General features: G+C 64.5%; 132 protein-coding genes and 1 tRNA gene (2 of these 133 running past the window's edge). 81 read left to right on the top strand and 52 right to left on the bottom strand.

Translation table 11 applies throughout. From position 1 onward, the window contains the following. On the top strand, positions 1-1,497 hold the 3' portion of the coding sequence (locus tag QNO06_RS05310; protein ID WP_227914116.1) for a transglutaminase TgpA family protein. It extends 861 nt beyond the left edge of the window; 1,497 of the gene's 2,358 nt are visible here — the last part of the coding sequence; its start codon lies off the left edge, out of view; the stop codon is at positions 1,495-1,497. A 66-nt stretch (positions 1,498-1,563) separates the two neighbouring features. On the opposite strand, the gene QNO06_RS05305 is transcribed toward QNO06_RS05310, so the two are convergent. Together QNO06_RS05305 and rsmI are read right to left on the bottom strand one after the other, a co-directional pair. Continuing rightward, positions 1,564-3,045, bottom strand: coding sequence for an NAD-dependent succinate-semialdehyde dehydrogenase (locus tag QNO06_RS05305; protein ID WP_227914115.1), 1,482 nt, complete (start codon positions 3,043-3,045; stop codon positions 1,564-1,566). Positions 3,046-3,191: 146 nt separating this feature from the next. After that, complete coding sequence (gene rsmI / locus QNO06_RS05300) at positions 3,192-4,082, bottom strand: 16S rRNA (cytidine(1402)-2'-O)-methyltransferase (protein WP_283997677.1); 891 nt, start codon at positions 4,080-4,082, stop codon at positions 3,192-3,194. A gap of 205 nt (positions 4,083-4,287) precedes the next feature. On the opposite strand from rsmI, the gene QNO06_RS05295 reads away from it, so the two are divergent. Beyond that, entirely contained in the window at positions 4,288-5,805 is a 1,518-nt protein-coding gene (locus QNO06_RS05295; protein ID WP_227914143.1) for a dolichyl-phosphate-mannose--protein mannosyltransferase, read from the top strand. A gap of 42 nt (positions 5,806-5,847) precedes the next feature. Beyond that, positions 5,848-7,656 (top strand): AMP-dependent synthetase/ligase, encoded by a 1,809-nt coding sequence (locus QNO06_RS05290; RefSeq protein WP_227914113.1) that lies wholly within the window; start codon positions 5,848-5,850, stop codon positions 7,654-7,656. 81 nt (positions 7,657-7,737) lie between these two features. Here QNO06_RS05290 and QNO06_RS05285 read toward each other — a convergent pair whose 3' ends face one another. After that, complete coding sequence (locus tag QNO06_RS05285; protein WP_227914112.1) at positions 7,738-9,510, bottom strand: TIGR01906 family membrane protein; 1,773 nt, start codon at positions 9,508-9,510, stop codon at positions 7,738-7,740. A gap of 96 nt (positions 9,511-9,606) precedes the next feature. Continuing rightward, positions 9,607-10,593 (bottom strand): stage II sporulation protein M, encoded by a 987-nt coding sequence (locus QNO06_RS05280; protein WP_227914111.1) that lies wholly within the window; start codon positions 10,591-10,593, stop codon positions 9,607-9,609. 61 nt (positions 10,594-10,654) lie between these two features. On the opposite strand from QNO06_RS05280, the gene QNO06_RS05275 reads away from it, so the two are divergent. Continuing rightward, entirely contained in the window at positions 10,655-11,455 is an 801-nt protein-coding gene (locus QNO06_RS05275) for an RDD family protein (protein WP_227914110.1), read from the top strand. Between the two features lie 24 nt (positions 11,456-11,479). Here the strand turns inward: QNO06_RS05275 and ahcY are convergent, their stop codons facing one another. From ahcY to QNO06_RS05260, 3 genes are all read right to left on the bottom strand, one after another. Further along, positions 11,480-12,940 carry an adenosylhomocysteinase gene (gene ahcY / locus QNO06_RS05270; RefSeq protein ID WP_227914109.1) on the bottom strand — a complete coding sequence of 487 codons (1,461 nt, stop codon included), beginning with the start codon at positions 12,938-12,940 and terminating at the stop codon, positions 11,480-11,482. 16 nt (positions 12,941-12,956) lie between these two features. Continuing rightward, positions 12,957-13,163 carry a Trm112 family protein gene (locus tag QNO06_RS05265; protein WP_227914108.1) on the bottom strand — a complete coding sequence of 69 codons (207 nt, stop codon included), beginning with the start codon at positions 13,161-13,163 and terminating at the stop codon, positions 12,957-12,959. Between the two features lie 92 nt (positions 13,164-13,255). Beyond that, positions 13,256-13,645 carry a DUF3499 domain-containing protein gene (locus QNO06_RS05260; protein ID WP_227914107.1) on the bottom strand — a complete coding sequence of 130 codons (390 nt, stop codon included), beginning with the start codon at positions 13,643-13,645 and terminating at the stop codon, positions 13,256-13,258. A 149-nt stretch (positions 13,646-13,794) separates the two neighbouring features. Between QNO06_RS05260 and QNO06_RS05255 the strand changes: the two genes are divergently transcribed. Then, positions 13,795-14,307, top strand: coding sequence for a metallopeptidase family protein (locus tag QNO06_RS05255; protein ID WP_227914106.1), 513 nt, complete (start codon positions 13,795-13,797; stop codon positions 14,305-14,307). 10 nt (positions 14,308-14,317) lie between these two features. Here QNO06_RS05255 and QNO06_RS05250 read toward each other — a convergent pair whose 3' ends face one another. Genes QNO06_RS05250 through QNO06_RS05240 form a run of 3 tightly spaced genes read right to left on the bottom strand, consistent with a single transcriptional unit; the run spans position 14,318 to position 19,931 of the window. Beyond that, entirely contained in the window at positions 14,318-15,955 is a 1,638-nt protein-coding gene (locus QNO06_RS05250; protein ID WP_227914105.1) for a DUF5719 family protein, read from the bottom strand. Beyond that, positions 15,952-19,362, bottom strand: a complete 3,411-nt coding sequence (locus QNO06_RS05245; protein WP_227914104.1) for a glycosyltransferase — start codon at positions 19,360-19,362, stop codon at positions 15,952-15,954. The genes QNO06_RS05250 and QNO06_RS05245 overlap by 4 nt, the downstream gene beginning before the upstream one ends. 29 nt (positions 19,363-19,391) lie before the next feature. Further along, complete coding sequence (locus QNO06_RS05240) at positions 19,392-19,931, bottom strand: WhiB family transcriptional regulator (RefSeq protein ID WP_229960803.1); 540 nt, start codon at positions 19,929-19,931, stop codon at positions 19,392-19,394. Between the two features lie 331 nt (positions 19,932-20,262). On the opposite strand from QNO06_RS05240, the gene QNO06_RS05235 reads away from it, so the two are divergent. After that, entirely contained in the window at positions 20,263-20,991 is a 729-nt protein-coding gene (locus tag QNO06_RS05235) for a TIGR03089 family protein (RefSeq protein WP_227914103.1), read from the top strand. Here the strand turns inward: QNO06_RS05235 and QNO06_RS05230 are convergent. Then, entirely contained in the window at positions 20,969-21,523 is a 555-nt protein-coding gene (locus QNO06_RS05230) for a GtrA family protein (RefSeq protein ID WP_227914102.1), read from the bottom strand. The two genes, QNO06_RS05235 and QNO06_RS05230, sit on opposite strands and share 23 nt — an antisense overlap. A 186-nt stretch (positions 21,524-21,709) precedes the next feature. Here QNO06_RS05230 and QNO06_RS05225 point away from each other — a divergent pair, with 186 nt between their 5' ends. From QNO06_RS05225 to manA, 4 genes are read left to right on the top strand one after another with little or no spacing between them, the layout of a single operon-like run. Continuing rightward, positions 21,710-22,876: a 5-(carboxyamino)imidazole ribonucleotide synthase gene (locus QNO06_RS05225; RefSeq protein WP_227914101.1), complete on the top strand. Its 1,167-nt coding sequence runs from the start codon at positions 21,710-21,712 to the stop codon at positions 22,874-22,876. Positions 22,877-22,879: 3 nt separating this feature from the next. Further along, a complete protein-coding gene (gene purE, locus QNO06_RS05220; RefSeq protein WP_227914100.1) occupies positions 22,880-23,410 on the top strand; it encodes a 5-(carboxyamino)imidazole ribonucleotide mutase in 531 nt (176 codons plus the stop codon). A 9-nt stretch (positions 23,411-23,419) separates the two neighbouring features. Next, positions 23,420-25,036 (top strand): LCP family protein, encoded by a 1,617-nt coding sequence (locus tag QNO06_RS05215; RefSeq protein ID WP_227914099.1) that lies wholly within the window; start codon positions 23,420-23,422, stop codon positions 25,034-25,036. Positions 25,037-25,083: 47 nt separating this feature from the next. After that, positions 25,084-26,409: a mannose-6-phosphate isomerase, class I gene (gene manA, locus QNO06_RS05210; protein ID WP_227914098.1), complete on the top strand. Its 1,326-nt coding sequence runs from the start codon at positions 25,084-25,086 to the stop codon at positions 26,407-26,409. Between the two features lie 58 nt (positions 26,410-26,467). On the opposite strand, the gene QNO06_RS05205 is transcribed toward manA, so the two are convergent. Beyond that, complete coding sequence (locus QNO06_RS05205) at positions 26,468-27,496, bottom strand: lipid II:glycine glycyltransferase FemX (RefSeq protein WP_227914097.1); 1,029 nt, start codon at positions 27,494-27,496, stop codon at positions 26,468-26,470. A 131-nt stretch (positions 27,497-27,627) separates the two neighbouring features. On the opposite strand from QNO06_RS05205, the gene QNO06_RS05200 reads away from it, so the two are divergent. Further along, positions 27,628-28,347, top strand: a complete 720-nt coding sequence (locus tag QNO06_RS05200; RefSeq protein ID WP_227914096.1) for a TspO-related membrane protein — start codon at positions 27,628-27,630, stop codon at positions 28,345-28,347. Then, a complete protein-coding gene (locus QNO06_RS16965; RefSeq protein ID WP_227914146.1) occupies positions 28,326-28,502 on the top strand; it encodes a hypothetical protein in 177 nt (58 codons plus the stop codon). The genes QNO06_RS05200 and QNO06_RS16965 overlap by 22 nt, the downstream gene beginning before the upstream one ends. Before the next feature lie 81 nt (positions 28,503-28,583). On the opposite strand, the gene glpX is transcribed toward QNO06_RS16965, so the two are convergent. Then, positions 28,584-29,624: a class II fructose-bisphosphatase gene (glpX, locus tag QNO06_RS05195; protein ID WP_227914095.1), complete on the bottom strand. Its 1,041-nt coding sequence runs from the start codon at positions 29,622-29,624 to the stop codon at positions 28,584-28,586. A 188-nt stretch (positions 29,625-29,812) separates the two neighbouring features. Between glpX and QNO06_RS05190 the strand changes: the two genes are divergently transcribed. The 5 genes from QNO06_RS05190 to QNO06_RS05170 all read left to right on the top strand — a co-directional run bounded on the left by QNO06_RS05190 (position 29,813) and on the right by QNO06_RS05170 (position 35,221). Next, complete coding sequence (locus QNO06_RS05190; protein WP_227914094.1) at positions 29,813-30,415, top strand: DUF4245 domain-containing protein; 603 nt, start codon at positions 29,813-29,815, stop codon at positions 30,413-30,415. Between the two features lie 74 nt (positions 30,416-30,489). After that, on the top strand, positions 30,490-31,131 hold the full coding sequence (locus QNO06_RS05185; protein WP_227914141.1) for a carbonic anhydrase: 642 nt from the start codon (positions 30,490-30,492) through the stop codon (positions 31,129-31,131). 61 nt (positions 31,132-31,192) lie between these two features. Beyond that, positions 31,193-32,614: a class II fumarate hydratase gene (locus tag QNO06_RS05180; RefSeq protein ID WP_227914093.1), complete on the top strand. Its 1,422-nt coding sequence runs from the start codon at positions 31,193-31,195 to the stop codon at positions 32,612-32,614. Positions 32,615-32,750: 136 nt separating this feature from the next. Continuing rightward, positions 32,751-33,494 carry a TetR/AcrR family transcriptional regulator gene (locus QNO06_RS05175; protein ID WP_227914092.1) on the top strand — a complete coding sequence of 248 codons (744 nt, stop codon included), beginning with the start codon at positions 32,751-32,753 and terminating at the stop codon, positions 33,492-33,494. Next, entirely contained in the window at positions 33,491-35,221 is a 1,731-nt protein-coding gene (locus QNO06_RS05170; RefSeq protein ID WP_227914091.1) for an MDR family MFS transporter, read from the top strand. The genes QNO06_RS05175 and QNO06_RS05170 overlap by 4 nt, the downstream gene beginning before the upstream one ends. A gap of 166 nt (positions 35,222-35,387) precedes the next feature. Here the strand turns inward: QNO06_RS05170 and QNO06_RS05165 are convergent, their stop codons facing one another. The 4 genes from QNO06_RS05165 to QNO06_RS05150 form a co-directional block, all read right to left on the bottom strand. Next, the gene (locus QNO06_RS05165; RefSeq protein WP_227914090.1) at positions 35,388-35,858 is read right to left on the bottom strand and encodes an NUDIX hydrolase; all 471 of its coding nucleotides are present in this window, start codon (positions 35,856-35,858) and stop codon (positions 35,388-35,390) included. 4 nt (positions 35,859-35,862) lie between these two features. Next, entirely contained in the window at positions 35,863-36,381 is a 519-nt protein-coding gene (locus QNO06_RS05160) for a prepilin peptidase (protein WP_227914089.1), read from the bottom strand. A 60-nt stretch (positions 36,382-36,441) separates the two neighbouring features. Continuing rightward, positions 36,442-37,764, bottom strand: coding sequence for an RNA 5'-3' helicase PhoH2 (phoH2, locus tag QNO06_RS05155; protein WP_227914088.1), 1,323 nt, complete (start codon positions 37,762-37,764; stop codon positions 36,442-36,444). Positions 37,765-37,934: 170 nt separating this feature from the next. Beyond that, positions 37,935-38,696, bottom strand: a complete 762-nt coding sequence (locus QNO06_RS05150; protein WP_227914087.1) for an isoprenyl transferase — start codon at positions 38,694-38,696, stop codon at positions 37,935-37,937. Positions 38,697-38,874: 178 nt separating this feature from the next. On the opposite strand from QNO06_RS05150, the gene trhA reads away from it, so the two are divergent. After that, positions 38,875-39,627 (top strand): PAQR family membrane homeostasis protein TrhA, encoded by a 753-nt coding sequence (trhA, locus tag QNO06_RS05145; RefSeq protein ID WP_227914086.1) that lies wholly within the window; start codon positions 38,875-38,877, stop codon positions 39,625-39,627. Here trhA and QNO06_RS05140 read toward each other — a convergent pair. From QNO06_RS05140 to mca, 3 genes are all read right to left on the bottom strand, one after another. Further along, positions 39,624-41,774, bottom strand: coding sequence for a thioredoxin domain-containing protein (locus QNO06_RS05140; protein ID WP_227914085.1), 2,151 nt, complete (start codon positions 41,772-41,774; stop codon positions 39,624-39,626). The genes trhA and QNO06_RS05140 overlap by 4 nt on opposite strands. A gap of 11 nt (positions 41,775-41,785) precedes the next feature. Next, a complete protein-coding gene (locus tag QNO06_RS05135) occupies positions 41,786-42,115 on the bottom strand; it encodes a hypothetical protein (protein ID WP_227914084.1) in 330 nt (109 codons plus the stop codon). Positions 42,116-42,177: 62 nt separating this feature from the next. Further along, positions 42,178-43,095, bottom strand: coding sequence for a mycothiol conjugate amidase Mca (mca, locus tag QNO06_RS05130; protein ID WP_227914083.1), 918 nt, complete (start codon positions 43,093-43,095; stop codon positions 42,178-42,180). A gap of 56 nt (positions 43,096-43,151) precedes the next feature. On the opposite strand from mca, the gene QNO06_RS05125 reads away from it, so the two are divergent. Both QNO06_RS05125 and greA read left to right on the top strand, forming a co-directional pair. Then, positions 43,152-43,616, top strand: a complete 465-nt coding sequence (locus tag QNO06_RS05125) for a DUF4307 domain-containing protein (protein WP_227914082.1) — start codon at positions 43,152-43,154, stop codon at positions 43,614-43,616. A gap of 237 nt (positions 43,617-43,853) precedes the next feature. Beyond that, positions 43,854-44,345, top strand: coding sequence for a transcription elongation factor GreA (greA, locus tag QNO06_RS05120; protein ID WP_227914081.1), 492 nt, complete (start codon positions 43,854-43,856; stop codon positions 44,343-44,345). 22 nt (positions 44,346-44,367) lie between these two features. Here greA and QNO06_RS05115 read toward each other — a convergent pair whose 3' ends face one another. The 6 genes from QNO06_RS05115 to QNO06_RS05090 all read right to left on the bottom strand — a co-directional run bounded on the left by QNO06_RS05115 (position 44,368) and on the right by QNO06_RS05090 (position 50,399). Further along, complete coding sequence (locus QNO06_RS05115) at positions 44,368-44,946, bottom strand: rhomboid family intramembrane serine protease (RefSeq protein WP_227914080.1); 579 nt, start codon at positions 44,944-44,946, stop codon at positions 44,368-44,370. Positions 44,947-44,949: 3 nt separating this feature from the next. Next, positions 44,950-46,191, bottom strand: coding sequence for a threonine ammonia-lyase (gene ilvA, locus QNO06_RS05110; RefSeq protein ID WP_227914079.1), 1,242 nt, complete (start codon positions 46,189-46,191; stop codon positions 44,950-44,952). A 2-nt stretch (positions 46,192-46,193) separates the two neighbouring features. Further along, entirely contained in the window at positions 46,194-47,501 is a 1,308-nt protein-coding gene (locus QNO06_RS05105; protein ID WP_227914078.1) for an AI-2E family transporter, read from the bottom strand. 48 nt (positions 47,502-47,549) lie between these two features. After that, positions 47,550-48,533 (bottom strand): aldose 1-epimerase family protein, encoded by a 984-nt coding sequence (locus QNO06_RS05100; RefSeq protein ID WP_227914077.1) that lies wholly within the window; start codon positions 48,531-48,533, stop codon positions 47,550-47,552. A gap of 48 nt (positions 48,534-48,581) precedes the next feature. Further along, positions 48,582-49,292, bottom strand: coding sequence for an ANTAR domain-containing protein (locus tag QNO06_RS05095; RefSeq protein WP_227914076.1), 711 nt, complete (start codon positions 49,290-49,292; stop codon positions 48,582-48,584). A gap of 267 nt (positions 49,293-49,559) precedes the next feature. Then, positions 49,560-50,399 (bottom strand): Bax inhibitor-1/YccA family protein, encoded by an 840-nt coding sequence (locus tag QNO06_RS05090; protein ID WP_227914075.1) that lies wholly within the window; start codon positions 50,397-50,399, stop codon positions 49,560-49,562. A 346-nt stretch (positions 50,400-50,745) separates the two neighbouring features. Here QNO06_RS05090 and QNO06_RS05085 point away from each other — a divergent pair, with 346 nt between their 5' ends. The 4 genes from QNO06_RS05085 (at position 50,746) to QNO06_RS05070 (ending at position 54,859) form a co-directional block, all read left to right on the top strand. Further along, the gene (locus tag QNO06_RS05085) at positions 50,746-52,053 is read left to right on the top strand and encodes a branched-chain amino acid ABC transporter permease (protein WP_227914140.1); all 1,308 of its coding nucleotides are present in this window, start codon (positions 50,746-50,748) and stop codon (positions 52,051-52,053) included. 15 nt (positions 52,054-52,068) lie between these two features. Continuing rightward, entirely contained in the window at positions 52,069-53,049 is a 981-nt protein-coding gene (locus tag QNO06_RS05080) for a branched-chain amino acid ABC transporter permease (protein ID WP_227914074.1), read from the top strand. Positions 53,050-53,168: 119 nt separating this feature from the next. Continuing rightward, entirely contained in the window at positions 53,169-54,116 is a 948-nt protein-coding gene (locus QNO06_RS05075; protein ID WP_227914139.1) for an ABC transporter ATP-binding protein, read from the top strand. Further along, complete coding sequence (locus tag QNO06_RS05070; protein WP_227914073.1) at positions 54,113-54,859, top strand: ABC transporter ATP-binding protein; 747 nt, start codon at positions 54,113-54,115, stop codon at positions 54,857-54,859. The genes QNO06_RS05075 and QNO06_RS05070 overlap by 4 nt, the downstream gene beginning before the upstream one ends. A gap of 116 nt (positions 54,860-54,975) precedes the next feature. Here QNO06_RS05070 and QNO06_RS05065 read toward each other — a convergent pair whose 3' ends face one another. After that, the gene (locus tag QNO06_RS05065; RefSeq protein ID WP_284162773.1) at positions 54,976-56,502 is read right to left on the bottom strand and encodes an HNH endonuclease signature motif containing protein; all 1,527 of its coding nucleotides are present in this window, start codon (positions 56,500-56,502) and stop codon (positions 54,976-54,978) included. Positions 56,503-56,744: 242 nt separating this feature from the next. Further along, positions 56,745-58,136 carry an ABC transporter substrate-binding protein gene (locus QNO06_RS05060; protein WP_227914472.1) on the bottom strand — a complete coding sequence of 464 codons (1,392 nt, stop codon included), beginning with the start codon at positions 58,134-58,136 and terminating at the stop codon, positions 56,745-56,747. Between the two features lie 209 nt (positions 58,137-58,345). Here QNO06_RS05060 and QNO06_RS05055 point away from each other — a divergent pair, with 209 nt between their 5' ends. Next, positions 58,346-58,900, top strand: coding sequence for a hypothetical protein (locus tag QNO06_RS05055; protein ID WP_227914474.1), 555 nt, complete (start codon positions 58,346-58,348; stop codon positions 58,898-58,900). 265 nt (positions 58,901-59,165) lie between these two features. Here QNO06_RS05055 and QNO06_RS05050 read toward each other — a convergent pair whose 3' ends face one another. The 7 genes from QNO06_RS05050 to QNO06_RS05020 form a co-directional block, all read right to left on the bottom strand. Further along, entirely contained in the window at positions 59,166-59,339 is a 174-nt protein-coding gene (locus tag QNO06_RS05050) for a hypothetical protein (protein ID WP_227914476.1), read from the bottom strand. 244 nt (positions 59,340-59,583) lie between these two features. Continuing rightward, entirely contained in the window at positions 59,584-60,447 is an 864-nt protein-coding gene (locus tag QNO06_RS05045) for a tyrosine-type recombinase/integrase (protein ID WP_227914596.1), read from the bottom strand. Between the two features lie 353 nt (positions 60,448-60,800). After that, entirely contained in the window at positions 60,801-61,007 is a 207-nt protein-coding gene (locus QNO06_RS05040) for a helix-turn-helix domain-containing protein (RefSeq protein ID WP_227914477.1), read from the bottom strand. Positions 61,008-61,274: 267 nt separating this feature from the next. Next, a complete protein-coding gene (locus QNO06_RS05035) occupies positions 61,275-61,550 on the bottom strand; it encodes a DUF6221 family protein (protein ID WP_227914479.1) in 276 nt (91 codons plus the stop codon). Continuing rightward, positions 61,547-61,936 (bottom strand): hypothetical protein, encoded by a 390-nt coding sequence (locus tag QNO06_RS05030; protein ID WP_227914480.1) that lies wholly within the window; start codon positions 61,934-61,936, stop codon positions 61,547-61,549. Before QNO06_RS05030 ends, QNO06_RS05035 begins: the two co-directional genes overlap by 4 nt. A gap of 41 nt (positions 61,937-61,977) precedes the next feature. Further along, positions 61,978-62,385, bottom strand: coding sequence for an ImmA/IrrE family metallo-endopeptidase (locus QNO06_RS05025; RefSeq protein WP_227914481.1), 408 nt, complete (start codon positions 62,383-62,385; stop codon positions 61,978-61,980). Between the two features lie 49 nt (positions 62,386-62,434). Continuing rightward, positions 62,435-63,055 carry a hypothetical protein gene (locus QNO06_RS05020; RefSeq protein ID WP_227914482.1) on the bottom strand — a complete coding sequence of 207 codons (621 nt, stop codon included), beginning with the start codon at positions 63,053-63,055 and terminating at the stop codon, positions 62,435-62,437. 190 nt (positions 63,056-63,245) lie between these two features. Here QNO06_RS05020 and QNO06_RS05015 point away from each other — a divergent pair, with 190 nt between their 5' ends. From QNO06_RS05015 to QNO06_RS04865, 32 genes are all read left to right on the top strand, one after another. Further along, entirely contained in the window at positions 63,246-63,620 is a 375-nt protein-coding gene (locus QNO06_RS05015) for a helix-turn-helix domain-containing protein (RefSeq protein WP_227914483.1), read from the top strand. A 229-nt stretch (positions 63,621-63,849) separates the two neighbouring features. Continuing rightward, complete coding sequence (locus tag QNO06_RS05010) at positions 63,850-64,188, top strand: thioredoxin domain-containing protein (protein ID WP_227914484.1); 339 nt, start codon at positions 63,850-63,852, stop codon at positions 64,186-64,188. A 2-nt stretch (positions 64,189-64,190) separates the two neighbouring features. Then, positions 64,191-64,571, top strand: coding sequence for a hypothetical protein (locus tag QNO06_RS05005; protein ID WP_227914485.1), 381 nt, complete (start codon positions 64,191-64,193; stop codon positions 64,569-64,571). Beyond that, entirely contained in the window at positions 64,568-64,792 is a 225-nt protein-coding gene (locus QNO06_RS05000) for a hypothetical protein (protein ID WP_227914486.1), read from the top strand. The genes QNO06_RS05005 and QNO06_RS05000 overlap by 4 nt, the downstream gene beginning before the upstream one ends. Before the next feature lie 94 nt (positions 64,793-64,886). Next, a complete protein-coding gene (locus QNO06_RS04995) occupies positions 64,887-65,159 on the top strand; it encodes a hypothetical protein (protein WP_227914487.1) in 273 nt (90 codons plus the stop codon). Between the two features lie 115 nt (positions 65,160-65,274). Continuing rightward, on the top strand, positions 65,275-65,496 hold the full coding sequence (locus QNO06_RS04990; RefSeq protein WP_227914488.1) for a hypothetical protein: 222 nt from the start codon (positions 65,275-65,277) through the stop codon (positions 65,494-65,496). Positions 65,497-65,644: 148 nt separating this feature from the next. Then, positions 65,645-66,349: a lambda exonuclease family protein gene (locus QNO06_RS04985; RefSeq protein ID WP_227914489.1), complete on the top strand. Its 705-nt coding sequence runs from the start codon at positions 65,645-65,647 to the stop codon at positions 66,347-66,349. Next, on the top strand, positions 66,349-66,864 hold the full coding sequence (locus QNO06_RS17035) for an NUMOD4 motif-containing HNH endonuclease (protein ID WP_227914490.1): 516 nt from the start codon (positions 66,349-66,351) through the stop codon (positions 66,862-66,864). The genes QNO06_RS04985 and QNO06_RS17035 overlap by 1 nt, the downstream gene beginning before the upstream one ends. Beyond that, entirely contained in the window at positions 66,864-67,454 is a 591-nt protein-coding gene (locus tag QNO06_RS04980; protein WP_227914491.1) for a hypothetical protein, read from the top strand. The genes QNO06_RS17035 and QNO06_RS04980 overlap by 1 nt, the downstream gene beginning before the upstream one ends. Positions 67,455-67,631: 177 nt before the next feature. Then, positions 67,632-68,102 (top strand): single-stranded DNA-binding protein, encoded by a 471-nt coding sequence (locus QNO06_RS04975; RefSeq protein WP_227914493.1) that lies wholly within the window; start codon positions 67,632-67,634, stop codon positions 68,100-68,102. A gap of 207 nt (positions 68,103-68,309) precedes the next feature. After that, a complete protein-coding gene (locus tag QNO06_RS04970) occupies positions 68,310-68,564 on the top strand; it encodes a glutaredoxin domain-containing protein (RefSeq protein ID WP_227914494.1) in 255 nt (84 codons plus the stop codon). A 1-nt stretch (position 68,565) separates the two neighbouring features. Continuing rightward, a complete protein-coding gene (locus QNO06_RS04965) occupies positions 68,566-69,078 on the top strand; it encodes a hypothetical protein (RefSeq protein WP_227914497.1) in 513 nt (170 codons plus the stop codon). 1 nt (position 69,079) lies between these two features. After that, complete coding sequence (locus tag QNO06_RS04960) at positions 69,080-69,475, top strand: hypothetical protein (RefSeq protein ID WP_227914498.1); 396 nt, start codon at positions 69,080-69,082, stop codon at positions 69,473-69,475. 177 nt (positions 69,476-69,652) lie between these two features. Further along, complete coding sequence (locus tag QNO06_RS04955; RefSeq protein WP_227914499.1) at positions 69,653-70,165, top strand: hypothetical protein; 513 nt, start codon at positions 69,653-69,655, stop codon at positions 70,163-70,165. A gap of 136 nt (positions 70,166-70,301) precedes the next feature. Then, positions 70,302-70,826: a DNA N-6-adenine-methyltransferase gene (locus tag QNO06_RS04950; RefSeq protein WP_227914500.1), complete on the top strand. Its 525-nt coding sequence runs from the start codon at positions 70,302-70,304 to the stop codon at positions 70,824-70,826. Next, positions 70,823-71,182, top strand: a complete 360-nt coding sequence (locus tag QNO06_RS04945) for a RusA family crossover junction endodeoxyribonuclease (protein WP_227914501.1) — start codon at positions 70,823-70,825, stop codon at positions 71,180-71,182. Before QNO06_RS04950 ends, QNO06_RS04945 begins: the two co-directional genes overlap by 4 nt. Before the next feature lie 57 nt (positions 71,183-71,239). Further along, positions 71,240-71,434: a hypothetical protein gene (locus QNO06_RS04940; protein WP_227914504.1), complete on the top strand. Its 195-nt coding sequence runs from the start codon at positions 71,240-71,242 to the stop codon at positions 71,432-71,434. After that, positions 71,431-71,622 carry a hypothetical protein gene (locus tag QNO06_RS04935; RefSeq protein WP_227914506.1) on the top strand — a complete coding sequence of 64 codons (192 nt, stop codon included), beginning with the start codon at positions 71,431-71,433 and terminating at the stop codon, positions 71,620-71,622. The genes QNO06_RS04940 and QNO06_RS04935 overlap by 4 nt, the downstream gene beginning before the upstream one ends. Continuing rightward, positions 71,619-71,909 carry a hypothetical protein gene (locus QNO06_RS04930; protein ID WP_227914508.1) on the top strand — a complete coding sequence of 97 codons (291 nt, stop codon included), beginning with the start codon at positions 71,619-71,621 and terminating at the stop codon, positions 71,907-71,909. The genes QNO06_RS04935 and QNO06_RS04930 overlap by 4 nt, the downstream gene beginning before the upstream one ends. 26 nt (positions 71,910-71,935) lie before the next feature. After that, positions 71,936-72,133, top strand: a complete 198-nt coding sequence (locus QNO06_RS04925; protein WP_227914510.1) for a hypothetical protein — start codon at positions 71,936-71,938, stop codon at positions 72,131-72,133. Next, positions 72,130-72,348 carry a hypothetical protein gene (locus QNO06_RS04920; RefSeq protein WP_227914512.1) on the top strand — a complete coding sequence of 73 codons (219 nt, stop codon included), beginning with the start codon at positions 72,130-72,132 and terminating at the stop codon, positions 72,346-72,348. The genes QNO06_RS04925 and QNO06_RS04920 overlap by 4 nt, the downstream gene beginning before the upstream one ends. 148 nt (positions 72,349-72,496) lie before the next feature. Beyond that, positions 72,497-72,637 (top strand): hypothetical protein, encoded by a 141-nt coding sequence (locus tag QNO06_RS04915; protein WP_284162761.1) that lies wholly within the window; start codon positions 72,497-72,499, stop codon positions 72,635-72,637. Continuing rightward, positions 72,634-72,876, top strand: coding sequence for a hypothetical protein (locus QNO06_RS04910; RefSeq protein WP_227914517.1), 243 nt, complete (start codon positions 72,634-72,636; stop codon positions 72,874-72,876). The genes QNO06_RS04915 and QNO06_RS04910 overlap by 4 nt, the downstream gene beginning before the upstream one ends. 133 nt (positions 72,877-73,009) lie before the next feature. Further along, complete coding sequence (locus QNO06_RS04905) at positions 73,010-73,411, top strand: DUF3310 domain-containing protein (protein ID WP_227914520.1); 402 nt, start codon at positions 73,010-73,012, stop codon at positions 73,409-73,411. Continuing rightward, positions 73,408-73,773, top strand: a complete 366-nt coding sequence (locus QNO06_RS04900; RefSeq protein WP_227914521.1) for a hypothetical protein — start codon at positions 73,408-73,410, stop codon at positions 73,771-73,773. The genes QNO06_RS04905 and QNO06_RS04900 overlap by 4 nt, the downstream gene beginning before the upstream one ends. Next, positions 73,770-74,387, top strand: coding sequence for a DUF7340 domain-containing protein (locus QNO06_RS04895; RefSeq protein ID WP_227914523.1), 618 nt, complete (start codon positions 73,770-73,772; stop codon positions 74,385-74,387). Before QNO06_RS04900 ends, QNO06_RS04895 begins: the two co-directional genes overlap by 4 nt. A 558-nt stretch (positions 74,388-74,945) precedes the next feature. Beyond that, entirely contained in the window at positions 74,946-76,118 is a 1,173-nt protein-coding gene (locus QNO06_RS04890; RefSeq protein WP_227914528.1) for a hypothetical protein, read from the top strand. 8 nt (positions 76,119-76,126) lie between these two features. Beyond that, positions 76,127-76,369, top strand: coding sequence for a hypothetical protein (locus tag QNO06_RS04885; protein ID WP_227914530.1), 243 nt, complete (start codon positions 76,127-76,129; stop codon positions 76,367-76,369). Positions 76,370-76,388: 19 nt separating this feature from the next. Next, positions 76,389-76,634, top strand: coding sequence for a hypothetical protein (locus QNO06_RS04880; protein WP_227914532.1), 246 nt, complete (start codon positions 76,389-76,391; stop codon positions 76,632-76,634). Between the two features lie 128 nt (positions 76,635-76,762). Continuing rightward, positions 76,763-77,104, top strand: coding sequence for a RyR domain-containing protein (locus QNO06_RS04875; RefSeq protein ID WP_227914535.1), 342 nt, complete (start codon positions 76,763-76,765; stop codon positions 77,102-77,104). Positions 77,105-77,265: 161 nt separating this feature from the next. Further along, a complete protein-coding gene (locus QNO06_RS04870; RefSeq protein WP_227914536.1) occupies positions 77,266-77,544 on the top strand; it encodes a hypothetical protein in 279 nt (92 codons plus the stop codon). A gap of 97 nt (positions 77,545-77,641) precedes the next feature. Beyond that, positions 77,642-78,001 (top strand): hypothetical protein, encoded by a 360-nt coding sequence (locus QNO06_RS04865; protein WP_227914537.1) that lies wholly within the window; start codon positions 77,642-77,644, stop codon positions 77,999-78,001. A gap of 7 nt (positions 78,002-78,008) precedes the next feature. Here the strand turns inward: QNO06_RS04865 and QNO06_RS04860 are convergent, their stop codons facing one another. After that, the gene (locus QNO06_RS04860; protein WP_227914538.1) at positions 78,009-78,350 is read right to left on the bottom strand and encodes a hypothetical protein; all 342 of its coding nucleotides are present in this window, start codon (positions 78,348-78,350) and stop codon (positions 78,009-78,011) included. A 137-nt stretch (positions 78,351-78,487) separates the two neighbouring features. Between QNO06_RS04860 and QNO06_RS17030 the strand changes: the two genes are divergently transcribed. After that, positions 78,488-78,802: an HNH endonuclease gene (locus tag QNO06_RS17030; protein WP_502850234.1), complete on the top strand. Its 315-nt coding sequence runs from the start codon at positions 78,488-78,490 to the stop codon at positions 78,800-78,802. A gap of 283 nt (positions 78,803-79,085) precedes the next feature. Here QNO06_RS17030 and QNO06_RS04855 read toward each other — a convergent pair whose 3' ends face one another. Continuing rightward, positions 79,086-79,292 carry a hypothetical protein gene (locus QNO06_RS04855; protein ID WP_227914601.1) on the bottom strand — a complete coding sequence of 69 codons (207 nt, stop codon included), beginning with the start codon at positions 79,290-79,292 and terminating at the stop codon, positions 79,086-79,088. A gap of 310 nt (positions 79,293-79,602) precedes the next feature. Here QNO06_RS04855 and QNO06_RS04850 point away from each other — a divergent pair, with 310 nt between their 5' ends. The 22 genes from QNO06_RS04850 to QNO06_RS04745 all read left to right on the top strand — a co-directional run bounded on the left by QNO06_RS04850 (position 79,603) and on the right by QNO06_RS04745 (position 97,021). Next, complete coding sequence (locus QNO06_RS04850) at positions 79,603-79,902, top strand: hypothetical protein (RefSeq protein WP_227914543.1); 300 nt, start codon at positions 79,603-79,605, stop codon at positions 79,900-79,902. After that, entirely contained in the window at positions 79,862-81,319 is a 1,458-nt protein-coding gene (locus QNO06_RS04845) for a terminase large subunit domain-containing protein (RefSeq protein WP_227914545.1), read from the top strand. The genes QNO06_RS04850 and QNO06_RS04845 overlap by 41 nt, the downstream gene beginning before the upstream one ends. Beyond that, positions 81,316-82,758, top strand: a complete 1,443-nt coding sequence (locus QNO06_RS04840) for a phage portal protein (protein ID WP_227914546.1) — start codon at positions 81,316-81,318, stop codon at positions 82,756-82,758. Before QNO06_RS04845 ends, QNO06_RS04840 begins: the two co-directional genes overlap by 4 nt. Then, complete coding sequence (locus QNO06_RS04835) at positions 82,715-83,446, top strand: VG15 protein (protein ID WP_227914549.1); 732 nt, start codon at positions 82,715-82,717, stop codon at positions 83,444-83,446. The genes QNO06_RS04840 and QNO06_RS04835 overlap by 44 nt, the downstream gene beginning before the upstream one ends. 50 nt (positions 83,447-83,496) lie before the next feature. Continuing rightward, a complete protein-coding gene (locus QNO06_RS04830; protein ID WP_227914551.1) occupies positions 83,497-83,934 on the top strand; it encodes a hypothetical protein in 438 nt (145 codons plus the stop codon). 15 nt (positions 83,935-83,949) lie between these two features. After that, positions 83,950-84,873 carry a major capsid protein gene (locus tag QNO06_RS04825; RefSeq protein WP_227914553.1) on the top strand — a complete coding sequence of 308 codons (924 nt, stop codon included), beginning with the start codon at positions 83,950-83,952 and terminating at the stop codon, positions 84,871-84,873. Further along, entirely contained in the window at positions 84,873-85,025 is a 153-nt protein-coding gene (locus QNO06_RS04820; RefSeq protein ID WP_227914555.1) for a DUF7302 family protein, read from the top strand. The genes QNO06_RS04825 and QNO06_RS04820 overlap by 1 nt, the downstream gene beginning before the upstream one ends. Before the next feature lie 8 nt (positions 85,026-85,033). Further along, positions 85,034-85,510, top strand: a complete 477-nt coding sequence (locus QNO06_RS04815; RefSeq protein WP_227914557.1) for a hypothetical protein — start codon at positions 85,034-85,036, stop codon at positions 85,508-85,510. A 577-nt stretch (positions 85,511-86,087) separates the two neighbouring features. Next, the gene (locus QNO06_RS04810; protein WP_227914559.1) at positions 86,088-86,489 is read left to right on the top strand and encodes a hypothetical protein; all 402 of its coding nucleotides are present in this window, start codon (positions 86,088-86,090) and stop codon (positions 86,487-86,489) included. A gap of 73 nt (positions 86,490-86,562) precedes the next feature. Then, positions 86,563-87,114: a phage tail tube protein gene (locus QNO06_RS04805; protein ID WP_227914562.1), complete on the top strand. Its 552-nt coding sequence runs from the start codon at positions 86,563-86,565 to the stop codon at positions 87,112-87,114. Between the two features lie 95 nt (positions 87,115-87,209). Further along, on the top strand, positions 87,210-87,536 hold the full coding sequence (locus tag QNO06_RS04800) for a hypothetical protein (RefSeq protein ID WP_227914564.1): 327 nt from the start codon (positions 87,210-87,212) through the stop codon (positions 87,534-87,536). Positions 87,537-87,550: 14 nt separating this feature from the next. Continuing rightward, complete coding sequence (locus QNO06_RS04795; RefSeq protein ID WP_227914566.1) at positions 87,551-87,943, top strand: hypothetical protein; 393 nt, start codon at positions 87,551-87,553, stop codon at positions 87,941-87,943. Between the two features lie 17 nt (positions 87,944-87,960). Next, entirely contained in the window at positions 87,961-90,510 is a 2,550-nt protein-coding gene (locus tag QNO06_RS04790) for a phage tail tape measure protein (protein WP_227914568.1), read from the top strand. Next, positions 90,510-91,385, top strand: coding sequence for a phage distal tail protein (locus QNO06_RS04785; protein ID WP_227914570.1), 876 nt, complete (start codon positions 90,510-90,512; stop codon positions 91,383-91,385). Before QNO06_RS04790 ends, QNO06_RS04785 begins: the two co-directional genes overlap by 1 nt. Positions 91,386-91,391: 6 nt before the next feature. Beyond that, positions 91,392-92,435 carry a hypothetical protein gene (locus tag QNO06_RS04780; RefSeq protein WP_227914572.1) on the top strand — a complete coding sequence of 348 codons (1,044 nt, stop codon included), beginning with the start codon at positions 91,392-91,394 and terminating at the stop codon, positions 92,433-92,435. Further along, positions 92,432-93,502 carry a hypothetical protein gene (locus tag QNO06_RS04775; protein ID WP_227914574.1) on the top strand — a complete coding sequence of 357 codons (1,071 nt, stop codon included), beginning with the start codon at positions 92,432-92,434 and terminating at the stop codon, positions 93,500-93,502. The genes QNO06_RS04780 and QNO06_RS04775 overlap by 4 nt, the downstream gene beginning before the upstream one ends. A gap of 76 nt (positions 93,503-93,578) precedes the next feature. Next, a complete protein-coding gene (locus QNO06_RS04770; RefSeq protein ID WP_284162747.1) occupies positions 93,579-94,535 on the top strand; it encodes a hypothetical protein in 957 nt (318 codons plus the stop codon). 26 nt (positions 94,536-94,561) lie between these two features. Next, entirely contained in the window at positions 94,562-94,855 is a 294-nt protein-coding gene (locus QNO06_RS04765; RefSeq protein WP_227914576.1) for a hypothetical protein, read from the top strand. A gap of 165 nt (positions 94,856-95,020) precedes the next feature. Then, positions 95,021-95,467: a hypothetical protein gene (locus QNO06_RS04760; RefSeq protein WP_227914577.1), complete on the top strand. Its 447-nt coding sequence runs from the start codon at positions 95,021-95,023 to the stop codon at positions 95,465-95,467. Next, positions 95,467-95,799: a hypothetical protein gene (locus QNO06_RS04755; RefSeq protein WP_227914578.1), complete on the top strand. Its 333-nt coding sequence runs from the start codon at positions 95,467-95,469 to the stop codon at positions 95,797-95,799. The genes QNO06_RS04760 and QNO06_RS04755 overlap by 1 nt, the downstream gene beginning before the upstream one ends. A 44-nt stretch (positions 95,800-95,843) precedes the next feature. Next, a complete protein-coding gene (locus QNO06_RS04750; RefSeq protein WP_227914579.1) occupies positions 95,844-96,761 on the top strand; it encodes a peptidoglycan recognition protein family protein in 918 nt (305 codons plus the stop codon). Further along, positions 96,758-97,021, top strand: a complete 264-nt coding sequence (locus QNO06_RS04745) for a hypothetical protein (RefSeq protein WP_227914581.1) — start codon at positions 96,758-96,760, stop codon at positions 97,019-97,021. The genes QNO06_RS04750 and QNO06_RS04745 overlap by 4 nt, the downstream gene beginning before the upstream one ends. 396 nt (positions 97,022-97,417) lie before the next feature. On the opposite strand, the gene QNO06_RS04740 is transcribed toward QNO06_RS04745, so the two are convergent. Together QNO06_RS04740 and QNO06_RS04735 are read right to left on the bottom strand one after the other, a co-directional pair. Beyond that, positions 97,418-97,573, bottom strand: a complete 156-nt coding sequence (locus tag QNO06_RS04740; RefSeq protein WP_227914585.1) for a hypothetical protein — start codon at positions 97,571-97,573, stop codon at positions 97,418-97,420. A gap of 72 nt (positions 97,574-97,645) precedes the next feature. Continuing rightward, on the bottom strand, positions 97,646-97,810 hold the full coding sequence (locus QNO06_RS04735) for a hypothetical protein (protein WP_227914588.1): 165 nt from the start codon (positions 97,808-97,810) through the stop codon (positions 97,646-97,648). Positions 97,811-98,004: 194 nt separating this feature from the next. Between QNO06_RS04735 and QNO06_RS04730 the strand changes: the two genes are divergently transcribed. Then, positions 98,005-98,127 (top strand): hypothetical protein, encoded by a 123-nt coding sequence (locus tag QNO06_RS04730; RefSeq protein ID WP_269437465.1) that lies wholly within the window; start codon positions 98,005-98,007, stop codon positions 98,125-98,127. On the opposite strand, the gene QNO06_RS04725 is transcribed toward QNO06_RS04730, so the two are convergent. From QNO06_RS04725 to QNO06_RS04665, 13 genes are all read right to left on the bottom strand, one after another. Beyond that, positions 98,124-98,321 (bottom strand): hypothetical protein, encoded by a 198-nt coding sequence (locus QNO06_RS04725; protein WP_227914592.1) that lies wholly within the window; start codon positions 98,319-98,321, stop codon positions 98,124-98,126. The two genes, QNO06_RS04730 and QNO06_RS04725, sit on opposite strands and share 4 nt — an antisense overlap. Continuing rightward, positions 98,318-98,749: a DUF6221 family protein gene (locus QNO06_RS04720; RefSeq protein WP_227914594.1), complete on the bottom strand. Its 432-nt coding sequence runs from the start codon at positions 98,747-98,749 to the stop codon at positions 98,318-98,320. Before QNO06_RS04720 ends, QNO06_RS04725 begins: the two co-directional genes overlap by 4 nt. Positions 98,750-98,919: 170 nt before the next feature. Beyond that, positions 98,920-98,996, bottom strand: a tRNA-Leu gene (locus tag QNO06_RS04715). A 112-nt stretch (positions 98,997-99,108) separates the two neighbouring features. Then, the gene (locus tag QNO06_RS04710) at positions 99,109-100,494 is read right to left on the bottom strand and encodes an NAD(P)/FAD-dependent oxidoreductase (RefSeq protein ID WP_227914212.1); all 1,386 of its coding nucleotides are present in this window, start codon (positions 100,492-100,494) and stop codon (positions 99,109-99,111) included. Between the two features lie 69 nt (positions 100,495-100,563). Further along, entirely contained in the window at positions 100,564-101,931 is a 1,368-nt protein-coding gene (locus tag QNO06_RS04705; RefSeq protein ID WP_442860196.1) for a S8 family serine peptidase, read from the bottom strand. Next, positions 101,928-102,905: a Ppx/GppA phosphatase family protein gene (locus QNO06_RS04700; RefSeq protein WP_227914213.1), complete on the bottom strand. Its 978-nt coding sequence runs from the start codon at positions 102,903-102,905 to the stop codon at positions 101,928-101,930. The genes QNO06_RS04705 and QNO06_RS04700 overlap by 4 nt, the downstream gene beginning before the upstream one ends. Then, positions 102,902-103,579 carry a DUF501 domain-containing protein gene (locus QNO06_RS04695; protein ID WP_227914214.1) on the bottom strand — a complete coding sequence of 226 codons (678 nt, stop codon included), beginning with the start codon at positions 103,577-103,579 and terminating at the stop codon, positions 102,902-102,904. Before QNO06_RS04695 ends, QNO06_RS04700 begins: the two co-directional genes overlap by 4 nt. A gap of 64 nt (positions 103,580-103,643) precedes the next feature. Continuing rightward, positions 103,644-104,363, bottom strand: coding sequence for an FtsB family cell division protein (locus QNO06_RS04690; protein ID WP_269437460.1), 720 nt, complete (start codon positions 104,361-104,363; stop codon positions 103,644-103,646). 177 nt (positions 104,364-104,540) lie between these two features. Further along, the gene (gene eno / locus QNO06_RS04685; RefSeq protein WP_227914215.1) at positions 104,541-105,821 is read right to left on the bottom strand and encodes a phosphopyruvate hydratase; all 1,281 of its coding nucleotides are present in this window, start codon (positions 105,819-105,821) and stop codon (positions 104,541-104,543) included. Positions 105,822-105,967: 146 nt separating this feature from the next. Then, complete coding sequence (locus tag QNO06_RS04680; RefSeq protein ID WP_227914216.1) at positions 105,968-106,708, bottom strand: nucleoside triphosphate pyrophosphohydrolase; 741 nt, start codon at positions 106,706-106,708, stop codon at positions 105,968-105,970. Then, a complete protein-coding gene (locus QNO06_RS04675) occupies positions 106,701-107,846 on the bottom strand; it encodes an adenosine deaminase (protein WP_227914217.1) in 1,146 nt (381 codons plus the stop codon). The genes QNO06_RS04680 and QNO06_RS04675 overlap by 8 nt, the downstream gene beginning before the upstream one ends. Positions 107,847-107,865: 19 nt before the next feature. Further along, the gene (locus QNO06_RS04670) at positions 107,866-108,534 is read right to left on the bottom strand and encodes a DedA family protein (RefSeq protein ID WP_227914379.1); all 669 of its coding nucleotides are present in this window, start codon (positions 108,532-108,534) and stop codon (positions 107,866-107,868) included. 418 nt (positions 108,535-108,952) lie between these two features. Further along, on the bottom strand, positions 108,953-109,305 hold the 3' end of the coding sequence (locus tag QNO06_RS04665) for a thymidine phosphorylase (protein WP_227914218.1). 937 nt of this gene lie beyond the right edge of the window; only the last 353 of its 1,290 coding nucleotides appear in the window; its start codon lies beyond the right edge, outside the window; its stop codon occupies positions 108,953-108,955.

Raw genomic sequence — 109,305 nt, 5'->3', positions numbered from 1 at the left:
CGGATCACGTACGCCACGTCCTCGCAGGAACCGGTATACCTGCGCTCAACCACCTTGGAGGACTTCTCCGGCCGCCGCTGGTCACCGGATCTGCGGACCGATGAGCGGCGCCAGGGAATAGCCGCGATGGCCGCTGGAACCACCGGGTACAGCTCCCCGGAGGGAACACCGGGTACACCCGTGGTGACGCGGATCAGCAGCAAGACCTATGCCAGCCCCTGGCTCCTGGCCCCCTATTACCCGCTGGGCATCTCCGGGGCGGACGGGTCCTGGAGCTGGGACCCGAAGACCATGACGGTGCTCGACGACGGCTCGGACAGTTCCGGCGCGCAGGACTACCAGGTCCTCAGCGTTTCCGCGCAGCTCACTCCGGAGCAGCTGGCCGCGGTTCCGGCGGCGGACACCTCAGAGGTAGACCCGGTGTTCACCGACCTCCCGGAAGACCTGCCCGCCCGGATCGGCGAGGCAGCCCGGGACGCGGTGGGAGATGCGTCCTCGCCGTACACCAAGGCAATGGCCATCCAGAGCTATCTGCGCGGCCCCCAGTTCTCCTACTCGCTGGATGCTCCAGTGGAGGGCGGCTACGACGGGAACGGGATGGATGTCCTGTCCGAGTTCCTGGACCGCAAGGCCGGGTACTGCATCCACTTCGCGGCGGCCATGACCGTTATGGCCAGGTATGAGGGAATTCCGAGCCGGATGGCCCTGGGCTACGCTCCCGGCCAGTCCACCGGGGAGACTCCGGACGGGACCGGACCCAACGGCGAAGCGCTGACCGAATTTGAAGTGGATTCCACGGATGCCCATGCCTGGCCGGAACTGTACTTCGAAGGTGCTGGCTGGGTCCGGTTCGAGCCCACCCCGTCCCGCGGGTCGGTTCCGGACTATGCCCAGCAGGCACGGCCCGCCACCGGAGCGTCCGTGCGCGAGGATGAAGATCCCCGCGTTCCCGGAGCCCAGCCCGCGGTTCCGTCCGTACCGCGTGAGGATCCGCTGGAACCGGAAACGGTGCTGGAACCGGACGCTTCCCAGGGCACGGCGTGGACCGGCGGTGTACTGGCAGCTTTGGCGGCCGCCGCGGCCGCGCTGGCGCCCTGGGCACTGCGCCGGCGCCGAACAGCAAAGCGCAAAACTTCCGGATCCCGTTCCGGGCCGGCGTGGGATGAAATAGCCGATTTGGGCCTGGACTACGGGTATCCGGGTCACCCTTCGGATACGCCGCGGGCCTACGCACGGCGGCTGTCCGATGAGGCCGGCTTTGCCCCGCCTGCCGACGCCGCCTTGACCCGGATCTGCCGGGCCTATGAAGAGGAAGCCTACGCACGTGCGGACTCCGGGGTCCGGCCGGGAGGCGGGACCGTATCGGCCCGGCCGGCGGCGGATTGGGCTGATGTGGACTCGGTGCGGGCCGCGTTGCACGCCAACGCCCGCCTGTTTACCCGGCTCCACGCCAGGTTCCTGCCGCCGTCGCTAACCACCCGCTTCCGGCACGGTTAGCTTCCAACACGGCCAGGGGCCTCCCCGCCGACGGCGGAGAAGCCCCTGGACCGTGCTGAGCCGGCGTTACCGCTGCGCGGGATCGGCTATGCCGATGTACTGCGTGTAGAGGTATTCCTCGATGCCCTCGGCACCGCCTTCGCGGCCCAGACCCGACTGCTTGACCCCGCCAAACGGTGCTGCCGCGTTGGATACCACGCCGGCGTTAAGGCCAAGCATCCCCGATTCGAGTTCTTCCCCGATCCGGAGTCCGCGGTTCAGGTCACTGGTAAAGACATAGGACACCAATCCGTACTCGGTGTTGTTGGCCAGGGCTACTGCCTCATCTTCGGTGGAGAAAGTCACAATAGGCGCAACCGGCCCGAAGATTTCCTCCTGAAGGATCCGTGCGTCCGGCGCAACGTCCTTCAGGACCGTCGGCTGGTAGAAGTAGCCCGGACCGTCCACGGGCTCGCCTCCCACCAGCACCACGGCGCCGCCGTCCACCGCGTCCGTCACCAGGCCGTGCACCTTGTCACGGGACTTGGCATCGATCAGCGGCCCGATCTTGGTGGCGTCTTCGGTGCCGCGGCCGGTGGCCATGGCACCCACCCGGGCGGCGAACTTCTCTGCGAACTCCTCGGCCACGGTGTCCTGGACAATAAAGCGGTTGGCTGCAGTGCAGGCCTCGCCCATGTTCCGCAGCTTGGCGGCCAGGGCACCGTCCACCGCCTTGTCCAGGTCTGCGTCTTCGAACACGATGAACGGAGCGTTGCCGCCCAGCTCCATGGACGTGCGCAGGACGTTCTGCGCTGCATCACGGATCAGGCCCTGCCCCACAGGAGTGGAGCCGGTGAAGGACACCTTGCGCAGCCGCGAATCCTTGAGGATCGGTCCCGTCACGTCGCCTGCTGCGGTGGTCGGCACAACGTTAAGCACACCTGCAGGCAGGCCCGCTTCCATCATGACGGCGGCGAATAGGGCGGAAGTCAGCGGAGTAAGCTTGGCGGGCTTGAGCACCATGGTGCAGCCGGCAGCCACGGCCGGGGCGATCTTGCGGGTGGCCATGGCCAGCGGGAAGTTCCACGGCGTGATCAGCAGGCACGGTCCCACCGGTTTCTTGTTCACCAGCAGGCGGGACTTCCCGTCCGGTGACATGCTGTACCGTCCGGAGACCCGGACCGCTTCCTCGGAGAACCAGCGGAGGAATTCGGCGCCGTAGGCCACCTCACCGCGGGACTCGGCCAGCGGCTTGCCCATTTCCAAAGTCATCAGCAGGGCGAAGTCTTCGGTGCGTTCGGTGACCAGCTCAAAGGCACGGCGCAGGATCTCGCCGCGTTCCCTCGGGGCGGTTCGTGCCCAAGCGTCCTGCGCAGCGGCGGCGGCGTCCATGGCCAGTGCGCCGTCTTCGGCTGAGGCATCGGCGATGCTCAGCAGGGTCTTGCCGGTGGCGGGGTCTTCGACGTCGAACGTGCTGCCTGTCGACGCGTCCCGCCACTGCCCGTTGATCAACAGGCCGGTGGGGACCTGCGCCAGGAGTTCGGCTTCACGGTCTGCGGGAATACCCATGGGAATTGCCTCCAAAGTTCATCGGATACTGCGGACGCTGCGCCCGCAGTTCCCTTCACCGTAGGCTTCCCGGCCCGGCCGTGTAAATGCGGAGGCGCACTGGCCACCGGCCGAACCACTGTGCATCTGCCCAGCCGCGTGGTTGGTCAGTTCCGTGCTGCCAGCACCGCAGAGTACAGTTCCCGCTTGCTGATGCGGGCGTCCTCGGCGACGGCGGCAACCGCGTCCTTCAGCCGGATGCCCTGCTCTACGAGTCCGTTCACCGCGCCCACGTGGTCCGCGGCCTGCTCGGGGGCGGCATCCGGTGCGCCTTCCACCACGACGGCGATTTCCCCGCGGACGTCTCCGGCCTCGGCCCATTCCAGCAGCTCACGCAGGGGTCCGCGCAGCACCTGCTCATGGAGCTTGGTCAGTTCACGGGCTATGGCGGCCCGGCGGTCCGAGCCGAAGGCCGCATCAAGTGCCCGCAGCATGGGTTCCAGGCGGTGCGGTGCTTCGAAAAAGACCATGGTCCGCTGCTCGCCGGCGAGCTGGGCCAGCCGCGTGCTGCGCTCCCCCGGCTTACGCGGCAGGAAGCCCTCAAAGCAGAAGCGGTCCGTGGGCAGTCCCGATAGGGCAAGCGCCGTCAGTACCGCTGACGGGCCCGGAGCAGCCGTCACCGTCAGCCCTTCCGCCGCCGCAGCCTCCACGAGCCGGAACCCGGGGTCGGACACGGCCGGCATTCCGGCGTCGGTGACCATCAGCAGCGTGCTGCCGCTGCGGACCATTTCCAGCAGGTCTGCGGTGCGGGTCGCCTCGTTGTGTTCGTGGTAACTGATAATCCGCCCGCGCGTCGTGATGCCCAGTGCGCTCACCAGCCGGTGCAGGCGCCGGGTGTCCTCCGCGGCGATGATGTCGGCGCTTTCCAGCAGGCCGATCAACCGGTTGGTTGCGTCTCCCATGTTCCCGATGGGAGTTGCGGCCAGGACAATTTGCCCGGACCCTGCCCCGCCTTTGTCCGCATTGCCTGTATCTGTGTCCGCCGTACTGCCGGATATCTTGCTTGAGTCCACCCTCTAACCCTACGCGACAGGCTATAGAGTGGGGCGCGTGAGTCTCACCGCTGCCCCGAGAACCCGCCGCGACGCACTGTCCCGGCTTGAATCCCCGCAACGGGCAGTGACCTACGAGGCACTGCGGGAACGCTTGCTGGGTACCCTGGCCGTGCCGCTGGGCCGAGCCGGCTGGGTCCTGCCGCTGCTGATGGCCCTCCTGGGCGGCGTACTGCGCTTCGTCCGCCTCGGGGAACCCGGTTCGCTGGTGTTCGATGAGACGTATTACGTCAAGGACGCCTACTCGCTGCTGCAGTTCGGTTATGAACGGGAGTGGCCCGAGGACGCCAACGACGCGTTTAACGCCGGCACCCCGCACGCACCGCTGGACGGGCCGGAATATGTGGTGCATCCGCCTGTTGGAAAGTGGATGATCGCCCTGGGCATGGCGCTGTTCGGTGCGGACAACGGATTCGGCTGGCGGTTCGGCGCGGCCCTGACCGGGACCCTGACGGTCCTGCTCCTGGGGCTGATTGCGGCCCGGCTGTTCAGCTCGGCGACCCTGGGCGGGCTCGCCGGAATGTTGCTGGCCGTGGACGGCCACCATCTGGTCCATTCACGAACCTCGCTGCTGGATGTTTTCCTGACCTTCTGGCTAGTGGCTGCCTTCGGTGCCCTGCTGCTGGACCGCCGGGACGGGCGGCTGCGCCTGGCGCGCGCCTTGTCCCGGGCGGCCGCGCCCCCGGGCGCCGCGCCCCCGGGCGCTGCGCTCCCGGGCGCCGCGGGCAGTCAACTGATGGGCGGGCCGTGGCTGAACGGGCCATGGCTGCTGTGGCGGCCCTGGCGGCTTGTTGCCGGTGTATGCCTGGGCCTGGCGGTGGGCACCAAATGGTCAGCCCTGGCCTTTGTTGCCGTGTTCGGGCTGATGACCGTGCTCTGGGACGTGAACGCCCGGCGGCTGGCCGGGATTACGCGGTGGAAGGGCGCGCTGCTGCGCGACGGCGTCCCGGCCTTCCTGACCGTTATTCCAGCTGCTCTGCTCACCTACCTGGCCGCCTGGACCGGATGGTTCCAATCCGATGACGCCTACAACCGGCAGTGGGCGGCGGAGAACCCGGGCGACGGCCTCAGCTGGCTGCCGCAGTCGCTGCGCTCCCTGGCCGAGTACCACCGCAGCGCGTACGCCTTCCATAACGGGTTGTCCTCCGAACACAGCTACTCGGCGTCCGCTTGGACCTGGCTGTTTATGGGCCGGCCAACCTCCTTCTATTACGAATCCTCCGCCAACGGCGAGGGCGGCTGCACGGTGGACAGCTGCTCGTCCGCAGTTACGTCCGTGGGGAATCCGCTCATCTGGTGGGCGGCGGCACTGTCGCTGCTGGTGGTGCTGTTCTACTGGGCAGGCCGGCGCGACTGGCGGGCCGGCGCGGTGCTGTCCGGAGTGGCTGCTGGATACCTGCCTTGGTTCGCCTATCCTGAACGGACCACATTTTTCTTCTACGCTGTGTCCTTTGAACCGTTCCTGGTGCTGGCCCTGGTCTATGTCCTCGGTCTGGTCCTGGGCCGGCGCACCGACAGCACGCGGCGGCGGCGCACGGGTCTGCTGGTGGTCGGCTGCTTCGCAGCCGCGGTCCTCCTCCTCTCGGCGTTCTTCATGCCGGTTTGGACGGCCGAAACCGTCCCGTATTCTGTCTGGCGGCTGCGCATGTGGATGCCCAGCTGGATTTAAGTCTCGTTATCCATGTGCTCCGGCACAGAAAGAGAGGGCTAAGTGCGCGAATCCGCCACTGACCTCCTGGTTAGTCTTCCCGCAGAATCCAATGTCACGGATCTGTTGCTCCAGATGCATGCGAAGGACCCCGCCCGCGTGCTGTACGCGGTCAAGAACGGCAGTGAGTGGGAAGACATCACCGCCGCACAGTTCCTGGCGGCAGTAACCCGCCTGGCAAAGGGGCTCATTGGTTCCGGAGTCCGCCCCGGCGACAGCGTGGCCGTTATGTCACGGACTTCCTACGAGTGGACCGTTGCCGACATGGCCAACTGGTTTGCCGGTGCAGTGACCATTCCGATTTATGAAACGTCCTCCCCGTCCCAGGTGGAGTGGATCCTGGCCGACTCCGGCGCCCGCCACGTCTTCGTCGAAGATGAGCGGAAGGCCGCCGTCGTGCAGTCAGCCCTTTCAGGGTTGGAAGGCGAGTTCGCCGTGTGGATGATGAACGACGGCGACGGCGCCGATTCGCTCACCGCCCTGGCCGCAGCCGGACACGGTGTCAGCGACGACACCCTGGAAACGGCGCGCAGCACCGCGAACCTCGAGGACACCGCGTCCATGGTCTACACGTCCGGGACCACCGGACGGCCCAAGGGCTGCGAAATCACGCACGGCAACTTCGCCCTCTTCGGCGTCAACGTGATTGAAGTGCTGCCGGAGATGCTCAAGGTCCCCAACCCGACCACTTTGATGTTCCTGCCCCTGGCCCACGTCCTGGCCCGCGCGGTTCAGGTGGGCTGCCTGCACGCGGGCGTGAAGGTTGGCCACTCCCGCAGCGCGTCTGATCTGATGAGCGACCTCAAGACCTTCTCCCCGACGTTCCTGCTGGCCGTGCCGCGGATCTTCGAAAAGATCTACACCGGCGCCCAGGCTTCGGCCGAAGCGGCCGGCAAGGGCAAGGCTTTTGCCGCTGCCTCGGCCACTGCCATTGCCTACTCGGAGGCGGTGGATTCCGCTGCCCGCGGCGGCCGCGGCCCCTCCGTCGCGCTCACCCTCAAGCACAAGCTGTTTGAACGGCTGTTCTACCCGAAGGTCCGTGCGGTCCTGGGCGGCAACGCCAAGTTCGCCATTTCCGGCGCAAGCGCGCTGAGCCCCATGCTGGCCCATTTCTTCCGCGGCAGCGGCGTGACCGTCCTGGAGGGCTACGGCCTCACCGAAACCACGGCCCCGGCCAGCGTCAACCAGGCCACCCGCGCCCGGGTGGGCTCGGTGGGGCTGCCCATGCCGGGCACCACCATCCGGATTGCCGACGACGGCGAAGTCCTGGTCCGCGGCGCCGTCGTGTTCAAGGGCTATCACCGCAACCCGGAGGCTACCGCCGACGCGTTTGAGGGCGAGTGGTTCAAGACCGGCGATGTGGGTGTCCTGGACGACGACGGGTTCCTGCGCATCACTGGCCGGAAGAAGGACCTGCTGGTCACTGCCGGCGGGAAGAATGTGGCTCCGGGTCCGCTGGAGGAAAAGATCCGCGAGAACCGGCTGGTCTCCCAGGCCATTGTGGTGGGCGAGGGCAGGCCGTTCGTTTCGGCGCTGATTACCCTCGACGACGAAGCCCTGGCGGCCTGGAGCCGGGAGAACGGGGCGCCGACCGGGAATGCCGGAGACGACCCCCGGGTCCAGCAGATGCTGCAGGAGGCCGTGGACGCCGCCAACGCGACGGTTTCCCGGGCTGAGCAGATCCGCAAGTTCACCGTGCTGCCCAAGGACTTCACCTTGGAATCCGGGCACCTCACGGCCACCTTGAAGCTGCGCCGCAACGCCGTGATTGCCGACTACTCCGACGAGGTTGAGAAGCTGTACGCGAAGTAGTCTCCGCCAATAGGAAATCCCCCGTACCGTCCAGCGGTCCGGGGGATTTTCTGTGTGCCGTGCGGCGTCAGCTGCCGGGGCCTAGAGCGCGTTCAGCGACTCTGCGTAGCGGCGGCGGGCGTCCTCGCGTGCCTGGCGGACGCGTTCCCGGCGGGCTTTGGTCGGCCAGCAGCAGGCGAGAACTGCAGCGCATGTCAGCATCACCAAGGCGGCGATCACAATTCCTGCGTCCATCCAGAACTGGGCCGGGAACAGCCGGATCAGTGTGTCGTCCAGGCGGAAGGTCCAGTTGCCGTTCGCAAAGAAGATGCTGTGCACCTGTGTGAAGAACTGTTCCCAGCCCAAGACGGCGAGGACCACCAGCACGGCCATCAGCGCCAGGGTCACCAGGGCGCCGGCGAACAGCGAGCGCCGGATACCGCCGGGGCTGCGGCGGCGGAGGTACAGGGCTGCGGCCAGGCTGAGCAGCAGCATCACTGCCGCGGCCATGAAGGCGGCCGTCAGCACGGTTTTGACGTCCGCCATGTGGCTGACCTCGCTGGCGAGGTACAGCGGTTCCCCGCCGCCCCCCACCAGGTCGCCCAGATACCGCGCCCCGCTCAGGTTTGAAAGATAGTCCACGGCATATGAGCCATATGTCATGCGGTCATCCCGTGAGAAGCCGTAGGCGTCCTCGGGGAAGCCCGGACGGTGGTATTCGGCCCACAGGAACAAGGGTGTGGCAACGGCTCGGATGGCCGCAGCGAGCACCATGACCGGGAAGAACACGGCGATCATCACCTGCAGTACACGGGCAAGCACCGGCTTGCCGGCAGCTGCCTTTTCGCGTTCCTTGGCCCGCCGCTCGACTTGCTCCGGCGACACCGCGGCACCGTCCTGATCGGCCGGGTCCCGGTCAGTGTCCTCCGGATCGCTGCCGTCGGGGTGATTGTTCTCCGTATCAGCGAGGTTCCGGTCCGTGTTCTCCGGATCTTCGTTGTTCGGGAGGGCGTCGTCGGCGTGGCCGTTGGTATCGGCACTGCTGCGGTCCGTCTGATGGTGATCGGCAGACACGGCTGCGGCCGGCACTGCTGCTCCGGACACGGGCGAACCGCTTTCGACCGGCTCGCCAGCGTCTGCGGTGCCTTCCTTCCGGTCCCCGGCCCGGGCAACGCCGCTCAGGTCCGGAAGAGTGCTGGCCCGGCGCATGGGGAGCTCACTGCGCTGCGCCAAGCTCGGATGGCCGCCCGGGACGGTTTCCGTCCCGTGCGGCGACGGCGACGCCTCCGGGTCGGGGCGCTGCTCGGTGACGGGGCGCTGCTCGGTGACGGGGCGCTGCTCGGTGGCGGGAAGCGCGGTGGCGGGAAGCGCGGTGGCGGGAAGCGCGGTGGTGGGAACGACGGCTGCGGGCGAGTCCGTGTCTGCCGATACCGCGTCCGGCGTGCCGGCCTCAGCATGCTCGGTGTCCGGCGTGCCGGCCTCAGCATGCCCGGTGTCCGGTTGGCCGGCCTCAGTATGCTCTGCGTCCGGTTGGCCCGTCTCGGCCGGCTCTGTGTCGGGTCCGGCCGGAGACGAAGCGTCTTCCCGTTTCCCGGCAGCCCTGCCATCCCCGGCATCCCCGGCGCTTCCGGTGGATTCCGCAGATCCGGCAAGGCTGTTGAATTCGGCATCCCAGTCCGCGTGTTCGTCCGGGCCCGGCAGGGAGGCAGGTCCGGCCGCGCCGGCCGCCCGGGCCGAATGGGATCCGGACCGGGAGCCGATGCGGTTATCCGGCCCGGCAGGCGCGGATTCGGCGGCACCGTTCTGAGGCTCTCCCGGTGTCGTTGGCCGATCCGTGGGGGTTTCGTCCTGGCTTGCCACTGCTTCCTCTTTCACTACCCGGATTTCACTACCCGAAACTGTTCTCGCTGGTCTTACCTCGACCCTACCGGGACAGTGCGGGTCGTGTGCGCACGCCACCCCGCCCGCAGCTTAGGCAGTCAGCGCCTCGGCGCCGGCGTCGCGCGCGGCAAGGTCCCCCCGGTGTCCGGCACGGTAGGCCCTGCCGCCCAGGATCAGGGTGTAAGCCCAGTAAGCACAGAACACCAGGAACCCAATTGAAAGGCGCAGCCATGCAGGCAGCGGGCTTGGGGTCACGAACCCTTCCACCAACCCGGATACAAACAGCACCAGGATGAGGCCAAGGCCCACGGTTATCAGGGAGCGTCCTTCCCTGGCCAGCGCTGCCATGCGCGGCGTCCGGCCCGGCGCAACCAGGGCCCAGAAGATCCGCAGTCCTGCGGCCCCGGCTATGAAGATGGCGGTCAGTTCCATAAAACCGTGCGGAAGGATGTACGTGAAAAAGACATCCAGGCGCCCGTGCGCCGCCAGCAACGCGCCGGACATCCCCACATTCACGGCGTTTTGCAGGAGGATCCACGGCACCCACACTCCGGTGACGCCGAAGGCCACCGACTGGAGGGCGATCCAGGCGTTGTTGGTCCAGACCATTCCGGCGAAGCCGGCGGACGGGTTGTAGTAGTCCACGAAATCTTCTTCGGCGTATTGGCGCATTTCAGCCTCCGTGCCCATGGCTGCCAATACTCCGGGGGTGTTAAGCGACCACCACCCGCTCAGCCAGGCCACCAGGACAAACGCTGCCCCGATGGCGGCGGTGAGCCAGCGCACCCGGTAGAACGCGGCAGGGAGGGAGTACAGGAAGAAGCGTGAGAGGTCCGTGAGCGCGGCGGAGCGGTTGCCGGTGAACTTCGTACGCGCCCTCGCCAGGCGCATCGAAAGCCCAGCGGACAAAGGCCCTTCCGGGGCCACGGAGCGCACTATGGACAGGTGTGTTGAAGCGCGCTGGTACAGCCGAAGGAGCTCATCCGCTTCGGGGCCGCTGAGGCGGCGTCGGGCAGTGAGCTCGTCGAGGCGCATCCAATCGGCACCGTGCACGGCGGTGAAGGCATCCAGGTCCACGGGTACACCCTAGCGGGTCGGTACAGTGGAGCTCACCAACGGCTTTGGAGGAGGCACACGCGTGAGCAGCATTGTTACCGGCGAGGCAGTGGTCCTGGAGCTCCGCCCTGCCGGTTTCGCGCCCCGGATGCTTAGTGCCCTCATCGACGTTGCCGCCTCCGTCGTGGTATTTGTGCTCCTTGTGCTGGCGCTCGGCGGGATTGCCGCCAACGCGGATGAATCCCTCTTCCAGGCACTTCTGGTGGGGTCCGTGGTGCTCGTGTTCGTTGTGGCTCCAGCCGTCGTCGAAGCGGCCAGCCGCGGCAAATCGCTGGGGCGGCTGGCCCTGGGGCTGCGCATAGTGCGCGACGACGGCGGTGCGGTCCGGTTCCGGCACGCCATCATCCGGTCGGTCACGGCCGTGCTGGAAATCTATACGCTCTCCGGTGCCCTGGCGGTTTTCGTGGCCGTCTTCAATGACAAGTCCAAACGGCTCGGCGACGTGCTGGCCGGAACCTATGCCTTGCAGGAGCGGCTCCCGGCCGCCGCACCGCCTCCGGTGCTGACCCCGCCCGAACTTGCCGGGTGGGCGCGTTTGGCCGACCTTGGCCGGCTCCCCGATCCCCTGTCCTTCCGGATCTCCCGGTTCCTGGCGCAGACCGGCGGGATGTCCGGGCCCGCCAGGACCGCGCTTGCCGCCGAACTGGCAGCGGAAACGGTGCCTTACGTGTCGCCGCAGCCACCCATGGGCACCCACCCCGAGGCGTACCTGCGGGCCGTGACCGGAGAGCGGCGGGATCGGGACTTTGTACGTCTGCACCGGGCCCGCGGATCCGCTGCAGTGCTGGCCGCACGGCTGCACCGGACGCCGTTCAGCCGTTAGGCCCCGGCCGTCACCGGCTCCGGTTCAGTACCGGTAATGGTCCGGTTTGAAGGGACCTGCGACATCCACGCCCAGGTAGTCGGCCTGGCTTTTGGTGAGCTCAGTCAGCTCGACGCCGAGGGCGGACAGGTGCAGGCGGGCCACTTTCTCGTCCAGGACTTTGGGCAGCACGTACACCTGGTTGGCATAGGTCCCGTCGCCGTGGCGGGTGAAGAGCTCAACCTGGGCAATGGTCTGGTTGGCGAAGGAATTGCTCATCACAAACGAGGGGTGGCCGGTGGCGTTGCCCAGGTTCAGCAGCCGGCCTTCGGAGAGCACGATGATGCTGCGCTGTTCGTCCGTGCCTTCATCGAAGACCCATTCATGTACCTGCGGCTTGATTTCGACCTTGCGGATACCCGGGACCCGGGCCAGCCCGGCCATGTCGATCTCGTTGTCGAAGTGGCCCACGTTGCCCACAATGGCCTGGTGCTTCATGGCAGCCATGTGCCGGGCCATGATGATGTCCTTGTTGCCCGTGGTGGTGATGAAGATGTCGCCTTGGTCCAGCACGGATTCCAGCCGGGCCACCTGGTAGCCGTCCATGGCCGCCTGCAGGGCGCAGATGGGGTCGATTTCCGTCACGATGACGCGCGCGCCCTGGCCGCGCAGTGCTTCCGCGGCGCCTTTCCCGACGTCGCCGTAGCCGCAGACAACGGCGACCTTGCCGCCGATCAGCGTGTCCGTGGCCCGGTTCAGCCCGTCCGGCAGCGAGTGCCGGATGCCGTACTTGTTGTCGAACTTGGATTTGGTGACGGAGTCGTTGACGTTGATGGCCGGGAACAGCAGTTTGCCTTCGGCTGCAAGCTGGTACAGCCGCAGGACACCGGTGGTGGTTTCTTCGGTGACGCCGCGGATACCCTTGGCGATTGCGGTCCATTTGCCGGGGTGCTCGGCGAGGCTGCGGCGCAGCCGGTCCAAAATGACCGTGAACTCGTAGGAGTAGCCGTCATCGTCCGCCTGCGGATTCTCCGGCACGAACCCGGCTGCTTCGAACTCCACTCCCTTGTGCAGCAGCAGCGTCGCGTCACCGCCGTCGTCCAGGATCATGTTCGGTCCGCCGGAGCCCTCTGGCCAGGTGAGGATCTGTTCCGCTGTCCACCAGTAGTCCTCAAGCGATTCGTTCTTCCAGGCGAATACCGGCACCCCTGCCGGGTTGTCCGGGGTACCCTCCCCCACCACTACTGCGGCGGCGGCTTCGTCCTGGGTGGAGAAGATGTTGCAGGACGCCCAGCGCACTTCGGCCCCCAGGGCCGTGAGGGTCTCGATCAGCACAGCGGTCTGCACCGTCATGTGCAGGGATCCTGCAATGCGTGCTCCGGCCAGCGGCTGGCCGGGACCGTATTCGCGGCGCAGCGCCATCAGCCCGGGCATCTCGTGTTCGGCCAGGCGGATCTGGTGGCGTCCAGCTTCTGCCAGGGACAGGTCGGCGACTTTGAAATCCATGCTTCCGCCCGCTCCCCTAATCCGTTGCTGCAGGAACGGGACCGGTGCCGCCGGTGGCGGACGGCTTCAACATCACGGGAATGCCCTCCTCCAGCCGGTAGCGTACCCGGGCCCCGGAGGTGTCAGGGGCAGTGGAGAGCAGTTCGTCGCCCTCCTGCACAAGGCGGGAACCGGTAACGGGGCAACGCAGGACCGTTAGCAGTCCGGCAGATAGTGTGGCCATGGGACGGCACTTCCTCACAAGTCAGAACACGTCAGGTGCCGCGGCTGGCGGCGCATCACAGCCAAGCCTAACCCCTGGCCCCGGCGCAGGAGCTAGTTCTGTTCGCGCAGGACCCGCAGGTGCGCGCGGCGCGACCCGGGGACGTCAGCGGGCGGCTCCAACGCATGCTTGCCGCTGCGCTTGGGCTCATCGTCGTCCTCCGCCGGGGTCTCGGCGAACCGCTCCCGTACGGCGTCCACAAGGGCCGACAGTTCGTCGCTGGTCGGTGTCCGGGACTGTCCGTCCAGGTTCAGCCGGACCAGCTCCCATCCCATGGGGGCGGTGAGGCGGGCGGAATGGCCGGCACACAAATCGTAACAATGGGGCTCGGCGTACGTTGCGAGCGGCCCCAGCACTGCAGTGGAATCGGCGTAGACGTATGTCAGGGTTGCAACCGCCGGCTGGCGGCATGCTGATCTGGAGCACTGACGTAAGGATTCCACGGAGGACCACTTTACCCGCTCCCCGGCGACGACGGTGCAGGCGCGCCGGGCCCCTACGGGGCCGGGGAGCAGCCGGCGGCCGGATGCCCGCTGTTATTGCCCCCGGCGACGGGGTCCCGGCACCCGGGGGCAGCGGTTAGAGTTCTTACATGTCCATGGGATCTTCGCTGCGGGTGAGCCTCGATGATGAGTCGGGTTCGGCTGCTGTGTCCTCGTCCGGCTACTGGGTCCGCTCCTTCCGGCAGCGCCGCCGCAACCGGCACGGCCGCGGGCTGCGCGGGGACCTGATTCCGCCGCATCTGGCCGGAGCACGTACCCGCTCCGAGCGGTTCGACGAGTGGGTCCTGGAATCCGCACAGCGCCTGGAACGGCTGTGGGGCGAGCGGATCCAGAGCTACCAGTTCGTGGTTACGGAAATCCCTCCCCGGCTGGAGGATCTGGCCCGCGAGGGCGGACCCATCCCGCTGGGCGCGGCCACCGCGTCCGCGCCCGGCCGCCCGGCGGTCATCACCATTTACCGGCACGCCGTGGAAACCTCGGCCCGGGGACTGGTTCCGGTCAGCGAACTGGTCCATGACGTGATCGTGGAACAGCTTGCCGGGCTGATGGGCATGGACCCGGAAACCGTGGATCCGGCCTACGGCAGGTTCCGTCCGCTGTAGCCCGGCCGGATTAGTTCCCCACGCCCACCTGGACCCTGTTTGCGCCTGCATTGCCCTTGGGCAGGACCAGCACGCTGAGGCCCCTGTCCCCTTCGGTCACCACCTGCGCTCCGTATACCGGTGCGCCGGTGGCGCGGACCAGGACCGCGACGGGCGAGGTGCCCAGATCGGCCGGAAGGACCGCCGTGGTGGACCCTGCGGACAACGGCAGGATCTTTTCCGCCTGCAGCGACCCGTCCGCCGATACGGCGGCGAGGCTGAGCTCCGCGGCTCCCGCGGGGGCAGCGAAGGACAGAACCGTGTTGGCCGAGGCCAGCACGGCCAGGTGCTCGCTGCCGACCCGCTCCCCTGCACTGGCCACGGCCAGGTCGGTGCCTGCACCGGCATCGGTGCCGCGGGTGACGACGGCGGCCGCCACCACGGAAACGTCGGAGGAAATGTCCAGCGTGTAGGTTCCCTCGGGCAGCGAATCCAACGGCAGCTTGGTCACCGTCCCGGCTGCGGCGTTGTAACTGCCCCCGCCTTCAAGGTTCACTTCGCCGGCCGCTGAGAAAACGCGCACGTTGACCACGGCGTCTGTTGCCCCTGGCACGGCCACCTGCAGGGAGGGAGTCACGGACGCGTACCCGTCGACGGCTGCGAGCTTTCGGGTTGCCTCCGGGTTTTGGATGAAGACGCCGCCGACCACCTGGTTGGGCCGCGGCGCCGTTGTCGGCTGGATCAGTTCCACCCCGCCCGGGGTCAGGCCGCGCAGCAGGCTCTGCGAGATCACTGCCGAGACAGGCCCGCCGGAGCTGCGGACCCGGACCGCCAGCGCCTCCTGGTTCGCGGCCAGCCCGGCCAGGACCACCGAACGGGTCTGCCCGGGAGCAACGGAAATGCCGCGCGTCCCGGGCCCGTCCAGCGGACCCGCCGGACCGTAAAGTTCCAGGTCCACCGCCGCGGCCGTCTGCGAGGCGTTGGTCAGCTGCAGCACGGCGGTTGCCCCCACAGTTGTCCGGGCACCCACCAGCCACTGGTCGTTGGCCGGTGGCTGGCAGTTGGCGGCGGCCAGGCCGGACAGGTCGCCGTCGGTGGCGGCATAAGTCATGGCTGCCCCGGCGGTCGGCTGCAGGGCTCCCTTGGGATCGGCGCTGAGTACGGTTGCCGCCGAGACCTGCTGGTCCCGGGCGACGCCGGCAGTCCGGGTGCCGGCCAGCGGCACCTGAGTTCCTCCGCCCATGCGCAGCAGTACGGAGCCGTCCTTGACGGACGCCAAAGACGCGGCGGGCAGCGGGTTGCCTGCTGCCGGAAGGACGACGGCGTTAACCACGCTGCGTGCGGACGAGGACTCGGCACTGAATTCGGCATCGGTGCCGGCCACGTTGCCCGAGAGCAGCCGCAGGGGTTCCGGGCATACCCCGGTCAGCGGCCCGGCCGGCACCTCCGCGTACGGTACGTCCACGGCGCGGCCGGCTGTACCGGTACCGGCCAGGCTGGAACCGGCCACAAACGCTCCGGCACAGGCCAGCAGCAGGACTCCGCCGGACCAGCGGCCCGCTGCCCGTGCCCGGGAAGGCCGCGCGGGAGCGGTCTTCCGCCGCCGTTCCTTCACGGTCTGATCGCGTGCGGTGGGCTGGCCTTCAGGGCTGGACTTCGTTTCGCTCATGGCTGGTTCCCCTCCCGGGTCCGGTTTTCGGGCCCGCTGCCGGCACCGGTGCGGACAGGGGAAGGCGAAGCGCCGTCCTGCGCCGGAACTTCAGCGGGGGCGGCCGCGGCCGGCCCGTCCGGTCCGGCGGCATCCGTTTCGCTGCTGCCCGCGGCGGTGCTGTCCGCAGCATCGGCACCCGCGTGGCGTTTGCCCGGCAGCCGGATTGTCCTGCCGGCACCCGGAGTAGGCAGTGCCAGCAGCACGGTCAGGCCAATGACCAGCACCTGCAAGGCCTCGACCCAGGGCTCCCAGGGCGAGCGGTAGGCAACAACCAGTTCCCCGCCGTCGGCCGGAAGTTCAAAAGCCTGTTCCCAGCCCCCCTCCGTTGCCGCAAGTGGACGGCCGTCCAGGGTGGCCTGCCAGCCGTCATCGGCGCGTTCGGCCAGGACAAGTGTGCGCCCCTGCACACCGGCCTCGAGGGTGGTGCGCACCTCTTCAGTATGTGAGGGCACAGCTGCTGCCGTGCTGCCGTCGGCGTTCAGGATCCGCACCCGCGCACCCAGCCCCGACTGTGTTTCGGTCCCGGCATCGTTGAGCGGCTCGGTCACGCGCCACAGCCAGCCCGCGCCGGTCTGGCCGACGGCGGCCAGGCCGGGCACGGAATCCATCCGGCCGGCCAGCAGCTCAGCTGCGGTATCGGACTCCTGCAGGACCACGAATGCCACGCCGAGCCGGGCAAGTTCAGCCCGCGGATCAACTCCCGTGCCGGCGGTGATTACCGCAACGGCCCGGCGCAGGTCCGCGGTGGCCGGATCGTCGGCGCCCGGCGTGCCGGGAACGCCTTCCAGTCCGCGGGCGGCAGAAACGGTGGAGAGCTGTTCCAGTGTGGTGCCTCCGCCGCGCATAAGGACGGCGGTGACATTCCCGTCGGCGTCGGCGTGCAGGACCAGGCTGCGGGACTGGGCGTCTCCGTAGCCGGCATCGGCTGCCGTGGCTGGGAGGGTTCGTGCGGGGGCGCCCTGCACGGCGGTTTCCAGTCCCGGCAGGATGCCGGCGTCGTTTGGACCGCCGTTGGCGGCGGTGCCGGGGAATCCATTGCCGGTGAACTGCGGGACCGCCCACAGGGCAAGGCTGGCGGCGGGTCCGGCGGCCAGGACAAGCCCGAGGACCACGGCAAGGGAACGCCTGCTGCGCGGCGGCCGGCGCGCGTGCACCGGCGCGGGGCTACCGGGCAGCACATCCGCGGCGCAGGCCAGCGCGGCGCCCAGGAGCAGCAGCACGGTCGCTGAAACCAGGGGGCCGGCGAACGCGGTGACCACGGAATCAGCAGTGGCGGCCGTACCCAAGTAGGACGCCGCGGCGTTAACCGCCAGTGAGGTGACAGCCAGGATCCAGGCCAGCCGGGCGAGCCGGGCCGTCCTCGTCCGGAACAGTCCGAGAGCGGCCAGCACCACCACGGGCGCGCCGATCAGCAGTGCCAGGACCAGGTTCCACGGACCCTGCGGGAGCAGGCCGGAAAGGGTGCCGTCAACGGTAAACGCCACGGGGTAACCCAGCAGCTGCTGCCACGGTTCGGAACGGTCAAAGGCCAGCGGGACTCCGGGGTCCGCCAGGACAGCGCGCAGATGGTCCGGTGCGGCGGACAGTACCTGCGGCAGCAGGAGCGCGGCAGGCGGGAGCAGGGACCACCAGAGGGTCCGGGCACGGCGGCGCAGGGCAAGCGTCAGGATCAGGACCGCGGCCACCGCAAGGACAAAGAGAATCGGCGCAGCTGCGGTAAGGACCGCCAGGAGCAGCCCGGCGGCGGCAGCTGCCGTCCAGGACGCTGCCCGCCCGGCGCCGGCGCCAGGCGCCGGCTTGCCGGCACCCACCGCACGCGCAATGGCGAGGACCGTGAGTGGAAGCAGGATGTGGGCGATCATGCTGCCCAGCCGTCCGCTGCCCAGGGCCGTTTGGAACGCGGGTACGGCGGCCCAGAAGACAGCTGCCCAGAACCGCAGGCCGCGATGTTGAGTAAAGACCCCTGCCGCGAACCAGGCACTCAGCCCGGCCAGGGGCAGGGCGAGCATCAGCAGGACGAGCACGGCGGTGTTCCCGTTGCCGAATCCGGCCATGGCCAGCAGGGACAGCACAAACCCGAAAGGATCTCCGTGGGCGGGGTAACCGGAGCCCGCCTGTGCCCACCATCCGGTGGCCGCATCCCATATTCCAGCCACCCCCGGGCCCAAGGGCAGGAGGGCGCCGCCGGAAGCAGCTGGTACGCCAATCAGGCGGTGCAGGCCCGTGAGGGAAGCTGCGGCCAGCAGCAGGGCCCCGGCCAGAGCGCCGAGGCCGACCCAGCTGCGGCCGGATCCTTCAAGGGCGGCAAAGTCATCACTGGCGTCACCGGAGGGGACGTATTCTTCCCCGCCTGGACCGTTTGGACCGGTATGTGCCTCGGTCAGGGTCCGGCGGTGTTCGCGCACTTCCCTGCCGGTGCTGCGCAGGGCGTTCACGGCGTTGCGGGGGCGTGTCCTCGTTGAGGCTGCACGCCGGCGGGAACGGTAAAGATCCAAGGGGCGGCAGACGGCGGCAACGCTTGTGACCAGCGACGCCGCGGCGTATCCGGGATCCTTGGCCAGCATGCCCAGGAAGAACCGGCCAATGCCGCCAAGGACAGCCCCCACGGCGAGGAAGGGCACCTGCCACAGCGGCGCGTGCTTGAGCCGGAGGAAGATCTCGGCCCTGCGCGCGGCAGCTTCCGATGCCGCCGGGTTGGGGCGGTCGCCGGCATGGCGGACTCCGGCGGCGGGAACCACCACCACGCGGTTTCCGGCCAGCCTGTTCCGCCAGCAAAGGTCAATGTCATCGCCGCTGCCGGGCAGGGCAGGGTCGAATCCGCCCAGTTGGTCCCAGGCGTCCCGGCGGATGAGCATACCGGCCGAGTTAACGGCAAAGATATCGCTGCGCGAATCGTATTGGCCCTGGTCCAGTTCGTCGGCGTCGATCAAGGTGAGCCGTTCGGCCCAGCGGTTGACGCTGATCCCCACGTCCATGAGGCGGCGTTCGTTATCCCAATGCACCTGCTTGGCGCCCGCAATTGTGACCGACGGCGCCCGCTCCACGGCCAGGAGCAGTTCCTCCAGCGCCCCGGGGGCGGGTGCTGAATCATCGTGGAGCAGCCAGATCCATTCACTGGCCGGATCACGGTCGGCCCCGCCCCGCTTGGGGAGCTCGGCCAGCCCTGCTTTCACCGCGGCGCCGAACCCGCCGCGCGCGGGAGCGGCGATGACTGGGCTGCCCACGGGGAGGCCCAGCTGCAGCAGGGAAGCGCTTGCATCGGTGGAGCCGGCGTCAACGCCGATGCAGAAATCTGCCGGCCTGCTCTGTGCCGTCAGTGCGGATAGTGTCTCGGGAAGGAACCGGGCGCCGTTGTGCGAAACCACAACAGCACAAACATGGACGTGCGAAAGAATTAGACTGCCTGCTTCCGAAGCCGGCGGCGTTCACGCTCGGACAGACCGCCCCAGATGCCGAACCGCTCATCGTTGGCCAGTGCGTATTCCAGGCACTGTGACCGGACATTGCATGCGGCGCAGACCTTCTTCGCGTCGCGGGTGGACCCGCCCTTTTCGGGGAAGAACGCCTCTGGATCGGTCTGGGCGCACAGTGCGTCCGCCTGCCAGCCAAGCTCGCCCTCGTCCGCGTAGTCTTGGCCGAGGCCGGGAAGCCCGATCCAGACGGGCCGGGTTTCAGGTGCCGCGGGGAACAATGAGACCGGCGGGTCGAGGACGGTTTCCTCTTCCTCCGGGGCTTCAGCCAGCGCCTGGTGGGCAGCGAGGAAGGCAGTGGCCTGGTCCTCAATCGAACCGGCAGTATCCCGCCGGTACCGCTCGGCAGCAGCCGGATCAGCGGGATCCACGTACCAGTCAACGGGGACGCCCCGTGAACCGTAGCTGGCGGTGGCCTGCTCAGCAATGACGGTACTGTCCTGCGATTCTTCTGCTTGCCCCATGGAGTCCTCCCGGTGTTACTGCCCCAGCGGCGGCTGTGTGGTGGAGCCGCAGGCACTGGGCCTGCGGGTCCTCCATGTGGCTGGAACAAATCCGATACCTAATTACACGCGTGTAATACGACTCCGTCAAGCTGTTCAGGCATCTTATAGAGTTCATTGAGCGGATGCGAGGAACGCCACGCCCGGGATCTGCTCCATTTTCCGGGCGCGTCGCACTTTACAGAAGCGCTGCGGCAGTGGGAATGAATTTCCCGCGCCACCCGCCGGTACCGCACCGGAGCCGGTCCGCACCGCACGGATCGGCAGGACCTACGAAAGAGAGCACTTGATAATGAGCACGCCGGCATCCGCCCTGCTTTCGGGCCTGCGCACGCAGCAGGCCACTTCCCCCGCCCTGATTTGGTACGGCCGCGGAGGGGAACGGATCGAGCTGTCGGGGAAGGTGCTGGACAACTGGGTTGCCAAGACCGCCAACTTCCTCGTGGACGAACTCGACGCCGAACCCGGGCTGAGGCTGCGGCTCGATTTGCCCGTTCATTGGAAGACCCTGGTCTGGGTCCTGGCCGGCTGGCAGACCGGCTGCACGGTGGTGTGGGATCCCGAGGGCAGCTCCGCGGCAGCTGATGTCACGGTTACCGCCTCGGCGCAGTCCACGGGCCCGGGGACCGTGGTGGCGGTGGCGCTGGGCGCCCTTGACCTGGCCTACCCGGCAGACCTGGCCCCCGGCGTCGTCGACTATGCCGCGGAGGTACGTTCGTATGCTGATACCTACATCGAGGGGCCGGCGCCGGACGCCTCAGTGCCTGCACTGGAGGTCCACGGCGGCACGTCGGCAGCCCTGCTGCAGGGAACGGTCCCCTACAGTGCACTGCCTGCCGGCGGCGAACCCGCCGGAACACCCGGCGTCCTTCTGGCAGCCTCCGCGGACCTCCCGCTGGTGCTTGAGGCCGCCCTGCAGACCTGGGCTTCCGGCGGCGCGCTGGTCCTCACCGGCGAAGGCGTTGATCCGGGCGAGAAGGTCCTGGCCTCGGAGCGGGTTACGAAGCGGTTGGAGGCCTGATAGCCCCGGTCCGGGGCGCCGGATCTTCGCGCGGGGCTGCGGGATCATCCAGCAGCTCGTAGTCCTGCTCGAAACCGGGCTCGTCATCCAATTCGGCGTTAAAGACCCAGAAACGGTAGGCAAAGAACCGCAGGACGGTGGCCACTCCAATGCCGATCACACCAGCCAGGAACAACAGGTTCTTGTCCTCTATCCCCATGGGATAGCGGGCAACCCAGGTGAAGCCGGTGGAGATCAGGATGCCCACGCCGTTGATCAGGATGAACAGCCCGAGTTCACGCGCCACATTGTCTTGGCTGCGGCGCCGGCGGAACGTCCAGTAGCGGTTGGCCACCCAGGAGAACATGGTCGCCACAACGGCGCCGACAAAGCGTGCCTTGACCTCGCTGCCGGACATGGGTCCATGCATCAGGTACAGGGTCAGCCCGTTGTCGATGAGGAAGGCCAGGGCACCCACGGTTCCGAACTTGGCGACTTCCCGCCAGAACAGGGAAACAAGGCCCCGAAGCCGAGATGACAGCGATGTAAACATGACCCTCCGAGGCCGATCCGCGACAGGGGCCCGCAAAAACGGCGGACGGCTGCCTACACCCGACGCGCGGACGCGCGGCGGTCAAGTAAGCAATATTACCGCCGGTTTATGGGAGTTTGCTCGGGACTGTGGCATATCCGGGGGTGGCGGCGCAGGATGCACAGGGCTTTTCGGTACCCTTAAGGCGTGAATTTCCCAATTATCGGTGTGATAGGTGGCGGCCAGCTCGCCCGGATGATGGCCCCAGCGGCCACGGCACTCGGATTTGAGCTGCGCGTGCTCGCCGAGGGACCTGATGTGTCGGCGGTGCCGGCAGTGGCAAACGCCACGGTGGGAGATTACCGGGACCTGCAGGTCCTCGCGGACTTTGCCGCCGGCGTCGACGTGCTGACCTTTGACCACGAACATGTACCCGGCGGGCACCTGTCGGCACTGGTGGAAAAGGGAGTCAACGTCCAGCCGGGCCCCGACGCCCTGATCCATGCCCAGGACAAGCTGGTCATGCGCGCCGCCGTGGAACGGCTGGGCCTGCCCAACCCCCGCTGGGCCGAGGTTGCCGACGTGGAGGAGCTGGCAGCCTTCGGCGAGTCGATCGGCTGGCCGGTGGTCCTGAAAACCCCGCGCGGCGGATATGACGGCAAGGGCGTGCGGATAGTGGCCGACGGCGCCGCAGCGCGGGAATGCGCCGACTGGTTCGGTGCCGGCCCGCTGCTGGCTGAAGAGAAAGTCCCCTTCACCCGTGAGTTGTCCGCCCTGGTAGCCCGGACCCCCGGCGGGCAGAGCACGGCCTGGCCCGTGGTCCACTCCATCCAGGTGGACGGCGTGTGCGACGAAGTGATCGCTCCGGCACAGGACCTTGATCCCGCGGTAGCCGAAGCTGCCGCAGCTGCGGCGCTGCGCCTGGCCGAGGAACTCGGTGTGACTGGCGTAATGGCCGCGGAACTCTTCGAAACCCCCGGCCGCGGCCCCGGATTCCTGGTCAATGAGCTGGCCATGCGTCCGCACAACTCCGGGCACTGGACCATGGACGGTTCCCTGACCGGGCAGTTCGAGCAGCACCTGCGGGCCGTTCTGGACCTGCCGCTGGGCGCCACCGGACTGCTGTCCGGGGCAACGGTCATGAAGAACTTCCTGGGCGGACCAAATCCCGATCTGTTTGCTGCCTATCCCCTGGCCATGGCCGCCGAACCCGCCGTCAAGATCCATACCTACGGCAAATCGGTGCGCCCGGGACGTAAGATCGGGCACGTTAATGCCGTCGGCGCCGCTGGCGACCTTCCCGCACTCCGCCGCAGCGCCGGCCGGGCAGCGGCCATCATCCGTGACGGCCGCGACCCCCTGAAGGAGAACTGAAGTATGCCCAACCGTGCTACCCCGCCGCTGGTCGGCCTCGTTATGGGCTCGGACTCCGACTGGCCGGTCATGGATGCCGCTGCGGCGGCGCTGGCCGAGTTCGGGATTCCCTATGAGGCCGACGTCGTCTCGGCCCACCGTATGCCCGAGGACATGCTGGACTACGGCAGGGAAGCACACCGGCGCGGACTACGCATCATTATTGCCGGTGCAGGCGGCGCCGCCCACCTGCCCGGGATGCTCGCCTCAGTGACACCGCTGCCGGTCATCGGGGTACCCGTACCCCTGAAGTACCTGGACGGAATGGACTCGCTGCTCTCGATTGTCCAGATGCCCGCCGGCGTGCCGGTGGCGACGGTCTCCATCGGCGGAGCCCGGAACGCGGGCCTGCTGGCCGTGCGGATGCTGGCTGCCGGCACCGACCCCTTTGCTGCCCGGCTGCAGCAGCAGTTGATCGAATTCGCTGCTGGCCTGCGCCAGAGTGCCATGGCCAAGGGCGCCGCCCTGCGCACGTCCCAGACCGGCACGGACTAAGGGAAGATCATGGACCAGCGCCACGCAGCCGATCCAGGCACGCCCTACACTGACCCCGTCCGCTATCCCCAAAGCGCCGCATACGGGGTCCGGACCAAGCGGGCCTTCATCCTGCTGCTGCTGACCCTGGTTCTGCCCGGCGCAGCCCAGGTGGTTGCCGGCGACCGGAAGCTGGGCCGGCGTGCCCTGCGGGTCAGCCTCACGGCATGGGCACTGGTAGCGGCCGCCGTCGTCATTGCCCTGACCAATCGGGCCCTGCTCATCAATATTTTGACCAACCGCTGGGCGTCGCTGCTGATCATGCTGGCCCTGGTGGTGCTGGCCGTGGGCTGGGCACTGCTGTTCCTGAACACGCTGCGCATCATCCGACCTCCGCTCCTGCAGCGCGGCGTCCGCCCGGTGGTGGCCAGCGTCCTGGCCCTGCTGATGGTCGCCACCAGCGGCAGCCTTGCCTACGGCGCGTACCTGATGAACGTCTCCCGCCATGCCTTCGACTCCATCTTCGCCTCCGGTCCGTCGCTGGACCCGGTGGACGGCCGGTACAACTTCCTGCTGATGGGCGGCGACGCAGGCGAGGACCGCACCGGACTGCGGCCGGACAGCATTTCCATGTTCAGCGTGGACGCCAAGAGCGGCCACACCGTGGTGTTCAGCATTCCGCGCAACTTCCAAAACGCCCAGTTCCCGGCGGATTCCCCGCTGTCCGATGTGTACCCGACCGGCTATGACTGCGGCGACGAGTGCATTATCAACAGCCTGTACCAAACAGTGACCGAGAACTACGCGGACCTGTATCCCGGCTCCCAGGATCCCGGGGCCGAGGCCATGATGGACGCAGTCAGCGGCACCCTGGGGCTGGAGGTCCAGGGCTACGTGATCGTGGACATGGACGGCTTCTCCACCCTGGTCGATGCCATGGGCGGGATCAAGGTCAACGTAGGCGGCTGGGTGCCGATCACCGCCGGGGAAATTCCCGGAACGAACCGACACTATCCCCCGGACGGCTGGATTCCCCCGGGCACGCAGACCCTGGACGGCTACCACGCCCTCTGGTATGCCCGCTCCCGGGAGTTCGTTACCGACTACCACCGGATATCCCGGCAGCAGTGCGTGCAGCAGGCCATGGTGGCGCAGATGGATCCAGCTACATTGCTGACCCGCTTCCAGGCCATTGCCTCGGCGGGCGAGCAGATCGTGGAAACGGACCTGCCGCAGGACCAGCTGGGCAGTTTCGTGGACCTGGCACTGAAGGCCAAGGGACAAACGATGGAGCGGATGACCATCGGCCCGCCGGACTTCGGTCCGGCAGCGGACAACTTCGTGACCTACCCGGATTTCAACCTGATCCATGCCCGGGTCCAGGACATGCTGGACGGCACCTCCGAACCGGCAGCCCCTGCTGAGGAGGCACCCGCTGAGGAGGCCGCCCCTGAAGAGGGCATGGATGCCGGCACAGAAGCCGGCGGAACAGACGGCGAGGCAGCGGACGGAACGCCTATCACCGAGGTTCCCCAGGAGGAGACGGAAGAAATCACCGTGGAGTACCTGCAGTACCTGGCGGAGATCCAGGACGATGCGACGCTCGGTATGCTCCTGAACAACAACGGTGAGTGCAGCCCGGGCTAGTCCTGCACTGCTTCGCATCCGACTCACCTATCAGCCGAAAGAGACCCATGTACCTGCTCCGGAATACGCTCCGACCCTATGCATGGGGATCAACCACGGCCATGGCCGAACTGTTCGGCCGGGAGCCCTCCGGGGATCCGGAGGCAGAACTGTGGATCGGAGCCCATCCGGGCGCACCGTCGGCCCTGGTGCCGCCGGTGGACGGGGCACAGACCCTCGACGAGCTTATTGCCTTGGATCCGGAGGCCGCCCTCGGCGCGGATACAGCAGCCCGGTTCGGCGGTGAGCTGCCCTTCCTGGCCAAGATCCTCGCAGCGGGCTCTCCCCTGTCGCTGCAGGTCCATCCCACGCCCGCACAGGCCCGCGCCGGTTATGCAGCCGAAGAGGAAACGGGTGTGGACCGCGGGGCGAGGGAACGCAATTACAAGGACGGGAACCACAAACCGGAGATGATCTTCGCGCTGACGCCCTTCGAGGCGTTGTGCGGTTTCCGGAACCCGGAGGAGGCAGCGCAGGTTTTCCGGGCCGTCAACGGGGCTATTGCCGCCGAGGGACGCCCGGTCCCGGAACTGCTGGAATGGATTGTTGCGGAGCTTTCTTCCGGCCACCCGGCGGCCGACCGGCTGCAGTCCGTCTTTCGGACCATCCTCAGCGACGGAGAATCCGTCCGGCCCGCGGTGGAGGAGGCGGCCGCTGCCTCGGCATTGTTGTCCGCTGCCGGAACCGAATTTGCCCGTGAACTGACAACTGTGGCCGAGCTGCACGGCTTCTACCCGGGTGATCCCGGGGTCTTGATCTCCCTGCTGCTCAACCGGGCCTCCCTGAAGTCCGGCGAAGCGATCTACCTCCCCGCCGGCAACGTCCACGCCTACCTGAGCGGCCTGGGCGTGGAAGTCATGGCGGCATCGGACAATGTCCTGCGCGGCGGCCTGACCCCCAAGCATGTGGATGTCCCGGAACTGCTTCGGACCGTGGATTTCCGGCCGCTGGGCATTCCCTCGCTTACGGCCGGACACACCGCGGACGGGCAGGAAGTCTTCCGCCCGCCCTTTGAGGAATTCCAGCTGCAGCGGATCGAGCTGGCCCAGGGGCCGGACACCGGCCGGGACCTTCCCGCCGAAGTTCCGGTGCTGCAGAACGGACCCGCGGTGGTGATCTCCGTCCGCGGCAACGTTGCGCTGTCCTCCCCCGCCGGCAGCTTGGTCCTTGAACCCGGGCAGAGCGCTTTCCTGCCGGCCGGCGATGCGCCGGCCTTCCTGCGGCTCGCCTCCGATTCGGCGCAGCACGACGACGCCGCGCTGGCCTTCGCCGTTACGGTCGGGTCCGCCCCGGCCAACGGCGGGGATGAGCCCCGCCTGGATCTGCCGGCCTGATCCCGCTGCCGGACTGATCCCGCTGCCGGCCTGATCCCGCTGCCCGCCTGATCCCCGGTTAGGGGCGCAGCCGGCCCTTGAGGCCTGCAACGACGGCGCGGGCCTTCCGCATGCCTGTTTTGGCCAGCGGCAGTGCGGTGGCGAAGACCGGGTAGAGCGGGGAAAGCGGCTTGTCCCAGGTGCCCGTCAGCAGGTCCTCGTGCTTAGCCCAGCCCATCTTGAACTTGGACACGCCGTCGTTGAGCAGCCCGTTGAAGTCGTAGCGGGTAATGCCGCGTTCCTTCATGTCGGAGATGGCGTGCCATTTCAGCGCGTAGTTGGCCCGCAGCCGCTCGCCTTCCTCGGTCATGCCGCCGTAAAGCTCGAAGGCCGTGTATTCACTGGCCGAGAGCCACAGGAACGCCACCACGTCCTCCCCGCTGAAGGCGGCATACACCGGCGAATCCTCGCCGAGGTTGTCGAAGATGTCCAGGTAGTAGGCGTCTTCATGGATTCCAAAGTGCGCCCGCTGGGCCGTGAGCTTGTACACAGCAAGGCACTTGGCGATTTCCGCACGCTCTACCCGGCGGTAGACCAGGTCCTCCCGCCCGGATTTACGGATGTACTGGCGGTGCTTTTTGCTCATGTCCCCGGAAAGGTCGTCCAGGCTGCGCTGCAGGTCCAGGATCAGTGTCCGGCCAATCAGGATGGTGTTCCCGCTCCGGCGGAAACCGAGTCCGGGCAGGCCTGCGGAGAGTTTGCCGTCCTCATCCCAGTCCGGCTCGATGGACAGGGCCACGGCGGAGTGTGCCGTCTTTACATAGTCACTGACGGCATCCAGCACCTCCAGCTCCCGGCCCGGCTCCCCCTGTGGTCCGCGCGGGATGTACGCCAGGGCGCGGAACGGGAAAGGCAGCGCGCGCAGCAGCACCTGGGCGCAGCCCACCACGGTGCCGGCGTCGTCGCTGACCAGGACGCGGTCCACGCTCCATCCGTGCTCCGCCTTGGTTTTGCCCCAGCCCCACAACTGCTGGGGGTGGCCGCCGAAGCGGTTGACGGTTTCGTTCCAGGAAGCGGTTTCGGAGCAGGGAGTAACGCGCAGTGTCATGCCTTCAAGACTACTTGGCTCCCCTGCCGGGGGCCGAAACGGACGGCACCGGCGGCGGCTAACCGTGCGCGGCAGGCAACGGTCAGGCCACCGGGCCGGTCATGGGTGGGGATGGCTTGCTAGGCTCGACTATGGCTGCTTCCTCTTCCATTCCCTCATCCGGATCCCCCTCAACCGCCAGTCACCGCGGGGCGGACCTTGCACGCCGGATCACCGTCACCAGCTGTTTTGCCGTCTGCATTGTCGGCTCCATGATCGGCGTGGGCGTTTTTGGCGGCACGCCCGTGGCGGAAGCCGCCGGCGGTGCGCTGAGTGCCGATGCGACATATCTGGCTCCGGCCGGCACGGCCTTCTCCATCTGGTCCGTGATTTACACCGGGCTTGGCCTTTTCACGGTCTATCAGTGGTTTCCGTCCCAGCGAGCCTCAGGCCGGCAACGTTCCCTGGGCTGGCTGGTTGCCGCGTCGCTGCTCTTGAACGCCGCCTGGATCCTCTCGGTGCAGGCCGGGTCGGTGCTGCTCAGCGTGGTGGTGATCGTGGCCCTGCTGGCCGTCCTGGCCGAGTGTTTTCGGCGCTACGCGGTCCTGCGGACTGCACGCACCGGCGGCTGGCCGGAATGGATTGCAGTGGATGGCGCGCTGGGCCTCTATCTTGGCTGGGTATGCGTAGCCACAGCTGCGAATACCGCCTCTGCGCTCACCTCCGCAGGCTTCCGGGGTTTCGGGTTGCCTCCGGCCCTCTGGTCTGCTGCCGTGCTTGCCGTTACGGCCGCCGTCGGCATCGGGCTGGCTGCGGCCGGACGCGGCCGCCTCGCTCCGGCGGTTCACTCGTGTGGGGACTGTCCTGGATAGCGGTCTCCCGGGTCAACGGCGGACTGGAATCTGTTCCCACCGCGGTGGCCGCCGCCGCAGCGGCAGTTGTGGTGGCTGCCGCCACCCTGGCTATCCGCTTCCGTGCCGGCCGTCCGGGAACCAGCGCCGCGCCCCGCTCCGGCCGGCCGGCCTGAGACGCCTCCTCCGCAACAAAGCGTCCCCGCCGGAAGTTTCCGGCGGGGACGCTTTTGGTACTGGGGCGCGAGGCCTGCGGACTAGTTGGCGCGGGCGTAGGACTCCCACTTGTGCGCCTGGTGTTCGCCGTCCACCACGCGGATAGTGCCGGACTTGGAGCGCATCACGATGGACTGGGTCAGGACGCGGTCCTTCTTGTAACGGACCCCGCGCAGCAGATCGCCGTCGGTGATGCCCGTCGCAGCGAAGTAGCAGTTATCGCTGGTGACCAGGTCATTGGTGGACATCACCCGGTCCAGATCATGTCCGGCGTCGATTGCCTTCTGCTTCTCGTCATCGGAGGTGGGCCACAACCGGCCCTGGATAACGCCGCCGAGCGTCTTGATGGCGCAGGCGGTAATGATGCCTTCGGGAGTGCCGCCGATTCCCATCAGGGCATCGACGTCGGTGCCTTCGCGTGCAGCGGCAATGCCGCCGGCGACGTCGCCGTCCATCAGCATCCGGGTCCGGGCACCGGCGTCGCGGATTTCCTGCACCAGCGGCTTGTGCCGGTCACGCTCGAGGATCATGACGTTGAGCTGGTTGATCTTTTTGCCCTTGGCCTTGGCAATCAAGTGGAGGTTCTGCTTGACCGGCAGGCGCAGGTCCACCATGTCGGCGGCTTCCGGGCCGGTCACGAGCTTTTCCATGTAGAACACGGCGGAGGGATCAAACATGGTGCCGCGCTCAGCGACAGCCAGGACGGCGAGGGCGTTGTTGATGCCCAGTGCCGTAAGGCGGGTGCCGTCAATGGGGTCGACGGCAACGTCGCACAGGGCGCCGGTGCCGTCGCCAACGTGCTCGCCGTTGTAGAGCATGGGCGCTTCGTCCTTCTCGCCCTCACCGATGACCACTACGCCGTTGAAGTGGACCGTGGAAATGAGCGAACGCATGGCGTCCACTGCTGCGCCGTCGGCGGCGTTCTTGTCGCCGAAGCCCACCCAGTGGCCGCCGGCAATGGCGGCTGCCTCCGTGACACGGACCAGTTCGAGGGCCAGGTTGCGGTCCGGCTCCGAATCTCCGACTGCTAGTGCGGGGGAAAGTGTTGAGTACTGGGCACCTTTGGACACGTCAAACCTCATCTTTGAAATTTCGATGTAAACCGTCTGCGGACACCCGTTGGAGCAGATGACCTTTCTCCGATCATAGTCTGAGTGGCTTTTGCCACCACCCGGCGACCGGATATCTGCGGCCCGGTTTGACCCGGCCGCTTTGTCGGAGCGGGTTTTGCGGAGTAGGAGTTCAGCGCCGCATAAGAGAATATGGAGGGGTGAGTGAAACGCAGCCTGATCCCCAGCAGCCCCAGCAGGCCGAAGACGCGGTGACGCCGGTCCTGACCACCAAGCAGGCCAAGCGGGCCAATGCCACCGTGATGGGCATGCTGATCGCCACCGGCCTGACGCTGGCGCTGTGCCTGGTGCCGGTGCTGCTGAATCCGTCCCCCAAGATGCAGGCACGCAATGTCGATGTCACAGCTGCGGCCAACCAGGCTGCCGGGGATGCCGGCTACAGCCCGCTGGACCCTGAGCTTCCCGATGGCTGGACGGCCAATTACGCGCGTTGGAACACCGGAGAGAACAACGGCGTGCCCACGTGGGAGGTGGGATATGTCACGCCTGGAACTGAATTTATTGCCCTCACCGAGACCAATGCGGCCAATCCCACCTGGGTGTACGAGTCGACCGGCGACTCCGCCGTCGCCGGGGAACGGCAGGCCGGCGGAGTGACGTGGGAACTGCGGGATTCCTCCAGCGGGAAGGCATCCATGGTGGCCGAGGTCGAGGGCCTGACCGTGGTGCTCACGGGCTCCGGAGAGCTGAGCGAATTCGATGTCCTGGCCGAGCACGTGGTGGAGGACCTGCGCGGCAACTGATGCCGGGTGCCAAGGAAGGCACTACGGCGTCCGGCCGCCGAAGGAGTAATCTCGGAACCGTGGAGACAGAAAAGATGATCACCCCCGCCCAGGCCTGGCAGAAACTGCGTGAAGGCAACGAACGCTTTGTTGCCGGGAGCGCCAACCATCCGAACCAGGACGCCCCGCGCCGCAGTTCACTGGTGGAGGGCCAGAATCCTTTTGCCGTCATCTTCGGCTGCTCGGATTCGCGCCTCGCTGCGGAAATCATCTTCGACCTCGGTCTTGGGGACGCCTTTGTAGTCCGCACCGCGGGCCAGGTAATCGACGACGCCGTCCTGGGTTCCCTTGAATACAGCGTTGGAACGCTCAACGTGCCGCTGATTGTGGTTCTCGGCCATGACAGCTGCGGCGCGGTCACCGCGGCGAAGGAAGCAGTGGACACCGGCGAAACCCCCACCGGATACGTGCGTTCCCTGGTGGAGCGGATCACCCCGTCCGTACTGGCCTCCCACCGGAAGAACCTGTTTGAGGTCAACGACATGGTGGTGGAGCACACCAAGCAGACAGCTGAGCGCCTGGTGGAAAGCTCCCGGGTCATCTCTGACGCCGTGGAGGACGGACGCGTTGCCGTCATCGGTTTGTCCTACCGGCTGGCCGAGGGCAACGCAGAGCTGGTCTCCGGGTTCGGCGCACTGGAACACCCCGCCGTCCTGCGTTCGGCACTGCCCAAGTAGTGGTTTGCGCTGCGGCGCAGCGGTTTCTACTGCGGCGGGTCGGGACACTAGGCTTGGGGACATGACTTCTGACACCTCCGAATATCGCATCGAACACGACACCATGGGCGAGGTCCGGGTTCCGGCCGCCGCCCTTTACCGTGCACAGACGCAGCGCGCGGTCGAGAACTTTCCCATTTCCGGCACCATGCTGGAAACCTCGCACATCGAAGCGCTCGCCCGGATCAAGAAGGCCGCTGCGACTGCCAACGCCGAACTGGGGGTGCTCGACGAAGAGCGCGCCCGGGCCATTGAAAAGGCAGCCGACGCCGTCGCCACTGGAATGCATGACGGCCACTTCCCCATCGACGTCTTCCAGACCGGTTCGGGTACATCCTCGAACATGAACACCAACGAGGTCCTCGCCGAACTGGCTACCCGTGCTTTGCGGGACGCTGGCAGCGAAACCACCGTCCACCCGAACGACCACGTTAACGCGTCGCAGTCTTCCAACGACGTTTTCCCCACCTCCGTGCACGTGGCAGCTACGTCGGCACTGCTCAACAACCTGATCCCGGCCCTTGACCACCTTGCCGCGTCACTGGAGCGCAAGGCCGAAGAGTTCAAGGACGTGGTTAAGTCCGGACGGACCCACCTGATGGATGCCACGCCGGTTACGCTGGGCCAGGAATTCGGCGGGTACGCCGCCCAGGTCCGCTACGGCATCGAGCGGGTGCAGGCCTCGCTCCCCCGCGTGGCCGAGGTCCCGCTTGGCGGCACCGCCGTCGGCACCGGCATCAACACTCCGGCCGGATTCCCGCAGCGGGTCATCGAACTGCTGGCCGCCGACACCGGACTGCCGCTGACCGAAGCGCGCGACCACTTCGAGGCACAGGCCAACCGTGACGCCCTGGTTGAGGTTTCCGGCATGCTGCGCACCATCGCCGTATCCTTCACCAAGATCGCCAACGACCTGCGCTGGATGGGCTCCGGCCCCAACACCGGACTGGGCGAAATCGCCATTCCCGACCTCCAGCCGGGCTCCTCGATCATGCCGGGCAAGGTCAACCCCGTCATTTCCGAGGCCGTTATGCAGGTGGCCGCACAGGTAGTAGGCAACGACGCCGCCGTCGCCTGGGCCGGCACGTTCGGTTACTTTGAACTCAACGTCGGCATCCCGGTGATCGCCGCGAACCTGCTGGAGTCCATCCGGCTGCTGGCCAATTCTTCCCGCGTAATGGCGGACAAGATGATTGACGGCATCGAAGCCAACGTTGAGCGTGCCCGCTATCTCGCCGAAGCATCCCCGTCCATCGTCACCCCGCTGAACAAGTTCATCGGCTACGAGAACGCGGCCAAGATCGCCAAGTACTCCGTCAAGGAAGGCAAGACCATCCGTCAGGCCGTCGAAGACCTGGGTTACCTGGAACGCGGCGAACTGACCGAGGAACAGTTGGACAAGGCCCTGGACGTCCTCTCGATGACGAAGCCGCCCCAGGCATAGCAGGCAGCACAAACGCCGCCTGCAGCACGCCACGCGCAGCTCCGGCGAAAGGGCATCCGGTTTTTCCGGGTGCCCTTTCCCGTCCGTCCCCTGATGGAATTTGCACATGCCAGTCCATAGTGCAAACATTTACCGCGTGAGTAATAGTGCAACAAATGAGGACTGCGGGGGCCTGCGGGAACGCAAGCGCACCGCCACCCGGGCTGCCATAACGGCTGCTGCGCGCACCCTCACTGCAGCCAAGGGCGTGAACGGCTTCACCGTGGAACAGCTCTGTGAACGGGTCGGCATTTCCCGCCGGACGTTCTTCAACTACTTCCCCGCCAAGGAAGACGCCATCCTCGGCTCGCCGGCCGACGACCTCCCGGAGGACCTGGTCCGGCGCTTCATTGAGGGCGGCGCATCATCGGCACCCGGGACACTGTCCTCCACCCTCGTGCCGGACTTTGTGGAACTCGCGGTCGGCATGACCGAGCGGATGGCTATGTCGCGCACGGAAATGGCCCAGCTCAAGGAGGCCATCAGCGCGGAACCGCGGCTGATTTCCAAAGCCATGCACGGTTCCCGCGAAGCCGAGGAGGAATTCCGCCGGATAGCTGCGGCCCGGGAATCCCTTCCTGCGGACGATTCGCGCATTGCCGTCCTGGTGGCACTCTTCGGAGCACTCGTCCAGCGGGCCGGCATGGTCTTCTTTGACCCGGCCAACACGGCGTCCTACCGCAGCACGCTCGTCACCGCGGTGAATGCCGCCGTCGAAGTGTTTTCGGCAGCGGAACCGCTGCCCCTGCCCGCCGAACCGCCTCCCTTACCCGCCCCCACCGGTTCCCCCGAACCCGTTGATTCCCCTGACCCCGCCGACCCCGCCAAGGACACCGAATGACAACCACCGCGAAAAGCGCCCCCGGGCCGCTTTTGCTGACCCAGAAACGCATCTGGATCATTTTCTCCGCACTGATCGCGGGCATGCTCCTGTCCAGCCTCGACCAGACCATTGTTTCCACGGCCATGCCTACCATCGTCGGGGAACTCGGCGGCGTCGAGCACCAGACCTGGATCACCACCGCCTACCTGCTGGCGACCACCATCGTGATGCCGATCTACGGCAAGTTCGGTGACGTACTGGGCCGGCGCAACCTGTTCCTGTTCGCCATCGCGCTGTTCACCGCCGCGTCCGTTGGCTGCGCCTTCGCCACCGATTTTTGGGGCTTCGTGATTTTCCGGGCCATCCAGGGCCTGGGCGGCGGCGGCTTGATGATCCTCTCCCAGGCGATCATTGCCGACATCGTGCCGGCGAACCAGCGGGGCAAGTACCTCGGACCGCTGGGCGGCATCTTCGGATTGTCCGCCGTGGCGGGGCCGCTGATGGGCGGCTTCTTCGTTGACCACATGACCTGGCAGTGGGCCTTCTACATCAACATTCCCATCGGCATCATTGCCTTCCTCGTTGCGTTCTTCGCACTCACGCTTCCCACCAAAAAGGCGGAAAAGCGGATCGACGTCGGAGGCGTGGTGTTCCTCTCCATTGCAACCACCTGCCTGATCTTCTTCACCGATTTCGGCGGCCGGGACGACTACGGCTGGACGGACCCGGCAACCCTGCTCTTCGGCGCGGGGATGCTCCTGGCGGCCCTGATCTTCGTGATGATCGAGCGCCGCGCAGCCGATCCCATCATTCCGCTCAGCCTCTTCCGGAACCCGATCTTCGTCAACAGCACGGCCATCGGTTTCACCTTGGGCATGGGCATGTTCGCGGCCCTGGCCTTCGTCCCCACGTTCCTGCAGATGTCCACCGGCACCTCCGCAGCCGTCTCCGGCCTGCTGATGCTGCCGATGATGGTGGGCATGATGGGCACCTCGATCTACTCCGGCCTGGCCATCACCAAGACCGGCAAGTACAAGAAGTACCCGATCATGGGCGCCGTCCTGGTTATTGCGGCCATGCTGTGGATGACCACGCTGTCCGCCGACACTCCCGTCTGGGTGATCTGCGCGCAGCTGTTCTTATTCGGCGCGGGCCTCGGCTACATCATGCAGGTTGTGGTGCTGGTCGTACAGAACTCCGTTCCGGTGGACCAGATCGGCACCGCGACTTCCAGCAACAACTACTTCCGGGAAGTCGGCGCATCACTGGGTGTCGCGATCTTCGGTGCGATGTTCACGTCCCGGCTGGCGGACAAGCTGGAAGCAACCTTCGCCGGTGCGGGGTTCGATGCCTCTGCCGCAGGGGAAGCAACGGCCACCCTGCAGCCTTCCGTGCTGGAAACCCTTCCGGAACCGCTCCGGGACGGCATTGTCACCGCCTACGCCGATTCCCTTGCCCCGGTGTTCTGGTACCTGATCCCATTCCTGGTGATCGCCCTGGTCCTGGCCTTCTTCCTGAAGCAGATTCCGCTTTCCGACGTCGCCGGAATGGTCGCGCGCGGGGAAGCAGTGGGCGGGGAAGAGGCGGACCGGCTGGAGGCCGAACGCCTGGCCGCACTCAACGGCACCGCTCCGAAGTCCGGACCCGCAGATCCGTCGGCCGAAGCCGTGCCCCCGGCGACGGAGACTACGGGAACGCGGGTAGCCCCGGAGCAGGCTCCGGAGAATCCCTACCGCGAGCGGTAACCGCCCCCGGGATGCTCTTCGTCCGGAACTGGGTTGGAACAGCCGAAAGGGGCCGTCCCGCTGCTGCGGGGCGGCCCCTTTCGGCTGTTCAGTTGTTCGGCTGTTCAGTTGTTCGGCTGTTCAGTTGTTCGGCTGTTCGGTTGTTCGACTGCTTGGGAAGCCCTGCTCAGCGCTGGAAGACGGGCACGCCGTCGGCGGTCAGCGCCAGGTCGATGAGCATCTTGTGCCGGTCACTCAGCGGCGGCAGGTTCTCCAGTGCGTACCAGCCCACCTCGGTGGACTCGTCGTCGTTCACGCGTGCCGTGCCGGAAACGTACCGGCACTTGAACGCCAGGTTCAGGAAGGAACATACATCCCCGTTGGGAAAGGTGACCGGGCCGTGCGCGCCAACATGGATCAGGTGCTCGATTTCAGCCCTTACCCCCGTCTCCTCCTCGACCTCGCGCAAGGCGCCGGGACCTGCTTCCTCCCCCGGATCCAGCATGCCGGTGACCAGCGCCCAGCGGCCGTTGTCGGAGCGGCGGCCCAACAGCACCTGCCCCTCGGAGTTGAACACGACGGCGGTCACGCCGGGAAGCCACAGCGGATCGTGTCCGATCCTCTCGCGCAGGGACAGGACAAAATCAGGAGTAGGCATGCCTCTACTGTAGGCCGGGCGCCAGCATAGCCGCGGCGGCACCCAGGAGCATGAACGGCCCGAAGGGCAACGTGGAGGATGCCGTCCCGCGCCGGGAAAGGATCAGCCCCAGCCCCCATATCCCGCCGAACACAAACGCAGCCATGGTTCCCGCCAGCACGTGGCCCGGCCCAAGGAAACCGAGGTAGAGCCCCAGGAGCCCGGCCAGTTTGACGTCGCCAAGGCCCAGCCCGGAAGGATTCAGCAACCGCAGGACGAAAAACCCGGCCCCCAGACCAGCAGCACCCAGCAGCATGCCGGCAATCCGTCCGGACTCCCCGACGGCCAGCGCAGCGGCGGCCAGCAGGGCTCCAGCCACGGGATACGAGGGAAGCACCAGCGCATCCGGCAGGCGCCGGGTGCGGATATCGGCAGCGCTCAAGCGGACGGCCAGCACCGTAAACCATGCCAGCGCCAGGCCCAGCAGCCAGCCGGCATGCATGCCGCCGGGAGCAGTCCAGTAGTCCGCCAGTGTGCCAGCCATGGCTACACGCTATGCCCCGGGCCCGGGCTGTGCAGGCGACGTCCTCCAGGTGTGGACAAGCTAGCCGATCTGCCCCTCTTCCAGCAGTTCCGTCACCAGGGCCGCAATGGGGGAACGCTCGGACCGGGTGAGCGTAATGTGCCCGAACAGCGGGTGTCCCTTCAGCGTTTCCACCACCGCTGCCACGCCGTCGTGACGGCCCACGCGCAGGTTGTCCCGCTGCGCGACGTCGTGCGTCAGGACGACCTTGGAATTCTGGCCGATGCGGGAGAGCACGGTGAGCAGCACGTTTTTCTCCAGCGACTGCGCCTCATCCACGATCACAAAGGAGTCGTGCAGGGACCGGCCCCGGATATGGGTCAGGGGCAGCACCTCGAGCATGCCGCGGTCCAGGACCTCCTCCACCACTTCCGGCGAGACCAGTGCCTCCAGCGTGTCGAACACAGCCTGGCCCCAGGGTCCCATCTTTTCCGACTCGGAGCCGGGCAGATATCCCAGCTCCTGCCCGCCGACCGCGTACAGGGGGCGGAACACCACCACCTTCCGGTGTTCCCGGCGCTCCAGGACCGCCTCCAGTCCGGCACACAGGGCCAGGGCGGATTTGCCGGTCCCTGCCCTGCCGCCCAGGGATACTATGCCCACTTCCCGGTCCATCAGCAGGTCAATGGCCAGCCGCTGCTCCGCGGACCGGCCGTGCAGGCCGAAGACATCCCGGTCCCCGCGCACCAGCCGCAGCCGCTTATCCGTACCTACGCGGCCCAGGGCCGAGCCGCGCCCGGCCATCAGCACCATTCCGGTGTTGACCGGAAGATCCGCTGCCTCAGGGTGGAACAGCGGCTGGTGGTCATACAGAAGCGCCATGTCGGCGTCAGAGATTTCCAGTTCCGCCACTCCGGTCCAGCCGGTATCGCGCACCAGGCCGTTGCGGTACTCGTCCGCGTCCAGTCCCACGGCCGAGGCCTTGACCCGCATGGGCAGGTCCTTGGACACCACCGTGACGCTGCGGCCCTCATCGGCCAGGCTTTTGGCCACCGCCAGGATCCTGCTGTCATTGTCGCTGCCCCGGATCCCGGCCGGCAGCACGTCGGTGGAGACGTGGTTCAGTTCCACTCTAAGGACTCCGCCGCTCTCCCCCAGCGGTATGGGTGCGCCAAGTCCGCCGTGCTGCACCCGCAGCTCATCGAGCAGCCGCAGGGCGTTCCGGGCAAAGTACCCGAGCTCGGGGTCCTGGCGTTTGCGCTCCAACTCGGTGATGACCACCAGCGGGAGGATTACTTCGTGTTCGGCGAACCGCAGGATCGCCCGGGGATCGGACAGCAGTACCGATGTGTCCAATACAAAGGTGGTGCGTTCCAAGGCCTGCACAAACTGGTCAGCTGCCACTGCGGACTCCCATCAGGGGCCGCCCCCGGGCCCCGGTTGCTGGACTGTGCTGCGTTCCGGCCGGCTCCGTGCTGACCGCTAGCACCAAAGTACGCCCGCCCGGTACCGGGCGGCAGCAGGACACGGCCCTCCCCCGGGGAAGACCCCAGGCTCTTCGCGGGGAAAGGCTGTCAGGAACCGAAGCGCCGCTGCCTGCTGGCGTAGTCACGCAGGGCACGCAGGAAGTCCACGCGCCGGAAATCCGGCCACAGGGCTTCGCAGAAGTAGAACTCGCTGTACGCGCTTTGCCACATCAGGAATCCGGAGAGCCGCTGCTCGCCGGAGGTGCGGATGACCAGTTCCGGATCCGGCTGCCCGCGGGTGTAGAGGTACTCGGAAATCCGGGTGACCGAAATCTCGCCTGCGACGTCCGTAATTGTCTTGCCCTCGCTGTCGGCGTCCTGCAGCAGTTCCTTGACGGCGTCAACGATCTCCCGCCGTCCGCCGTAGCCGATGGCCACGTTCACGTGCATTCCGTCGGCGTCGCCGGTGCTGTTCCCGAGTTCGGTGAGCTGCTTCGCCAGCCTTTCGGGAAGGATCTCGAGGGCCCCCACAGGCTGGACCCGCAGGTTGCCCTCTTCACCCAGCCGGTCCAAGGTGTTGCCGATGATGTCCAGCAACGGTTCAAGCTCGCCAGCGTCACGGTTAAGGTTGTCGGTGGAGAGCATGTACAGAGTGACCATACGGACGCCGAGTTCCTGGCACCAGCCGAGGAATTCGAGGATTTTATCCGCTCCGGCCTGGTGCCCGTCGCTGGTGGGAGCACCGGCGAGTTTCGCCCACCGCCTGTTTCCATCGACCATCACGCCGATGTGTTCGGGCAGCCGCGCCCCGCTGAGGGACCGACGGAGCTTACGCTCGTAGAGGGCGTAGACAACACCGGGGAATTTCATAGCTTGCCTCACCTGCCAGGTCCGGGCGGAGCAGACGGGCTGCTGCAGCCCGGGTCTGCCTAAAGAAGAAAAAATCTTCTCCTAGGCTACCGCTAGCTCGCCCCGGCAGCGCGCAACCCGGCCCTGCCGCCCGCTTACCCAACCGTAAGTTACCCGATCGTAGGTTAGAATTTCCGTTATGGATTCGTCATCATCTTCCGCACGGCCACACGGCGTCCCCGCTCAGCATGATCCCGACTCCCGGGTAGCCCCGGGCCCGTTGGAAAGTGTGGTTGAATCCCTCGCCGAAGAACTCGAAGTCAAGCCGCGCCTGCGCGGCTGGTTCCATGCAGGTGCTGCGCCGCTTGCGCTGGCAGCAGGCATTGTCCTGGTAATCCTCTCCCCCACAACCGGCACCAGGATCGCCTCCGCTGTCTACGCTTTTACCGGTGTACTGCTGTTCGGCGTGAGCGCCGTCTATCACCGCGGCAACTGGTCACCCAAGGTCAAGAAGGTACTCAAGCGCCTGGACCACACCAACATCATGCTGGTGATTGCAGGTTCCTATACCCCCCTGGCTTGGGCACTGCTGCCCCGGGGAAGCGCGACAACCCTGCTGTGGCTGATCTGGGCCGGCGCACTGGTGGGCGTCGCCTTCCGGCTGCTGTGGCTGAACGCGCCGCGCTGGCTGTACACCCCGGTCTACATTGCGCTGGGCTGTGCCGCGCTCTTCTACATTCCCGACTTCTACCGTGCGAGCCCGGCGGCTGCATGGCTCATCTGCGTGGGAGGAGCCATGTACATTGCCGGAGCGGTCATCTACGCAATGAAGCGCCCCAACCCGTCAGTGGAATGGTTCGGCTTCCATGAAATCTTCCATGCCTTCACACTGGCAGGGTTCGCGTGCCACTACGTGGCAATCATGTCCGCCGTGCTCGGCGCGGGCCACTAGGGCTGCCGGTTCCCGAACTGTTCGGCCAACGCTTCCGGATCAGACACCGGCCGGCTGCAGACCATGCCGCGGCACAAGTAGGCCAGGGCTGAGCCGTCCGGCGCTCCGCGGTCCCTTAGCAACGGGACGGCGGAGTCTCCACCGGTGCCCGCACCCTCCCTGAAGGCCGTCACCACGGCCGGTCCGCCGGCGGCCCTGCCTGTCCGAAGCAGGTGCTGCACCAGCTCCGCGTCGGTGCCGGTTACGGCCAGTTCCCGCGGCCCCTCCAGCGCCTGGGCCAGAACCGAGAGCGCCCAACCGCCGGCGCGGGGCGCACGGGCTCCCACCACCTGCACATGGGCCACGAGTGCCTCGGCCAGGGCGCGGTGCCGGGAGGAACCGGAATAGGCGGCGTAGGTCACCAGCACACCGGCGAACAGCGCGGTACCGCTCGGAGCAGGCCCGTCCAGCGGGTCCGCGGAGGCCACCGCTCCCTGCGCCGCAGAGAGCTGTCCGGTACGCACCGCGGTGTCCTGCAGGACGCCGTCGGTGATGAACCGCTGTTCGGCGGCCAGGACCAGTTCCTCGGCTGCACGGTACCAGCGCTCTTCCCCGGTGGCTGCGAAGAGGGCGAACAGGCCCTCGGCCACCCCGGCGTAGTCCTCGAGCAGCCCTTCGATCCCCCGGGCCGTGCCGTTGTGCGACACCCGGATGAGGACCCCGTCCCGATAATGGACGCGCAGCAGGTACTCCGCCGCGTTCCGGGCCAGGTTCAGGGCCTCGGCATGGGGCAGGGACTCGGCGCCCGCGCCGGCGTCGTCAGCGTCCGCCAAGGCCAGGGCTGCGTCGGCCAGGCCAGCGATAGCCAGTCCGTTCCAGCCCGCCACCACCTTGTCGTCGCGTTCGGGTTGCGGCCGCGAGTCGCGCGCCGCCAGCAGGGCCGGGCTCCAGCGCAGCCACAGCTGCTCCTCTTCCGGGTCGAGGCTTCGCCCGAAATGCAGGGTGGATTCGCCCTCCTCCATCCGCCCGGTCTCCAAGTCCAGAAGATCCAGCACTGCGTCTGCCTCGGTGCCGGCACCCGCCCGGGCCAGTACGGCTCGCAGTTCCTCGCCGGTCCAGACGTAGGTGGCTCCTTCCCGGCGCCGGCCGTCCACCACGGTGTCGGCGTCCAGGGACGAAGCAAATCCCCCGCCGTCCACCAGGAGGCGTTTGGCCAACCAGCCGGCAGTATCGGTGCTGACCCGCAGGGCGAGACGCCGCTGGGCCGGGGCGGGCGCCAAGCGGCTCCAGTGCGCGTAGAGCCGCAGGAGCTGGGCGTTGTCGTAGAGCATCTTCTCGAAGTGAGGCACGGACCAGGCGCGGTCCACCGTGTATCTGGCGAAGCCGCCTTCCAGCTGGTCATACAGTGCGCTGCGGGCCATGGTTTCAAGCGTGCGGTCCGCCAGGGCGGCAGCGGCGCCGGACCCGGCCCCGCCGCCGGCTCCGTAGGTGAGCAGGAAACGCAGCAACGGCGACGGCGGGAACTTCGGGGCGCCGCCCAGCCCGCCGAAGCGGGTGTCTTCCTGCTCCCCAACCGCTGCGACGGCGGCCGGCAGCACCTCCGGCGACAAGGCGCCGGAGGAGCCGGGAACGAGGTCCAGAGCTCCTACCAGGCGCCGGTTCCCGTCCTGGGCCGAGGCCAGGTGGGCGGCAATCTGCGCCGCGCTGGTTTCCACTTCCTCCGGCCGGTCCCGCCACGCCGAAGAAACAGCTTCAAGTACCTGCCGGAACGCGGGCACCCCCTGCAGCTGCTGCGGCGGGAAGTAGGTGCCGGCGTAGAAGGTTCGGCCGTCCGGCAGGGTGAAGACGCTCATGGGCCATCCGCCTTGCCCGGTCAGGGCCTGCGTGGCGGCCATGTACACGGCGTCGACGTCGGGCCGTTCTTCCCGGTCCACCTTCACCGAGACGAAGTGCTCGTTCAGGTAAGCCGCCGTTGCGGCGTCCTCAAAGGACTCATGGGCCATGACGTGGCACCAGTGGCATGCGGCGTACCCCACCGAGATAAATACCGGGACATTGCGGCGGCGTGCTTCGGCGAAGGCTTCCTCGCCGAAGGGCCACCAGTCCACCGGGTTATCAGCGTGCTGGCGCAGATACGCCGATGCCTGGTCCCGCAGTCTCCCGGCCATGGTTGGTACTCCTAATGCAGGTGCTTCCCGGAGCTGTCCGGGTCTGAGGGGTGCGAACCTTCCGCCGGGGTCTGCCCGGAGGAAGCAGGGGCGGCGGTGCGCCCGCCGCGTCCGGCTGCCGCTTCGCGTTCGAGCAGTTCCGTTGCAAGCTGCTCGCGGTAGCGGACGCGGCGGATGCGCTTGGTCATGTCGCGGATCAGGAAGATGATCGCAATCACCATAAACAGGGTGAAAATGAAGCCCAGCAAGCCCGGCGTGACGTCCTTCGGGTCCACCCCCGGCGCAAGCGTTTCATCGGGTGCCGGGGTGACGGCAAGAGGCAGGCTGTACAGGAAGTTCACGGTATATCTCTCTCTAAGCTCACTCTGTGCCGAGACGGCAGCGGATCAGACGTCCCCAGCCCCTATCGTATGCCAGCAAACAGGTCGGTCTCGGGGAGTTCGGTTTCCACCCTGGACTCGATCAGGGAGTAGTCCTCCCACGGCCAGACCTTGCGCTGCATGTCCGCGCTGACCGCGAAGAAGAAGCCGTCGGGGTCCACCTGGGTGCGGTGGCTGCGCAGCGCCTGGTCCCGGACCTCGAAAAAGTCCCCGCATTCAATCTGCGTGGTGGTGGGATGGGTTGGTACCGGCGGCTGGTGGCCCTCCGTGTCGGTCTCCTGCGAGGCGGCGATCCGCTCGGCATACGGGGACTGCAGTCCTGCTTCCTCCAGGGCGAAGTGCAGGGCGCGGAAACGTTCGGGGTTGAAGGCGCGGTCGTAGTACAGCTTCAGCGGCTCCCAGGCCGGCCCGGTGCCCGGGTAGCGTTCCGGGTCGCCGGCAGCTTCGAAGGCCTCCACCGCCACCTTGTGCGCCATGATGTGGTCGGGGTGCGGGTAGCCGCCGTTTTCGTCGTAGCTGACAATCACATGCGGCCTGAACTCCCGGACGAGCTTCACCAGCGGCGCGGCAGCCCGTTCCAGCGGCTGCAGTGCAAAGCACCCGAAGGGCAGGTCAGGAAGCGGATCACCCTCGGGCAGACCGGAGTCGGCAAAGCCCAGCCAGCGGTGGTGAATACCCAGGGCGGCCTGGGAGGCGGCCATTTCCCGGCGCCGCAGCCCGGCGAGGTCGCGTTTGCCCGCAGGATCGTTCTCCGCTCCGGGGTTAAGGATCGAGCCCTGTTCACCGCCCGTGCAGGTAGCCACCATGACTTCGACGCCGGCGGCTGCGTAAGCGGCCATCATGGCTGCGCCTTTGCTCGCCTCGTCGTCGGGATGGGCGTGCACTGCGAGCAGGCGCAGCGGCTCGGCGGGCCGTGATGTGGTGCTATCGGGGGCAGACAAGGCAACTCCTGTGGTCAGCGGAATGTGGCGGTGGAATCGGCGGCTAAAATAGGCATGTGAGCACACCGTTTGGTCAGCCCGAGAAGTCGGCACCCCAGCAGCCGGACGTTTCCACGTCCGAGTCCAGATTAGCCAATCGCTACGGCGCTCCAAAGCGGCGCCTGTCCCGGCGGGCCGGCATCATCATTTCCTCGGTCGCCGTGGCCGCCGCCGTCGTAGTGGCCGCCCTGATGAACATCCCCTCTTCCGCAGGTACGGTGACGTCCAAAGACGTCGGTTTTTCCTTCCCGGAAGAAGGCCGCGCTGTGGTGGATTTCCGGGTGGATAAAACCCCCGGCTCAACAGCGGCCTGCGCGGTGCAGGTGCTCAACGAAAGCTACGCCGTCGTGGGTTGGAAAACAGTGATCCTGGGTCCGGATGTGCCCGCCAGCAGCGCCCAGAAGCAGGAGCTGCGCATCGATTCCCCCGGCGTTACCGGCGGTGTCGGCTCATGCTGGCTCGTGGAGGGATCCGGCGAGTAGCCGCCGGACCGTCTTAGCCCGGCATCTTGGGTTAAGCCCGGAGGCAAACTAGTATGGGAACCACGAATAGCCCCGCCCAGGTGTCCGGGTCCTGTGAACTGCAGAGAATATCTGTGAATTGCAGACCAGCCCGGTCCCGCCCGGCGGGGTCTTTGCTTGTCAGGCCAATCCGGCCGGCGGGCAACAAACAGCCACGCCGGACCAATCGGTGGTCCGGATGTACTTAAGGAGATACCCGTGTCAACCAACAGCGCATCTGTCGCCTGGCTCACGCAGGAGTCTTACGACCGCCTGAAGGCGGAACTGGAACACCTGTCCGGCCCCGGACGGACGGAGATTGTTGCCCGCATCGAGCAGGCACGCTCCGAGGGCGACCTCAAGGAAAACGGCGGCTACCACGCGGCGAAGGAAGAGCAGGGCAAGACTGAGGCCCGGATCCGCCAGCTGACCCAGCTCCTTGAAACTGCGCACGTTGGCGAAGCACCGGCCGATGACGGCATTGTTGAGCCGGGCATGCTGGTTGAAGCCCGCGTGGCCGGCGACGTCGAGACCTTCCTGCTGGGCAGCCGGGAGATCGCCGGGGACAGCAGCATCGACGTCTACAGCGAAAAGTCTCCCCTTGGCGCGTCCATCTCGGGCCTGAAGGTGGGCGATTCCACCACGTACTTGGCCCCGAACGGCAAGAGCATCCCGGTGGAGATCATCTCCGCCAAGCCCTACGCCGGCTAACTTCCCCTCAAAGCGGGCCTTCCTACGGGAGGGCCCGCTTTTGCGTTGTGCCGGGGCTGTTCCGCAGGAGAACGGCGGCAAGCACACCGCCGGCGGCGCCGAACAGATGCGCCTGCCAGGAGATACCCAGCGCCGTGGGGAACACGCCCCAGAGGATGGACCCGTAGATCAGGAACAGCACGGCGCTGAGCAGGATCTGGACAATGCTGCGGCTGTAGAAGCCGCGCACCATCAGGTAGGCGAACAGTCCGAACACCACGCCGGACACACCCACCGTCAGGCCGCTCCCGAAAAGCCACACGCCTATCCCGGAAGCCAGCCAGGAGATGGCCAGGACCCAGGCGAACCGGCGCATCCCTTCCAACAGGGTGAGGAAGGAAAACACAATCAACGGCAGCGTGTTCCCGACCAGGTGCCCAAAGCCGGCATGCAGCAGCGGAGCGAACACGACGCCGTCGAGCCCCTCCACGTGGCGGGGCAGGATGCCCAGCAGCGGCAGAACCACAGGCGAAAACACCATGGTGAGCAGGTAAACCGCCCACAGCAGGGCGGCGAAACCGAGCGAACCGATCAGGGCGGTCCGGGCCCGTTGGGCGAGCACGGGTCAGCCTTCCAGCACCATGGGCTGGAAGCCTTCCGCGCGCAGGTTCTTCAGGACCAGGTCGCAGTGCTCGTGGCCCTTGGTTTCCATGTTGATGGTGATTGCCACGTCTCCCATGCTGATGGATCCTCCTACCCTGGTGTGGTCCACTCCGGTGACGTTTGCATCCGCATCGGCAATGATCCGCGAGATGGTGGCCAGCGAGCCTGGACGGTCGTCAAGCAGGATCCGGACCACGAGATAGCGTCCCGCGGCGGCCAGGCCCCGCTGGATGACCTTCAGCATCAGCATGGGGTCAATGTTGCCGCCGGACAGGATCACGGCCGTGGTGCCGGGATTCTCGATTATCCCGTCCATCAGGGCAGCCACCCCCACCGCACCGGCGGGTTCAACCACCATCTTGGCACGCTCCAACAGGAAAATCAGGGCCCGGGCCAGGGAATCCTCGCTGACGGTCACTACATCGTCCACCAGCTCCCGGATGATCGAGAACGGCAGCTGGCCCGGCCTGCCCACGGCAATTCCGTCCGCAATGGTGGACACCCGGGTCAGGGGCACCAGGGCGTCCGCCGCCAGCGACGGCGGGTACGACGCCGCATTTTCGGCCTGCACTCCGATGATCCGGATGTCCCGGCCCAGTTCCCGTGCCCGGGACTTAACGGCGACGGCGACGCCAGCGAGCAGCCCTCCGCCGCCCACCCCCATGATGACGGTGTCCAGGTCCGGAATCTGTTCCAGGAGTTCCAGTCCGATGGTTCCCTGGCCGGCCACCACGTCCACGTTGTCGAACGGATGGACAAACACGGCACCGGTTTCATCGGCGTACCGCTGGGCCTCGGCGAGCGCTTCGTCTACGTTGTGGCCGTGCAGGACAACTTCTGCGCCGTGTCCCTGCGTGGCCGCCAGTTTCGGCAGGGCCACCCCGTGAGGCATGTACACCCGTGCGGCAATGCCGAGCCTGGCCGCGGCAACCGCCACCCCCTGGGCATGGTTTCCCGCTGAAGCGGCCACCACGCCGCGGGCCTTGTCCGACGGGGAGAGCTTGGCCATGCGCACATAGGCGCCCCGGACCTTGAAAGACCCGGCCCGCTGCAGGTTTTCACACTTGAAGTACACGTCCGAGCCGGTTTCCCGTCCCAGCGCACGCGACACCTCAATGGGGGTCTGCGCGATCACGCCGTCAAGCAGTTTGGCAGCGGCTTGGATGTCATCCAGGGTTACGGGCAGGTTGGGCAGATCTGTCAAAGTCAGTGCTCTTCCTTCGGAACAAACGCGCGTTCGGGGTTATGTTCATGGTCGCTCTCGTCACTGCCGGCTCCGGGGGTCTTACCGCCGGTCCCGGAGTTCCCGTCTCCGGCTGCCCCGTCCCCCGGATCATTGCCGTGGAGATCCGGCCCGGAGTGCGGACCGGCGCCGAACTGCTCTTCCACGGCCGGGTCATTTTCCCAGTGCCGGGCGGCAATGTACCGGACCACGGCGTTGAGGATGGCCAGCAACGGGACTGAGAACAAGGCCCCCGGAATGCCTGCGGCCAGGGTCCCTCCGGTGACGGCAAGGATGACGGCGAGCGGATGGAGCGAGACGGCACGGCCCATCACCAGGGGCTGCAGGATGTGCGATTCCACCTGCTGGACTAACAGCACAATGCCGAGCATCACCAGCGCATTGACCCAGCCGTTGGCCACCAGGGCCAGCAGCACCGCCACGAAGCCGGTCACGAAGGCTCCAACCAGCGGAACGAAAGACCCCAGGAACACCAGTACGGTCAGGGGCAGGGCCAGAGGCACGCCGATAAGCGCGGCCAGGCCGCCGATGCCAACCGCATCGATCAGGGCAACAACCACCTGGACACGCACGTAATTGACCATGGAGTCCCAGCCCTGGATTCCGGCACCGTAGGCCGCGGGCCGTGCCCGCCTCGGCAGGAGTCCAGCAGTGAAGCGCCAGATTCGGGGCCCGTCCAGCAGGAAGAAGATCAGGGCAAAGATGGTCAGCAGCACGCCTGCGGCAAAGTGTCCGGCACTGCTGCCCACGCTGAGGGCGCCGGAAACGATGCTCCCGGAGTTCTCCTGCAGGGTGTCACTGGCTTCGCTGAACAGTGAGTCGATTTGGTCCGTGCTGATGTGAAGCGGCCCGGATGACAGCCAGTCCTGGATCTGCCGGACTCCTGCCATGGTTTCGCCCCACAGGTCCTGGAAGCCCAGGGCCAGCTGACGGCCTACCAGGGTCAGCGCGGCGGTAATGAGCCCCAGGAACGCCAGGAGGGTCACTGCCACCGAAAGTCCGCCCGGCAGTCTGTTCCGGCGCAGCCAGTTGCTCACCGGCGAAAGCAGTCCGGCGAGCAGTGCGGCGATCATCAGCGGAATGATGAGCAGCGAAAAATGGCTCAGGACCCAGATGAGCCCCGCCCCCACTATGAGCACTATGCCCAGCCGCCAGGCCCAAGCTGCGCTTACCCGCAGGGCGAAGGGGACATCTTCCCCTGACCGGACTGGATTCGCTGCTGCGGCCTGCAGCGCCCGGGGCGCAGCCGCGCGGCGTGCATGGGATTTCATGGGGCCATCCTTCCACACCCTGCTGGTGGTGAAGCTGACTTTACGCGGCTATTCCGTGCTGTTACCGCCGCGGTCCGCTGATCCGGCCCGGATACCCCACTGCGCATCGAAACTCCCGCCGGGCGAAAGCCAGGCCAGCCCTTCCCCGGAGTTCAGCGCGTTGGCCGGAGCGGTCATCGGTTCCAGCGCCACGGCGCAGTCTTGTCCGGGGAACTTGTCCGTGACGAAAACATGGACATAGCCGCATTCGGGTCCGGTCCAGAGGCTGACGGTACGCCCGTCCGGCGCAGTGAGTGTGTGCCGGTACCCGGGTTCCCCGCCTCCTCCGGTCTCCGTTCCGGCCGGCTGGAGGTCCGTGTAGGCACTGTCCAGATCCAGTCCGCCCACGCGTTTTCCGGTGCGCAGGTCGGTTTCCCCGGCGGGTTCCTCCCTGCCGTTGGGGATCAGGCGTTCATCGGTGGTGAGCCTTGCGTTAGCTGCAACGGTCAGCACCAGGTCTTCCGTGGGCACATCTCCCAAGCGCAGGAATGGATGCGCGCCCAGGGCGACAGGTGCGCGCGACGTTCCCAGGTTGGTGAGGCTCTGGCGCACCGCCAGCCCGCCGTCGTCGTCCAAGCCGTAGCGAACGGTGTGCAGGAGATGGAACGAATACCCGTGCTGCGGGAAGATTTCGGCGGACAGGACCACGGATGCCTGGTCCTGCTCGCGGAGCGTGTACCCGGTGTTGCGCAGCAGCCCGTGGCTTGCGTGGCCGCGCGACGGCTCGGTGATGTCCAGCTGCTGCTCCGCACCGTCCAGGGTCCACAGCCCGTCCGCCACCCGGTTGGGCCACGGCGCAAGCAGGACACCGTTGGCCGAGGGCGGTATGGCGGTATCCGGGTAGGACTGAAACAACTCCACCCCGTCCACGGAGTAGTGCCGCAGCGCTCCGGCGAGGGAACCGATCACCGCACGGGCGCTGCCACGGCTGATCTCGTACTGGGTGCCGGTAGCCGGGAGGGCCGCTGCATGTTCAGTGCCGGTTCCATTCATGGGTTCAACGTTACCTAAGGGCTCCGGCTCCGGTCCCCTCCAGGGAAGCTACTCATCGAAATGGGTATCAACCCGGTCGCTGACTGCTGCCACGACGCCGGCGGCCACATTGCGAATCTTGATGTTGCGGCTGTTGGAGACGCTGCGCAGGATGTCGATGGCTGCCTGCTGGCTGCAGCCGTTCTGTCCCATGATGATGCCCGCAGCCAGGTCCACCACGGTGCGTGATTCCAGTGCTGCCTGGAGATTCGCTGCCTTTGCGGTCTGCATATCAAGGAGCAGGGCAAGGCGCAGGGGTTTGGCGGCCGCCGCCGCGAAACCGCGGACAGTGCCCGTTTCGAGCGGTCCGAAGGAATTCGGCCGGTCCGAATAGCACGCCAGCACACCGCGTTCCCCCGCCAGCGGCAGCGCAACGGCGGCAACCGAACGTACGCCTGCGGCACCTGCACCGGCCACTGCGGACCACCGCTGCTCCGCGCACACATCCGGAACGACGGCGTCCGGGCCACCGCCCAGCACCGTCCCTGCCGGGCTGCCCGGTCCGAAGCCGGCCGCCTCCGCCGCCAGTCCGGCGGACCGGGCGGACAGCAGGGGCCGGCGGCTGCGGTTCACCGCCAACGCGCATCCGCCCGGGGCCGCGAGCCCCAGCCGGCTTGCGGCTGCTTCCGCAGCACCGGCCAGGAACACCTCCGGATCCCAGTCGCCCAGCAGGACGTCAAGTAGTTCTTCCAGCACGGATTGCCGGTCATGTTCGGCCACCGAAGACTCCTTTTCCAGCAGGTGCCCGGGCCTTGGCCGTGTGACCTGTTCCGGGTCCCGCTGCTCCCCATGCAGGGACCGCTCCCCACGCCGGCCATAGTAGGTACGGCCGGCGGCGGGTGCCCAGAGTAAGCGCCCAAATTGGTTTCTACCGGCCGGGCGGCAGCGGCCCGTTAAACAGCGGAAGGCCCGCCGGCGTAATGCCGGCGGGCCTTCCAATACGGTCCCTGTGTTGCTGCGGGACTGTACGCAGCTGGTTCTGGGTGGTTAGTCGCTGCCGCGGAGAATGGCCAGCAGCCGGATGATCTCCACGTACAGCCATACCAAGGTGACGGTGAGGCCGAAGGCCGCCGTCCAGGAGTAGCGCTCCGGGGCACCGGCCTTGACGCCCTGTTCAATGGAGGTGAAGTCCATGATCAGGGAGAAGGCGGCCAGCCCGATGGCCAGCAGGCCGATGAAGACGCCCATCGGGATGCCGAAGATTTCCACTCCGCGCAGGCCCCACGGATCATTTACGCCGCCGAAGATCATCAGGCCGACGTTGATCAGGGAGAAGACCGCGTAACCGATGATGGCGATCATGAAGAACCGGACAGCCTTGGGGGTCGCACGCACCTTGCCGCTGCGGAACAGCACCAAGGTGACGGCGAAGACCGCGAGGGTGCCCAGTACCGCCTGCAGCCCAACGCCCGGGTAGGCGTTGTCGAGGACGGCTGTCAGCCCGCCGAGGAACATTCCCTCCAGGAACGCGTAGGCAAGGATCAGGCCCGGTACGGGTTCGCGCTTGAAGGAGTTGACCAGGCCAAGGACGAATCCGCCCAGTGCGCCCAGCATCATCAGGCCCATGCCCATGGACGGGAGGACGAAGGTGGGGACTGCTGCGCCCACCAGGACTGCCGCGAGGCAGAACACCGTCTTCATGATCACGTCGTCATAAGTCATCCGACCCATGTCCGAAGGCTTTGCCGACGGCGCCGTGTACAGATCCTGCAGCTGCTGCGGGGTCATGTAGGTGTTATCCGTTGCCAGCGACCCCTGGGCTGCTCCGCCACGGGTCTGGGAACGGAAGTTCTTTCCGTTGAAAACCGGATTTCCGCCAAGTGCCATGAAAAGTGTCCTCCATCTGGGGGGCTGTTTAGGGTCAGCCTACCAAAGTCCAACGAACGGCCGGGGCCGCGGATTCCCGCAAATACGCCTCTTTAGGTAACGGTTCGGTCGAGGCGGGTCCCCTCCGCTCCTGCGGTCTTGCGCTGCCGGCAACAAAGTCGTTACGGGATCGCGACATACGGGCAGGGACAAACGTCACTGCCTGAAACATTCTGTGGGTAGCATGTTCCCCAATCGGTGACCTGAGTCACATCTACCCGCCTGCGGACCGCTTTTGCGGTGCCGCAGCCCTGCGCGGAGGTTTCGGAACTTGGCAAGAACATCGGCGCTGACCCGGTATTTGGGGATGCTGGCAGCGGTGGCGGCGATGTTCGCTGCCCTGCTCTTCGCAGCCCCTGCCGCTCACGCAACTACAACCAGCCCGTCGGACGGTGCCTCAGCGCCGGCCACCAGCCCGGGACCCACGGACGGCGCTGAATTCCGTGACCGGATCAGCGGCGTCATCAAGAATGAGGGCACCCCGCTGGAAGGGGTGAAGGTCACGGCCACCGGCAACGGATACGAGGGTGAAGCCGTTACCGGAGCGAACGGTTCCTGGTCCATCGGGGTGCCCGAACAGGGCGCCTATGAAGTGGAACTCGATGAATCCAGCCTCCCAGAGGGCGTAGCCCTCGCCGAAGGCCAGAAGAACCCGCGGACGGTGACATTCGCGGGTACCAGCAACATCACCACCCTGTTCCTGCTCGGCGAGGGAATTGTCCTGCAGCAGGAAAGCTTCGGCTCGCTTCTGGCCGAGCGCGCCGTTGCCGGGCTGAGCTTCGGCCTCTTGCTGGCCCTGAGCGCCGTCGGCCTCTCACTGATTTTCGGCACCACCGGCCTGACCAACTTTGCCCACGGTGAAATGGTGACCCTGGGCGCGGTGTTGGCTTTCGCTTTCGCCGCCATCGGACTTCCGGTTTGGGTGGCCCTGCCTCTGGCGGTGCTTGGCGGTGCCGCCTTCGGATACGTGCAGGACGCCGGCATCTGGAAGCCGCTGCGCCGGCGGGGTACGGGACTGGTTCCGATGATGATCGTCAGCATCGGCCTTGCCGTCGCCGTCCGTTACACCGTCCTGTTCTTCTTCGGCGGCGGAACCCAGCAGCTGCCCGGTTCCCAGAGCCCCGTCCTGGAGCTGGGTCCGGTGTCCATTCCCCGGAACACCTTGGTGTCCCTGATTGTCAGCCTGGCCGCGATCTTGGTGGTAGCGCTGCTGCTGCTCCGGACCAGGATCGGCAAGGCCACCCGGGCGGTGTCGGACAATCCCGCACTTGCGGCTGCTTCAGGCATCGATGTGGACCGGGTGATCCGTCTGGTCTGGGTCATTGGCGGTGCGCTGGCTGCCATGGGCGGCATTCTCTGGGCGTACTACCGTCCGGGAGTTTCCTTCAATATGGGCCAGCAGATTCTGCTGCTGATCTTTGCCGGGGTTACCCTGGGCGGTCTCGGCACCGTGTTCGGGGCGCTGGTCGGTTCCGTCCTTGTGGGGCTTTTCGTGGAAATCTCCACTCTTTGGCTGCCGGCTGACCTGAAATACGTCGGCGCGCTGGTCATCATGATTCTTGTCCTGCTGGTCCGGCCGCAGGGCCTTCTCGGCCGCCGCGAGCGCATAGGTTAAGGGGCTTAGTTACACATGGATTTCGCCAATATTCTTCTCGGTGCCTTCAACGAGATCATCAGCCCCACGACGGCCGCCTACGCGCTGGCCGCTCTCGGCCTCGCCGTGCACTTCGGCTACACCGGCCTCCTGAACTTTGGCCAGGCCGGGTTTATGGCCGTGGGAGCCTACGGCTTCGCCATTCCGATCCTCTCTTTCAACGCCCCGCTGCCGTTGGCCCTGCTGATTGCCCTTCTGGGTTCAGTGGTGTTCGCGGTCATCCTGGGCATTCCCACGCTGCGGCTGCGCGCAGATTATCTTGCCATCGTCACCATTGCCGCCGCGGAAATCATTCGGTACGTCGTCACCACCAACTCGATGACCTCCGTCACCGGATCCGCCAACGGGCTCGCCGCCTTCACCGGCAGCTTCTACGACCTCAACCCGGTACCGGAGGGCAGCTACAACATCGGTCCGTTCTCCATGAACGAGCGCGACGTCTGGATCCGCATCGTGGCTTGGGCGCTGGTCATAGTTGCCTGCCTGCTGGTGTGGATGCTCATCCGCAGTCCCTGGGGCCGCGTCGTCAAGGGCATCCGTGAAGATGAGAACGCCGTGCGCGCCCTGGGCAAGAACGTCTACGCCTACAAAATGCAGGCACTGATCATCGGCGGCCTTCTCGGCACCCTGGCCGGAATCATCTTCACCCTCCCCCGGGACGCCGTGCAGCCGGCCAACTACGGCACCGAGCTCACCTTCTATCTGTACACGGCCCTGCTGCTGGGCGGCATGTCCACCGTGCTGGGACCGGTGCTGGGATCGATGATCTTCTGGGCCATCCTCTCCATCACCCAGGGCGTCCTGTACGGCGCCATCGAATCGGGATACATCACCTTCATCACCACTTCCCAAGCAGGCCAGATCCGCTACATCCTTGTGGGTGTGGCGCTGATGCTGCTGATGATCTTCAGGCCCCAGGGGATCCTGGGCAACAAGAAGGAGCTGTCGTTCGCATGAGCCACCAGGCAGACCAGTCCAGTCCCGGGGATTCAGTCCGCGCCGGCGGGGCGCATGCCGCCGAGCCGGCAGCCGTGCCCGTCGACACCCTCGCGGACGACGCCGTCGCGAACCCGTATATGAGCGACACCCAACCCATCGCCGCAGGAGAAACGGGTCCGGGCTGCGCCAAGCGGGATCCCATCCTTGTGGCTCAAAACGTCACCCGGACCTACGGCGGCATTAATGCCGTGGACGTTGAGCACGTGGAAATTCCCCGGCACAAAATCACCGCCCTGATCGGCCCCAACGGTGCCGGTAAAACCACGCTGTTCAACCTCCTCACCGGTTTCGACACCCCCCAGTCCGGCACCTGGCAGTTCGAAGGCAAGGATCTCGCGGGGGTATCCGCCTACAAGGTGGCCCGGCTGGGCATGGTACGCACGTTCCAGCTGACCAAGGTCATGGGCAAGCTCACCGTCTTGGAAAACATGCGGTTGGGTGCCACATCCCAACCGGGTGAGTCACTGTGGCGGGCCCTCCTGCCGCCGCTGTGGCGCAGCCGGGAGAACGAGATCACCGAGCAGGCCGACGTCCTGCTTGCCAAGTTCAAGCTAGACACCAAGCGTGCGGATTACGCGGCGTCGCTTTCCGGCGGCCAGCGGAAGCTGCTGGAAATGGCGCGGGCCCTGATGGTCCGACCGAAACTTGTGATGCTGGACGAACCCATGGCCGGCGTGAACCCTGCCCTGACCCAGTCACTGCTGGACCACATCAAGAACCTCAAGGCCGAAGGCATGACGGTCCTGTTCGTGGAACACGACATGCACATGGTCCGCCACATTGCCGACTGGGTCGTGGTCATGGCTGAAGGCAAGGTAGTTGCCGAGGGCCCTCCGTCCGAGGTGATGAAAGACCAGGCCGTGATCGATGCCTATCTGGGCGCCCATCACGACGTGGACCTTGCCGATTCCGAGGGCTTCGAAAAGCTCGAGGCGGAATTGGAGCACGACGCCGAGTCTTCGGTGGGCACTGAACCTGCCGGCACTGCCGGCGGGCGAGTCGATGAACGGAAGGACAAGGCATGAGCGCCGATGCATTCGAGGGCGATTCCGTCGTCAAGGTGACCGACCTTGTGGCCGGTTACATTCCCGGGGTCAATATCCTCAACGGCTGCAGTATTGAAGCCCGGCGAGGAGAACTCATCGGCATTATCGGGCCCAACGGTGCCGGCAAATCGACCCTGCTCAAGGCCATGTTCGGCCTGGTGAAGGTTCATTCCGGGACAGTTGTTGTCCGCGGCCAGGACCTGACCGGACTCAAGGCCAACAAGCTCGTCAGCCGCGGCGTGGGGTTCGTGCCGCAGAACAACAACGTGTTCCCGTCCCTGACCATCGAGGAAAACCTGCAGATGGGTGTGTATCAGGCGCCTCGGACGTTCAAGGAACGCTTCGACTTCGTAGCGGGGGTCTTCCCTGAGCTTTCTAAACGCCGTGCCCAGCGTGCCGGATCCCTGTCCGGCGGTGAACGGCAGATGGTTGCCATGGGCCGGGCGCTGATGATGGATCCAGCTGTACTGCTGCTGGACGAGCCTTCGGCTGGCCTCTCCCCCGTGAAACAGGACGAAGCTTTCCTGCGGGTCCATGAAATCAACCGTGCCGGAGTTTCAGTGATCATGGTGGAGCAGAATGCCCGCCGCTGCCTGCAGATCTGCGACCGAGCCTATGTGTTGGACCAGGGCAAGGACGCGTACACGGGTACCGGACGTGAGCTCATGAAAGACCCGAAGGTCATCCAGCTGTACCTGGGAACGTTGGCAGAGTCCGCCTAGTTGCCACGGCTGTCTGGCTGTCAGGGCCCGTCCCCGGGAAAGTATGCCGGGGACGGGCCCTGACCCGTCTAGAGGCAGGCTTGGGTTCGCGGGCGCGGACTGCAAGCCCGCGAACCCTACCGCGGTGCCAGTTCCAGAAAGGGTTCGGTCCGATAAACCCGTCCCGTGGGCGAGGTCCACTCCATCACGCCCGGCGTGGGCTGGGAGGCCTTCCAGAACCCCCGGGTCTTGAAGCGGTGGTGCCGGCGGCACAGGTGTTCAAGGTTGCCGTGGTCCGTTGGACCCCCGTCTGCCCAGTCGATGGTGTGGTCGATTTCCGTGACGGCGGTGCTGACCCTGCAACCCGGGAACCGGCAGGTCCCGTCCCGGGCGCGTAGCCAGCGGGCCAGTCCCGCGGGGACTTTCCGACGCCTGCCCACGCCGAGGATTTCACCGGTCTTCGGATCCTGGGCCAGACCCGTCCACCCCGCAGCGTTGCGGGCCAGTCGGCGGGCTTCTTCGGCGCTGATCGGACCGTAGCCGTGGAGCTCAGCCGGCTCCTCGTTGGCGCCAAAGAGCGTTTCAGCGTTGATCAGGACCATGATCTCCGCCCGCGGCAGGACCGTTGAGCCGTCGGGATCGGCCTCGGCAGATCCACTGCCCGCTCCGCCGGCTGCTCGACCGCTTGCTCCGCCGCCTGCTCCACTACCTGCTCCACTTCGTGCACGGGACGGGGCTGAGCCGAGGCCGCCCATCAGCAGCTGGGCCAGGACATCGGCGCGCAGCTGGTCCGCAGTCCGGGAGTCACCGGCGGCCTGTTCACCGCGGGCAGCAGTGCTCAAGGCCGTGTAGATCTGCTGGGCTTCCGCGGCCCGCAAATGCGCCGACAGCCACGACATGCCGTCCTCGTCCCGGTCCAGGACAACCCGCCGCTTATCAAAGGCAGTCAGATGCCGTTCGGGCACGGTCTCCGGGTATTTGCGCTCCCTTAGCCGCCTGGCCTTGGCACAGAACTGGCTCCTCGTTACGCCTTCTGCCTTGGCCAGCAGTTCGGACTCGAACCCGGGAAGCTCCGACGCCGGAATGTTCTCACACTGGTCGAGCACCACTTGAGCGTGCCCGTAGCTGAACCGTCCGTCTTCCAATCCGGCCAGGGTGGCGGTATGGACGCCGCAGAGCCTGTCCGCTTCGAACATCATCCCCTGCGCGGTGGTCTGCGGGACGTTCAAAATAGCTGCGCATTCCGAAGCTGCGAGGCTGAACGCGAGCCCGGCTTCTTCCCGGCCCAAATCCTTGCAGAGACCGGACCGAAAGAGTTCCTCCATATGGTGGATCAGGCGGGCCTCCTGTGCCTGCGTCCACCGAACCAGATGGACCACGCGGGCCAAAACATCACAGGTGGCCTGTTCGTCAAAGGATTCAAAGTTCTGCAGAGCCAGTAGTCCGCTGAACCCGTCCGGAACATCCCCGGCAGCGCCGGGATCTGCGGCAGAACCGTGGGACCGGGAGCCGCCGTCGGCCGCTTCAGCACGGATATCTGCCCGGAAAACCGCGAGTGTGCGCTCCGAGTCGGCGGCATCCTTGGTACCAGCCTGGCCTTCGGCGGGCTGGTGTTCAGACCATGATTCTTCGGTTATCCGTTCGGCGTTTCCGAGCTGATCCATGCCTCAAGGATTTCACCCGGCACTGACGTTTCCGGGCCCAAAAGAGGGTCAAAACGGCCCTACGGGAAACTCCAAATACTCGTCTTTCGGACGCCACTACCTACCTCTATCTCCATGGTCCCCCGCCCCCGTCACACCCGGAAAACCACCAACGCCGCATCGAAAAACAGATCAGCCCCGCCGGTTTCCCGGCGAGGCTGATCTGCTTGCTGTTTCTACTGCCGCAGTTATCCCCGCTGCAGTTAGAGCTTGCCCTCTTCGGAGCGGCTCGGCACCGGCTTGTTGTCGGCGTCGTACTGGTAGATACCGATAAACGCTTCCGTCGGGTCGCCGTTCTCATCGAACGTGACCGGGCCGGAGTAGCCGTCGTAGTCAATGTCGCCGCCGCCCCGCAGGATGGTCACGCAACCGGCGAAGTCGTAGCACTTTTCGCCTTCACCCGAGACACCCTGCAGTTCGGCTGCCATGGCCTTGCCGTCGGTGCTGCCGGCCGCTTCGGAGGCCAGCGCCAGCAGGGTAACGGCGTCATAGCTTTCACCCGCGTAGGACCAGTCCTTCAGGGCCGGATCGATCGCCAGCAGGGAGTCCTTGAAGTTATCCGAGGCGAACGGACCGGGAATGGTGCCCTGCGCCCCTTCAAGCGTTCCGGCGTCCAGGCTGTCGCTGTAGTCCGAGGTGTTGCCGTCCACAAAGAACATCTGGCTGGCGTCGATACCCTTTGACTTCAGGAGCGGAACAATGCTCTTGGCCTGGTCGAAGCTGATGATCACCACGGCATCCGGCTTCGCAGCGGCAATGGAATCCACCTGGCTGCTGAACTGGGAATCGCCTTCGTTGAACATCTCAGAGGCCACTACCTGGCCACCTGCGTCTTCCACCGACTTCTGGACGTTGCTCTGCAGTCCGGTTCCGTAGGCATCATTGAGGACAATCATGCCCACCGTCTGCGCACCGCAGCTCATGATGTAGTTGCCCAGGGTGCGGCCCTGCATGACGTCGGACGGAGCGGTGCGGAAGTACAGGCCGTTGTCATCCCAGGTGGTGAAGTCCGGCGAGGTGTTCGCGGGAGAGAACTGGATGACACCGGCGCCGGTGATGTTGCCGATAACAGTCTTGGACACGCCCGAGGAGGCGGCGCCCACAATGGCGCTGACATCCTGGCTGAGCAGGTCGTTGACCGACTGGGTGGCGATATCCGTGGTGGTGTCGCCGGAGTCGCGGTGGACCACCTCAACAGGCTTGCCCAGGACACCGCCTGCGTCGTTGATCTCCTTGACAGCCAGGTTGACGCCGGCGATTTCCGGCGGGCCCAGGTAGGCAAGGGAACCCGTTGTCGGGAGCAGGGACCCGATCTTCAGCGGAACGTCGGTGGTGCCGGTGGACGCGGGAACGGCCGAGGCATCCCCCTTGGCTCCCGGATCGCTTCCCGTGCCTCCTTCGCCCTCGGGGCAGGTGAGGACCGACGCCGCTGCGGCGTCGCTCGAACCGGTGGACTCTTCCGAAGTGGATTCGGAGTTGTTGCCGCCGCAGCCGCTGGCGAACAGGGCAAAGCCCAAACCGAGGGCGGCAATCTTAGCGGTGCGGGCGTATCCGACGCCCAAGCCCAGACCGCCGGAATGGCGTAGTGCAGTCATAAAAGTTATCTCCCCGATCGAAAGGCGGGTGCCTTTGACGCAACACCAGGTGTTCCTGATTAGAAGAAAAGCTAATGGAACATTGTGTCGAATATAAGAGCCTGCGGTTACAGCCTTGTAACGCTCGTCACATTTAGGCCTTCGCGCCCTTGCGAGTAGGGGCCGTCCAGCCCTATACGATGGCTTTATTACGCTCATTTGGGGGAAAATTGCACATCCGGTCTCTAACCGCTGCCGCTTCCACGCTTACTGCCGCCAGCCTGCTCCTTCTCGGCGCTGCAGCGCCGGCGCAGGCACTGTCCTGCGCACCGGGTCTGGTGCCCGCCGTCGTGGACGGTGTGGAGACCTGCGCAGCAACCGGCGATCCCGCACCCTACAACCCCGGAGAAAGCAGCTACGACCCGGCAACGGGCAACTACTCCGAGGCGGTTCCGGCTCCCCCCGGGCTCGAGCTGCAGCCGTCTTCACCGGCCCCTGATCCCGTCCCGACGCCGGCTGACTCCAGCGCTGCCGCCACTGCTCCTGCCACAGCTCCGGCTGGAGGCGGCGCAGTTCCGGCTCCGGTGCGTGCGCCTGCTCCGACGACGGCGCCCCCTACGTCGCGGACGCCTGTCCCGTCGCCGTCGGCCATCCCTGTGTCCGGCTCTGAACGCTCATCCGCCGTCCTGCCGGCCGCAGCCGCCGTCGTGATTCTGGGCGGGCTGGCCGGAGCCCTCCTGCTGCGCCACCGCAACCGCTCCGCACGGGGCCGCAACGAGGGCTAGGGCACTCCCCTGCCGGTGAAACTTCACGCCGGTGAACTGCCTGCCGGTGGAACCGCACGCCGGCTTCGCTGTACCCCAGGTCGGACTCGAACCGACAACACACCGTTCACTAGTCCCACCTATTGACCTACATCCCAACTACTCCCCCACTACACGCGGACCCTTATGGGTAAAGGGAAGTGGCATCCTCCGCCACTCCACTACACGCGGAGGACACCACCACTAAATCGGGACAACTGCGACTTACCGATGACTTAACGATGACCTAACCCTGAACGCTCTCAGGGGTCATCTCGTCCGGGTGGTATTCGGCCACATGGCGGGTGGCCCACTTCTCAGCGGCGAGCTTCCCGCCGCGGTATCCGTCGTTGTGGATATGGCAGTAGGCCAGCCGCCACCTGGGCTTCCCCTCCACGCGGGTTACCTCAACGGAACTCATGCTTCCGGCTCCCACAGGACGGTCGCGGGGAGTACGGGGTTCGCTGGGTTGTCCCCTACATACCACCCTCGCTTACCTGACCAAGCGCTCGTGTATCGCTCCAACGGCCCACAGTGGTCCCTGACAATCGTGTGGTCCGGCAATGCGTCCAGTTCCTCGACGGTGGTGATGGTGCGGGGCTTGCTAGCTGCCTTGGCGTGGCGGACTCCCTCTCGAAAGCCTTCCTGCCAGATTTCGTTGGGTGTCATTCTGCTACTCCGAATTGGTCGAGGATGTGTGTTGAGTCTGGTGCCATGTGGTCGCGTGCAATGTAGTAGCGGCGTGTGACCGCATCCGATGAGTGGCCGAGCTGACGGGACGCGACCACCGAATCCGCTTCCCGCTCAATCAGGGTGGCAACGGCTTTACGGAACCCGCCCAGCTTCACCCACTCAAACTCCGGGCCGCGAGCTTCCACCCACTGACGGCGGAAGTTCCCCGGGTCCAGGACACCACCAACCTTCGACGGGAAGATTAGGCCCATAGGGTTCTTGGCGGGGTCGTTGGCGAGCTTCCTGCGTGCCAGTATCTTCACCGCGAACTGCGGTAGTGGGAGTTCGCGTTCGCCGCTCTCCGACTTCGGGAACGCCTGCCTATGCAAACCCTTCACCGACGTCCGTTTGATCGTGCCCGTGACCATGATCGTTGCCGGGGTGGAATCGAAGTTCACGTCCTCCCACAACAAGCCAAGGAGCTCCCCCGGCCTGAGTCCGGTGGCGACGAACATGTCCACCTTGTCGATCAAGTCCTGAGACTTCCGCGGCCCCATCGTGCCCGACCCCTGCCAGTCCACGATGTTCTGCCGCAGTGTCACGAACTCCTCCGGCGTCAGCGCACGAACCTCCTTACGCTCAACCACCGGCTGCTTCGACTCACGCACCGGATTAGCAGGCACCGCATCATGCCGAACCGCCAACGCGAACATCAGCGCCAACACCGTCCGCGACATGCGAGCCGCTGTAGGACCACCAGACCGCACAGTCATCGGCCGATTATTCTTCGCCACAATATGCTTCGTCGTCGGCTTAGCCACAGCATTGACGAACTGCTCAACCCTGCCCGTCGTCACTTCACGCAAACGGTTATTCCCAAGACGCGGAAGCACATGCGAATCCAACAGCCCCCGGTACGTATCCCGTGTGCCAGGCGACTCAGACACACCCGCGAACCAAGCCTCAGCCAACTCCGCAACAGTGCTCTCCGCACTAAGGTCCACACCACCCAAACGCGAACGATCCTTCAACTTCGCATTCAACGCCTGCAACGCTGCAGGCTTAGTCCGACCATTAGCCGACACCAAACGCGTCACCCCATCCATATCCCTGAACCGGGTACGCGCCTGCCACCCCCCACCCTCAAGCTTCCGTGGTGTAATCGCCCCATGCCCACCAATCGGCATGATCGGGCGCCCAGTCCTAGCCATCACGCAGCCGCCGGCAGGTCTTCGATGTACGCCTGCAGATCGGACGCACGGTAGTAGACACGGCGCCGGTGCTTCACATGCGGGGGCCCGACCTGCAGGTACCGCCAGTTAGTGACGGTGCGGGGCGACAACCCCAGGAGGTCGGCTACTTCTTCGGTGGTGAGGAGGATCTTCATGGAGCTTACGGGACTGGGTTCGACAGCCATGATGGGCCTTTCCGTTAGGCGGGACTTCACTAGAACTACACGTTCTATGCCTAATCGTACCCCTTATTAGGAGGTATAGGAAGTATCAACCGTACTTTTGTGCGGAAAAGGTTAGGGGAATCGAACCCCTGACCAAACCCCGGAACCACGCGAACTTTGCCCGATCCGGAAGCAGTTTAGGCACGTTATGCGTCGTTTAGGCACCTAAATCATGGGACTTTGTCCCACCCCGGGACGCGTGTCCCACCACGCCCCAGAGCGGGTTTGTTACGCCGCCCATTCCGTCCGGTAATCGGGATGATCGGAGTAGACGGATGCCATCATTTGCATCACATCCCTTCCGACATACGGGTCAAGGTCAGGGGCTTCGGGGTCGAACGCCTCCACGATCGTCCGTTTGGCCGCGCACTCGGCAAGCAGGCGGTCAGGGCCAACGGCGGTTAGCCCATACTTCTTCGCGGGCACCCACCCCATGACTCGGCAAACCTCAGCCTGCTCCTCATCCTCCGCGATCCTGGCGAGGAGGAACTCACGGACGCTCATTCTGCCACCTCTCGGATTGCTTTGATGGTTGGGCAGGGCCACTGAATGTAGTGCTCGCCCATGTGTGAACACTCGTAGCAGAACAGGATGCTGGCTTCGGGGCAGCCATCATCCGGGTGCCCACACGTGCCCTCAGCGCAGACAAGCGGCAAGACGCCTGCCACTGGCTCGTCGGCATAGTGCAGCGCCTCTACGGCATTGATGAGGACCCGGCTAGCAATGGGGCGGTCGACCTCATCCGCAGCTTTGAGCGCGGCGGATGCGATGGCAACGTAGTGGGCCTTGATGCTTGGGACGTCCCACAGGTCCGGCTCATCGTTGAAAGGGTTGTCATCCATGATCGCTTTCGCTGCAGCTTCTACGCGCGGATCCGTGGTGTTTGTCATACCTCCATTCTACTTCCCGATCATGTTGTTGTATAGGGTGTTTAGGCGGTTAGTGCTGCGGTTTCCCCGGTAGCAAGGTAGTTGCGTTCCTGTTGGGTCAAATGTGTGAGCCGGTCTTCCAGCACGCGTTCCGTCACCCACAACTCGGCGGCGAGTTCCCCCATGCTCCTCGCCCACCGCAACTCACGCCGCAAATCCTGCACATGAATCAGGAGTTCCGAACAACGCCGGCGCACACCACGCTCCACTGTCACCGGCTGACACCCACGATGCGCGGCCGCCACATGCACCAACTCATGCGTCAACACACACCGCCGCTCCACCTGCAACAACCGCGTATCCAGGCGAATCAAATCCACACCATTCGTCTCACCCACACGCCCCTCAAGCGTCGCCCACTCCAAACGAATATGCGGCTGACCCCTCAACACCAACCACGGATCAAACACCCAAAACCTCCCACTGTGACCGGCACCCCAAACAACCAGTCACACGAACCTACCCACGCCCACCGACATTCCTGTTCCCCTCAGCAACCTCATCCAACACCGCACGCAACTCCGCACCCCTATTAGGGGACGTATCCGCAGCCAAGTCATACCCATTCGCCAGGGCCGCAGACCGTTTCTGCTCAGCCCGCAGTGCCTCGAGTGCGTGATGCAAGTCCTCCTGCAACTTGTCCGTCCGCTCACGCTCCTGCTTCAACTCCGACTCCAACGACTCCACAGTCCGATCCCGCTCCCTAAGACGGTTACTGAGCGCCTGCGCATCCTCCTGGATCCGCCGTGCAGTCTCATCCACATCCGCCGGCCCAGCAGCAACCCACTCAGCAGACGGCTCAGCACGCATCGTGTCCAACGTCACCCGGTCCAAATCAACACCAGGGCCGGCCGACAACAAATCAGCGATCGCCCCACGCCGCCACCCTAAGAACTTCTCCAACCGTTCCTGCGTGTACCTCCGCGGGACCGCCACCTCACCCACTTCAAGTGCGTACAAGGACCGGGACGCCATGCCCATTTCCTTGGCCGCCGACTGCCGTGTATCACCCTTCGCCTTGTACCCGGCGGTGATGAGACGGCCCAAAGTCTTCTTCGCTTCTTCCTGATGTTTGCTCATGCCACCCAGTCTGAAACTTTTTTCAAGAAACAACTAGCGGACGGGTGTGAGGTTGCGACCCCGAAATCAGGAAACAACGGCAGGTATCCGGAAACAACTTTGGGGCCAACTTCCGCGTCGTTGCGCGAACTTCCTAAATGTTTCCGTTTCCCCCTTGCCAAACCTCCTAATTGTTTCCTACACTTCCTACATGCGAACAACCACACTGCAGCGGAGACCGGCAAACGGATCCGCAACTGTTACCGACATCACATCCCGTCGAGCCGGACGCCCCGCCAAGCCGCCGGAGTTCATCACCGAGGAAATCCGTGAAGGGGCCCTCGTCGCTAAGTTCCGTGACGACCTCGGGATGACACAGGCAGAGCTTGCATTCCGAGTCACCAACCTCAAACCGAAGGCCCCGCATAGCGAGGATCATCACCTCGCCCGATCCACTCTTGGCCAGTACGAAAAGGGCCTCAAGCGCATGCCTGACACCCGCGTCGAAACGATCGCGGAGGTGCTTGGTGTCGAACCGTGGCTCATCCGCATCATCCAAACCCTCCCCTTAGGACTCACTGCATGACAGCACCTCTCCACACAGCTGAGGAGGTTGCAGCCCTCCTCAACAAAACCGTTCGAACCATCCACCTGAACTGCCGCAACGGATGGGAACACACAAAGATCGGCCGCTCCTACTACTTCACCCCCGAACAACTCCAAGCACTCATCAACCAAGGCCGCACCACACCCGCACCACCCACCACACGCAGACAACGCAACAAACACCTCCGCAACCAACTCAAAGGAATCCAATGAGCGACTACACATACACCGATAACGTCGGCGACATCCTGCGACTCCTCACGAGCGCTGACGGCGACCGCGTGATCCTGATCGCGAAGGGCGAGCTGGACGCCAAGGAGATTCACATCCAGAACGCTGATGCCCCCACGGTCGCTGCTGAACTCCTCAAAGCCGCCGGACACGACGACCTCGCCGGGTTGATCGAGGTGAGCGCCGCACAGGCGAAGTTGCAGGCACGACGTAACGCCGTAGCCCTCAGCCTCAGCGGAGTCGCCAGCTACACCCAGCAGGTCCAGACAACACGCAAGGCCATTGATCGAATCATCGAACTGGAAGACGGGAAATAACCATGGACATCATCACGAGTAAGCCCGAACAGGACGAAGCGGTCCGCCTGGTCACCGAGTTCATCGGCAAAGCACACGACGAATGGCCCGGCGACGGATTCGGTGGCTACGACTACAAGTTCCTCATCAAGCAGCTCGAAGCCGTGTTGTTCGCGATCTACCCGATCAGTGAAAGGGACTTCGAGGACGCGGTGGAGCAGTACGGCAACCTCCAAGACATCAAGCAGCTCGCGGACACGGACATCGCCGACTTCTACGACGCACCCACATACCGGGAAGGCATGCGGGAAACACGGATCCGCGACACCCAATCCGACTACCAGCACGCACTCAACAACATCCTCCACAGCGCCGGCTACAAAGCCACCAGGACCGCCGCATGAGCCGGTCATGGCTCCCCGGTGAGCCGAACCAGTGGCGCATGTTCTGCGACGTCTGCTTCGAGCACGACATGCAGACGTTCCCCACCCAGCCGGACCTGTCCATGTTCCGAGACGCGGGATGGTTCATCGGCCGCCTCACGGATGCCTGCCCCCAGTGCTACCAGGCAGGCGAATCCCCCAGCAACCCGCCGCACTCGGTCATGGCAGGGGTGGCCGCATGATCCCGGACAGTGTCATCCTCCTGGCCCTCGTCGCCAGCATCTTCTTCCTCACCACCAGCACCGGCCACCACATCACCACGAAAGCAGACACCAAATGAGCAAGCACGCACACTTCGCACTCTGGTCCGATCGCACGCAGCAGGCACCCAAACACAGCGCGGGGTGGTCCACGTCTCGGCATCTGCAGGACGTCGATTACATCGTCCTGCCCCACACCCCCGGCAAGCACACCAAGCCGTTCGGCAAGCACCACCCCGCACAGCCCATCACCAAGGCACCCACCGCCAACGTCACCCCGCTCAAGAAGCGGCGTACACAGGCGCCCACCGGATGCCGCATCTGTGACGACCTGGACATCGCCGCATGACACCGGAACCCTGCACCTGCTCCATCACCAGCAGCCGCACACCAGACGGACCCACACTCCAAACCTGGCCCGACCCCAACTGCAACCACCCCAAACACACGGAAAGCAGATACCAATGAGCGTCAAGAGCCAGACTGCTCACTGGGGAACCTGCGACAACGACGAATGCCAAACCAGCATGGTCATCTACCCGCATCCAGAGGCGCCCAATGATCTCCCGAAAGACACCGACGAATGGGTGAACCCGCCAACCTGGATCAACTGCCCGGTATGCGGCTGCACGATCATTTGGGGCGGCACAGACCCCGCCAGCGACATCCTCAAGGACTACCGATGACCCCGGGGGCGGCTTCTTCCGGGTCCGCGTGTGAGGGCTGTCACGACCTCTACTGCGACGAATGTGACGGCCTCTGCACTGACGACTGCGCCCACAGCGACCTCAAAGATGACCCAGCCCACCCCAAACACACGGAAAGCAGATACCAATGAGCGTCACAGCCCCGGGCACAACACTCCACATATACGAAGACCTCGAACAAGGCACCCCCGAATGGCTCGCCGCACGCGCCGGCATCCTCACCGCATCAGTCATGCACAACCTAGTAACCGCGAAGACGGTCAAGGTTGCCGACAACGAGACGTCGCGAACACTCACCAAGCACCTCGCCGCCGAACGCATCACCGGCTACGTCGAACCCACATTCACCAGCGCAGACATGGAGCGCGGGAACCTGTCAGAGCCAATCGCCCGTGACATCTACTCGGAAAGATATGCGCCGGCAACTGAAGTGGGATTCATGCTCCTGGAGCAACACGGATACCGCATTGGCTTCTCGCCCGATGGGTTGGTTGGAGACGAAGGGCTGCTTGAGATCAAGGCTCCCCGGCAGAAAAAGCACCTTACGACGATCCTAAGCAACGACGTACCGCTTGAACATATGGCACAAATCCAGACAGGACTGCTGGTGTCAGGCCGGGAATGGCTGGACTTCATCAGTTACTGCGGAGGGATGCCGCTATTCGTGAAGCGCGTATTCCCTGATGAGAAATGGTTCCTGGCTATCCACGATGCCGCGACAGAGTTCGAGGACAACGTCACCTCCATAATCGACCGTTACCGCGAGCTAACCAAAGATGCTCCCGCAACGGAACGCATCGAGTTCTTCGCAGGATTGGACATCACTTTCTGATGGCCGAGGAATGGCGTCCGGTAGTTGGTTACGCAGGCTTCTACGAGGTATCCACCAACGGCAGAGTCCGCAGTGTGGACAGGGTCACGTCCCACGGAAATCGCCTCCGTGGGCGGGTACTCAAAGAACGGCGTTTGCCCACTGGGCGGCCCCGCGTCAGCCTGGCCCGCGACGGAGAAACCGTGGACGCATATCCGTACCGCTTGGTCCTCGAAGCCTTCGTCGGCCCGTGCCCTCCTGGCATGGAGGCCCTGCACTGGGACGACGACCATGACAACAACTGCTTGAACAACCTCCGCTGGGGAACCCGCACCGACAATATGCGGGATATGTCCCGCAACGAGGGCGGGAACGCTGGGACAACTCACTGCCCTGCAGGACATCCCTACAGCCCCGAAAACACATACGTCTACCCGGGAGATAGAAAACATCGCGGGTGCCGGGCATGCGGCCGGCGGCATGGAGCCAACAAAAGACAACGCGCCCGAGAGCGCAGAGAAAAGGAGCTTATCTAATGGACATCTCACAAGCACTGGTCGCCAAGAGTGACCAGCTCAACGCCTCAGACCTCACCGGAGCGCCCATCGTGGCAACCATCCAGGCCGTGCGTAAGGGCGATGCAGCCAAGCCCGTCATCGTGGACCTCGCAGGGATGGACGGCCGGCCGTGGAAGCCCTCAAAGGGCATGCTCCGCGTCATCGCGAACGGTTGGGGCACCGAGTCAGACGTGTGGGTGGGCAGGTCCGTGAAGCTCATCAACAACCCCGAAGTGATCTATGCAGGCGAGAAGGTCGGCGGCGTAGAAGTGACCGCCATGTCGCACCTCGACAAACCGTTCACCATCCCCGTCCGCATCAGTCAGAAGAAGGTCAAGCAGCACACAGTGGAAGTCCTCGCCGAACCAGTCACCGAACCGTGGCAGGCACAGTGGCAGGCCATCCGGAACGCTCTTGGCGCCGCTGGCTACGAAGGCGACGGTCCCACACTCCTCGCCAGCGCCGGGCAAGTCATCGGCACCGAGTGGAAGCACCCCAACCAGATCAGTGCAGAAGACGCGCAGAAGATCCTCGCCGCAGTTCGCGAAGACAACGATGCAGTGCGGTAAAGCTTCCTACCCGTCCTGGCACAAAGCACGCTCCGTTGCCAGACGGCAAATGGACAAAGCCAGACGCACCACCGGCAAACGAGTCACCCGCATCGAACCGTACACATGCCAACACTGTGGCGGGCTGCACCTAACTAGTCACTCAGAACCCCACCTAAAGAAAGTCGGATAACCAACATGGCAGACATCACCCTCACCGGGAACCTTGGCAACGACGCGGAACTCTCATTCACCCCCAGCGGCAAAGCCAAAATCGAATTCTCAGTAGGCGACACACCACGCCGCCTCAACCGCGACACCAACCAGTGGGAAGACGCCGGAGACACCACCTGGTGGCGCGTCACCGAATGGGGCGACAAAGCAGAAGGCCTCGTAGACCACCTCCGCAAGGGCACCAAAGTCCTCGTGACCGGTACAGCGAGTGTCCGTAAGTACGAGAAGAAGGACGGCGGGTTCGGGTTCTCCGCGGAGGTCAAGCCCCGCACCATCGCCATCGTCCCGAAGACCAACCAGCACGGTCAGCAGCAGGGCGGATACCACCAGGCACAGCAGGCGCCGGCACAGGATCCGTGGGGTGCGCCTGTAGGGCAGGCAAGCAACTCCACTGGCTGGGGTCCGGACCTCAACACGTCGAACCCGCCCTTCTAAGGAGCCGACTCACACCATGAGCGACATGACGTTCCGGGCGCGGTCCCTTCCATACCGGGAACCGCGCCCCAAAGCCTACGACTGCGGCCGCTGCGGAATCCCCGTCAACACCGACCCACGCACCGCCACCGGATACTGCCGTGACTGTGCACCCGAAGCGCGCGCACTCGGCTGGATCCCACTCACCAACCACGAACGGACAGCAGCATGAACCACCCCGCAACCACCCTCTACACCAAACCCGCCTGCGTACAGTGCGACGCCACCAAGCGCGACCTGGACAAGAAGGGCGTCGAATACACGCCTGTCGACATGACCAAGGATCCGGCCGCCCTCGAGTACGTGAAATCCCTCGGCCACCTCTCAGCACCCGTCGTCGTAATCGACACCCCCACCCAACCCGTCCACTGGTCCGGATACCGCCCCGACCTCATCAACATCCACTACGGAAAGGCGGCCTGACATGGGCTACCAGTACCGGGGGAAACAAGGCCGGACGCGTGAGGAAATCTTGGAAGACACCGAGGAACGCTGGCAGGCAACAGCCCACGAAGAATACCGGGCAGCACCACCCGCTCCACCAGCACGACCGCTCAAACCCCACGGCACCAACTCCGCATACAACCGGCACATCATGCGCGGCGAGAAAGCCTGCCCAGATTGCAAAGAAGCGCACCGCAAACACATGGCCGAACTGCGAGCCAACCCCAGGCCACGCAAGGCAGCCAAACACGGCACACCATCCGGCGCCGTAGCCCACTACCGCAACCGCACACCCCTCTGCGAACCCTGCAGACAAGCACGCAACGAATACCGAAACCAACACAAGAGGGACGCAGCCCAAGAAGCCTACGACCAGGCAATGGAGGCGCACCCCGACAACGTGTGGCTCGGACCCCAACGCCTCGAAACACTCAACCAAGAAGTCGAACGAGCACGCCGAAACCACCAACAAACCCACCAGGAAGCAGCTTGAAATGGCCCTCGAATGGGTGCGACTCGACACAAACATAGCCAGCAACAAGAAGATCCTCGCCCTCATGGCAGAGAAAAAGGGCAAAGAAACAGCCTTCACCTACGCCTGCTCCATCGCATACGTAGGCCTGCAGGAAAGCAACGGCATCATCCCGAAAGCTGCACTCCCCTTCGTCCACGGAACACCCACAGACGCCGCGAACCTCGTCAAACACGGACTGTGGGACGAACACGAAGAAGGCTGGATCCTGCGGAACTGGGCGGAACGGAACCCCACCAAGGAAGCCGTCGAACAAACCAGGACCGCCAAAACGCAGGGCGCCAAACGAGGCAACTGCAAACGCTGGCACGGCGAAGACTGCTGGCAAAACGGTCAGTGCACGTCATCGCATAACTGATCGCATATGCGAGTCGCATAGCGATCGCATCAGCGAATCCTACGTACGTACGTACGAACGTACATAGAGATGCGACTCACCTAAGTCTCTATCTCACCTCTCCCTGTTCTTGGCTTTTAAAGAAGGGGGTGGCAAAGAAATCATCAATCATCACTTACGTAATGGGGGACACCCGCAATGGCTGATGACCAAAAACTCACACCAGAACAGGCTCGAAAGCTCGCCGAACTCATCAACCTCCTACGCCCCAACTGGGGTGTCAAAGGCACATACGACCAGATCGCAATAGCCGCACAAGCCGACATGGGCAACGCAACCGAGATATGCATAGCCGCAATCCGGGCAGCAGCAGAACCCACCAACGAGAAACCCGCAATCATCAAGTTCCCCGGCGCCCACTGGGACGTCGAACGGAACCTGGCCACAACCCGGGCTGAGCTCAAAGCAGCCAAAGACAAACTCGCCGGCCGGTACGCAGCACCCGACACGAACGACCCACCCTGTGCCGACCACCCCGACGAACACTTCTCCACCTGCCGGGAGTGTGCGGCCGTGAAAACCCCAATGCCACCCGACTTCCGCACCCGCGCAGGACTACCACCCAAAAGCCATAGGAAGCCCGCTAAGCGCCGAACAGCACCCGAACCCACCACCACACCCACCAACCCCGCAGAAGGGTCCACAGCATGATCTGGTCGAACACACCCCACCCGCACCGTTGCGACTGCAAAGTCATCACGGAAGCGCAGGAGAAGGCGGGTGTTGTGTGCGGCATGCACACCCCCGGCCCGCACATTTACGTCGAGGAACCCCGGAGCCCGTGGGCATGAGCGGCGCAATGGGATCGCACCAGTCCGCAGCCATGATCTCCGACGTATGGCTTACACCCCCCTCCATCATCGAAGCACTCGGGCCCTTCGACCTCGACCCCTGCTCGCCACTCAACCGGCCATGGGACACCGCGGCCAAGCACTACACCATCGAAGACGATGGGCTGAGCCACGAATGGGAAGGCTCCGTCTGGCTGAACCCGCCATACGGCAAGCAGGCGGCGATCTGGCTTGAACGGCTCGCCAAGCACGGTGACGGGATCGCCCTGGTATTCGCTAGAACCGAGACGCGCATGTTCTTCGACCACGTGTGGCCGCACGCAACCGCCCTGCTGTTCATCGAATCCCGGCTTCACTTCCATCGCCCGGATGGGACGCGTGCACCAGCCAACGCGGGGGCGCCTTCCGTCCTGATCGCTTACGGCATTGATGCGGCCCGACGGCTCATGCGGTGCAGCATCCCCGGAGCGTTCGTGGACAACCGGACGACCGGGCTGATTGGCGAGGAGCTAGCGGCGTGATTGTTGAGGTTCCGGCGCCGGCTGGTTGGTTGAATTCGAATCAGCGGTTGCATCGTATGGCGGCTGCGAAGTTGACGGCTGAGTGGCGGCGGGCTGGTCGGGAGGCGGTGGCTGGTTTGCCGCCTCTGACCACGCCGGTGCATATCACGGCGTTCTTCTACAAGGCGCGTGGTGGACGGTATGACCCGAATAATTTGTGGCCGACTGTGAAGGCCGCAGTGGATGGCCTGGTTGAGGCGGGGTTGTTGGTGGATGACGACCATGAGCATGTGATCGGCCCGGACATGCGGCATGGGGGTAAAGGTTCGCCGCGGATTGTGTTGGAGATTGTGGAAGAAACCTCTCAAACACCCTAGTAAACAACCTGATTGGGAGGTATTGTGGGGGTACGCGAACAACCGAAAGGGAAGAACATGGAACCCACCACACTGGCCTTCAAGACTGCCGATACGTCCCTGGCCCACCGCAACGGGTCCGCTATCCGGATCCTGCAGACGATCACAGAACCGGACGCCACCCATGATGCCGAAGTCCTGCCGATGCACGTGGTGGAGTTCCCGGATGGAGTGAAGGCTGAAATCTGGCCGGATGAAGCGGTTGCAGCGTGAGCATCTGGGACCCGCGTTACGAGGCGATCGTGGCGGCGAAGACACGGGTGCAGCAGGCGACCGTGTTTGTGGATGCGGCGACAGTGGCCCGCCCGTTCAACATGAGCCTACTCAATCAGCGGATGGACGAGTTGTCGGCCGCACACCAAGCATTGCAGGACGCCTACAACCAGGAGAACGCAGCATGAGCACACTGGACGACATCAAAGCGCGCGCTGCAGGAGCGGCAGAGGCGCGACTGAAGCTCATCAACGCCGAAGATGAATCCCAAGAAAAGGCGCTTTCAATCAGTGCCGCCTTCATCGCCGAACAGTCCTCCTACGATGTGCCGAAGCTCGTGGCCGCACTCGAAGCCGTGCAGCAGTTGGCTGAGGAGGCTATGAGCGAGTCCGCCTACTTGCTGCCGGGCGGATATCCCAGCAAGCCCGTGGAAGCCCGCCTGATCCTCACAATGATCTCGGAGGCCCTCGCATGAGCGCCCTGACTACTCGTGCGCGGTTGATGGCGCCGTTTACGGAGGATGGGCCGCTCATCATCGAACTCTGTGACCGGGTAGACCACCTCGAACACGACCAGGACCGCACACTCGCAGCGTTGGCGGACATGGGCGACTACCAAGACGACGAAGACCCCGCCGAAAGCCTCGCACGCGGCCTCGAAGCCAAACGCATCGCCGGTAAGCGAAGGAGGGCGGCATGAACCGCATGGCAGAAGTCATCGCGGCGCTACTGGTCAAGCACAGGGTCTACGTCCGCAATGAGGACTTCGGCGGCGTGATCTGTGATGAGTGCGGATGGGAAGTCGCCTCCAAGTGGCCCGAAGCGAACTTTGGCATCACGACCACAGTCCGCATTGGAGAACACGAATCGCACGCCGCACTCTCCGCGGTCACGAAGCTGGTGAGTGCGGCATGACCACGGACCATCTTGCGGATGACTTGGAGGAGATTGGGCGGACTCATTCGATTGGGGAGATGCGTTTCCTCGCTGACCGTGTCCGTAGCCTGCTCACCGAACTCGAATCCGCACGGAAGGGTCAGGGCAGATGGGTTGGCTGATCAGCGTGATTGAGACGAAAGACGACCAGGTTGGGTTCGTCCCCGGGCACGAACAGATCCTCCGCGGGCTGGGTTGGATCCAACGAAGTGAAGCAACCACCATCACCATCCACGACCACATCCGCAACCACAAGGACGCCGCATGAACATGAACGAAGCAGAACTCCGCGCAGAAGTTGAACGACTCACTGCCGCAAACCATCGACTGTCCACCCACCTGATCGGCATGAGCGACACCCTGCAAGCGTCCGCACGAGAGATCGCAGCGAAGGCGTGGGAGGAAGGCCGTGCATCCGTCGCCCTCGACTTCCTCAAGCCCATGGATGAAACCGGCATCCGGGAATCCACGCCCAACCCGTACCGCCAAGCCGAGGACGCCGCATGACCCGCCTCTTGCTAACCCCGGTGTTCTGGTTGGTTGCGTGACTATCCCAGGTAGGCGACCAAACCGACTGCCAATGCGGGTGCAACAACCTAAACCAGTTGGAAATAGAAATACAACCAGAAAGCGCGGGGACATGAGCGAATACAAAGTTGGGGATCCGGTGCGGGTAGTGAATGTCAAAGACGGCCGTTACGGCAAGTCTGGGACAGTCGTGGACATCGATGAGTCGTTCGTCTTGCCGATCATGGTGAGCATAGGCGGCATTGGGACCCGTTACGCCACCGAAGAACTCGAACTCATCGACACACCCACCCCTGATCCCGTCGCCCACCCGCCGCATTACACGGAGGGTGTGCCAGCGGGTGTGGAAGTCATCGACATCATCCGGGCACACGAAGCAGCAGGTGGGACTTGGGAGACGCTGAACGCGGTGAAGTACATCCTCCGCCACACCCTCAAAGACAACCCCGTGCAGGACATCAAGAAAGCAATCCAATACCTGAGCATGTGGGTAGAACGGCAGGAGACGGTATGAAGGCGGAACGGAGCGACCGGCGCGACGATCTGGCGCAGGCCAATGAGCACCTTTGGCTCTCAGATCTCCGCAAGAACCCGGGCGGTGAGGTGCGGCTGTTCTCAGCGGGCGGCAAGCTGATTAGTGGGACCTATGCCGTTCAGGTCACAAGGTCCATCGATGCAATGGTGCGAGCAGCAGCCAAGCCCCGCATCATCACGACGGTCGAGGAACTGCGTGCGCTGCCGAACAGGGTTGTGATCCGTGATGCATTGGAGGACATCATGGAGCGGGTTAGCGGCACTTGGTATTACGGTGACTTTCACGGATGCGTGCCCGCCCTCCCTGCCACCGTCCTGAACGAACCAGGAGCCGCTGCATGATCTATGACATCGCCATGTCTCTCCGCCTGGACGTGGATGAGCTGACACGCACCCACCTGCAAACCCACGAAACCGCGTACAGCATCGACGGGCAAGCACTCATCGAGAAAACCAGCGGCCAAGTCCCCGGACTCATCGCACAACTCCGCGAATCCACCACGGAAGGCATCGGCGGCAACGGAGGCGCATCAGGCTTCCACCCCAAAATCCCTATTGCTGTCGGCGCGTACACCCTCTACGAATCCATCCAAACCACCGCCGGCAACGAATACGAACGACTCACCGGCACACGCAAACACAAGAGCATCGAAGACAACATCCAAGGATGGGCCGCACACGCAACCATCAACCCCACCGAACAAGAACACTGCCTCAACACCTTGGACCGGTGGATAGACGACATCCAGGAAATGCTGAACCCGCCGCGACGTTGGGAACTCTCGCACCCCTGCCCCATCTGCAAGGAGAAGTATGTGATCCGGGTGGTGGATGATGAGAAGACCAGGGCTGCAGCGTTGATTGTGACCGCACGGGATGGTGGTGTGGCGTCGTGTAGGGCGTGCGGTGTGGAGTGGACGTCCGGTGAATGGCAAGAACTAGCAGCAGCGTTATGAAACCGTTATAGAATAACTTCCCATTTCCTGCCCAAACACCCCACCTAACTGCTAGAATCAATACCAGTTGGACCAACCATGTCCAAAACACCCTCACACAAGCAACGGCCCCCAACACTGGGGGCCGTTCTTTGTGTGACCATAGACGTGACGCTACCCGGGCCGCGAGGCGGTTGTTCGCAGCTCCACCCGAAGGCCAATCAGGCCGAGTCCGGGTAGCAGTCACCCAAAACCCCGCACATGATCATGCGGGTCAGAAGGGCTCCAACACTTCCCAGGTTGGAGCCCTTCACCATTCTGGGGAGGAAACACGCCGTGCCCGTAATCACACAAGCCGCACCACACACAATGTCCTGCAGCTACCGACGCTCCATAGACGAGCTCAAAACACACCCCGACTACGACCACACCGACGAAGCACTGGTCAAAGAATGGGAAAACGGGAACATCTCAGCCGCACGAGTGGCGCGGCAACTCCGAACCGCCGGCTTCCAAACCTCAGCCACCATCGTGAAAGACCACCGCCGCGGCGAGTGCGCTTGCCGGGTGGACATCTAAATGGGGCTCCTCAAAGCAGTAGAAGCCGAAGCACCCACACCAGACCTCACCGGCCGATGCGACGTCACCCCAGACGGCGGCGAATTCATCGACGTCCAAGTAACCGAACCGCTCAAAGACTGGTCCGCCATCTTCGAACGCTTCAACCTCGACCCCGGCACCTTCGTCATCGTGGACGACACCGTCCGCATGAGCACCTGGCAGCAGTCCAAGCGCACCGACACTGGTGACCGCGACGTCGTGAACCTCTACTCCTACCGGGCAAGGTTCACCCGCAAAGCCGTTGGCGCCATCGAAATCAAAGACCTCATCGCTGACGTCCGCAAATGGAAGCCAGCGAAGAAGAAGCCGGCACCCGAGGGCACACCGGTCACCATGTTCGTTGGCTGGGCTGATTGGCAGCTTGGAAAATCGGAAGGCGACGGGACCGCGGGCACCACGGAGCGTGTCCTAAAATCGTTCGAAGACACCGCCACACGCATCAAAGCCCTACTCAAACAGGGCCACAACATTGAGCGTGTCCTCATCGCCAACATGGGCGACCACACCGAAGCCGTCACAGGGCACTACACGTCGCAGACGTACAGTGTGGACCTCAACCAGCGGGACCAACTGAACCTCGCGATTGAGCTCAACATGCAGGGCATCAAAACCCTCGCACCATTGGTCGAACACACCACGTACGCTGCCTGCCTGTGTAACCACGGGCAATGGCAGCGCATGGCCGGTAAACCGATCACAGACGACTCGGACAACAGCACAGGGTTCATCGCTGACACGCTCCGAACCGTCTGCAACCTCCACCCCGACCTCGCCCACATGGACTGGCTTATCCCCCGCGACGAGATGATCACGACCGGAACTTTCTCCGGGGTGAACGTCGCTATGGGGCACGGCCACAAGATCGGCGGCAACGAGGAAACGTGGCTCACCCGCCAATCATCCTGGCTGAAAACCACTGCAGGGTTCGACCCCGAACTGTGGGCGACCGCGCACCGGCACACAGCCTCACTGACCGACTACGGGCCCTATCACCGGATCCAGTGCACCACGAACGACCCCGGGTCCAAGTCCTTCACGGACGGGACCGGGAAGTTCAGCACACGGGGAACAACAACGTTCCTCATCGGCCAGCACGACGCCCGCAAGTTCTCCCACTACGAAGTCATCTAGGAGGCAGCATGAGTGGCGCTGTTCTTGTAGAAGTAGACGGGGAGAAGGCTCTCTACGTGGGCCACATGCTCGTCGCACAGGGGGACTCCATCGACCTAGCCAGACTCCCTGCGAATCAGCGGGAGAGCCTAGTGGTGAGGCGCGATCTTGAAGCGGATGTCAACTGGCTCCTAACAATGCAGGAGTATCCCCAGCATCTCGACGATCTCTACGAGCACGAAGTGATGTGGGCTGCGGATTGGCCCGACTAGCAATGGTTCGGAGGTTGACATGAGCACGCTCGGAGCCATCCAGCCCCCGTGGTGGCGCACGCTGATGGCACTGGACAAAGCGCCCGCGAACGTTCTGGCTATCGACAAAAACGGGCAGTCGTGGCAGCAGGCAGCAGAGGCGGGTTCCATCAATCCTGAGGATGTGAAGTGGCAAAGGAGCGAGGGAGAAGGAAGCCCAATAACTTCGTTGACTCTGGCTCAACTGGGCCCGATAACGATCCTCAATGCCCCCGTCGCAGCGTGAACGCATCCTGATTCGTGCGGCCCGGTTGCGTGTGACGTGTGACCGGAAACTCGGGCACACCACACCAGCATGGGTCACCGAACTCGCACAACGACCGCTAGAACCGTCCTGAGCACATAAGGAGACCCATGCGCCCCGAAGATATCGCCCGAGTCTGCCACGAAGCGAACCGAGCCCTGCAGATCATTCAAGCCGACCCCGCCCCGTCCCCCGAGTGGGAAACTGCCCCTGATTGGCAGAGGGAGTCCGCCATCGAAGGCGTAGAGAAGGCCGTCGCAGGCGAGACCCCTGAGCAGCTCCACCAGTCGTGGTGCGACTTCAAGACGGCCGATGGCTGGACGTACGGCCCGATCAAGGACGCGGAGCAGAAAACACATCCCTGCCTCGTAGCCTACTCCGAACTGCCTGCGGATCAGCGCATCAAGGATGACCTGTTCCAAGCGGTCGTAGGCTCACTTACCGCCGCATAACGCGGCCCCACAACTGTCCTCCACAGGGGATGGCCGACCGTGCACACACAATCGTGACCAGGCACCGAGCCCGCCAACCACCAACAGAGGAACACCACGGGAGTACCGCCTCAGACACCCGAAGCACAAACAGAGGCCCCCAACACACTTGAGGAGACGACGTGCGCTTATACAAGGCAGTGTGTGCGTGGCTCGAAGCCAACGCCACACAAATGAGCCGCACTGAACCGCCCCGCGAGCCAGGCGAACCGCACCCCGAAGGCAACAACTTCAGCCAAGCGGAACACGCACACTCCTACACCAGTGAACCCGAACTCCACACCGGCTACACCGGCATCTCAATCGACTACGACGAAGACCATGGCGGCGTATACAGGTCACGGCCAATCGGATTCCAACGAAACCCCCAACGCGCTGTTGGGAAGAAGAAGCAGCCCTGACAAACCAGGAGGTGCTTATCTCCCGCGCCAGGGTCACGGCGCACGGCCTGCCGTCGAGAGACGTTGCCAACCCCACCACGCTTATGCAGGAGGCCCCATGGGACAGCAGACCGACGTGCTAGACCGCGTATTGCGAGACGCATGCAACGACGCCGAGCAAGGCCTCACCGTCGCATTCATCGCTCCCACCCGAGCGGCAGGCAGGGCAGCACTTCGACAACTCAAGGACAACGCACCCGCCGGCGCCGCCACGTTCTACATGACCAACGGCGCCGAAGAAATCCGCATGCACAGTGGCGGCAGGGTGTTCCTTTCTGTACCCAAAGGCGGCATCCGAGGAACCAACGTGGACCACATCTATATCCCAGCCAAGATGGAGACGCCCGATGTCATGGAAGAACTCGCCCCGGCCGTCGCAACCAGTGACCATCCAGCCATAGTGGGCTACTTCGTTTGATCGGCACCTACTGCTGCAGCATCAAACCCTGCAACCGCTCCTTGAACTCCTTAGCCTCCTTATGAGACACACGGAAATCCAAAGTATTACCAGGCACAATCACAGTGACCACCGTGTTCACCATGCCCTTCTTCGACGTCACAGACGACACCGAACGAACCGGCACCATCTCCGTCTCCTTATTACGCACACCAGTCGCCAACATGGACAGGCCGCCAGTCATCATGCCGGCCGCGACCTTACCGCCAGACACGCCAGCACGCGACCACTCAATACGATCCGAGAACAACTGCACCTTCGCATTCTTCCCAGCAACATGCGACGTAAAAGACAACAACGGATCAGACATGGGTACCCCCTATAGGAAAGCCAGTAGGGGCCCCACACTAAACCCCTGCACCCACAATTAACAAGCCCCCACCCCACCCCCAAGTCCACCCCCGAGGAGGCCGCAAATGACACACCAACACACCATGAGCGGCACACATGGCCGGCAGTAGAACAGGCACAGCAACATGGTTCAAGATCCGCAACCAAGCCCGAGCCCAAGCCCTCAACGCCGGACTAACACGCTGCCCCATCCCAGGATGCGGCGTACACATGGACTGGGAATACTCAGGCCGACCCGACAGCGCAGAAGTTGACCACATCATCCCGCATGCGCAAGGTGGGCCCGACACCATCGAGAACACCCGCGTCATATGCAGGCAATGCAACCAACGACTCGGCGGAAGAATGAACAAGCGGGCACCCAGGCCCAGGGTCGAAACGAAGGCCCTCCCCACCGCCGTGGATTGGTGACAGCAGGACCCCCAGGGGGATAACCCTCCCCCTCCCCGTTCTTTAGCTCCCCAGTGTATAGCGATCTATTTTCAGTCTTTTTCCACACGGGGGCCTGGGTGGGGCGTCCTTCGGGCATGTGTGGCTTTGTGAGCGCCTGACGTTGGGGGTTAGGGCATCTAAGACCCCCACGGCGGCAGAGGGGCGTGTGTCCGGCCGGCCCTGTTGGCTCGTGAAAGTTCGCCTAGATTTCGCCAATTATGTGTGACATGCGGTATGATAGGAGCATGGAAAACAGGGTCTGTCAGGGGTGCGGGGAGCCGATCAACCTTCGGCGCGAGGGGGCGCGGACGTGTTCGGCGCGGTGCCGGAAGCGGGTGTCGCGTTCGGCATTCCCCGCGTCGATGACATCCCGGGACCGCTGGTTGAGGCGTGATGCGGCGAAGCGTCCGCTGACGGTGGCCGGCAAGGCGGGCAGTTCTACGGATCCGCGGACCTGGTCATCTTTCAACGAAGCTAGGGCGTCTCAGGTTGGGGCTGGCCTGGGGTATGTGCTTGGTGACGGCATCGGTTGTTGGGATTTCGACCATTGCATTGTTGAGGGCAGGTTGGTCAATTGGGCGCGTGAGGCTATCGAGGCTATCGCGGAGCCCATTGTTTTCTCTGAGATTTCCCAGTCGGGTGAGGGCGTCCATGTGTTTGTTGAGACTCCTGAGGGTAAGGGCCGCAAGATTCGGGACGGACGCAGTATCGAGTTTTACCCTTCCGGACGGTATATCGCCGTCACTGGGAGGCCGCTAACGCTTTAGGAGGTGCACATCATGCCGGAGAAATACCCACGAGTTGCCACAGCTGACGATGTTCCGGCGCCTCCTTTGACGGTGGCGGAGGCGGTTCTGCGTGGTTCCCGTTTGGATCAGCTTGTCGCTATGCGGCGTATTGCTGCTGCGGCGATTGATTCACCGGAGACGTCGCCTCGTGATTTGAAGGCGCTCATGTTGAGCGTAAATGAGTTCTCGAAAGAGATTGAGCAGCTTCGCGCCTCGCTGGCGGAGGAAGCCCGCGATGCGGAGGTTGCTAATGGTGTCATCAGTACGAAGTGGAGACCCGAAGCTATCTGAGGTTGCCCGGCATCTGATCCTTCCGTCTGGCATTGTTTCGTCTGACTTCCCGTTGCTTGCTGTACAGCTTGAGCGGATGCAGACGCCGCTTGATGAGTGGCAGCGCGGCCTGATGATGTCCGTCTTGGCTAAGCGCGAGGACGGGATGTATGCCTGCGGTATTGGTGGGGCGGTCATTTCAATCCCTCGCCAGGTGGGCAAGACGTACACCATCGGCGCCCTGATCTTTGCTCTCTGTGCACAGAACCCGGGCATGTTGGTTCTGTGGAGTGCGCACCGTGTGCGTACCCATAACGAGACGTTCAAGTCGATGGATGCGATGTCTCAGCGCCCTGCGGTGCGGCCTTATGTGCGGCGGGTTCTTACTGGTGCCGGCACTGAGGCTGTGGAGTTCACGAACGGTTCGCGGATCCTGTTTGGTGCCCGGGAGTCTGGCTTTGGTCGTGGGTTCGCGAAGGTAGATGTGCTTGTTCTTGATGAGGCGCAGATCCTCACAGAGAAGGCCATGGAGGACATGGTGCCGGCGACGAACGCGGCGCCGAATGGCCTTGTCCTGATGATGGGTACACCTCCTCGTCCTGCTGACCCGGGCGAGGTGTTCATTAATCGTCGTGCAGCTGCTTTGTCTGGTGAGGATGAGGACGTGTTGTACGTGGAGTTTTCCGCGGACCCTGGTGCTAATCCTGATGACCGGAAGCAGTGGCGCATCGCTAATCCGTCCCATCCGCGCCGTACTACTGAGACGGCGATTCTGCGGATGCGGAAGCTGCTGGGCTCGGCTGAGTCGTTTCTCCGTGAAGGCCTGGGCATTTGGGATGAGGCGGCGCTGACGAAGAAGGCTATCAAGCCGGCTACGTGGGCTGCGCGGAAGGTTGTTCCTGATGCGGTGCCGGAAGACGGCCGGCGTGTTTATGCTGTCCGGTTTGCTGTGGATGGGTCAGGGGTCGCGTTGGCCGCTGCGATGCGGCCGGAACAGGGCCCTGTCCATGTTGAGGGCATAAAGGTCGCTTCGATGGGTGAAGGTACGCGCTGGTTGGTGGATTGGTTGCTCGATCGCCACGCTAAGGCTGCGCAGATCGTGATCGACGGGAAGTCGGGCGTCGGCTATTTGGTGAACGCGCTGATTGAGGGCGGTGTTCCTAAGACTGTGATTCTCACGCCGGGTACGGATGCGGTAGTCGCGGCACATTCGATGTTGGAGTCCGCGATCAATTCGAACGAAATTACCCACAGTGGGCAGAAGGAACTGGACGACCAAGTGAGGGTCGCTGAGAAGCGGAAGATCGGTTCGACTGGCGGGTTCGGTTGGGCTGCCCCTGATGGCGAGAGCGTGACCCTTCTGGACGCTGTGACTCTAGCCCATTGGGGCGCTAAGACAACGAAACGTAGACCAGGACGAAAGGCGAGCTTCCTATGAATGAATGGAACAGCTCAGACATTACAGGTCTGCAGATTTCGAATGTCTCGGACGCTGACATGGATATTGTTCGGAGCCTGATCCAGGAGTGGAGTGATCGGCGGACGAAGAACCTTCGCCGGTCCCTGTACCACGACGGGGAGCAGGCGTTCCGGGATCTTGGGCTCATGCTTCCGCCGCAGTTGAAGAACGCTAAGTTCTATCTGGGGTGGGGGACGATGGCTGTCCGCAAGGCGGCTGTCCGCTCTCAGTTTGAGGGGTTGCGGCTGCCTGGGTCTGAAGACCCGTTGGGGTTGAACCAGACGCTGGCAGAGAACAATTTTGGGTTGGAGCTCGGGCAGGGTATCAACTCTGCGTATACGCACGGGCCTGCTTTCGTGACTGTGGCTAAGGGTGGCGAAGGTGAGCCGGATGTGCAGATACAGCCGCATTCCGCGGTGTCTGCGTCTGCCTTGTGGGACCGGCGGAAGCGGCGTGTTGCGGCAGCCCTGACTATTTCTGCGATGGACCGGGATAAGCCGTCTGAGTTCATTGCGTATCTGCCGGACAAGATCCTCAAGTGTGCTAAGGGTGCGTCGGGTTGGACGGCCGAGGTGATCCCGAACCAGATCAAACGGACGCTGGTTGTGCCGTTGACGTATGACCCGCAGTTGATGAAGCCGTTCGGGCGCTCTCGGATCAGCGGCCCGGTGATGGCTCTGACGGACATGGCCGTCAGAGCGTATGTGCGCATGGAAGGGAACGCTGAGTTCTATTCGTCTCCCCAGCTCGCCATTGAGGGCATTGACCCTGAGGCGTTTGGGGAGGTCAGCGAGACGAAGAAGTTCAAGCTTGCCATGGACCGGCTGATCGCCTTGACCCGGGATGCGGAAGGCAACGCGCCAACGATCAAGCAGCTGCAGCAAGCCACGATGACGCCTCACTCTGACATGCTCCGGACCGTTGCGATGGCGTTCTCTGGGGAGACGGGCATCCCGCCTCATTCGCTGGGTGTCATCCATGACAATCCGTCGTCGGCTGAGGCTATCCGCGCTGCGGAACATGACCTGCTGATCGACGTTACCCACCAGAACAGGTATGTGCTGGGCACTGCGGTAACGAACATTGCTCGCCTCGCTGTGATGGTGCGCGATGGTTTGACTGAGCCGCCTGCCGAGTCGTGGAACCTCTCTGCCAGGTTCGCTGATCCTGAGTTCCGTTCAACGTCGGCCAATGCTGACGCTTACGTGAAGATGGCCGGTTCCAATCCTGAGCTTGCTATGTCCTCCGTGCTGCTGGAAACCGTCTTCGATGACGACCAGGTTGACCGGATCCAGGCGGAGCGTAAGCGGGAGCAGTCGGGCAGTTTGGTTTCTCAGTTGCTCGCTAGTAGGACTACGCCGGAGGTGCCTGTAGATGGTGGACAGAGCAGCGTTGGAGCGGTACCGCTCAGCGAATAAGGAGCTGTCGGCTCGTGTCCGGGATGTTTTGGAGGAGTTCTTCCTTTCCTTGGATTTGAGTAAGCCGGACAAGGTCAGGGACGCGTTGTTGGAGTTCACGCCGGCGTTGACTACCCAGTATGGTGACGTCGCCGCGGTGTTGGCGGCTGACTATTACGAGGAGATGCGGGGAGCTTCCGGCGCGGCCGGAAAGTTTAGGACCTCGCTTGCGAAGACGGTCCCTGGCGCTGCTGTTGCATCCCAGACTCGGTACTTGGCGGGCCATCTGTGGACGCCCACTCCGGAGGCAATTCTTGGCCCGCTGCTTACCTCGGTGGATAAGTACGTGAAGCAACCGGGGCGAGACACTATTGTGCGGAACGCTTCGCGGGAGGGTGTCCGTTGGGCGCGTGTTCCCACTGGCCCTAACACCTGTTCGTTCTGCCTCATCCTGGCTTCCCGGGATGCGGTGTACCTGTCCGAGGAATCTGCGGGCGGCGACGGGGATTCCTACCACGGCGATTGCTACTGCATGCCGGTGCGTATGGGGCCCGGCGATGAATACCCAGAGGGGTACTTGCCGGATAGCTACTACGAGATGTACACCTCGGCCCGCGACGAAGCACAGTCCGGCGATATACGCGACATAAGCGCGGCCATGCGCCGGCAAAATCCTGACCTCGTTACTGACGGGGTCCATACCCATTAGACCACCAGCCCCGCACGGGGCTGTCTTATCCCGCACGGGAGGAATAACCGATGAGTGAAGCACCTACTGAAGTCACGCCCGAACAGGCGCAGTCTCCGGCCCCGGAAGCTCCTGCACAGGAGATTGATTGGAAGGCCGAAGCACGCAAATGGGAGGGCAGGGCTAAGGAGAACAAGGGCGCCCTGGACGAACTGACTGGCAAGTACACCACCGTGGAAACACGGGTGGGTGAGCTTTCCAAGAAGGTCCAGGATTTCGAAGCGGAGAAGGAACGGGCTGAGATCCTTTCCGACGTCGCTGAGAAGTCTGGCGTGCCTGCCTCCGCCCTTCGCGGTAACACCCGCGACGAGTTGGAAGCGCACGCTGCTGACCTCGCCAAGCTCATCAAACCTTCCGGCCCAATTATTCCGGGGCAGGAAAAAGCACCGCAAAGAATCCCGGACAGCCCGAACGCTGAGTTCGCCCGCAAGCTGTTCGGTTCAGACTAAACGAAAGGTTAGACCATGGCTGTTTTCGGTACATCCGAAGCTAAGGTCATGCTGCCCCGCAACATCGCGGACAGCATGATCCAGGAAGCACGTTCCGAGTCCACCGTTGCCAAGCTGTCCGGCGCTGAGCCGCAGCGGTTCGGTGAGACTGAGTACATCATCTTCAACGAGTTCCCGAAGGCGGAGTTCGTTGAGGAGGGCGCCCAGAAGTCCTCCACCACCGGCGGATACAGTGCGGTGAAGTCCAAGCCCCGCAAGGCTCAGGTCACCATGCGGTTCAACGAGGAAGTCCAGTGGGCTTCTGAGGACTACCAGCTGTCGATTCTGTCCGATCTTGCCGCCGCCGGCCGGACCGCGCTTTCCCGCGGCCTCGACCTTGGCATGTATCACCGCATCAACCCGCTTACCGGCCAGGTCATCACCTCGTGGGACAACTACGTCACCAAGACCTCGAAGCGTGTTGAGCTTGGCGCTGCTGAGGCTGACGCGGACCTCCGTGCTGCGGTCGGCCTGCTGCTGAACCAGGACACCTCCTGGGGCGTCAATGGTGTTGCCATCGACCCGAAGTTCGCGTGGTCGCTGGCGAACCTGCAGACGAAGAACGCTGACGGGTCGCCCTCGGGCACTCAGCGTTACCCGAACCTCGGCTTCGGCACTGACGTGACGTCGATCCTCGGCATCAACGCGGCTCAGGGAAACACGGTTTCCGGCACCCCGGAAGCTGCTGACACCGGCATCCGTGCCATCGTGGGCGACTTCCAGAACGGTATCCGCTGGGGCGTGCAGCGTGAACTGCCCGTTGAGCTGATCCGTTTCGGCGACCCGGACGGCCAGGGCGACCTCAAGCGCAACAACCAGATCGCGCTCCGCCTCGAAGTCGTGTACGGCTGGTACGCATTCGAGGATCGGTTCGCCGTCATCGAGAACGCTGCAGCCTAATGCCGCGGTTCACCAACTCCGTGACCGGCGTCGTGGTGAACGTGGATGAAGTTACTGCCGCGCAGCTGGGGTCCGAATGGGCCCCAGCTGCCGGCAAGGCTGCGCCGCAGAAACCGCAGACGAAGCCAAAGCCCCGCCGCAAGAACACCTAGGAGGTCTGATGGCTGACGTAACACCGTTCCCGTTCGCAAACGTGGACGACTTGAAAGCACGTTGGCCGGACTTCCCCACCGGGGCTGAGGCGCATGCCATGGTCCTCCTCGAAGACGCCTCACAGTTCATCCTGGATACGGTGCCGACTGCCGCGAACGCCACGGAGGCGACCCGTCGCCGTGTCGTGTGCGCCGTGGTGCGGCGGGCTATGCCCGTCCAAGACGCCGGGATGGAGTCGATCCAGCAGACCGCTGGGCCGTTCTCGCAGCTGGTGAAGCCGGTCAACCCGAACGGCGATTTCTATCTGACGAAACAGGAGCAAACTGCGTTGGGTGCGGGCGCTGTGCGTGCGTTTGGGGTGCCCGTTGGCGGCGCCCCGTGCTCTTCGCACGTGCCTTGGTGCAACCTGAATTTTGGTGCTCGCTACTGCTCTTGTGGGGCCGATATTGCTGGCGAACCGATCTATGAGCGGGATGGTCTATGAGGTTCCGCGGGGGCGTGACGGTGTATGTGTTGCGGCGGGTCCCCGGCGAGATGGTTGATGGGTATAAGTCCGAGGGCACATGGTCTGCGCCTGACCCGGTCGAGTTCTGCGCTGTCGCTCCTGGCGATGTTGTTGAACCGTTTGAGCCAAGCCGGGAGGGGTCTTCGGTGCAGTACACCGTCTACGCGCCGCCCGGGACGAAGGTCGGCAAGGACGATCGTGTCCGTGTCCCGGGTGAGGCCGAACCCCTAGACGCTATCGGCCCTGGTCGTGAGTGGACCAACCCTTTTACAGGCGACACCTTTGGCGTCGTCATCAAGTTGGGGAGGTTCGATGGCTGATAAGCCGCGGATTGAATACAACAGTGCAATGTTCCGGGCAATCCTGACTGGTCCTGAGGTCCAAGCTGACATCACTTCGCGGGTTCAGAGGGTGGAGAGCGCCGCGGGTGAAGGGTACGAGGGAGATGTGAAGGTCGGGCCGAACCGTATCCGCGGCTCCGTAGCGACAGCCACATCTGAGGCGCGTCGTGAGGAAGCCGAGAACGGCACGTTGTCTCGGGCGATTGGGGCTGCGGGTGGCTGAGGTTATTGAGTTCCCCAATCCGGCCGTGTGGGCGATCAAGTATTTGACCCCACTCATGGTCGGGGAGTTCGCCGTGCCAGTCATGGGTGAGGTTCCTGATCCCCGGCCTAAACGGTTCGTTACCTTCCAGAACGCGGGCGGTGACCAACAGACCCTCGTCTCAGATGCCGGCCAACTGATGGTCGAGTGCTGGGATTCGACGGACCCCAAAGCGGAGCGGCTTATGGCCCGCGTCCGCGCCCTGATGGCTGGCGTTGTTGGCCAGAAGGTCGATGGCATCCGCTGCTACAAGGTCGAGCAGATGGGCCGGCCGGCGTACGTGCCGGATCCGAATGCCAAAGTGCCGCGCTACCGGCAGAACATCCGAATCCATCTGAGGGGCTACCGCGTGTAGCCCCTCTTGCTTTCCCGCTCTACTTTCACGACGGCCTCGCCGTCATACACCTATGAGGAAATGAGGGGCCGTTATGGCGCTTAATTCAGATAACGTGCGGGTGGCCGTCACCGGCGCCGTGTACACACTCCCGATCGACGTAGAGGGCCCGGATGGTGCGAGTGGCACCGTTGTGGGCGGCGTGGATCTTGGCTATGTGGGCGATGGTGGTGTCACGGAAACGCGTGACCGTTCGTCCGAGAAGATCAAGGCCTGGCAGCACGGCGCGACCGTGCGTGAGGTCGTGACTGAGGGTTCGTTCACCCTGTCGTTCGTCCTGCTGGAAACGAAGCGGGAGAACATCGAGCTCTACTACGGCGGCACGGTTGAGGCTGACGGTTCGATCGTCATCAACCCTTCCTCGACTGGTGGGCGCCGGCAGTTCGTTGTGGACGTCATTGATGATGACGACTTCATCCGCACCTACATCAAGTCCGGTCAGGTCACTGAGGTTGGCGATCAGGTGTACGCGAACGGCGAGGCCATCGGCTACGAGGTCACCGTCACTGCATACGACTCCAACTTCGACGGCCGCACCGGTGCCGCGAAGAAGTGGTACTCCTCCCTCGCTGAGGCTGCTGCGTAACCCACCCATATCTCCCTTGGCTGGCCTGTTGAGCGGGCAGGCCAGCCAAGGGTTCCACCCCGCTCCCCGCTTATTTGACTTGTAGGAGACACATCATGGCAGCACCCCGTAAGCCCCAGGACCGCCTTGCGAAGAAGGCCGACGAGGGCGAGAACTTCACCTTCGAGCACGACGGCGAGTCGTTTGAATTGCCGCCCGCGTCGACGGTGGCGCACTGCATTACCGGCCGGCAGACCCGGCAGTCCGTGATTGACGGCGACCTTGGCCAGCTTCGGCTTGCGTTCCTGCTGCTGGATGCCCTCGGCGATGACGCTGATGAGGCGCGTGAGGTGCTGTATTCGATGCCGTCCCCGGACATGATGCCGATCGTGTTCCGTTGGCTGAGTTTCAAGCCTGCTGATGGGGCGTCCCTGGGGGAATAATCTGGCTCCTCCGCGTGATCGACAAGTTCGAGGGCCCGTTGGTGTTTGATTGCCGGCGGGTCCTTGGTCTTGATATACGCGATTTCGGAGGGGCCGTCTCGTGGCGGCACGCGTACCTGTTGGTGCAGGAATTGATGAAGGATCCGGCGAACCATTTGGCTGCTGCTGTTGCTGAGTGGGATTACCCGGCGTCGCGGGAGTATTTGGCGACGTTGGATTTGTACGACTTGCAGCACAAGTCGAAGGCTGGCAAAGGCAAGAATCCGAAGCCGTATCCGCGTCCGTTCAAGGATGTTGAGAAGAAGCGGTTCGGTAAGACGAAACTCTCGCCTGCTCGGGCGATTGAGGTATTGGCTGCCCGCTCCCCGTTGAGGGCTGGTGGCGACGCTGCGGTGATGCCCGCTTAGGTTCAGGAGGACCCCTTATGGCTTACGAAATCGCCACAGCATATGTGAGTTTGGTGCCGTCCATGAAGGGCGCTCAGGGGCAGATCGCGTCGCAGTTGGTGCCGGACGCGGCTAAGGCTGGTGAGAGTGCGGGTTCTCAGAGTGGCGGGTTGTTCAATTCGTCGTTTGTGAAGTTCGCGGCGGTGGGCGCGATTGTGGCGGGTGTGGGTGCCGCGTTCAAGGGCCTGTATGAGGTCGGGTCTGTGTTCGATGATGTGGCGGACACGATCAGGGTGGGGACGGGCGCGAGTGGTGAGGCGCTTGAGGGTCTGACTGCGGTGGCCCAGCATGTGGGCCAGTCGATCCCTGCTGACTTCTCCGCGGTGGGTTCCACGGTTGCGGACTTGAACACTCGTCTTGGGTTGACGGGTGGGACACTGGATACCGTTGCTCAGCAGTATCTTGAGGCGGGCCGGATCCTTGGCACGGACGTCGATATTAATGCGACGTCGGCTGCGTTCTCGGCTTTTCAGATTGAGGGCGAAGGCGTTGTCGGCGCCATGGATTCCCTGTTCCAGGTGTCTCAGGCAACCGGCGTGGGCATGAATGAGCTGGCCGGCAGTGTCCAGTCCGCGGCCCCGGCACTGCAGACCCTCGGATTCAGTTTCAAGGACTCGGCCGCACTGGCCGGTTCGCTGGACAAGGCGGGCCTGAATACGGGCCAGGTGATGAACGGCCTAGGTAAGGCCCTCGTGACCTTGGCGAAGGACGGCGAGGAACCACAGGCGGCATTCCAGCGGACCACGCAGGAGCTGCAGGGCTTCATTGACGCGGGCGATAAGGGTGCCGCGCTGGACCTTGCCTCGCAGTTGTTCGGCACGAAGGGCGCTAACCAGTTCGTCGCCGCAATGGAGTCGGGCACCCTGTCGATGACTGACCTGTTTGAGGCTACGGGCGCGAGCAGTGACACCATCATCGGGCTTGGCAAAGAGACGATGGACGCTGCGGAGTCGTGGCAGATACTCAAGAACAACGGGCTGGCGGCGCTCGAGCCGCTGGGGTCAGCCGTCTTTGGTGCAGTCGGGTCCGCCCTAGGAGTCCTGGCTGGCCACGCGGAAGGCGCGGCTGCAGCATTCCAGACGATCCAAGACAAGGTCGGCACAGCCTTCGAGACAATTTCTTACGGGTTCACCATGCCGCCGGATCTTGCGGCCGGCCTGGGCGAAAAGATCAACCCGCTCCTTGAGGTGGGCGTGAAGCTGAGGGAGCTGTTCAACGCAGTAGGGGATGCGCTGGCTCCGATTGGCGCGGCGCTAGGTTCGGCATTCTCGTCGCTCGGGCCGCAGCTTGGGAGCGTCTTGCCGATGCTCTCCCCGTTCGGCCTGATCTTTAACGCGTTGCTGCCGGTCCTGCCGCAGGTTGGTGCGCTTATCGGCGACCTCGTCGCGCAGCTTGGGCCGCTCCTGGGTGGCGTGCTGGAGATGGTGATCCCGCTGATTGGGATGCTGGTGGAGACGTTGTCGGGTGTTTTCGTCGCGATCATGCCGACCATTGTGCAGTTGGTGGCGGCCTTGAGCGGTGCAATGACGACGCTAGTGCCGGTCATCATGGGGGTTCTTGCCGCCGTGATGCCTTTGGTCATGTCGCTGGTCAGCTCTCTCGCCCCGATTCTGATCCAGTTGGTGCAGTCGGTCATGCCTCCGATCATCACCATCTTCACGGCTCTGGTTACTGCCATTGCCCCACTGATAACCATCATTGCGGGCCTGCTGATTCCGATCATTCAGGCACTGCTGCCGGTGGTCGTGACGGTGTTCGGTGTGATCGCGTCGGTGATTACGGCGGCTATGCAGATCGTGCAGGGCATCATTCAGGTGGTCACAGGCATCATCTCTGGCAATTGGTCGCAGGTGTGGGACGGCATCAAGAACATCCTGTCCGGCGTTTGGAATGCCATCACATCGGTGGTGTCCGGGGCCATGCAGATCATCGGTTCGGTCATTGGCGCCTACTTGAATGTGGTGGCGTCCCTTTGGTCTTCGGTATGGAACGGCATCCTTGGTTTTCTCTCCGGTATTTGGGGCGGAATTACGGGCGCAATATCGGGCGGCATCGGCAACGTTGTGAACCTCGTTTCGTCCATCAAGGACAAGGTGTTGGGTGCGGTTTCGGGTGCTGGTCAGTGGTTGTGGGATGCGGGCAAGAACGTCGTGCAGGGCCTCATGGATGGCATCAAGTCGTTGGCGGGTTCAATTGGAAGCTTCTTCCTCGACCTGCTCCCGGGTTGGATTGTAGGCCCATTCAAGACAGCGCTTGGCATCCATTCCCCGTCCCGCGTGTTCCGCGAGTTCGGCGGCAACATCGGCGAAGGGCTCATGCTCGGCATCGGCGACACAGAGTCAGCCATCGATAAGCAGATGGCGTCCCTTGTCACCGTGCCTGCCGCGCCCCGCTTCGAGGTTGGCACAGACATCTCTGGCGGTTCCGCAATGGGCAATAAGCCCCAGCAGGTCTTCAACGTTCACGAGGCCGCTAATCCGTATTCGACTGCTGTGCATATCGCACGGCTGCAGGGGGCTGCTGTCTGATGGTTGATATTGCATGGACGACGGACCGCCCACGGTTCAGTGTGACGCTTCCGGGCATGGTGTTGCAGGGGCAGGCTGCTGAGTCTGCCCCTGTGGCGGGCGTGTTTTCGGACTTGAAGGGTTGGTGGGATCCGCCGTCTTCGAGGGGCACGGTTACGCAGCGGTCGTATCAGCATGGCGGTTGGGCGGACCGGGCCTATTATTCGCCGCGTGTCCTGGTGCTGGAGGGGTCACTGTTTGGTGACGATCCTTTGGCGGTGCGGGACGCGTTCGAGGCGTTTATTGGCGGCCTGTCGATCAATGACTTGTTCCCTTTGGTGGTCACTGAGGGCAGCCTGTCGCGTTATGCGATGGTGCGCCTTGAGGAGGATCCGCTTGTTGTGTGGCGTGGTGGCGGTGAGGCTACGTTCAACATCCAGCTTATTGCCCCGGATTATCGCCGCCTTTCGGGTACTGGTCCGGCTCCCGCTTATTCGCTGACGGTGCCTTTGCCGCGTACTCAGGGTGGCCGTGTGCGCCCGTACACGTTGCCGTCAACGATCAACGCGACGGTGGTGTCTGGGTCGGTGGATGTGCTGAATTCGGGTACTGCGCCGGCTCCTGTGACTGTTCGGTTTGATGGTCCGGTTTCGGGCCCGACTGTGCGTATGCCGGATGGGCAGTGGTTGTCCTTTGATTTGGATGTGTTGCCGGGTCAGTCGCTGGTTGTGGATTTGGATGCGCGGACGGCCCTGCTGAATGGGGTGTCGCGGCGTGGCACTATGCGCGGCCGTTGGTTGGTGTTTGGTCCGGGCAGTAACACTCTCACTTTTGATGCGGCTTCGTATGACGAGGCTGCCCGTATGACCGTGTCTTGGTCTGATTCTTGGAAGTAGGTTGTCATGGCTGGAGTAATCAAGCCGCTGTACATCAACGGGACTGAGTATGACGCGGAGGGTGAACGCCGCGGGCTTGGCGGCCTGGTGGCTCAGTCATCTGCGGGTGTCGCCCGGACTGGTGCGCTCGGTCCGGCGCCGGCTGTGTCGTTGTCTGGCTCAAATGTGCAGGTGGGCCCGTTCAACTGTGCGATCGGCAGCACCAAGGGCGTGTACCTGACGGGCGTGGATTCGGTGACGTCGGCGGGCACTTTGGGTGTTGCTGATGCGACGAATGGCCGCCTTGATCGTGTGGTGCTGGAGGTGCTGGACCCGGATAACGGTTCGGGCGGCACGACTCGCCTGGGCCGTCTGCGGATCATCACTGGCACCCCCGCTGCCCTTCCCGGCCTGCCTGCCTTGCCGCCGCTTGCGTTGCATGTGGCGTCGGTTCAGGTGCCGAAGTCGGGTGCTGGTAGCCCTGTGGTAACGGTGGATGCGCCGTTGACTGCTGCTGCTGGTGCGCCTATTCCTGTGCGGTCGCAAGCTGAGCGTGATGCCGTGGCTGCCGTGGACGGCACAATTGTTCAGCGATTGGATCGCCAGGGCACCTTGCAGCACGCGGTTGTGACGATGGCTTCGGGTACGCCAACGACTCGCTGGTTCGAGCCGGGCGGGGTCCTCGGGTACAAGCAGATGGTGGCGAACTCTAATCTGGGCAGCAGTAACTTGTACGTGGAGCTGCCGGCTTTCAACCTGAGCTTCGAGACTGTGGGTGGTCGCGCTGCGTCGGTGGAGTTCTCGGGTGTCATGTCGGGCAATGCGGGCGCGAAGTACGGGTTCATCGTGACGGTGGATGGCACGCCGGTCCGCCGTTCGCAGGTGGATTTGACGGCGACTGCGTTGGAGACGGCGTTCAACTTCACGGGGCGGACGGGCGCCTTGGGTGCTGGCACCCATAACTTGCAGGTCCTTGGGGCTCATCTGGCGGGGCCGGGTGGTTACACGATCTACGGCCCGGGCGTGTACGGGCAGACGTATGTGGCGGTCCGGGATGATGGTGTTGCGTGACGTACCGGTTCTTGGTGTGTGAGTTGAAGACTGGCAGGGTCCTGGATTCGGCGCCGTTCACGATTGAGGGCGAGTTGTCTCGGGTGTTGCAGGGCCACGGTTCGGGGACTCTTTCTTTGCCGGTCTTGCATCCTGAGTGTCCGCCGAATTGGGATCAGCTGATTCTGCCGTGGCGGAACCTGATCCTTGTGTTGGATGGTGAGGATCGGATTGTGTGGCATGGGGTCCCGAATGATGATGCCGCGGATTCGGTGGATACGGTGTCGTTCCCGTGTGTGACGTTGGAGGCGTATTTCTTGCGCCGGTATGTGCCGTCGTTGGCGTATGTGCAGCGGGATCAGGCGGACATTGCCCGCGATCTTGCCTCCATTTGTGGGGATGCGGCTGGGATTCCGCTCAACTATGACTGCCCGAAGACTGGCGTACTGCGGGACCGTGTGTATGCGGACGATGAGAACGCCCGCGTCTACAACCGTTTGCAGGAGTTGGCGGCGGTGGAGAACGGGTTCAACTGGACCGTTGACGTGGACTGGACGGACGATTCGCATACCCGTGTGAAGTACACGTTCCGCACCGGTTACCCGCATCTCGGGTATCGGACGGACGCCCCGGAGCATGTGTTCGATATGCCGGGCAACGTGTCCGGGTTCGACAGTTCGAGGCCGTGGGGCGACGGTGATGCGGCTACCCATGTGCGGGCGATTGGTGACGGTGATGCGGAGTCGAAACTGATGTCCGCCCCGGTCGTGGATACGGTGCGTGAGGCTGCAGGGTTCGTCCGTTTGGAGGATCGCCGCCAGTTTTCGGGTGTGAAGGATGTGCGGACGATCAACGGTCACGCGCAGGCGATGGCGGCGCAGTTGTTCGGTGGTCAGAACGTGTTGACGGTGACGGTTCGGGATGGGGTGGGTACGTCGTTGGGTGACCTGACTTTGGGTGATACGGCGCGGGTCACGGTTGATGCGCTGACACGAAAATTGGATGAGGTGCTTGTGGTTGTTGGTTGGTCTCTTAGTTCGGGGTCGTCTGAGTTCAAGCCGACGCTGGCACGGTTGGGGGTGGTGTAGATGGTTGGGATGAACGGTATCCCCCAGCAGGTTACGCCGCAGCGGTTGGCTCAGCGGGTTCGCTGATCTTGAGCGCATGGTGGAGCAGCTGACGTCGCAGCGCACGTATGTGAATGTCGGCAACATTGTCGAGGGCGGCACCATCAATGAGAGCGTCGGCACGGCACTCACGGAGACGGTGCAAAAAGAGATCGTGATCGAGCGGCAGAACCTCGCCGAAGCCGCACTCACCGACGTCGTGGTCACCGGCACCATCTCCAGCAAGGGCAAGACGGCCGAGAACCCGCCCCGCAACATCAGCGTCAGTATGACGACCGTCTCCCGCAACTTGCTCGGGCAGGAGGCCGCAAACCCCGGCATCTTTTTTGAAGTGGAAGGCGTGGATCGCGCCCTTTCTCCCGGGGTGTATAGCGCGGATGGAGAATCGCTCTATCTTGGCTCGTCAGGCAGGTCCGGCGGCACCCTAATGACCCTCGGCCCAACAACCCGACTCGTCTCCGACAATGTAGCGATCGGTGGACTGTTGTCCTCGCTCATCGAGGTCAACACCCCTGGGCGAACGGTAAGCGTGGGAGACACGGCTGCGTACGTGAACCTGCTCGGCAATGTGAAGGTGAACGGGAATCTGCTCGATGTTCAGCACGCCGAGTTCACCACCGTATTCTCACTCCCCACCGGCACCACAAACCGGAAGCCAACCACCCCATTCACACCCGACCAAACCACCACCAAAAACGGCTCATACGCCACCCCCGCCGAAGCAGGAGCAATCACACTCACAGCCGGTGTCTACGCCATCACCTACCGGGCAGACTGCGGCGCACCAATGGGCGCACAAGGCCGAATCGCGATCCTCAACAGCGACGAAACCCGCACCCACATCAACATGCCCATCCCCAACGAATGGGACGGCACACTAACCACACCCAACCTCTACCTGCCCACAACACAAAAAATCGTGTTCACCGTCAAACAAACCAGCGGCACCACACTCAACTGCAACATCCGCGTCGCCATCGAAAAACTCAAGTAACAAAGGTCTCAAACTGAGAGGAAGCCATGAGCTTCAGAACCCAAGCAACACTCGCAGAGGACTACACACTCCACCGCCGCATAGCAGCCAGCGCCGCCCGCGAAGGTATCCCCAACCCAATGGAATGGACACAAGCCCGAGCATGGGCTTTCTCCGCACAACCAGGCTGGGATGCCGCATACGAGTCCGCGATCCTCGTCGGCAACAGTGTCCCCGGATCAACCAACACCGTCATCACCGACAACATGATCCTCGCCGCCGTCCAAGCGCTGAAAAAGACAAACGCCAGCGACGCCAACCCCACCGGCAGCACCAACTAACGTAAACGCCCCCGCACCTGCGCGAACAAGTGCGGGGGCTACACCGAACTGTTTAGGAGTTCGACATGCCAACTATTACCCGAACTGGGGCGGGTCACAAAACACCACGCCCAACGAAAGGCCCCCCATGCAAACAAAGCAGGGACCATGAAACGGTGGTGCACCGTGGCTAAACGAGCCCTCCAACACCTCGACCGCGTCGACTGGGCGTTCGTCATCGTCAAAGTCTCACTCGGCATCATGTGGCCCGTCTTCTACTTCTCCGGCGACAGTGTCCGACCAGCAGGCACAGGCGGCCTATTCCTATGGCTCTGGTGCGCATTCACCGTCGTCGGGTTCGTCGTCAGCCTGTCCGGCCTCATCATGGCCGCACAACCCCGCCGCTTCCGCATCCCCGGACGGCAAATCGAAATAGCGGGCATCTGGCTTTTTGCGGGCGGACCCGTCTGCTACGGCATCATCCAGTCGGGCCTCTGGGTGTCCACGGGTGACGCCCTCCGCGGCGCACAAGTCTCCCTAGCGATCGGGCTCACAGCATCCCTGGTGGCACGAGTGTTCATCGTGAAGGACGGTGTACGCCGCGCGGCCATCCGCACGGAAGATGGTGCCTGATGGACGGCACACTCGTAGCAGCACTAGGGGCTCTCGCAGTATCCACCATCGGGTTCGTCTCCACACTCATCACCAAGAAAACCCGTGGCCCGGAAGACTTCGCAACGCAACGCCGCGACACCATCGCGGACCGTGACGGGCTGATCGACAAACTGAATGAGCGGATAGATGACCTTGAGGTTCGGGTGAAGTCCACTGAGGATGAGATACGCGTTGTGAAGGACCACAACAACGTCCTCATCAACTACTGCTACCGGCTCATAGCAGTGATCCGCCGGCACGGGCACGACGACGAAATACCGACCCCGCCACCCAACGGCATCCACATATAAGGCCCCACACACTGGGGCCTTTCTTTATGCCCCAAGGAGGGCCTATGGCTTACGATCTCATAACCAACCTGAACTCCCGGAACTACACACCAGGCGCGAGCGTACCTGCCACCTTCGGCAGGGCCCGCACCATTGACTCCATCACGATCCATTGGTGGGGGCTTCCTGAATGGGGAGACACGTTCGAGGGTGTTTGCAATTTCCTCTGTACCAACACCAAACCAACGTCCGCCCACGAAGTTATTGAAGCGGGCAGGGTCGCAGTCATCGTCAACCACGGAGACGCGTCGTGGGCTGCTGGGAATGCGGTGGGGAACGCCACCAGTATCCACCTGGAATGCAGGCCACGCGCTTCGGAGGCAGACTACGCAACCGTCGCTGAGCGTGTCCGCGATCTACGCGCCATGTACGGCGATCTGCCGCTCATCCCCCACCGAGACTGGCAAGCAACTCAGTGCCCGGGTGTGTGGGACCTCAGCAAAATCGACAGGCTCGCCCGCGCTCTAGGCGGGTCCGCAAGCATCCTGCCCACAGGCAACATCATCGAGGAAGAAGAAGACATGGCAACACCCGAGGAAATTTGGTCCTACCGCACGACGGTTCGCGGTCAGAAGGAGCAGGCCATCGACGTGCTCGTGTACGCCAACCAGTTCGCGGCCGAAGCGAAGGAAGCAGCAGCACGAGCCGAAGCGAAAGCCGACGCCGCGATCAACGCTGTGGGCGGGCTACTGTCCACGCATCTCCCGCACCCGTTCGAGCAGGGCAAAACGTACACGCTGGCCGACTACATCCGGTACGGCAACGCGTTCGCTGGGCAGGCCGCAGACGCTTCCAAAACGGTGATGACCACTGTTGACCCGAAGATGCTCGCTGCGGCGGTCACAGAGGCGGCAGGGAAGGCTAACGCACAGTCGCTCATTGACCAGGTGAACATCAAGCTCGAAGTGAAGGACACCAAGTGAACCCGTTTGTTGCATCCCTGATCCGCACCATCGTCCCCGTTGTGGCGGGTGCTGTCATTTCGTGGCTGGCACTGGTGAACCTGGACATTGATGCGGAAGGGCAGGCATCACTCTCCGCGCTCCTCACCGCGGCGCTGACCGGCGCCTACTACATTGTGGTCCGACTCATCGAGACGAAGATCCCGCAGGTTGGGTGGCTGCTCGGCCTCGCCAAAACCCCGGACTCGTATTCGCAGGACACGCCGAAGCACCGCGCCTAAACGCATGATTGGCCCCACCCCGAAAAGGGTGGGGCCCTTTTTGCGTTAACAGTCGTTGACCGACTAGTCAGGGTGCTGTTTACTTACTGACAAGTTGTTGGCCTCACAGCCAACCAACCGCGGCACGACTGCTTTCTTGGGGAACACAGTGGGCCATACACGGGTAAGGTCAGTGCGCTCTAAAACAGGGTTGGGCCGGCATCTACATAGAAGTGGGGCCGGCGTTCCCTTTTGCCCGGTAAGCGCCGACCCCTATCGCCCTATAGATAGGACTCACACAATGTCGCACCCTTCACCTGTTAGTGCAACACCTGTTGATTACTTGGTTCCGTCGTTGACACCGGGGCAGGGGTCAGCGTTGGCCCGTTTGTTATCGGAGTTGAACCCGTCCTGGAATCATCGGGAGGCGTATGCGGCGGTGGGTTCGGCGGTGGCCCAGAACATGGGTGGCGCTGTCGCGGTGTGCGTGGCGGCGATCATCGCAGCATCGTCGGTGGGTTCGTCGCCGGCGGACATCGGGTTCCCGGGCTCACACTGGGAATGCGCGCACACGATCACCGCCTGCAGCATCTGAGCATAAGTTAGCCGCCCCTGGTCAACGGACTGGGGGCGGCTTTCGCGTGGTTAGGCGTCGTATTGGATGGGTTCGACAAGGAGCGAGTCGCCCCATTGGAATCCGATGATGATCCCGATGAGGAGGACGATGCCGGTGATCGCCATGAGGCAGAAGTACCGGTACCAGTTGAAGCGGAGGATGGCGGCTAGTATTCGCTGTGTGGTTGTTCGCATGTAGCCCACATTAATGTGTAACTTCCCGTTTGGGAAGTGGTTTAGGAAGTTATGTGGGAGGTTTCGGCATGTTGGGGCGTAGTCCTGATCCGTCCGACGTCGTGCATGCCCCGTACAGGCGTGAACCGTACATCCGTGTGCGGTGGCATGACGGGTCGGTGCGGGATGGGAAAGCGTTGGCGTGGACACGAGACATGGTGTTATTCCATGCCGAACCGGAAGGGCTGGTCACGGACGAATGGGTGCCAGCCGGTGCCGTCGTCAGGATCCGGCGCGAGGAGTCGAGTTGGGTGGACCCTTACGACTTGCAGCGCTAGTTTGTGGCCCTCATCTGCTCCCAGCGGCGCTGGCGTTCCAAACGTTCGAGGTGCTGGCGCCGTTGTGCTGCTTCGTAGTCCTGGCTGAACTTCCGGCCTGCCTCCGCTGCTTTGGTTGCGACAGCGTGCAGGTTGCTCATCGCTTCGGCCAGCTTGGGATCAGACACGAATTGCTCCAAAGGGTTGACGCTCATGCTTGGCTCGCTTCCTGTGCCCACTCGGGCTGGTAATCGGGGTGATCGGCATGCACGGCCGCAAGGGCGCGGAGGGTGGCGCACGGACCAGTGATGCCCCACCCTGAGTAGTCATCCCATTCGCCGCAGATCATGCAGCCTTGCTCTTTGCCCGCAGACCTGTCGTCCGGTCCGAGTTCATGTAGCTCCACAATCGCCCGTTTGGCCGCGCACTCGGCAAGGACACGGGCAGGATCATGGGTGGCGATATGGAGGGCTTGCTCGGCTGTGTGACCACCCTCGTCATAGATGTGAATGTCACCCTGCACCACTGACTCGTCGAGCGGGTGGCCCTGGTCAACATGCCAGCGACCATCCCTTCGCACAGCCGCCCGCGCCACTGCCTCGTCCTCCGCGATCCTGGCGAGGAGGAAGGTTTTCAGGTCCATGCATGTCTCGTTCCTGTTTGGGTAGGGGTGACCCCTGCGACTTGATGACTAACGAGGGTTTTCAGCGTGTATTTGGGACTTTGTGATGACTTATCGATGACCTAGGCCCTGTTTCGGTCTATCTCAGGTGAGTGCACGGTAGCTACTCCCCTACTGCGATAAGGGATGTTTGGTACCCCAGGTCGGACTCGAACCGACAACACACCGATTTTAAGTCGGTTGCCTCTGCCAATTGGGCTACTGGGGCCTGGACAATTGCCTTCCAAGCGTACTGGAAAGCCGCGGAGGGCGGGAAACACGGCAGCGGCGGCCCTCCCGAGGGAGGGCCGCCGCTGCGGTTTATGAAGTGACGCGGAAAGCTAGGCCTTCACTGCCGGCTTCTTGGCCGGAGTTGCTGCTTCCTCGAAGCTCCGGCGCGGGTGCTTGAGGTTGCGCAGGTCGGTCACATCGCGGCCGTAGGCCACGTTCAGCAGCCAGCCCGAGACCACACGGAACTTGCGCTCGAACATCGGCATGGCCAGGCCGTGGTAGCCGCGGTGGGCCAGCCAGGCCGGGAAGCCCTTCATGCCGAAGCCCATGATGTTGGCAACGCCCTTGTACTGGCCAAGGCCGGCAACGGCACCCAGGCTCTTGTGGTTGTATTCCTCGACGCTGCCGACGCCGTAACGGGCGGCCATGATGTTCTTGGCCAGCAGCTTGGCCTGGCGGACGGCGTGCTGTGCGTTCGGGACGCAGAAGCCGCCAACACCGCCGCCGGAGAGATCGGGGACGGCGGAGACGTCGCCGGCAGCCCAGGCGCCGTCGATGGGTCCGTTGTCACCGGTGATGCGCAGTTCGGCGTTGGCGCGGACACGGCCGCGCTCGTCGATCGGGAAGTCGGTGGCGCGCACCATCGGGTTGGCCTGCACACCGGCGGTCCAGATCAGGGTGTCCGTACCGAATTCGCCGGCCGGGGACTTGTCAGCCATGTTGATGAGCTTCAGGACGCCGTCCTCGGCGGAAGCCAGGGAGGTGTTCAGCAGCACCTCGATGCCGCGCTCACGCATGCTGGATACAACCCACTCGGCCTGGTCCGGCTTGACCTCGGGCATAACGCGGCCCATGGCCTCGATCATGACGAAACGGAGGTCTTCGCGGCGGAGCCGGTCGTTGAGGCGGACCGCGTCGCGGGCCATGTCTTCGATCTCGGTCAGGGTTTCGATACCGGCAAAGCCGCCGCCGACGACGACGAAGGTCAGGGCGCGTGTGCGCTCCGGGCCGACGGGCATCAGGGAGGCGGTTTCAATGCGCTCCAGCACGTGGTTGCGGGTACCGACGGCTTCTTCGATGCTCTTCATGCCGATGCCGGCCTGCGCGAGGCCCGGGATCGGGAAGGTGCGGGTAATGGAGCCTGCGGCCAGGACAACGTCCTGGTAGGGCAGCTCAAACGGTTCACTGCCGTCGCCGGGCTCTACCGTGGCGGTGCGGGCAGCATGGTTGATGGAAGTGACCTTGCCGGTGATCAGCTCGGTGCTCTTCAGGTGCATGCGGTGGGATACAACGGCGTCGCGGGCCTCAATGGTGCCGGCGGCGACTTCGGGAAGGAACGGCTGGTACGTCATGTACGGAAGCGGATCCACTACCGTAACAATGCCGCCCTGGGCCTTGACCTTCTTCTGGAGGTCTTTGGCTACGTATAGACCGACGTAACCACCGCCGACCACCAGAACGCGGGGACGATCAGAAAACTGCTTGTTCGATGCCATACGCCAATCCTACCCGAGTTTGTGAAAGTCTTCACGAACTATTTGACAAACGGCACATCGGGTTTTTCGCTAGCTCACACCAACTTCATCAAGGGAACCGGATTCGGTGGCTTCGCCCGCTTCGGAACGTGCTTGCCGGCGCCGGACAATGGCAACGTGTACGGTTCCGGCGAGGAGCACCGCGAGCAGCAGCCCGCTGAATCCCAGCACTACGGCGGCGGGCAGTGAACTGTTTTCGGCCGGAGGTGCGGCCGCGGCCGGAACAGTCGGTTCAGGCAGGTCCGGCACGGTGGGGGCAGGAATGTCTGCGGTGCCCGGCGACACGTCCGCCACCCGGCGGTGGACCCGGATCCATTCAGCGATGGTGCCCAGGGGGTTGACGGAAACCGAGGGTACATCGGCATTCAGCGCGGCGTTGGCGTCCAGGATGCCGTAGCCGTAGATGGTGTCGGTGCCCGGCGCTCCTGCGTCCCGGGCAGTCCTGACAATCCGGTTTACGACGTCGGCCGCGCTCATCTCGGGATGGGCGGACCGGATCAGTGCCGCAACACCGGCAACCAGCGGAGCCGCTCCGGAGGTGCCCTCCCAGTCGGCATACCGCGCAGTGCCTTCGGGCAGCCCGCCGATCAGTTTCTCGGCCGGAGCGGCCACGCCGATGCTGATGCCTTCGGAGGAGGAATCCCAACTGGCCTCGCCCTGCCGGTTCAGGCCGGCAACGGTCAGGACACCGGGGATGGTGGCCGGAGCCCCCACCTGGACCATGCCCACACCGCGGTTACCGGCAGCCGCAACCACTACGACGTCGTGCTGTTCGGCATACAGGAACGCGTTGTCCCAGCTTTCCGGCCAGGCAGTTGAGGTACTGCCCAGGGACATGTTGATCACCTTGGCGCCGTTGTCTACGGCCCAGCGGACAGCGTTGGGGATTTGCGTGTCGATGGGGACGCCGCCGGGATTGGTGCCTCCGATCCAGGCGGAAACCGCAAGGAGCTCGGCTTCCGGTGCCACGCCGATGATGCCTTCGGTGCGTTCCTTCTTTTCGCCCTCTTTTGCTTCGCCTGGCTTCTCGTGGCCCCGCCCCGCCAGCAGCGTCGCCACCAGGGTGCCGTGCTCGGGCGTGGTGCCCAGGCCCTTGGCGCCCTTGGGGTCGCCGGCTCCGGAAACATCGGTTCCGCCTACAACGGCTCCGGCAAGGTCCGGATGGCTGGCGTCCACGCCCGTGTCAATGACGGCTACCTTGACGCCGGCGCCCTTGGTGGTCTTCCAGGCCTCGGTGATGCCGTAGTCGTTAAGCCAGTACTGCTTGTCCCGCCACTCATCGGCCTGTGCGGCGGGGGCGGCCAGGAGCGGGAGCGCCACGGCGGCCACGAGCACGGCGGCCGCGGTCCGAAGGCGGGCGGCTTTGCGTCGGCCGGTGGCCCCAGCTGCGGCGCTCACCCGGCGACGCTCAGGGCGATGCCGTCAAGGATGTCGTGTTCGCTGGCGAACGCCGAAGATACCCGGCCGTCCGTCAGTTCTTCGACGCGGTCCACAATGGTGCGCCAGATCAGGGCACCGGCCCCGATGACGTCGACCCGGCCGGGGTGCATGTACGGAAGGCCGGTACGTGCGGCGCGGTCCCGGTGCAGCAGCGCATCCGCCGTGCGGTCGATTTCTTCCCTGCTGAGCTCTGTGCCGTGGATGGCTTCGGGCGCGTACTCCGCCAGGTCCAGCGCTGCGGCGGTGACGGTGGTGATGGTCCCGGCCACACCCACCAGCCGGTCGGTTTCGGCCAGCGGGACGGTTGCCTGCGCGGAAGCGATCATGTCCAGGATCTCGGCCCGCGCACCGGCGATTTCCGCTTCAGTGGGCGGGTCGGAAAGCAGGTAGCGTTCGGTGAACCGCACGCAGCCCATGTTGGTGCTCTTGGCCGCCAGGACACCGGTGCTGTCGCCGAGCACAAACTCGGTGCTGCCGCCGCCCAGGTCCACCACGAGTGTCTTGGCGCCGTTGCTGCCGGCAAAAACGCTGGCGGCACCGGTGTAGGAAAGCTCGGCTTCCTCGTCGCCGCTGATGACTTCCGGTTCCACGCCGAGCCGCTCCCGGATGCCGTCCACGAATTCCTGCCGGTTTTCAGCGTCGCGGCTGGCTGAGGTGGCTACAAAACGGATCCGGGCAGCACCGTGCTCGCGGATGAGTGCGGCGTATTCGTCTGCCGCGGCGAACGTGCGTTCCAGCGCTTCGGGGGCCAGCCGGCCGGTGGCGTCCACCCCCTGTCCCAGACGGTTCACACGCATCAGGCGCACGACGTCGGTAAGCCGGGCCGCGCCGTCGGCGTCCCGGGTGATGTCCGCGATCAGCAGGCGGATGGAATTGGTGCCGCAGTCAACGGCGGCAACCCGCACACTCCCGGTGGTGTTCTGGTCGCTCACAGTTCTCCCTCGTTCGTTGCGGCTTCTTCCGCTGCCCCGCCGCCCAGCCGGCGGGCCGCTTTTTTGCTTTCCAGCTCTTCCGGGCTCAGGCCCTGCGTCTTGGTGTGACGGCTCAGGTCCCGGGCCGGAGCCGCTCCGGCAGTGTCCCAAGCACCTTCGCAGTAGCACCGGTCAGCTGTCCACCATTCGGAAATGGCGGCCAGCGCCTCATCGCCCAGCGGGTTCACGCCGGGCCCGGCGGCCAGGGAGTGCCCCACCAGCACGTGCAGGCACTTGACCCGGGTGGGCATCCCGCCGGCGGAAACCCCGTCGATTTCCGGCACCGGTCCGGTGCCCGTGCGTTCGCCGATTTCGTTGCGCACCTGCAGGTAGTGCTCGTGCGCGCGGCGGTAGCGCTGTGCAAGCTCGGGATCGTCTTCGAGCCGGCGGGTCATGTCCGTCATCAGGCCCGCAGCTTCGAGCCGGGAGACGGCGGCGGTGATCACCGGGTGCGTGAGGTAGTACGTGGTGGGGAAGGGAATGCCATTGCTCAGCCGCGGCGCGGTGGTGGCCACCAGGGGGTTGCCGCAGACGCAGCGGGCACCGATCTCGACGACGTCGCGCACCGGTCGGCCGAGCTGCCTGCTCAGCGTTTCCAGGTCTTCCTGGGTGGGGGCGAGCTGGTCCTGCGTCATGCTCAGAAGTTCCTTCCGTGGGGGCCGCGACGGGCCCCGGGCTGCTGTTCTATCAGCCTCCAGATTACTGTGCCGTGGCCGATCTCTTGACCGAGTCCCACAGCGAATCGACCCACTGGAGGTCTTCAGGCTCCTCCTCGGCCGCTTTCGCTTCAGCTTCCTCCACGCCGTTTTCGCCCTTGACCAGGTACCGCTTCTCCCCCGGCATCACCAGGAAAATCCGGTCCCTCGCCTGCTGCTTGATGTAGGCCGGGTCTTCCCAGCGGCCCAGCTGGACTTCCAGTTCCGACTGCTTTTCCTGGGCCTGGGCAATTTCGGCCCTGGCTGCGGCGATGTCTGAACGCTGCTGCAGATAGGTGCGGACCGAGGGAGCCAGCAGCACGGTGATGGCCACCATGACCATGGCCAGCACCAGCAACCGGCCGGAGAAGGCCTTGGCCGGGACCGGCCGCAGCTCTTCGTCAGCGGCAACCGGCGCCGCGTTTTTCTCCTTCTGCACGTCCCCGGCCTGGCGGCGGATCGCTCCGGAGAGCTGGGAACGCGCGGCGGCCCGGGCATCTGACGCGGAGGGCTTGCGCTGGTGCGTTGCAGGTTTGGCGGCGGGTTTCGAGGCGGCGGGCTTGGCGGCAGCGGGCTTGGCGGCAGCGGGCTTGGCGGCAGCGGGTTTCGAGCCGGCAGCTTTCGCGGCGGCAGGTTTGGCTGAAGACTTTGCAGGAGCAGGTTTCGCTCCGGCGGTCCGGACGGGGGCCGGGGACCTGGGCACCTGGGGGCGTCGCGTTGACATGCGTTCTGAGTCCTTGGAGTATGTCGATGCTGCGGATCCTGCGCCAGCATAAAAAACCGGCCCGGAAACCACCGCGGGCGGGTTCCTCCTTCGAGGGTACCCACCCGCAGTGTCCGGGCCGTCCACGCAACGCCTGCAGGCCCGGAATCGGGTCTTCAGGCGGCTGGTGCGCAGATGCTAGCCGTTGAAGCGCGGGAAAGCGCTGCGGCCTGCATAGCGTGCGGCGTCGTCGAGCTCTTCTTCGATGCGCAGCAGCTGGTTGTACTTGGCCACACGCTCGGAGCGGGCCGGAGCGCCGGTCTTGATCTGCCCGGCGTTGGTGGCGACGCAGATGTCGGCGATGGTGGTGTCTTCCGTCTCACCCGAGCGGTGCGAGGTGATGGTGGTGTAACCGGCACGCTGGGCCATGGTGATGGCATCCAGGGTCTCGGTCAGGGTACCGATCTGGTTGACCTTCACCAGCAGCGAGTTTGCCGCGTTGTTCTTGATGCCGGTTTCCAGGCGGGCGGGGTTGGTGACGAAGAGGTCGTCACCAACAATCTGCACCTTGTCGCCGATGGAAGCGGTCAGGGTCTTCCAGCCGTCCCAGTCTTCCTCGTCCAGCGGATCCTCAATGGAGACCAGCGGGTAGTCGCGGACCAGTTCCTCGTAGTACGCGGACATCTCGGCCGCGGACTTGTTCTGCCCCTCGAAGAGGTAAGCGCCGTCCTTGAAGAACTCGGAGGCTGCCACGTCCAGTGCCAGGGCGATGTCGGTGCCCGGTACGTAGCCGGCGCGCTGGATCGCTTCGATGATCAGGTCCAGTGCAGCGCGGTTGGAGGGCAGGTTCGGCGCAAAGCCGCCTTCGTCGCCCAGGCCGGTGGAGAGGTTCTTTTCCTTCAGCACGGACTTGAGGTTGTGGTAGACCTCCACGCCCCAGCGCAGGCCCTCGGAGTAGGTCTGCGCGCCCAGGGGAACAATCATGAATTCCTGGATGTCAACGTCGGAGTCGGCGTGCGAGCCGCCGTTGAGGATGTTCATCAGCGGGACGGGCAGGATGTGCGCGTTGGGGCCGCCGAGGTAGCGGTACAGCGGCAGGGCAGCGGATTCGGCGGCGGCACGGGCCACGGCCAGGGAGACGCCGAGGATGGCGTTGGCGCCGAGCCCGGACTTGTTCTCGGTGCCGTCCAGGTCAATCATGGCCTGGTCGATGGCACGCTGGTCGGCGGCGTCGAAGCCCAGCAGGGCCGGCTGGATCTGCTCGATCACGGCTTCGACGGCCTGCAGCACGCCCTTGCCCTGGTAGCGGTTCTTCTCACCGTCGCGGCGTTCGTTGGCTTCGAAGGCACCCGTGGAGGCACCGGAGGGTACCGCGGCGCGGCCGAAGGTGTCGTCGTCGAGCAGCACCTCCACCTCAACGGTGGGGTTGCCGCGGGAATCGAGGATTTCGCGGGCGTGGATGGCATCGATGATGGCCATTGAATTGCTCCTGTTCATTGGAACGATTGGGGAGAAAACCGCGGTGCTGCGTGGGCAGCACGCCGCAGTGTCTGTCTCTTAGCCTAATAGAATCGCGGCCCCGGGTAAGGCCCGGCAGGCCAATATGCCCCAACCAGTGTCCCGGATCAGCCCGAAATCTCCCCGTCAGCAGTTGTTTCGGCGCCCGTTTCGAGGCCGGCTTCAGCGCCGGTGCTGGCGGTGGTGTAGCGCCGCACTGCGGCCCGCAGCGCAGCCTCGGCGTCCAGCCCCTGCTCGGAAGCCCGGCGCACCAGTGAGAGCAGCGCGTCGCCCAGCGCGGCGTCGTCGGAGAATCCTTCTCCAGTGCCGGACGGCGGCAGGGGCAGTCCCGCACGGCGGGCCCGCGAGAGGGTTTTTGCGGCCAGCACCAGGGCGGGCAAGCCGGCAGGAATGCCCTCGAAAGCCGAGCTGCGGTCCGGGGTTTCGGCCTTTTTCACATCGTCCCAGGCCTGTTCAATGGCGGCCAGCGACGGCTGCCCGCCGGTGTCGGGCAGGACGCTGCCGTCAGCCGCGAACACGTGCGGGTTGCGGCGGATCATCTTGGCGGTGAGCCCGTCCACCACGTCGGCCACGGAGAAGCTGCCGGTTTCCTGCTGCAGGCGCGCGTGCAGCATCACCTGCAGCAGCACATCCCCCAGTTCCCCGCGCAGTTCGGCGGCCCGGACGGGACCTGCGGTTCCGCCTTCCACCGCCTCAATGAGCTCGTAGGTTTCCTCCACGAGGTATTCCAGCAGCGACTCGTGCGTCAGTTCCCGGGTCCAGGGGCAACGCTCACGCAGGGCGGCGATGACCCCGGCGAGGCGGGTGAACCGCTCGCCGAGGTCATCGGGAAGGGGAAGTTCAGCCACGGGCGCGGTTGAAACCCTCGGTGACGTAGGCGGACAGCGCGGCGCGTTCATCCAGCGGCAGGAAGGCAGCGTTGACGGCGTTCATGGTCAGTTCCAGGATGTCATCCAGGTCGTACTCGAATGTCTCCATCAGCAGCTCGAACTCGCCGGTCAGCGTGACCGAACTCATCAGCCGGTTGTCCGTGTTGACCGTGACGGCGAAGCCCGTCTGGTACAGCAGGTCGATGGGGTGGGTTTCAATGTCCTCGCCGAAGGAAGCCACCGCACCTGTCTGCAGGTTCGAGGACGGGCATACTTCCAGGGCAATGCCGCGGTCCCGGACCCAGGAAGCCACCCGGCCCATGCTGACCAGGCCAACCTCGGGCTCTTCGGGGGAACCGGCGTCGGTGTCGAATTCCACGTCAATGTCTTCAGCGATCCGCACGCCGTGGCCCAGCCGCAGGGCGCGGCCGTGCACCAGTGCATCCACAATGCTCTCTATGCCGGCCGCCTCGCCTGCGTGCACGGTGATGGGGAACTGGTGTTCGGCCAGGAACGTGAATGCGTCCTTGAAACGTGAGGGGCCGAAGCCGTCCTCGGGACCGGCAATGTCGAAGCCCACGGCCCCCGAGTCGCGGTGCCGCAGCGCCAGTTCGGCAATTTCCATGGCCCGGTCGGCATGCCGCATGGCGGTGATCAGTTGCCCGACCTGGATGAAGCTGCCTGCTTGCTCAGCGTTGGCGACGGCCTCGTCGATTCCGGCCTGCACGGCCTCCACGGCGTCGTCAAGGCTCAGGCCGCCCTGCACATGCTGTTCCGGCGCCCACCGCACTTCGGCGTAAACCACGCCGTCGGCCACCAGGTCCTCGACGAATTCGCGGGCCACGCGGGAGAGCCCGTCGCGCGTCTGCATCACGGCAATGGTGTGGTCGAAGGTTTCCAGGTAACGCGGCAGCGAGCCGGAATCGGCTGCGGCGCGGAACCATTCGCCCAGCTCGGCGGGGTCGGTGGCCGGCAGTGCATGGCCGACGGCGGCGGCGAGTTCCACGATGGTGGCCGGACGGAGTCCGCCGTCCAAGTGGTCGTGCAGCGACACCTTCGGCAGGCTGCGGACGTCGAGACGGGAAGGGTTGGCAGGAGGATTTGTAGGCTCAGTCACACGGTCACTCTACGGGGTTTCAGGCGGCCTTCTGCGTCTTTTCGTCTTCTCCCGCGGCGGAGAAGCCGTCCTTGCCGGGAGGGACGGCAGCCGGGGTCTTGCCTCGGACCATGCTGATGAGCCGGTCCACAATCAGGCCCAGGACCAGCGCCCCGCAGACCCCTACGACGACGCCCAGCAGGTGGTGTTCGTCGAACCATGCACCCGCGATGGCTCCAATGGCGACGCTGTAGGCGGCCCATACAACACCCGAAATGCCGGTCAACGTCACGAAGCGGCGCCGAGGGAATCCGGTGGCGCCGGCAGTGAGGTTAACTACTACCCGGCCTACGGGGATGAAGCGTGCCACGAGGATCAGGGACACGGAGCGCTTGTCCAGCTCGTATCGGGCCCAGGCGAAGGACTTCCGCATTTTGGGCCGGCGCATCCAGCCGAAGCGTTCGGTGCCGATCCAGCGTCCAATCAGGTACGCCAGGTTGTCCCCCAGGAAAGCGCCCAGCGCCGCTGCCGGGATGACCAGCCAGATGTTCGCCCCGGCACCGCCGGCGGCCAGCGAGGCCAATGCCACCACCAGGGATTCGCTGGGCACCGGCGGGAAAAACCCGTCGATCAGGCAACAGGCGAAAAGCCCCACATAGACCCATGGCGACCCCGCAGAGGAGAGGATGAAGGCGTTGATGTTATCCACCGTGGCACTAAAAATCTCCAACAGTTGCCGCTCCTTGGGTTGACTGTCCGGCGTCCCTTACAAGCATGCCACGGACGCGCCAGTGCCCGCGGCGAACCGCCGCGGGCACTGTTAGAGGCTGGAACTGGTGAGCCGCGGGCCCACGCGGGGTCCGGAGGGGCGGGCCCACGCGGGGTCCGGAGGGGCGGGCCCACGCGGGGCCCGGAGGAAGGCGGGCCCACGCGGGGTCCGGAGGGGCGGGCCCACGCGGGGCCCGGAGGAAGGCGGGCCCACGCCGGGCCCGGAGGAAGGCCGGCCCACGCGGGGCCCGGAGGAAGGCCGCTTTAATATTTTCTGCGAGCTCTGCGAGCAGGAAATTTCGTTGCCGCCGTTCCGGGCCCCGCGAGGGCCCCACAGGGCCCCACAGGGCCCGGGGAAACTAGCTGATCCGGTCCAGGATCAGCTTGCGCGCCGGGCGGGAGCCTTCCGGCGCAATAACGACGGCGTCCGCCAGCGCTTCCTTAGCCCGGTCGAACTTCTCCGGAGTGTCGGTCAGCAGCGTCATCAGCGGCTCGCCGGCACGGACCACAGCACCGGGCTTGGCGTGCATCACCACGCCGGCACCGGCCTGGACCACGTCTTCCTTTCGTGCCCGGCCTGCGCCCAGCCGCCACGCGGCTACGCCAACGGAGAGCGCGTCCAGTTCCACCAGCACGCCGTCGGCCGGAGCGTAGACGGTCTCGGATTCCTTCGCGACGGGCAGCTTCGCATCCGGATCCCCGCCCTGGGCGC

Origin of the sequence: Arthrobacter sp. zg-Y20, assembly GCF_030142075.1 — a bacterium.
In the GTDB taxonomy this organism is placed as follows: domain Bacteria; phylum Actinomycetota; class Actinomycetes; order Actinomycetales; family Micrococcaceae; genus Arthrobacter_B.
This window is presented reverse-complemented; position numbering and strand designations above follow the sequence as displayed.

Coding starts and splice junctions, on each gene's coding strand:
- QNO06_RS05040 (WP_227914477.1), bottom strand. CDS start 61,007: ATGGCTGTCGAACCCAGTCCCGTAAGCTCCATGAAGATCCTCCTCACC.
- eno (WP_227914215.1), bottom strand. CDS start 105,821: ATGGCCATCATCGATGCCATCCACGCCCGCGAAATCCTCGATTCCCGC.
- trhA (WP_227914086.1), top strand. CDS start 38,875: ATGGATTCGTCATCATCTTCCGCACGGCCACACGGCGTCCCCGCTCAG.
- QNO06_RS05170 (WP_227914091.1), top strand. CDS start 33,491: ATGACAACCACCGCGAAAAGCGCCCCCGGGCCGCTTTTGCTGACCCAG.
- QNO06_RS04965 (WP_227914497.1), top strand. CDS start 68,566: ATGGGCTACCAGTACCGGGGGAAACAAGGCCGGACGCGTGAGGAAATC.
- QNO06_RS04800 (WP_227914564.1), top strand. CDS start 87,210: ATGGCAGCACCCCGTAAGCCCCAGGACCGCCTTGCGAAGAAGGCCGAC.
- QNO06_RS05060 (WP_227914472.1), bottom strand. CDS start 58,136: ATGACTGCACTACGCCATTCCGGCGGTCTGGGCTTGGGCGTCGGATAC.
- QNO06_RS04900 (WP_227914521.1), top strand. CDS start 73,408: ATGAAGGCGGAACGGAGCGACCGGCGCGACGATCTGGCGCAGGCCAAT.
- QNO06_RS04860 (WP_227914538.1), bottom strand. CDS start 78,350: ATGTCTGATCCGTTGTTGTCTTTTACGTCGCATGTTGCTGGGAAGAAT.
- QNO06_RS04885 (WP_227914530.1), top strand. CDS start 76,127: ATGAGTGGCGCTGTTCTTGTAGAAGTAGACGGGGAGAAGGCTCTCTAC.
- QNO06_RS04925 (WP_227914510.1), top strand. CDS start 71,936: ATGGCGCCGTTTACGGAGGATGGGCCGCTCATCATCGAACTCTGTGAC.
- QNO06_RS04820 (WP_227914555.1), top strand. CDS start 84,873: ATGCCGCGGTTCACCAACTCCGTGACCGGCGTCGTGGTGAACGTGGAT.
- QNO06_RS04875 (WP_227914535.1), top strand. CDS start 76,763: ATGCGCCCCGAAGATATCGCCCGAGTCTGCCACGAAGCGAACCGAGCC.
- QNO06_RS05015 (WP_227914483.1), top strand. CDS start 63,246: ATGCGAACAACCACACTGCAGCGGAGACCGGCAAACGGATCCGCAACT.
- QNO06_RS04785 (WP_227914570.1), top strand. CDS start 90,510: ATGGTTGATATTGCATGGACGACGGACCGCCCACGGTTCAGTGTGACG.
- QNO06_RS04730 (WP_269437465.1), top strand. CDS start 98,005: ATGGTGTTATTCCATGCCGAACCGGAAGGGCTGGTCACGGACGAATGG.
- QNO06_RS04890 (WP_227914528.1), top strand. CDS start 74,946: ATGGGGCTCCTCAAAGCAGTAGAAGCCGAAGCACCCACACCAGACCTC.
- QNO06_RS05250 (WP_227914105.1), bottom strand. CDS start 15,955: ATGAGCGAAACGAAGTCCAGCCCTGAAGGCCAGCCCACCGCACGCGAT.
- QNO06_RS04995 (WP_227914487.1), top strand. CDS start 64,887: ATGAGCAAGCACGCACACTTCGCACTCTGGTCCGATCGCACGCAGCAG.
- glpX (WP_227914095.1), bottom strand. CDS start 29,624: ATGAGGTTTGACGTGTCCAAAGGTGCCCAGTACTCAACACTTTCCCCC.
- manA (WP_227914098.1), top strand. CDS start 25,084: ATGTACCTGCTCCGGAATACGCTCCGACCCTATGCATGGGGATCAACC.
- QNO06_RS05080 (WP_227914074.1), top strand. CDS start 52,069: ATGGATTTCGCCAATATTCTTCTCGGTGCCTTCAACGAGATCATCAGC.
- QNO06_RS04710 (WP_227914212.1), bottom strand. CDS start 100,494: ATGGCATCGAACAAGCAGTTTTCTGATCGTCCCCGCGTTCTGGTGGTC.
- QNO06_RS05090 (WP_227914075.1), bottom strand. CDS start 50,399: ATGGCACTTGGCGGAAATCCGGTTTTCAACGGAAAGAACTTCCGTTCC.
- QNO06_RS05085 (WP_227914140.1), top strand. CDS start 50,746: ATGCTGGCAGCGGTGGCGGCGATGTTCGCTGCCCTGCTCTTCGCAGCC.
- QNO06_RS04770 (WP_284162747.1), top strand. CDS start 93,579: ATGGTGGAGCAGCTGACGTCGCAGCGCACGTATGTGAATGTCGGCAAC.
- QNO06_RS05205 (WP_227914097.1), bottom strand. CDS start 27,496: ATGACACTGCGCGTTACTCCCTGCTCCGAAACCGCTTCCTGGAACGAA.
- QNO06_RS04830 (WP_227914551.1), top strand. CDS start 83,497: ATGAGTGAAGCACCTACTGAAGTCACGCCCGAACAGGCGCAGTCTCCG.
- QNO06_RS05075 (WP_227914139.1), top strand. CDS start 53,169: ATGAGCGACACCCAACCCATCGCCGCAGGAGAAACGGGTCCGGGCTGC.
- QNO06_RS05140 (WP_227914085.1), bottom strand. CDS start 41,774: ATGGCCGGGAGACTGCGGGACCAGGCATCGGCGTATCTGCGCCAGCAC.
- QNO06_RS05200 (WP_227914096.1), top strand. CDS start 27,628: ATGGCTGCTTCCTCTTCCATTCCCTCATCCGGATCCCCCTCAACCGCC.
- QNO06_RS05050 (WP_227914476.1), bottom strand. CDS start 59,339: ATGAGTTCCGTTGAGGTAACCCGCGTGGAGGGGAAGCCCAGGTGGCGG.
- QNO06_RS04930 (WP_227914508.1), top strand. CDS start 71,619: ATGAGCACACTGGACGACATCAAAGCGCGCGCTGCAGGAGCGGCAGAG.
- QNO06_RS04975 (WP_227914493.1), top strand. CDS start 67,632: ATGGCAGACATCACCCTCACCGGGAACCTTGGCAACGACGCGGAACTC.
- QNO06_RS04840 (WP_227914546.1), top strand. CDS start 81,316: ATGAATGAATGGAACAGCTCAGACATTACAGGTCTGCAGATTTCGAAT.
- QNO06_RS05070 (WP_227914073.1), top strand. CDS start 54,113: ATGAGCGCCGATGCATTCGAGGGCGATTCCGTCGTCAAGGTGACCGAC.
- QNO06_RS04780 (WP_227914572.1), top strand. CDS start 91,392: ATGGCTGGAGTAATCAAGCCGCTGTACATCAACGGGACTGAGTATGAC.
- QNO06_RS04980 (WP_227914491.1), top strand. CDS start 66,864: ATGGACATCTCACAAGCACTGGTCGCCAAGAGTGACCAGCTCAACGCC.
- QNO06_RS05010 (WP_227914484.1), top strand. CDS start 63,850: ATGAGCGACTACACATACACCGATAACGTCGGCGACATCCTGCGACTC.
- QNO06_RS04940 (WP_227914504.1), top strand. CDS start 71,240: ATGGAACCCACCACACTGGCCTTCAAGACTGCCGATACGTCCCTGGCC.
- QNO06_RS17030 (WP_502850234.1), top strand. CDS start 78,488: ATGGCCGGCAGTAGAACAGGCACAGCAACATGGTTCAAGATCCGCAAC.
- QNO06_RS05150 (WP_227914087.1), bottom strand. CDS start 38,696: ATGAAATTCCCCGGTGTTGTCTACGCCCTCTACGAGCGTAAGCTCCGT.
- QNO06_RS04985 (WP_227914489.1), top strand. CDS start 65,645: ATGAGCGTCACAGCCCCGGGCACAACACTCCACATATACGAAGACCTC.
- QNO06_RS04850 (WP_227914543.1), top strand. CDS start 79,603: ATGCCGGAGAAATACCCACGAGTTGCCACAGCTGACGATGTTCCGGCG.
- QNO06_RS05160 (WP_227914089.1), bottom strand. CDS start 36,381: ATGGCTGGCACACTGGCGGACTACTGGACTGCTCCCGGCGGCATGCAT.
- QNO06_RS04865 (WP_227914537.1), top strand. CDS start 77,642: ATGGGACAGCAGACCGACGTGCTAGACCGCGTATTGCGAGACGCATGC.
- QNO06_RS04720 (WP_227914594.1), bottom strand. CDS start 98,749: ATGGACCTGAAAACCTTCCTCCTCGCCAGGATCGCGGAGGACGAGGCA.
- QNO06_RS04750 (WP_227914579.1), top strand. CDS start 95,844: ATGGCTTACGATCTCATAACCAACCTGAACTCCCGGAACTACACACCA.
- QNO06_RS04805 (WP_227914562.1), top strand. CDS start 86,563: ATGGCGCTTAATTCAGATAACGTGCGGGTGGCCGTCACCGGCGCCGTG.
- QNO06_RS05295 (WP_227914143.1), top strand. CDS start 4,288: ATGGCCCTCCTGGGCGGCGTACTGCGCTTCGTCCGCCTCGGGGAACCC.
- QNO06_RS05185 (WP_227914141.1), top strand. CDS start 30,490: ATGATCACCCCCGCCCAGGCCTGGCAGAAACTGCGTGAAGGCAACGAA.
- QNO06_RS05255 (WP_227914106.1), top strand. CDS start 13,795: ATGTCCATGGGATCTTCGCTGCGGGTGAGCCTCGATGATGAGTCGGGT.
- QNO06_RS05180 (WP_227914093.1), top strand. CDS start 31,193: ATGACTTCTGACACCTCCGAATATCGCATCGAACACGACACCATGGGC.
- QNO06_RS04920 (WP_227914512.1), top strand. CDS start 72,130: ATGAACCGCATGGCAGAAGTCATCGCGGCGCTACTGGTCAAGCACAGG.
- QNO06_RS05000 (WP_227914486.1), top strand. CDS start 64,568: ATGAGCCGGTCATGGCTCCCCGGTGAGCCGAACCAGTGGCGCATGTTC.
- QNO06_RS05215 (WP_227914099.1), top strand. CDS start 23,420: ATGGACCAGCGCCACGCAGCCGATCCAGGCACGCCCTACACTGACCCC.
- ahcY (WP_227914109.1), bottom strand. CDS start 12,940: ATGGATTTCAAAGTCGCCGACCTGTCCCTGGCAGAAGCTGGACGCCAC.
- QNO06_RS04905 (WP_227914520.1), top strand. CDS start 73,010: ATGAGCGAATACAAAGTTGGGGATCCGGTGCGGGTAGTGAATGTCAAA.
- QNO06_RS04990 (WP_227914488.1), top strand. CDS start 65,275: ATGAGCGTCAAGAGCCAGACTGCTCACTGGGGAACCTGCGACAACGAC.
- QNO06_RS04895 (WP_227914523.1), top strand. CDS start 73,770: ATGATCTATGACATCGCCATGTCTCTCCGCCTGGACGTGGATGAGCTG.
- QNO06_RS04960 (WP_227914498.1), top strand. CDS start 69,080: ATGGCCCTCGAATGGGTGCGACTCGACACAAACATAGCCAGCAACAAG.
- QNO06_RS05165 (WP_227914090.1), bottom strand. CDS start 35,858: ATGCCTACTCCTGATTTTGTCCTGTCCCTGCGCGAGAGGATCGGACAC.
- QNO06_RS04910 (WP_227914517.1), top strand. CDS start 72,634: ATGAACATGAACGAAGCAGAACTCCGCGCAGAAGTTGAACGACTCACT.
- QNO06_RS04765 (WP_227914576.1), top strand. CDS start 94,562: ATGAGCTTCAGAACCCAAGCAACACTCGCAGAGGACTACACACTCCAC.
- QNO06_RS04825 (WP_227914553.1), top strand. CDS start 83,950: ATGGCTGTTTTCGGTACATCCGAAGCTAAGGTCATGCTGCCCCGCAAC.
- QNO06_RS05235 (WP_227914103.1), top strand. CDS start 20,263: ATGAGCACGCCGGCATCCGCCCTGCTTTCGGGCCTGCGCACGCAGCAG.
- QNO06_RS05240 (WP_229960803.1), bottom strand. CDS start 19,931: ATGGGGCAAGCAGAAGAATCGCAGGACAGTACCGTCATTGCTGAGCAG.
- QNO06_RS04880 (WP_227914532.1), top strand. CDS start 76,389: ATGAGCACGCTCGGAGCCATCCAGCCCCCGTGGTGGCGCACGCTGATG.
- QNO06_RS04735 (WP_227914588.1), bottom strand. CDS start 97,810: ATGCGAACAACCACACAGCGAATACTAGCCGCCATCCTCCGCTTCAAC.
- QNO06_RS05105 (WP_227914078.1), bottom strand. CDS start 47,501: ATGAAATCCCATGCACGCCGCGCGGCTGCGCCCCGGGCGCTGCAGGCC.
- QNO06_RS04790 (WP_227914568.1), top strand. CDS start 87,961: ATGGCTTACGAAATCGCCACAGCATATGTGAGTTTGGTGCCGTCCATG.
- QNO06_RS05230 (WP_227914102.1), bottom strand. CDS start 21,523: ATGTTTACATCGCTGTCATCTCGGCTTCGGGGCCTTGTTTCCCTGTTC.
- QNO06_RS04955 (WP_227914499.1), top strand. CDS start 69,653: ATGGCTGATGACCAAAAACTCACACCAGAACAGGCTCGAAAGCTCGCC.
- QNO06_RS04695 (WP_227914214.1), bottom strand. CDS start 103,579: ATGACGCAGGACCAGCTCGCCCCCACCCAGGAAGACCTGGAAACGCTG.
- QNO06_RS04835 (WP_227914549.1), top strand. CDS start 82,715: ATGGTGGACAGAGCAGCGTTGGAGCGGTACCGCTCAGCGAATAAGGAG.
- QNO06_RS04845 (WP_227914545.1), top strand. CDS start 79,862: ATGGTGTCATCAGTACGAAGTGGAGACCCGAAGCTATCTGAGGTTGCC.
- QNO06_RS04950 (WP_227914500.1), top strand. CDS start 70,302: ATGAGCGGCGCAATGGGATCGCACCAGTCCGCAGCCATGATCTCCGAC.
- QNO06_RS05100 (WP_227914077.1), bottom strand. CDS start 48,533: ATGAATGGAACCGGCACTGAACATGCAGCGGCCCTCCCGGCTACCGGC.
- QNO06_RS04815 (WP_227914557.1), top strand. CDS start 85,034: ATGGCTGACGTAACACCGTTCCCGTTCGCAAACGTGGACGACTTGAAA.
- QNO06_RS05030 (WP_227914480.1), bottom strand. CDS start 61,936: ATGACAAACACCACGGATCCGCGCGTAGAAGCTGCAGCGAAAGCGATC.
- QNO06_RS04690 (WP_269437460.1), bottom strand. CDS start 104,363: ATGTCAACGCGACGCCCCCAGGTGCCCAGGTCCCCGGCCCCCGTCCGG.
- QNO06_RS05035 (WP_227914479.1), bottom strand. CDS start 61,550: ATGAGCGTCCGTGAGTTCCTCCTCGCCAGGATCGCGGAGGATGAGGAG.
- QNO06_RS05305 (WP_227914115.1), bottom strand. CDS start 3,045: ATGGGTATTCCCGCAGACCGTGAAGCCGAACTCCTGGCGCAGGTCCCC.
- QNO06_RS04755 (WP_227914578.1), top strand. CDS start 95,467: ATGGACGGCACACTCGTAGCAGCACTAGGGGCTCTCGCAGTATCCACC.
- QNO06_RS05065 (WP_284162773.1), bottom strand. CDS start 56,502: ATGGATCAGCTCGGAAACGCCGAACGGATAACCGAAGAATCATGGTCT.
- QNO06_RS05005 (WP_227914485.1), top strand. CDS start 64,191: ATGGACATCATCACGAGTAAGCCCGAACAGGACGAAGCGGTCCGCCTG.
- QNO06_RS05265 (WP_227914108.1), bottom strand. CDS start 13,163: ATGGCCACACTATCTGCCGGACTGCTAACGGTCCTGCGTTGCCCCGTT.
- purE (WP_227914100.1), top strand. CDS start 22,880: ATGCCCAACCGTGCTACCCCGCCGCTGGTCGGCCTCGTTATGGGCTCG.
- QNO06_RS17035 (WP_227914490.1), top strand. CDS start 66,349: ATGGCCGAGGAATGGCGTCCGGTAGTTGGTTACGCAGGCTTCTACGAG.
- QNO06_RS04725 (WP_227914592.1), bottom strand. CDS start 98,321: ATGAGCGTCAACCCTTTGGAGCAATTCGTGTCTGATCCCAAGCTGGCC.
- QNO06_RS05020 (WP_227914482.1), bottom strand. CDS start 63,055: ATGAGCAAACATCAGGAAGAAGCGAAGAAGACTTTGGGCCGTCTCATC.
- QNO06_RS04970 (WP_227914494.1), top strand. CDS start 68,310: ATGAACCACCCCGCAACCACCCTCTACACCAAACCCGCCTGCGTACAG.